The following is a 110,440-nucleotide window of genomic DNA, read 5'->3' as shown; positions in this document are numbered from 1 at the left end:
CACCGCACTGACCGACGTACGTGGCTTCGTGGCCGACAACAAAGAACCGCTGGGCACCAGCTCCGACAAGCTCGCCCAGATCGCGGCGGCGTTGGGTGGAAGTCTGGATGACATCAAGCAGGCACTGCACATGTTCCCCAACTCGATCCAGAACTACGCCAACATCTATCAGCCGGCTCAAGGCGACGCGCCCACCGGGGCCATCGCGGGATCCAACTTCGCAAATCCGATCCAGTTCATCTGCTCGGCCGTTCAGGCCGCATCGCGGCTCAACGCCGACCAGTCGGCAAAGTTGTGCGTGCAATACCTGGCGCCGATCGTCAAGAACCGCCAGTACAACTTCCTCGGACCCGTCGGGATGAATCCCTTGGTCGGGGCGGCAGCGCGGCCCAACGAAGTCACCTACAGCGAGGATTGGATGCGACCGGACTACGTGCCTCCGGCTGCCCCTGCGCCGGCGGATACTGCGGCGCAAGCACCCACGCCGGCAGGAACGCAACCGGCGCTGCCTGCCGAAGCTCCCGGCCCTTCCGATCCGGTCGCGACGAACCCGAGCGCTGGGCTGACCGGCATGATGCTGCCGGGAGGAGCGGGATCATGAATCGTGTCGTATCACGAAGCGCCACGGCACTATTGGCGGCAACAGTGATCATGGCTGCGGTTTCGGGCTGTGGGTGGCGAGGCTTGAACTCGATACCGCTACCGGGCACCAAAGGCGGCGGACCGGGTTCGTACCTGATCCAGGTGCAGATGCCCGATGTGGTCAACATCCAGCCGAACGCCCGAGTCCGGGTGGCCGACGTCAACGTAGGCACCGTGACGGAGATCGAACGGCAGAGCTGGCACGCGCTGCTGACCCTGCGGCTCGATGGCGACGTCCAACTGCCCGCCAACGCGACGGCCAAGATAGGCCAGACCAGCCTGCTGGGGTCCGCCCACATCGAACTGGCACCGCCGACGAACGTCCCTCTGGAGGGGCGCCTGCACGAAGGGTCCCTGATTCCGCTCGCCAGCGCGGGGGCGTATCCGACCACCGAACAGACGTTGTCCGCGGTGTCGCTGCTGCTGAACTCCGGTGGCGTCGGCCAGATCCAGGACGTGGTTCAGACCTTCAGCACCGCGCTACGGGGCCGCGAACAAGACCTTCGCAGTCTCATCGAGCAACTCGACAGGTTCGTGGCGAATATCGATGGCCAGACCACGGACATCATTAGCGCGACGGACAGCCTCAACCGGTTGGTGGGTAAGTTCGCTGCGCAGAAGCCGGTGCTGGACAAAGCACTTACCACCATTCCGAATGCGCTGGCGGTGCTCAAGCAGGAGCGCTTAAACCTCGCCGACGCGCTGGTCAAGATCGGCCAGTTCAGTGCCATCGCGGCGGATTCGGTGAAGCAGACCAAAGAGAATCTGGTCAAGGAACTGCGTGAGCTCAGCCCGGTGATCAAGTCAATGGCTGATGCCGGCCCTGCGCTGACCCGATCGTTCAGCAGCCTGCTCACCTACCCGTTCCCCAACGAGACGCTGGATAACTGGTTCCGTGGCGACTACGGAAACCTCAGTGCAATAATCGATCTCACGTTGAGCCGCATCGATTCCTCGTACTTCGTCGGGACCCGGTTCGAAGGTGACCTGACCCAGTTGGAGATGCAGTGGGGTCGCACCATCGGCCAGTTGCCCAGCCCCTACACCTCCGCCAATCCGTTGGTGGCGCCCTATCATCTCGACCAGGGACCGTGACATGCATTTGAGCAGGAGCATCAAGATTCAGCTGGCGATCTTTACCGTCGTCGCCTTGGTCTTCGGACTCGTTCTCGTCTTCGGCTACATCAAGCTCCCGGCGATGTTCGGGGTGGGGCGCTACAGCGTCACCATGGAACTGCCCCGCTCGGCCGGGCTGTACCCGTCCGGCAACGTCACCTATCGCGGCACCCAGGTGGGTAAGGTTGAATCCGTCGGCCTGACCGAGAACGGTCATGTCAAAGCGGTGCTGTCGATCTACGACGGTGTGCAGATTCCTTCCAATCTCGAAGCCGAGGTGCACAGTCAGTCGGCCTTGGGCGAGCAGTACGTGGCCCTTCTGCCCAAAGATGACACCTCGCCGCCGCTGAAGAACGGCGCGGTGATCCCACTCAAGGACACTGCTGTTCCGCCGGCTATCGACACGGTGCTCGATGCCACCAACCGCGGGCTCAAGGCGATACCGCATGACAGCCTGAAGACGGCGATCGACGAGTCCTACACCGCACTGGGCGGATTGGGCCCGGAGTTCTCGCGACTGGTCAAGGGGTCGACGAGCCTCGCGATCGACGGCCGGGCCAATCTCGACTCGTTGACCACGCTCATTGATCAGTCGGCGCCGCTCCTCAACTCGCAAGCCGACACCGGCAGTGAGGTGCAGGCGTGGGCAGCGCATCTCGCCGACGTCACGGCACAGTTGCGGGACAATGACCGCTCGGTCAGTGGTGTGCTCAACAATGCCGGTCCCGCGGTTGACGAGGCACGCCAGTTGTTCGAGCGGGTACAGCCCACGTTGCCGGTCATCCTCGCCAATCTGGTCAGCGTCGGACGTGTCGCGATTACCTACCAGGACGGTCTGGAACAACTCCTTGTGCTGGTGCCGCAAACGACCGCACTGGGGGCTGCCAGCTTTGTTGCCAACAAGTCCAATCCGGGCCATCCCGAAGGCTTTCTGGACTTCAACCTCGACGTGAACCTGCCGCCGCCATGCACCACCGGCTACCTACCCGCTTCCCAGCGGCGTAGCCCGGCTCTCACCGACGCACCGGAACGAATCGAAGGCGACATGTACTGCCGGATCCCTCAGGATGCCCAGCAGGATGTGCGCGGAGTACGGAACCTGCCGTGTGAGACCCGGCCCGGCAAGCGCGCGCCGACGGCGAAGATGTGCGAGAGCGATAAGGATTACGTACCGCTCAACGACGGCGCGAACTGGAAGGGCGATCCCAATGCGACGAACTCCGGCCAGGACGTTCCGCAGCGGGAGTTCCTGATTCCCAACCCAGTCAAAGCGACCGCTCCGGAGGCGGGACCCCCGCCGAATCCGGCGCTTGCCGTCGCGCAATACGACCAGGCGACCGGGTCCTACATCGCTCCCGACGGGAAGGTGTACACACAGGCCGATTTGGCGCAGAACGCACCGCAGGAGAAGACGTGGGAGTCGATGCTGACACCACCAGCGCCGAAGTGACTGACCTGGCCCATGCCGAGGTTGAGGTAGTTGACTCGGACAGTCCATCCCCCGGTATGCAGGAAGTGCCGGGGCTACGGCCGGCGCGCCAGGCGCTGTTGGCTGGAGCGGTCACAGTCGCGGTACTTCTCGGGTTGGTCTGCTGGCTTGGCTACCGCGCGAACGGGTCTCGCGACGACGAGCAACAGCGGGAGGCCTTCCTGCAGGCAGGCCGGCAAGCTGCGGTGGATCTGACCAGCATGGACTACACCAAGGTGGATGTCGACGTCGCCCGTGTGCTCGGTTCGGCCACGGGCAAATTCCACGACGACTTCCAGCAGCGTTCCCAACCATTGGTGGAAGTGATCAAAAGAACCCAATCCATCTCGGTCGGATCGATTGCCGAGGCCGGGCTAGAGTCCGTCGCCGATGACTCGGCGAAAGTCGTTGTCGCGGTGAAGGTCAAGACCACAAGTCCGAACGACCCCAATACCGGCGAGGTTAAGGGCTGGCGGATGCGAATCGACGTCCAGCGAGTGGGGCAGACGATCAAGGTCGCCAACGTGGAGTTCATCCGGTGACCGCGGCTCCTGTCGAGGAACTCTCGAAGGGCAGCGCCGCGTGCAGTCCGTTGCCGAACGACGAGCTGGCCGACACAACTCCGGATGTACGCCGTAGCAACCGGGGCGCCTGGGTTCGCGTGATCGGCTACCTGGTGTTGCCGGTCATCGCGCTGCTGTTGGCGCTGGGGGCGGGATTTCTTCGATGGCAGGACTCTTCGGCTCGCGATGCGGCCAAGGCGGCAACAGATTCGGTCGCGGCAGCCCGAGACGGCACCGTCGCCCTCTTGACCTATCAGCCGACCACGGTGGACAAAGATCTGGACGCCGCGCGGGGCCGCCTGACCGGATCGTTCCGGGACCAGTACAGCAAGCTGATCAACGACGTCGTCATCCCGGGATCGAAGCAGAAGAATGTCTCGGTCGTCGCGACGGTACCCGTCGCAGGATCGGTTTCTTCGAGCGAAAGCCACTCTGTAGTAATAGTTTTCGTTGATCAAACGACCACCATCGGTAACGAAGCTCCAGCCGAAAGCTCATCAAGCGTGCGGGTCACCTTGGACAAGGTTGCCGATCGGTGGTTGATCTCGGGCTTTGAGCCGATCTGATATGAAGGGCACAGCTGCGTGAGTACACGATATCCGAGGCGTATCGCTGTCGCCGCGTGTGCGGTGTTGTCGGTGGCAGTGCTACCGACAATGCCGGTCGCACAGGCCGACAACGCCCGGTTGAACAAGAGTGTTTTCGCCAATGTGGTTACGCTGCATCAGCAGGCCGGCTGCCAGTCGACGGTCAGGATCAATCCCAAACTGCGGCTTGCTGCGCAGTGGCAGACCGAGGACGTGTTGAACAACCACGCCCTCGACGGCGATATCGGCTCCGACGGGTCGACTGCGCAGGACCGGGCCAGGAATGCCGGCTACAGCGGAACTGTGTCGGAGACGGTCGCTATCAATCCCGCCCTAGCGATCAACAATCTTGAGATCCTTAACCAGTGGTACTACCGGGCCGACTACTACAAGATCATGACCGACTGCAGCAATGTCGATATCGGAGTGTGGTCGGAGAACAGCTTCGACCGCAGCGTGGTGGTTGCAGTCTATGGAAAGGGTGAAGATCCTAGCCGCTGAACGCTAGTGCGGACCAATCATCCTGTCGATGAACGGCAACAACATGTGTTCGATCTCGTCGCGGGGCGTAGCCGGGCACAACGTCGCCTGATCGGCTGTCACACTGGCGACCAGGAAGTAGATCGCGCGGGCGTCCGCAACGGGATCGTCGCAGTCGAAATCCCCTGATGCTGTGCCCTCGGTGATCGCCTCTGCCAGTGGCGCGATCACGAACTCGATGCAACGCTCGAGTTCCTCGGGGTAGTCGGGTATCAATTCGCGCCAATGCGACCCGAACAACGAGGTTGGCCTGCGTTTGTCCTCGAGGTAGCCCATGTCGAGCAGTGCCGCGACGTAGGCGAACACTTTCGCGTACGGCGTGGTCACCGAATCGGTGTGCTGACGCAGCCACCCGGCATTGTCGGCCATCTGCTCTTCCAGCAGTGCTACCAACAAATCGGCCTTCTTGCCGAAGTGCCGATAGAAGCTCCGGGTCGAGAGATCGGCCTCCTTGAGGACGCTCTCGACCTTGAACCCCCACCATCCGCTGCGTTCGAGCACCTGCATGGCGGCCGCCAGCAGCCGCTCGCGTTCGGCGTCGGCTTGCAGCCGGCTGCTTGCGGCCGCGCGGGGCGCTGGGGAGTCCGTCACGATCAGCCTGCCGCGCAGCACTACTGGGCAGCCGCGCGAATCTGCGCCAATGGTTGCCCCTGATGGTAGACATGCACGGTGCAGCCGGACCCGACCTGATCGAGGTAGCGCGACGCCTGCGAGCGGAAGCCCGACAGGGCGACCGTGATCACCCCTGCTGTCGAGCGGCCACCTGGTGGCGGTCCTGACGCCGGATACTGGGGGACTGGTTCAATCCGAGCGGTCAGTCGGCCACGGCGGACCAACTCCAGCGTGTCCCCGCCGGCAACGCGGTGCAGATACGCCCGGGTATCCGCTCGGAGCTGACCGATGCCGATTGTCTCTGCCATACCTTCAGTGTGTTCTCCCGCGCGATGAACGGGAACCGCATTGGGGCCTCAGAATCGGGAACCGCATTTGCAGCAGGCCGAAAGGTGTTCTCGGGGGCCGGTCCGCTCGTAACGTGGAGCCGGTGAAAGAACGCCTCGCCGTCATCGTTTGCGCAACCGTAGCCATCGCTGCACTGTCGGCCTGCTCCAAAGGCCCCGTCGAACCGCCCCTGAAGCCGGGGGAATTGGCCGTCGGGACGGCCTCTGTCACGGTGAACGGGCAGGATGCCGGCACGACCACGGCAGTCGCCTGTGTCCGGGACGGCAACCTGACCACGATCACCACCGGTGACTCAAAGGCTGGCACGACGATGGTCGTCGACAACGGACGTGGTCTGGCCGCCAAATCCGTGAGCATCCGCAACATTGGCGGCTTCACCGGCAGCTACTGGCAAGGCCTCGACGGAAGCGCCGAGATCCGCCCCATCGGGTCCACTTTGGATGTCAAGGGCGAAGCGTTCGGCTTCAACGCCGCAAGCCCCAGCGCGCGTACCTCCGGAACCTTCCGCATCAACGTCGCGTGCTGAGGGTCACCGAGCCGGCATCGACGGGTCGCGCGGCATGTCGAGGACCTGCTCGGCGATCGTATTCCTTTGGATCTCCGAGGTTCCGGCGCCGATGGTCGAAGCCCGGGTCTTGAGGAACCCCCACACCCAACGTCCCCGCTGAACGGCGTGCCGGTCGGACCTGCCCAAGGTGGCGTAGCTGCCGAGTAGCTCGAGAGCGAACTCGTGGAGGTCCTGTTCGAAGCCGCTGATGTACAGCCGCGATGTCGAGGCGCCCGGCCCCGGTTCACCTCTGGCGATGATCGATTCGATGGTTCGCATGCCCTGGTAGCGCATGATCCGCACCCGAATTTCAAAATCGGCCAACCGGTCTCGAACGAGAGGGTCAGCCGTTGCGCCCCGCTCACGGGCCAGTTCGATGAGCTCGTCGACCACCCTGCGGTACATCGCCGCCTGATTCATGGTCGACGCGGCACGTTCGTGGCCCAGGCTGGTACGCGCCAGCCGCCAGCCGTCGTTCTCCTCGCCGACCCTGTTCTCGACCGGGACGCGGACGTCCTCGAGGAATATCTCCGAAAAGTCTGCGCCGCCGGTGATGTCACGTAGCGGGCGGATCGTCACTCCGGGGGCGTGGGCGTCGATCAGCAGGTACGTGATGCCCTTCTGCCGGGACTCCTGTGTTCCCGTCCGGACCAGCGTGAAGATGATGTCCGCGAGGTCGGCCCCGGTGTTCCACACCTTCTGGCCGTTCACGACGTACTCGTCTCCGTCTCGCCGTGCCGTGGTGCGAAGCGCAGGGAGGTCGGATCCGGCCTCGGGCTCCGAATACCCTTGTGCCCAGACCTGATCCCCACGCAACATCGCGGGCAGGAACCGTCGCTTCTGTTCCTCGGTGCCGTAGGCGATCAGGGTCGGGCCGGCGATACCCAACCCGGTGGCAAGTGCCCCGGGCAGGTGCGCACGACCGTACTCCTCCTGGTAGATGACCTGGCGGGTGAAGGGCAGGTCCATTCCCCCGAACTCCCTCGGCCAGCTCGGACCGGCGAAACCGGCGTCGTACAGCATTGCCAGCCAGTGCTTCTGCCATGCCAGCCGCTCGGCAGGATCCTTCGGACGCCGGCCGGGGTGGTTGTCGGCCAACCATGTCCGTAGCGCGGTGCGGAACTCCTCGTCGGTGTCGGCTTCGGCTGCTCGGATACCAGGCAGAGTGGTCGTCGCGTCGCTCATCGTGACTCCTTCCTCAGATTCCGGTCAGTTCGGCCACCCGCGCACGGTGTGCAGCCGGTGTCCCGAAGAGCAGTTCGGAAGTCTTGGCCCGTTTCAGATGAAGGTGGGAGTCGTGCTCCCAGGTGAAGCCGATCCCGCCGTGAATCTGGATGTTCTCCTTGGCCGCATGCGAGTACGCGAGGCTGCAGTAAGAGGCCGCGGCCGCGGCGCAGACACCGAACTCGGCCTCGGCGGGATCGGCAGCCCGCGACACCGCGTACAGCACTGCCGCCCTGGCTGATTCGATATGCAGCAGGATGTCGGCGCACTTGTGCTTGATCGCCTGGAAGGAACCGATCGGCCGGTCGAACTGCACCCGCACCTTGGAGTAAGCCACCGCGTCGTCCAGACACGCTTGCGCACCACCGATCTGCTCGGCCGCCAGTACCACCACCGCGAGGTCGAGCGCCTGCTGCAGGAATCCGCTGGAATCCCCGGGCCGAGCGATGCGGCGGGCCTGCGCGTTGTCCAACTCGATGCGCCCGAGTCGACGGGTCGGATCGAGTGCGTCGAGCCGGCTCTGCCGGACAGCGTCGTCGGACGATTCCACCGCAAACAAGCCGAGTCCGTCGCTATCCCGTGCGATCACGAGTACCAGACCGGCGGAATCACCGTCGACCACGAACATCTTGGTCCCCGAGACCGACCACCCCTGAGCGTGTGCCGTCGCCGTCGTGCGGATCGCGCCCAGGTCCCACAACCCGGCTTCGTCGCACACTGCGACCGTGGCGGTCAGCGAGCCGTCGGCGATGCTGGGCAGCCAACGCTGGCACGCATCGTCGTCTCCGCTGGCGAGCAAGAACTGCGCGGCCAGACCGACGGTCGCGAAGAAGGGCGACGGTACCAACGCCCTGCCGAGTTCCTCGGCCACGATCGCCAGTTCGGACAGCGTGAAGCCGGACCCGCCGTACTCCTCGGGAATCGCCAGACCGTGCAGTCCCATCTGGTCGGCCATCTGCTGCCACAGCGCCGGATCGTGGCCCGCCTCGGTCTCCATATGGTTGCGCACCGCCGCACTGGTGGCTTTCGTCTCCAGCAGTCGGCGCACCGCGGTCCGCAGTTCCTCCTGCTCGACGCTCAATGTCAACGACACGTCATCCTCCAACTTCCTTCGGGCACGGTCACGATGCAGGGTCAGGCGCGGGGAAGACCGAGCACCTGCTCGGCGAGAATGTTCCGCATTACTTCCGTGGTGCCGGCGGCGATGGTGCTCGAGCGGCTGAAGAGCAGCGCCTCGGTCTCCTGCGGCGCCAGTCCGGCGGTGGCAGCCGCGCCCCGGAGGCTGAACATCAGGTCGGCGAAGCTCTGATCCACCTGACTCCAGGCGAGCTTCACCACTGACTGGGCCGGGCCGGGATTTCCGGAGCCCAGCTCGGCGACAGAGCGTTCGGCCAACAGCCCCAGCACCTCCGAGCGCAGGTAGAGGCGCAGCAGATCGTCGCGGCGGGACGGTGGCACGGTGGCCGCCTCACGCCGGGCAGCGTTGCGGACCAGGGCACGGGTACGCATGGCCAGCATCATGGCCGCAGCCCGTTCATGTGCCAGCGTGCTCATCGCCACCCGCCAGCCTTCGTCAACAGGTCCCACCAGTGCCGACTCCGGTAGTGCGGCATCGTCGAAGAAGATCTCGGCGAACTCGTTGTCCCCGTTGAGTTGTCGGATCCCAGTCACCGTGACGCCGGGCAGATCCAGGGGCACCAGGAGCAACGACAGGCCCCGGTGTGACCGACCGCCCGACTCGATGGCCGTGGTGCGGACCAAGACCAGGGTCTGGTCACCCTCCGTAGCGTTCGACGTCCACACCTTCTGGCCGTTGAGCACAAACCCATCGGCGGTGGCCTCTGCCCGGGTTCGCAGGCTGGCCAGATCGCTGCCGGCCTCGGGCTCGCTGAAGCTCTGGCAGAAGATGAGCGCACCGCTGCGGATACCGGGCAGGTACTGCTTGTGCTGGTCGGACCCGAAGTGCATGATCGCGGACGCCACCGTATTGACGCCGATGAAGCCGGCGATCTGAGGCGCTCCGGAACTGTTCATGGCCGTCTCGCACGCCACCTGCGTGGCAAGATCAAGCGCACGGCCGCCGTGCTGGGTGGGCCAGTTCAGCCCGACCCAGCCGCCGGTGTCGAGTCGTCGCTGCCATTCCCGGCGCGCCTCAAACCCCGTGCTGTCGGCAAAGTCCGCCTGGAACCGCGGCAACTCGACGTCGAAGAACTCGGTCAGCTCTGCGAGGACCGTCTGATCGGGTCCGCTCATCGGCGTGGCTCCCGGGGCAGACCGAGGACGCGCTCGGCGAGGATGTTGCGCTGGACTTCCGAGGTACCGCCGCCGATCCGCAGCCCGAACGATTCGAAGTACCGCTCGAACTCAGCCGAGTCAAGCAGGGCCGCGAATTTCCGCAAGGCATAGTTCAATTCGGTGGCAACCAGCTTCAGTGCGCTGCTGGCGGGTCCGGGCTCGCCGCCGTTCTCCTGCTCGGAGACGCTCTTGTACAGCAGCGCTCGAACCGCGAACACGTCGTCGGACAGTTCCTGCAACCGATGGAGTTGCACCGGGTCGCGGCCGCAGTTCCGCGAGATCTCCACCACGACCCGCTGCAGTCCGACGATCATCCCGGCGAAGGCCGTGCTGCGCTCGAACAGCAGGGTGGCCGTGGCGACGGCCCAGCCGTCCCCGACGTTGCCCAGCACACTTGTCAGCGGAATCCGGGCATCGTCGAAGAACACCTCGCAGAACTCGGTGCGGCCGGTGATCGTGGTGATAGGGCGAATCGTGATGCCCGGAATGCGCATGTCGGCGATGAGGTAGGTCAGCCCGCCGTAGCGATCCGAGGCGTCGGTGCGAACCAGAAGTTCACACAGGTCGGCCTGGTGAGCCCTGGTGTTCCAACACTTCTGGCCGGTGACCACCAGGTGTTCGCCGTTGATGACCCCACGCGTGGCGATCGATGCGAGGTCGGATCCGGCACCAGGCTCGGAGAAGCACTGCGCGAAGAGCAGATCACCGTTGAGAATTCCCGGCAACCATTGGCGACGCTGCTCGTCTGTCCCGTGGGAGATGATCGTGGGACCAGCGTGTGACACACCGACGAAGAATGGTTCCCCTCCTTGGCCGCCCGCACGTTGATGCTCCTCGTGGAAGATCAGCTGTCGCATCGGTGAGGCGCCCTGCCCGCCGTACTCCCGGGGCCACGCGATCCCGGCCAGGCCGGCGTCGGCCAAGCGGTGTTGCCATTGGCGCTGGGCAGCAAGGTATTCCGTGGAATCGTCATCACCGACTGCGGCAAGCGGAGGCAGTTGCGGTGCTGGGTTGTCGGCGAACCACTTCTGCAGTTGTCCGCGGAACTCGGCGTCGGTGAGCTTCGTGGAGTCGAAGGTCCGGGTGGTCATGGTCATGGGGTCTTCACAATCCGAGCGATCTCGTCACGATTGACCTTTCCGGTGTCATGGCGGGGAATCGCGTCGACGAACACCAGTCGCCGGGGAAGTTCGTAGGGGGCCAGCCGGGATCGCAGAGCCTGGCGGAGACTCTCGGCGTCGGCCCGTGCGCCCTTGTTGAGGACGACAGCGGCGACCGGCACTTCACCGAGTCGCTCGTCGGGCAGCCCGGCAACCGCGGAGTCGGCGACTTCGGGCAGATCGTTCAGTGCCGTTTCGACCTGGGCGGGATAGACATTGAATCCACCGCACACGACCATGTCGCGAACCCGTCCGACCACGAAGAGGAATCCGTCGTCGTCGAGCCTGCCGAGATCGCCGGTGTGCAGCCATTCATCCGAGCCGGCGGGCCGGCCGTCGTCGCCGAGGTAGCCGGTCATCGCCGAGGCGGCACGTGCCAGTATCTCGCCCACCCCACCGGTGGCCACGGCGCTGCCCTCCGGGTCGACGATGACGACCTCGACCCCGGGTGCCACCCGGCCGACCGTACCTTCGGGGCGCTTACCTGCGGCCACGTCGCCGGGGCGTTCGAAGGCGATCGCCCCCGCGAACTCGGTCTGGCCGTAGTTCCGCAGAACCGGCACATCATATTTGGCTTCGAAGGCCAGGCGGGTGGCCTCGGGAATCGCCGCGGTTCCCACGATGACGCTGTCGACGCCGGGCAGGGAGCCGTCCTGCTCAGTTTGGGCCAGCTCCCACACCATCGCAGGGGTAAGGCCCAGCACGCCGAGCCGCCAGCGTTGGGCGATATCGAAAACCCTTTGTGCGGTGAACTTTTCGACCAGCAGGGCCGGCTTTCCCAACCACCATGCGGTCAGCACACCCAGGAAGCCGCCCATATGTGCGATCGGCACCAGCACGATCCGCGGGTCGCGAGCCGGTTCGGCAGGCGGGCGGCCGCCGTCGGGGAGCCCGTTGCCGGCGGCGATTCCGGCGACGCTGCCGCGCAGCGCCGAGAACGTCAACGACGCCCCCTTCGGTGTGCCTGTGGTCCCGGAGGTGAACATCACCAGCGCTTCGCCGGTGGGCGCGGTTTCCTGACGCCCGGTTGAACGGATCTCGACGTCCAGACTGTCACCGGCGGCTGGAACCAGGTAGGCCGATGCCGCGGTCACCTCGGCGCGGCGCCGTACCTCCGCCTCGGGCACCATCGGGCTGGCAGCCACTATCGAGCAGCCCGCCAGCCAGACGGCCTGGGCGGCGACAACGGAGGCGGCGTTGTTCGCCAGCACAACGACCACTCGCGTTCGGTGGGGCAGCTTCTCGGCAAGGGCCTCGGCGGCCGTGGCCAACTGCTCGAAGGTGTACTCCGCACCGTCAACGATCAGTCCCGTGGCCGAGGGGGCCGAGATCCGGGAGCGGGTAAGGAGGTCCTGCATACCGGTCCGCCCTGACATCGGGGCAGCGTTCATGGTCGTCCTCCTTGTCGATCGCAGGCTGCTGGCATTGACGACCGTACGAGCCGGCCAGCGGATTGGAACCGGCCGAGAGCGAAAGTGGAGTTTTCGCCGGACGAATGGGCGAGAATGCCATTTGCCTGCAAAAGGCCTGACAGCTGTTGCGTCAGGTTCGTCTGACCGAGTTCTCTGGTAGTCGTGAACTTCGCTCTCGACGACGACGTGGTCCCCCTCGTCGATTCCATCGCGGACTTCTTCGAACGGCGCGGTGATGCGGAAGCGATTGCCGGGGCAGCGGGCCGCTCGCAGGCGTTCGACCGGCGGCGCTGGACGGCCCTGTGTGGATTGGGGCTTCCGGTTCTGCGGTTGCCCGAGCCGGACGGTATCGGCGCCGGACTGCTGGAGGCGACGGCCGTCGCGGAGACGTTCGGTGCGGTTCTGTTGCCCGAGCCGGCCACCGCAACGATCGTGCTGGCCGCTGCCTGGAGTGCGCACCAGGATGGGGCGGCATTTGTGCGCGAACTGGCGGCAGGTTCTCGAGTCACGGTGCTCACTGGGTTCGACACGGCGGTGTTGTCCGCCGCCGGCGAGGTCAGCGGACGCATCACCATTCCCGACGGCACCCCGATCGACGCCGTGGCCGTCCCGGCCCGGGACGACTACACCGGCGAGGCCGCCATCGTCGTCCTCGACATCGCTACGTTGCCGCAACCGTTGAGCCGCAACGAAATAGACCCCACCCGTCCCAGCGCAGCCGTCGTACTCGAGCGTGTCGAGCCGCGCGATGTGCTGCGCCTGACTGACAGCGACTGTGAACGAGTCCGGTGTGAATTCACCCTGCTCACGCTTGCCGAACTTGTGGGCGGTATGCAGAAGGTCCTCACCCAGACCGTCGAGTACGTCAAGGCCCGTGAGCAGTTCGGTCGTCCCATCGGTAGTTTCCAGGCAGTCAAGCACCGGCTCGCGGACTTCTATGCCGTCACCGAACAGGCCAGAGCTGCCGTACAGTTCGCGGCCCTCGAGTGCGTGCAGGAATCTGGGGCCGCGTCGGCTTCGGTCGCCTCCGTAGCCCGATGGTTGCCACGCTCGGCGATCGGCGTCCTCGAGGACGCCATCCACCTGCACGGCGGCATGGGCTACTCCTGGGAGTTGGACGTCCATCTCCACCTACGTCGAGCGCTATCAGTCCGATCAGCGTTGCAGGACTCGGGAACGGCAGTATTGCCGAACTTCTCGGCCGCCTTGTGAGAACACCCCTAAACCGATCCTCAAGAAGGAGGGCACTATGACCCAGACCGCCGACACCACTTCCGACAAGTTCAAGGAAGCAACGGCCGCCGAGATCGACGACGCCGATCTGGCAAAAGACCGCGCAGCCCTGGGTGTTTGGTCGGCCGCTCGTGGACAGGAGCTCGTCTCCACCGCCACTCCGGAGACCATCCGCAACTTCGCCTACGGCTACGGTGACGACAACCCGCTCTACACCGATCCGGCGTACGGCCAGGCCACCCGGTGGGGTGGCCAAGTCGCACCCCAGATCATGGCCGCCGTGCTCAACGCGCCATTGCGGGGCGACAAGCTGCCCAAGGAACTTCGTGGCGGAAGCTACCGCGGAATCCACGCCTTCGTCTCCGGCGGCACCTGGGAGTGGTACCGGCCGGTATACCCCGGCGACACGCTGTACAGCTTCACCGGACTGGAGTCGGTCGAGGAGAAGGCCTCCGAGTTCGCCGGCCGTTCGGTCATCCGGGTGTTGCGGGACGTCAAGATCAATCAGCGTGGCGAGGTCGTCGGCGTCTACCGGACACTGGTGATCTACACCGAACGCAAGAAGGCGCGTGAGCGCGGCAAGTACAGCACCATCGAGGACCCGGCATACACCAAGGCCGACATCGAGGAACTCGACAAGATCTACGCCGCCGAGAAGCTGCGTGGCTCCGAACCTCGGTACTGGGAGGACGTCGTCGTCGGTGCGGACATGGGCACGATGGCCAAGGGCCCGCTCACCACCACCGACATCATCGTGTTCCACGCCGGCGGCTACGGGTTCGTTCCCTACGGCCTCAAGAGCGGACGGCTGGCCTACCAGAACCGCCAGCGCATCCCGGCCTTCTACATCGACAACGCCTTCGGCGTCCCGGATGTGGCCCAGCGGGTGCACTGGGATTCGGAGTGGGCCAAGGCGATCGGTAACCCACGTGCCTATGACTACGGTGTGCTGCGGGAGTGCTGGATTCACCACTTCCTGACCGACTGGATGGGTGACGGAGCGTTCGTGGTGCGCCAGCACGACGAGATCCGAAAGTTCAACTACGAGGGCGACATTCAGTACCTCACCGGCAAGGTGGACGGCAAGCGGCAGGAGGACGGCCTGCATCTTGTCGACGTCGCGGTCGAGGTGCGTAACCAGCGGGGTGAGACCACCGCACAGGCCGACGCCACCATCAGCCTGCCCAGTCGCGAGCACGGCGCGGCGATGCTGCCCGATGTGCCCAAGGAGCTGCAGCGTGACGCGTTGCGCATGTTCGAGCGCCACGGCGAGTTGCTGGCGGCCGGCAAGTGACCGAGCCCGGGGCCGACGCCGGGGTCACCGCTGCGGTGACCGGTTCGGTGCTGACGCTGACGCTGGACCGCCCCGACAAGGGAAACGCGTTGCGGCACCAGGATTGTGTCGCCTTGATCGACCAGATCGAGGCCGTCGACGGCGGTGGTGGCATCCGGGCGATCCTGATCCGGGCGCACGGCCGGAACTTCTGTCTCGGCGCGGATCTGGTGTCGGCAAACGCCACCGACGGCAAGCCGCGCACCGGCCACCTGAGCCGTGCGTTGGCCGCCGGTGCCCACCGGCTGGTCTCGGCGGTGTGGAACTGTCCCGTCCCCACCGTGAGCGTGGTGCACGGTAAGGCACTGGGCTTGGGCCTGCATCTGGCGGTGGCCGCCGACTTCACCCTGGCCGCCGACGACGCGAGTTTCGCCGAGCCGTTCTGCAAGCGCGGGTTTTCGGTCGACAGCGGCGGTTCCTTCCTGCTGCCCACACTGATCGGGATCCGTCGGGCCCGCCAGATGCTGCTGCGCGGGCGCCCGGTAGCCGCGCCGACCGCTGCCGAGTGGGGGCTGATCGACGAGGTGGTCGCGCCTGACGGCCTCGATGCCGCAGGCGTCGACCTGGCCGCCGAACTCGCTGCCGGGCCCACCTTCTCCCTGGGACACACCAAGGCGCTGATCAACGACCCGATCACCGGTGGCCTGGATGCCGCCTTGGTGCAAGAGGCCAAGTCGGTGGAGGCCACCCTCCGCAGTACCGACTTCAAGGAAGGCTTGCGCGCGTTCGCCGAGCGTCGCGAACCGGCCTTCACCGGAAACTGAGGACACCGATAACCATGACTTTCGTCCTCAGCGAGGAACAGCGGGAGCTGTTGGCTGCCGTCAATGGATTCCTGGAGAAGCACTCCGCCGAGGAGGCGGTGCGCACGCTGATGGAACAGGGCGGCGCGGCCGACCCGGCGGTCTGGTCGCAGCTGGCCGGTCAGCTCGGCGTGGCCGGATTGGTGATTGCCGAAGCCTACGGCGGAGGCGGTTTCGGGTTCGGGGACGTGGCGCTGGTGGCCGAAGCGGCCGGGGCAGCGCTGCTGGTGGCGCCACTCCTGGCGACGGTCAGCGCTGCGGCAGCGCTGACCCTGTCCGCCGACGAGAAGCTCAAGGCCGACTATCTGCCCGGGTTGGCCTCCGGTGAGCAGATCGGCACGCTCGCCGTGGCAGAGCAGTCCGGGTCGTGGGACCTCGCCGACACCCAGACCACCGCCACCCCGGGTGCTGACGGTGACATCGTGCTGGCCGGGGTCAAGATGTACGTCGTCGACGGACAACACGCCGATGTTCTCATCGTTTCGGCACGTTCCTCGCAGGGCGTCGTCGACTTCTACGCGGTGGACGCGACATGCCCCGAGGTGTCCGTCACCGCATTGAGCCCGCTCGACCTCACCCGGGCGCAGGCCCGCGTCGAATTCGCCGACGCCCCCGCACGACCGCTCGGCGTAGCAGGCCCCCGTGCCGAACGGGTATTGGCTACCGCCGCGGTGCTGTGGTCGGCCGACGCGGTCGGCGGCGCCCAACGGTGCCTGGATATGGCTGTGGAATACGCCAAGATCCGGGTCCAGTTCGGCAAGCCGATCGGCAGCTTCCAGGCGATCAAGCACATGTGTGCCGACATGCTGCTGGAGGTGGAGTCGGCGCGCTCGGCCGCGTACTGGGCCGCAGCGGCACTCGACGACGACGATGCCGACCCGTTGGCTGCGGCGGCACTGGCGAAGGCCTACTGCGGCAACGCGTATGCGAAGGTGGCCTCGGACAACATCCAGGTCCACGGTGGCATCGGGTTCACCTGGGAACACCCGGCCCAGCTGTACTTCAAGCGCGCGAAGTCCTCGGAGATCCTGTTCGGTGAGCCGGCCTGGCAGCGGGAGCGGATGGCAGCGCAGGTCGGCCTCTAGCGCAGGCCGATCGCCCGCTGGATGAACGGCATCACGACGTGCTCGAGTTGCTCCCGCGGCGTCACGCCGCCCAGGGTTGCCTGGTCGGCGGTGACCCCAGCCACCAGATAGAACACCGCGACGGCATCCGCCTCGGGATCCTCCGAGGTGAACTCACCGTTGGCGATACCCTCCCGGATGGCCTCGACGAGGGGCGCCATCATCTCGGCGACACAGCGGTCGAAGGCGTCGGGGTACTCCGGCAGCATCTCCCGCCAGTGCGAGGCGAACAGCGACGACGGCTTGACGAGGTCTTCCCGGTAGGCCATGTCCATGGTCGCGGCGACATATGCCCGGACCTTGTCCGAGGGCGTCGCCGCCGCCGCAGTCACCCGCCGCAGATTGACCGCAGCACCGCCGAGCTCGTACTCCAGCAGCGCCAGCAGCAGGTCGCTCTTCTTGTCGAAATGCCGATAGAAACTGCGTGTCGACAGGCCGGCCTGGCGCAGTACGCTCTCGACCTTGAATCCCCACCAGCCATTGCGCTGCAGGACGTCCATCGCGGCGCGTAGCAACCGGCTGCGTTCGTTGTCAGTTCTCTCTGCCGCAGTCGTCGTCGATTCCGGCTGCGGTCGGGAACTGTTCGCGGGGTCCATCGTTCTCCCTCCATAGGACACCAGCCAACCACGGTAGTCCCGCGCCACGGTGCCAGATGACCAATCGGCTCGTCTGCGGGGAACGGGTGAAGTCGCGTTTTCAGCAACGGTGCTATCTGAGCGCTCAGGGCCGCCGATAACGTAGCCGAGGAGGCCGCGAATTCGCGTCCGGTGGAACGATTCTGGGAGCTGATCTGGTGGCACTCGACGACACCGTCCGCAGAAAGCTGACCCTTCCCGCCATCTGCGCCCCGATGTTTCTGGTGTCCGGTCCGGAACTGGTGACCGCGGCCTGCACGGCAGGTCTGATCGGTGCACTACCCCGCCAGAACGCGCGCACCATCGAACAGTTCGAGGAATGGCTGCGCGAGATCCGTTCGGCGCTGGACGCCCACGCCGACGCCAATCCGGGTGCGCGGATCGGGCCGTTGGCGGTGAACCTGGCCACCCGCTTCGACGATGACGACCTTGCCGCACACCTGGCTCTGTGTGAGCGCTACGGCGCCGAGATCATCATCTCGGCACAAGGTAATCCCGCTGCGCTCGCCCGCCGGGTGCACGACTGGGGTGGCGTGATCTACCACGATGTCACCACTGTGAGGTTCGCCGAGAAGGCGATCGAGGCCGGTGTCGACGGACTGAACTGCATCGGTGCCGGAGGAGGCGGGCATTCCGGCACGATCAGTCATCTGGTGTTGATTCCGAAGATTCGCAGCATCTTCGATGGCGTGATCGTGATGGCAGGTGCCGTCAGCACCGGTGCGGCGATCCGTGCCGCCGAAATCCTCGGCGCCGATTTGTCCTATCTGGGAACACGTTTCATCGCCACCCAGGAATCCCGTGCGGCCGACGAGTACAAGGCCATGCTGCTGCGGGGATCCTCCGCAGAGCTGATGTACACCCCGGACATCGCCGGTGTCGCCGCCAACTGGATGGTGGAGTCCATGGTGGCGGTCGGGCTCGACCCCGCCGACCTGCCGAAGCCGGAGGTGGGCAAGCTCAGCCACGCGCACCTGCCCAGTGGAGTGAAGCCGTGGAAGAACCTGTGGTCGGCGGGGCAGGGCATCGACCTCATCGAGGACATCCCCTCGGTCGGCGAACTCGTCACCCGGTTGCGTCGAGAGTATGTGGCGGCCTGCGAAATCCCGGATATGGCCGACGCCGCCCGGCTGGTTGACCAGGCGCTGGCGTAGGTCACCATGGAGGTTTCGATGGCAGACGAAGCACTGTTCGAGGTTGCCGATCACATCGCGCAGATCACCCTGAACCGCCCCGCCCACGGTAACTCGCTGACCCCAGCGCTCATGGGGTGGTTCCGCCAGACCTGGCGGCGCATCGAGGAGGATCCCGATATCCGGTGCGTGGTGATCACCGCCGCCGGCGAGCGCCACTTCTGCACGGGGGCTGACCTTTCCGGCGTCAACGAGCGCGGCTCGGTGGGGGTGGGCCTAGGCCGGGCCGACCAGGAACTGATGCTGACCTCCCGCCAGAACCGGGTCTGGAAACCCACAGTCTGCGCGGTCAACGGCACGGTCACCGGGGCCGGCCTGCACTTCGTGGTGGACTCCGACATCGTCGTCGCCTCCACCAAGGCGGTGTTTCTCGACAGCCATGTCAATGTCGGCATGGTCGGCGGGGTGGAGAACATTGGTCTGGCCAAGCGGCTCCCGTTGGGCACTGCGCTGCGAATGACATTGCAGGGACGCAATTTCCGGCTGTCGGCTGAGCGGGCGTACGCCTTGGGTCTGGTGGACGAGCTGACCGAACCAGGAGACCTGCTGACCACCGCGCGGCAGATCGCCGCCGATATCGCCGCGAACTCGCCGCACGCCGTCTCACTGTCACAGCAGGCGATCTGGAGTTCACTGGAGATGCCGTACACCCAGGCCATCGAATACGGCTACGGACTGGTGAAGACACACTGGCAGCATCCCGACTTCCAGGAGGGTGTCCGCGCCTTCGCCGAGAAGCGCCCACCCGAGTGGTGCGGCAGCTGACCGCCGTGGTCCCCGACATCCTGGGCCTCCTCGATGGCGAACACGGGGCCGATATCGCGCTGGAGGATGCCGCCCACCGGGTGACCTACGCACAGCTGGGGCCCTCCGCGCGGGCCATCGCCGTTGCGCTCGCGCGCCGCGGTGTGCGCCGCGGCGACCGGGTGGCTGTGGTCGCCACCAACAGCACCGCCTCCGTTGAGTTGTATCTGGGATGCGCGCTGCTCGGCGCAGTCTGGGTAGGTATCAATCCTGTTGCGCCGCAGGCTGAACAGCACCGCCAGCTGGATCTTGTCACGCCACGGCTGGTGCTGCGATCCGCCGAGCTCGCCGGGGTGCTCGAGGACCGCTCGGAACCGTTCGACGGCGCGGTGCCTGACCGGTCGGCTCCGGTCGCGATCGCCTTCTCGAGCGGGACGACCGGCACTCCGAAGGCGCACGTGCACAGCCGCGCCGGGGTCTCGCTGGCCGCCGCGGCGCTGGCCGGTGCGAACCTCGAACGGGGCGACCGGGTCGGGGTGATCCTGCCGATGAGTATCCACAACGTGATGGTCGTCGGGGCGATGGCGACGTTGTTCGCCGGTGCCACCTGCGTGGCCGTCGAGCGGATGAATGCCGGGGCAGTTGCGGCGGCCTGCCGGGATCGGCGGCTCACCATGCTCAGCGCCCTGGTGCCGGCCACCATCTACGACCTGGTGCACGATGACGCGATCGCCGCGGACGCGTTGTCCTCGCTGCGGTTGGCCGGCAGTGGCGCGGCCGGGTTGGCCGAGGAATTGCGCGCAGCGTTCGAGCGCAAGTTCGGGGTGCCGGTGGTGGGTAGCTACGGGATGACCGAGGCGCCGGGCGCGGTGTGCCTGGAGGATCCGGCCCTGCCGCATGCGCCAGGTGCCTGCGGCCGCCCCCTGCCGCATGTCAGCGTGGTTGCGTGTGCCGCGGACGGCCGGGTGCTACCGCCGGGGTGCGACGGCGAACTGGTGGTGCGTGCCGCCGACTCGGGACGGTGGGCACGGCTCTACCGCCCCTCCCTCGGAGTGTGGACCGCCGACGGCCCGGTGCTTCGCGACGACGAGAGCTTCTTGGCGACTGGTGATTTCGGCTCCGTCGATGACGACGGCACGGTGCAGGTCAGTGGGCGCCGGAGTGACGTGATCGTCCGCGGCGGGGTGAACATCAATGCCGCCGAAGTGGAGAGCATCCTCGGTCAGATCCCGCAGGTGCGCGACATCGCCGTCGTCGGCCGGACCGATGCCCGGTTGGGACAACGCATCGTCGCATTCGTCGAACCGGCCCAGGATGTGACGCTGGACGCGGACTTCCTGCGCGGCCGTGCCCGCGAGATGGTGTCGCACGGCAAGGTGCCGGACGACTTCGTCATCGGTCCGCTGCCTCGAAACGCCATGGGCAAGGTGGTCAAGGGAACGCTGACAGCCGGTGCCGAGACCTCTGGGAAGGACACGAAATGGGACAGCTCGACGGTGCAGTAGCGGTCATCACCGGTGCGGGAACGGGATTGGGTGCCGCGACGGCCGCCTTGTTCGCAGCCGAGGGCGCGGCGGTCACCGTGGTGGGCCGTCGTGCCGACAAGCTCGAACACGTGGCGCGCTCCATCGAGTCCGCGGGTGGACGTGCCCTGGTGGTGGCCGGCGACGTGGCCCGACCCGACACGGCCGACCGTGCCGCGGCGGAATCGATCCGGGAGTTCGGCGGTATCGACATCCTGGTGAACAATGCCGGGATTCACGCCACCCCATACCCTCTGCACGAGACGCCGCTCGACGAGTGGCAGGCCTTCCTCGACATCGACCTCACCGGACCGTTCCTGTTCAGCAAGGCGGTGCTGCCATCCATGATGGAGCGTGGCGGTGGTGCGGTCCTCAACATCGGATCGATGGTGGCGCTGGTCGGTTTCAAGGGCAGCAGCGCCTACGCCGCGGCCAAGGGTGGCCTGGTGTCGCTGACGCGCACCACTGCTGTCGACTACGCGCAGTATGGGATTCGGGCCAACTGCGTGTGCCCCGGCGGCATGGCGCCGGTGGAGTACGGCAACCTCACCGACGAGCAGCTCGCCCTGCTACACCAGGCTGTCGCCCTGGCGGGTGGCCCCCTGATCAACCGGGTGGCTCACGTCGACGAGGTCGCCCAGCTCCTGCTCACCCTGGCCGGACCCAACGGCAGATCACTGACCGGTGCGGTGATCCCGTTCGACGGCGGGTTCACCGCGAAATAGCCTCAGCCCGGCAGCGACTCGTCAGTGACCCGGGTGCCCGGGGTGAAGGTGGCCGGTGCATTCACCCAACCGTTGATGATGCCGATGGTGGGATACTGCGTGGCCCTGTTGTGGTCGACCTTGTAGTCAGGCATGCGCTCGAGCACCTGACTGACCATGGTGATGAGCTCGAGGCGGGCGATGTGCGAGCCGAGGCAGCGGTGTATGCCGATGCCGAACGTGGTGTGCCGGTTGGGGAACCGGTCCAGGATGACGTCGTCGGGACGGTCGAAGACGGTCTCGTCACGGTTCGCCGAGGCCCAGCTCAGCAGCACCCGCTCGCCGGGTGCGATGTCGGCGCCCCCGATCGACACCGGCTTGGTGACGGTGCGGGCAAGACCCTGCTGCGGCGTGAAATACCGCAGGAATTCCTCACACGCCTGCGGAATCAGGTCCGGATCGTCGATGAGTCGCTGGCGTTGCTCGGGGTGGTCGGCCAGATAGATCAGGGCGCTGGCGGTCACCGCGGTCGTGGTGTCGAAGCCACCCGCCATGATCAGATTCACGATCGAGAACACCATCTCGTCCGACAACGGCTCGCCGTCGACATCGGCGGACAGCAGGGCGCCCAACATGTCGTCGCGCGGCTCGCCCTTGCGCCGTTCGTCGATGTAGTGCCAGACGCCGCCCATCATTTCCAGATAGCGGCGCAGAATGTCCTCCTGCTCGGCAGGCGGCGTGTAGATGATCTCGTGCATCACGTCGGCGTACTCCCGCCAGTTCTCGATCGGCAGACCGACGAACTCGCAGGTGAACAACGACGGGACAGGGTTGGCGAGGTCGCCGATGAGGTCGAACGAACCCGTTTCGATGACCTGGTCCAGGCAGACGTCCACCCAGCGGCGGACACGCGGCTCCCACGCCTTGCTCACCCCAGGGGAGAACAGCGGGTTGAGAACCTTGCGGTAGCCGGTGTACTCGGGCGGGTCCATCTCGATCGGATACTGCGGCAGCGGCGCCGGCGGGATGATGACCCCGAGCGGTTTGACACCGTCCACCTCATGCCCGGACGCGAAGGTGGCGTCGTCCTTGGCTGCGGCGACGACATCCTCGTAACGGGTGACGACCCAGTAGCCGCCGTGCGCCGAGGTATGTGCCACCGGGCACTTCGTCCGCAGCTCGGCATAGATCTCGGGATACGCCTGTGCGTATTGCTCTGAGTGGTGGTCGAATTCGATATCAGTACGGCGATCGAGCGTCGTCATGGCTGGCTCTTTCCGTTAGGGCTTGTTGACATTGCCGGCATCGACCGGCAACTGGACGCCGGTGATGTAGCGGGCGTCGTCGGACAGCAGGAACAGGACCGTCTTGGAGATCTCTTCCGGGGCGAGGACCGGCACCGGTGAATAGGGTTGGTCGGCAGGTGAATCCAGGTCCGGCAGGGCGTTGGCCGCACCGGAGAGAAACATCGGGTAGGTCTCGGCCGATGCGAAGGCGTTGGGGTCGGTGGCCATGGCGGTCAGCACCCCGGTGGGGTGGATGGTGTTCACCCGGATGCGGTGTGGTGCGAGCTCGTTCGCGAAGGCCTTCATCAAGCCGACCACGCCGTGCTTACTGGCCACGTAGTGCGCGTACGGCACCTGACCGCGGATACCGGCTGCCGACGACGTGATGATGATCGAACCGCCGCCTGCGTCGATCAGGTGCGGCGCGGTCGCCTGGATGGTGTTCCACACGCCCTTGAGGTTGGTGTCGACGATGAGGTCGAACAGTTCCTCGCCGATACTCAGTGAGCCGTCCGGGTGGAAGGTGTTGACGCCGGCGTTCGCCAGCACGGCATCGATGCGACCGAACTCCCCAACAGCCTGAGCCGCAGCATCTTTCATGGCCGCGGTGTCTCGGACGTCGGCCACGACGGACAGGCAGCGCCGACCGGTGTCCTCGACCAGTTTGCGGGTTCCGTCCAGGTCGGCTTCGCTGGCATAGGGATAGTTGATCTTGTCGCTGACTTGCCGGCACACGTCCAATGCGATGATGTCAGCACCTTCTTTGGCGAGGTATACCGCATGTGCGCGGCCCTGCCCGGCTCCGGCGCCGGTGATGAAGACGACCTTGTCCTGAATCCTGCCCATTGCAAGTTTTCCTATCCGAGTCCGATGTAGACGTTCTTGGTGCGCTGGAATTCGCGTAGCCCCCAGATGCCACCCTCGCGGCCGAAACCGCTCTGCCGGGTGCCACCGAACGGCGCGCCCGGCGGGACGACGGGAAATCCGTTGACCGCTACGCCGCCGGCGTCCAGGGCGGCCGAAAGCACATGCGCCCGGCGAAGATCGCGGGTGTGCACGTAGGCCGCCAGGCCGTAGTGCGTGTTGTTGGCGAGTTCCAACGCTTCGTCGTCGGTGCCGAACCGCAGCACGCTGAGCACCGGGCCGAAGATCTCCTTCTGGGCCAGATCGCTGGCCGGGTCGACATCGCCGAACACCGTCGGCTGGTAGTAGTAGCCGCCGCCCAGCCCGTTGGGCGCGGCGCCGCCGGTGAGCAGCGTGCCGGACTTGTCGGTGACGGCACGGTCCACGGCGCCACCGACCCGGCCGAACTGGGCAGCGGTCGCCAGCGGCCCCATCATGGTGGTCGGCTCCCAGGGATCCCCGACGCTGAGCGACTGAGCGCCGGCCACCACCCGCGCCACCACCTCGTCGTAGACATCGTTGTGCACCAACAGCCGTGTCGGCAGCATGCAGCCCTGGCCGGACAGCATCATCAGGCTTCCGGTCACCGCCATCATCGCGGCGTTGTCGAGATTGGCGTCCGGGAACACGATGTTGGCGGACTTGCCGCCGAGCTCCAGGATCACCGGCGTCAGCGCCTGGGCCGCCGCGGTCAGCACCTTGCGTGCGGTCTCGCCGCCACCGGTGAAGGTGATCTTGTCGATGTCCGGGTGCGAACACAGCGCGGAGCCCGCCTCGCCGGTGCCGGCGATGACATTGAGCACTCCTGGCGGAAGCCCTGCAGCCGCGGCGATTTCGGCGAAACGCAGCGCGGTGAACGGTGCGTTCTCCGGCGGCTTGAGCACGACGCAGTTACCGGCGGCCAACGCCGGTGCGATCTTCATCCCGATCGAGACGAGCGGACCGTTCCACGGGATGATCGCGCCGATCACGCCGAGTGGCTCGTCGCGGACGTAGTCCAGCGCGTCTCCGGCCGGGACCGGAATGACCTCGCCGCCTGACTTGCCGATCCACCCGGCGTAGTAGGTGAACCAGTCCGCGGCGAGGACCGCACCCACCCCGGCCATCATGTTGGGCATCCCGATCTCGTGGGTGGCGATGGCCGCCAGCCGGGTCTGGTCGGCCGTCAGCTGGCGTGCGATCTCGAGAAGGATGTCGCGGCGGCGGTTGAGGTCGAGGTCGCGCCAGGCGGGGAAGGCGGCTCGTGCCGCGGCGACCGCGGCGTCGACTTCGGCGGGACCGGCCAGCGGAACGGCGGCCTGCACCTCTCCGGTCGGCGGGTAGTGGTGCTCGTACTCGCCGCCGCTGGCTGAGGTCGGCTCCTCCGAACCGATGATGAGCCGCGGGGATGGCAGGTGTTCTGGCAGGGTGATCGTCACGTTTCCCGTCCGTGTCTACGTGGTGGCTGGCCAGTGAAGGAGCCATGTGATGTGGATCATCTTTGGCTGCCGCGATTCCCAGCGGCAATGGGCAGAATTGAAATCGACGTTTCCACCGTCGACGGTGCTGCTGCGGGTGCCGACTTCCTACATTGGCTTCGGTACAACCAGCGATGTGGAGGTAGTTCGGTGAGCGGTCCGCTCGACGGAATCAGGGTGATCGACTGCACCCGAGGGCTGGCCGGCCCGCGGGCCACCGGGATGCTCGCCGACTACGGTGCTGAGGTCTGGTGGGTGGAGCCCCTCGGCGGCGACCCGCTGCGCGACGTGCTGGCAACGGAGTACGCAGTCTTCAACCGTGGCAAGAAGAGCGTCGAGCTCGACCTCAAGAACGAGGCCGACCGTGCCCGGCTCTTCGCCATGCTGGGGTCGGCGGATCTCTTCGTCACCAGCTGGCGACCGGGGGTGGCCGAGCGGCTCGGCGTCGACTGGGCTCGTATCCACGACGCGGTTCCGAGCCTGGTGTACACCTCGATCACCGGATTCGGTGAGGACGGCACCCTCGCGGACGTGCCCGGGCATGAGGCAGTGGTGCAGTCCTACGTGGGCGTCACCGCCGAACAGGTCGGCCTGCGGCCCGCGCCGATCTACGAAGGTGTGCCGTTCGCCAGTATCGGTGCGGCCAACCTGGCAGTGATCGGCTCGCTGGCGGCGCTGTATCGGCGCGACGCCGACCACCGTGGCCGGCTGGTCCAGACCTCACTTGTCGACGGTGCTCTCAGCTACATGGGCATGATGTGGGGAGACGCCGACAACGCCGGCGCGGCGCCGCAGATCGTGCCCGGCACCATCAGGCTGGTGTCGAGATCCTTCCGGTGCGCCGACGACGAGTACGTGGGCGTGCACACCGGTGCGGTGGGGGCGTTCGGTCGGCTGATCCGTGAGCTCGGCCTCGCCGACCGGCTGCAAGTCTCCACGGACGGCTCGGACATGGGCATCCCCCTCAACGAAGACGAGCGCAAGATTCTCCTCGAAGATGTTCCGGCGATCTTCGAGACCCAGCCCAGGGATGTGTGGGTCAAACGGCTGATCGACGCCGACGTCGCGGTCATCCCCGAGCTGCATCCGGGGGAGATCTTCGACCAGCCTCAGGTGCGCCACAACGGCATGGTGGTGACTGTCGAGGACCCGCGGTTCGGCACGGTGGAGCAGGTGGCGCCCGCCATCCGGTTCGGCGGACTCGACCACCGTCCGGAATCGGGTGCGCCGACAGTGGGCGCGCACGACGGTCAGTGGGCGGCGGCGCCCTCGGACGGCACGGGAGAAGCGGCAGCGGACACCGGCGACCAGTACCTGCTGGAGGGGCTGCGAATCCTCGACGCCGGTGCCTACTACGCGGGCCCGTTCAGCTCGCGGCTGCTCGCCGATCTCGGCGCCGACGTGATCAAGCTGGAAACCACGCTGGGCGACCAGCTTCGCGGAATCCAACGCCCGTTCCGGGCGGCCTCGGCCGGTAAGCGTGCAATCTCGTTGAACCTCAAGGATTCCGAGCTGCACCCGGCGCGTGACGAGCTCGTCAAGTGGGCCGATGTGCTGCTGCACAACATGCGCCCGGGTGCCGCGGACCGCGTCGGTCTCGGCTACGAGCAGGTGCGTGACCTCAATCCGGACGCCGTGTACCTGTACGCCCCGGGATGGGGTTCCTCCGGCCCCGACAAGCTTCGGCAGTCGTTCGCGCCGTTGATGTCCGGCTACGTCGGGCTCGGTTACGAGGTTGCCGGACAGTACAACCCGCCGATGTGGCCCATCGGCAACGAGGACCCGGGCAACGGCCTGACCGGAGCCATCGGAATCCTGGCCGCCCTGCTGTACCGAAACCGCGGTGGCCGCGGCTGCTATGTGGAGAACCCGCAGCTGAACGCGGCGATGACCCATGCCGCACACATCATCCGCCAGGGCGACGGCACCGTCCTCGGCGCGCAGCGGCTCGATCCACTGCAGACCGGCATCGGCCCGCTGGACCGGCTCTACGAGACCCGGGACGGCTGGGTGTGCGTGGTGGCGCTCAGCGATTCCGAGATCAGCAGGCTCGAGTCGGTCCTGGGTGTCACGATCCTCGACGACCCCCGGTTCGCCAGCCATGACGCGCGCATGGAGAACCGCTACGAACTCGAAGAACTGGTCTCCGACGTACTGATCCAGCGGGACAGTGCGGACTGGGTCGACGCGCTGCGCTCAGCGGGCGTGGCCGCCATTGTTCCCAAGGCGCAGAACAACAATCAGGGCTTCCACCGCGATCCGGTCAACCAGGCCATCGGTCGCGTCGCCGAGGTGCCCGCCGCCGACGGCAGCATGGTGCGCGAGTCGGCCGTCATGGTGCGGGTCAGCGATGCCAGGCCGGCGCCGCATCGCCTTGCACCTGCACTCGGACAACACACCGACGAGGTGTTGCTCGACCACGGCTACAGCGCCGAGAAGATCGCCGAATTGAGGGCCCGCGGCTCGATCAGGTAGCCGGGCCGCCGATCACCTTCGCCTCGCGCAGCGCGGCCAGGCGGTCGGCAGAGATGCCGAGTTCGGTCAGGATCTCGGTGGTCTGCTCGCCCAGGGCCGGCGCGTGGTGCCGAATCTCGGTGGAGCGTTTGCCGTTCACCAGCGCGGGCAGCGTTACATGGGTGAAGGGCCCCGCGACGGGGTGCACCGACTCGATGAAGGTGCCGCGGGCGGCGAGCTGCGGATCGTCGCGTAACTGGTTCTCCTGCAGCGCAGGGCCGATCGCCAGGTCATGCTCGGCGGCCAGCGCAACCCATTCCTTCTGGGTGCGGGTTGCAATGATCTTCTGGATCTCGCGGCGAAGTGTTTGCTCACTGTCGCCGGTGACGGCGAAATCGACTGGACCGCTTCCTGATTCACCGATGAGATCGTCGCGGCCGGCGATTCGGCAGAAGTTCTCCCAGAACTTCGGCTCGATGCAGCAGAACAGCACAAACCGGTCATCGGACGTCTGATAGAACTGGTACTTGGCGCTATTGGTGCCCTTCGGGTCGATCGCGGCCGGAAGCGAACGGCGGTCGGCGATCCGATCATTGTTCAACTCGTAGGTGGCGGCGATCCACGCGCTGGAGATCACCGCCTCAGACGCGGCGACGTCGATGTAACAGCCCTCGCCGGTGCGGTCCCGGCTGACCAGAGCGGCCGCCACGTGCAGCGCCGCGAAGGTCGCACCGGTGGACGTTCCCTCACCACCTGATTGGATGCCGCCGAACTCCAGCGGCCGCTGCGCGGGCCGCACGAAGCCGTCCGCGTCGATATCCAGCAAGGTGGCACCGGCGGCGGCGTTCATCATTTGGCCGTGGGTCGGAATCGTCGAGTACGGCCCGGTCGCACCGTATCCGGTGTACTGGCAGTAGATGATCGCCGGGCGCCGCTCACGCTGAGCCTGGTATCCGACGCCCAACTGATCCAGGGCGTCAGCGGAGTTGCCGTCCACGAACACGTCGGCGGTGTCCAACAACTTCCAGAACACCGCTCGCCCCTCGTCTTTGCGGAGGTCCAGGGCCACGCTGCGCTTGTTCTTGTTGATCTGCATGTGTGCGGGGCTGTTGTGTGGTGTGACCTGCCCCAGGAAATCGCGCAGATAGTCACCGCGGAAAGGGCTTTCGACCTTGATGACGTCGGCGCCCAAGTCGCCGAGCAGGGCACCGAGAGTGTCACCGTTGAACAGCTGAGCCGACTCGACAACTCTGATGCCGCTGAGCAATCCCATGGAAATCCTTTCAGAGCACGAACTCGCGGTCCTGCATGTGTTCGGGGATCCGAGGGTCGCGTTCCCGAATCTCGTTGTGGGGCAATCCCACCTCGGACATCACCGGTAGGTAGATATCCGGCTCCACGCCCCAGTTCCATCGCCGGATTTCCGAAGCGGACCGGCGGCCCGCCATGGCGCGTACGAATTCGAAGCGGTCGGCCACCACGCATGAGGTGGCGCGGCCGTTGCCGGCGATGGTGCCCCACTGCTCGACCGTGACGCGCAACGCCGGCAGGCCGGCGGCGGAAACCCGGTCGGAGAATCGGCCGGCCAACTCGTCGAGTGCCACTTTGATAGCCACGTCGTCACGCGCCCCCGGCGTGTTCACGACTGTTCGCAGGTCGTGCTCGGCCATCGTGATAGCCGTGACCAGGGCGGACGCCACAGAGGGGTCCCTGAGATACGGCCGTGCTGAGTCGGCGGCGGCGTCGACGTCGGCGATTAGATCGGTCAGTGCCGACTGTGCCGTTCCCGGGCTGGGAAGAGTCAGCGGCGCAGACCCGAGTGCGGCGAGCGCGCGGGCCAGATGCGCCACCCCGTCACGCACCGTTGCGCCGGGAACTGTGGGCAGGGGTTCGTTTCCGCAGCCATCGGGCAACGAACGGAGCAATACGTCGACGCGCTCGAGGGTCGCCTCCCAAATGGCCGCCAGATCTCGTTCCGGCGCGGGAGTGGTGTCGGAGCGCACTGCTGAATCTCCTGCTGTCAGAGGATGAGTCGGGGACTCCATCGCCGGGTGGTGCACGAGCATCGTCGTCGGCGGACGTGCCTGCAGCGTATGAGAATTCACCTGCGGGAGGAAGGCGCTCTGGGCCGATCAAGTGGAAACGGCGTTTCCCGTTCGGGCCTCCACATCGTGTTGCGCCGGTGCCATCATGAGTTTCAGGGTGACCGCCGTTACACCGCAATGATTAGGGAAGCGAGTCTTCAACAATGTTTACCTTGTTCAGCGTCGACGACCATATTGTCGAGCCTGCCCATGTGTGGACCGACCGCGTGCCGGCCAAGTTCAAGGACCGGGTGCCGCACGTCGTCGAGGTCGATGGCCGCCAGATCTGGGAGTGGGACGGCGGTCGCGAACTGACCATGGGCCTCAATGCCGTGGCCGGCAAGCCGCGCGAGGAGTGGGGTATGGAGCCGGCCCGATTCGAGGACATGATCCCCGGCTGCTACGACCCGGTGGAGCGCCGCAAGGACCTGCTGTCCAACGGCATCTTCGCGTCGGTGTCGTTCCCGACCCTGCCCGGGTTCGGTGGCCGCAAGTTCGCCACCTGGCCCGACAAGGAACTGGCGCTGGTGTGTGTGCAGGCCTGGAACGACTACATGATCGACGAGTGGTGTGGCGCCGGACGCGACGTGTTCGTGCCGATGCACATCCTGCCGGTGTGGGACATCGAGCTGGCTCTCAAGGAACACGAGCGGATGGTGGCCAAGGGCAGCAAGGCGATCTGCTTCATCGAGGACCCGTATGTCGTGGAGCTGCCCAGCTTCCACGGCGGCTACTGGGAGCCGCTGTTCGCCGCTGCCCAGGCCGATCAGACCCCGATCTGCATGCACATCGGTTCCGGCGGCGCCGCCATCGATCTGTCGAAGATCAATGTCGTCGGCGGCGAGATGCCCAACCCGATGACGGAGATCGCCGCCGCGTTCGCGATGGCCGCCCGCTCGTCATGCAACCTCATGGTCAGCCCGCTGCTGCGCAAGTATCCCGATGCCAAGGTGGTGTGGTCGGAGGGCGGGATCGGCTGGATCCCGGCCGCTCTGGAGCGCGCCGACCGGCAATGGTTGCGCCACCAGTACTGGTCACACGTGGAGAACGCGGACATCCTGCCGTCCACGGTGGCCCGGCGCAGCATGTATTTCTGCATGATCGAGGAGCCGATCGGCATCAAGTACCGGTACGACTTCGAGATCGACAACATCTTGTGGGAGTCCGACTACCCGCACGCCGACACCCCGTTCCCCAAGACCCAGATGTCGGCCAAAGAGGTCTTCGACGGGGTGCCGCAGGACGAGGTGGACAAGATCACCCACGAGAACGCCGAGAAGCTGTTCCACTTCCCGATCGACCAGCAGCTCGTCGCCGACTACATCGGTTCCGGCAGCTAGAACCGGCCTTGGCGGTCCAGACGTCGTCTTAACGCCAAGGTTAATGATTCGGTGAAAGGCCGATGTCGCAGTGCTGCCTGCTGGCAGCATTCACAAACGTGATCGCAGCGGTTACTCCCAAGGGAGAACGACGGCGGTATGCGCTGGTCAGCGCAGCCGCCGAGCTGCTGTGCGAGGGGGGCTTCGAGGCGGTCCGACACCGGGCGGTGGCTTCCCGGGCAGGCCTGCCGCTGGCCTCGACCACGTACTACTTCTCGTCGTTGGACGATCTGGTGCAAAACGCCGTCGAGTTCATCGGCACCGCGGAGGCCGCGCAGTTGCGATCCCGGGTCGACGACCTGCCGCGTCGGCGGCGCGGCGCTGAAGCGACCGCCGATGTCCTGGTGGACCTGTTGATCGGGGAGCCGGCCGACGTGCCGGTCAGCGAACATTTGATCTCCCGCTACGAGCGCTACATTGCCTGCGCCCGGCAGCCCGCCTTGCGGGGTATCCAGCGGCGGCTGCTGCAACTGCGGGTCGGTGCCGTGGTGGAGGCCATTGAGCGCTCCGGCCGCTACGTGCGGATGGACCTGCTCACCGCGCTGGTGTGCGCGGTCGACGGGGCGGTGGTCTCCGCACTCGTCGGTGACGGTGACGGGCCACGCGAGGTCGCCCGCACGACGCTGGTCGACCTGCTCGACGTGCTCGCTCCCATTGACGAACGCAGCATGCGAGCCTGAGCGGTTACGTTCGAGGGATGGACTTCTCCGCGCTCACCCGGCCGGCGACCGAACTGATCGACGGTGTGATGGACCGCGCCCTGGTGCTGGGCTACACCAAGATCGGCTCGGGTCTGCGCCGGTTGTGGTGGCCTGCCGACGCGCAGGCCGGATCGATGACCGGTAAGCGGGTGGTGGTCACCGGGTCGACGGCCGGTATCGGGTTCGCGATGGCCCAGGGTTTCGCCGAGTTGGGCGCCACGGTCCATCTGCTGGGCCGCGACGAGCAGAAGGTCCACCGGTGCGTGACGGAGATCCGGCAGACGGTGCCCGGCGCCGACATCGTCGAGGAGGTGTGCGACGTCTCCGACCTCGACGCGGTGCGGGAGTGGACGGCGGCGTTCTCCGATCGGGTGCCGGCACTCGACGGGCTGGTGCACAACGCCGGGCTGATGCCCAAGGACCGCATGCTCACCGCGCAGGGCCACGAGGTGCAGTTGGCGACCCACGTGCTCGGACCGCACCTGATGACCGAGCAGCTGTTGCCGCTGCTGCGGGCGGCCCGTGGTTCGTCGGTGGTGTTCGTGTCCTCGGGCGGCATGTACAGCTCGCCGCTGGTGGTCGAGGACCTGGAGTACTGCAACGGCTACAACGGGGTGCGGGCCTATGCCCGCACCAAGAAGATGCAGGTGGTGCTCGCCGACTCGTGGGCCCGCCGGCTGGCGGGCACCGACGTCCGCGTGGAAAGCATGCACCCCGGCTGGGTGGACACCCCCGGCGTGGCCGAGTACCTGCCGCGCTTCCGGGTGATCACCAAGCCGCTGCTGCGCGATGTTGCCGCGGGCGCCGACACCGCGATATGGCTGGTGGCCACCCGGCCGGAGTCCACGCCGGGACACTTCTGGCACGACCGGGTGCAGCGGCCGACGACGTTCGGCTGGCAGCGCCACGAGAACCCGGCCAAGGTACGCCGCTTCCTCGAACAGGTCAGCAGGCTCACGGGTACCGCGGAGGCCTGGACCGGCCTGCGCGCCTGACCCCACTGCGCCCACACCGACAAACGGGCGCGAAAGGTCAAGTGCACAGCACCATTACGTCGATCTCGGCGTGGGTGTGACGATGCACCCGGTGGCTGGTTCCCCATAGATCGTCACGTCCTCGGGTCGTTCGGCGACCAGCCGCGCGACGTAGGCGCACAGCACCGCATCGACCGGGTCCTCGGCCCGTCGCAACTGGGCCTTGGTCGTCGCCGAGCGCACCGAGGTGACGAGGGCCTGCCATCCGGGGTGATCCAGGCCCAGATCCGGCAAACCCTCGATGTAGTCGACGAGCCTGCCCAGCTCGGACTGCAGCAGAGCGAAGTCCCGGCCCTGCTTCTGCTTGTACTTCAGGGTGCGGTCGAGCCCGAAGAGCACCACGGCGGCGGCGTGCGGATACACCTCGAGCGCCCGCCGCACTGACGCCGAGCGCGGGTCGAGATCGAGATTCAGCGTTCGGCACAACCGTGCGCCGCGGCCGCCGTCGGCGAACCAGGCCAGACCGGTGTTGGCGGGATGAGCTCCGGCGTCGAAGCGACGGAAGTCCCGGTTCAGCGCGGTCTCGCACGGTCGGGTGCCGGTCGGGTTGACGACCACGAGTGGGGCGTCGATCGCCACCACACACGGCCCGGCGACATAGGGTGCCAGCTGGGCCAGCACGTCGTCGTCGTCACCGGCGGCGCTGACATGCACGAGCGCCCCCGCTGCGTCCACGACGGCCAGGCCCGTCGGATTCCGCAACCCCCACGCGAGGTCGACCCCGACGAAGTGCATATCGCAAACCGTAAGCTAATCGGTTGTGACGATCCCGAATGTCCTGGCCACCCGGTATGCAAGCGCCGAGATGGTGGCGATTTGGTCGCCGGAGGCCAAGATCCTGGCCGAACGACGGCTGTGGCTGGCGGTGCTGCGCGCGCAGAAGGAACTGGGCGTGGACGTGCCCGACGGCGTCCTCGAGGACTACGAGCGGGTGCTCGACCAGGTCGACCTCGGTTCGATCGCCGCCCGCGAACGGGTCACCCGCCACGATGTGAAAGCCCGCATCGAGGAGTTCAACGCCCTGGCCGGCCACGAGCATGTGCACAAGGGCATGACCAGCCGCGACCTGACCGAGAACGTCGAGCAGCTGCAAATCCGGCGATCACTGGAACTCGTGCACGCTCACGGTGTGGCGGTGGTGGCTCGGCTCGGCGAGCGCGCCGCCACCTACCGGGATCTGGTGATGGCCGGGCGCAGCCACAACGTCGCCGCCCAGGCCACCACGCTGGGCAAGCGGTTCGCCTCGGCGGCCGAGGAGACCCTGATCGCGTTGACCCGCATCCGCGAGCTGATCGACCGCTACCCGCTGCGCGGCATCAAGGGGCCGATGGGTACCGCACAGGACATGCTGGATCTGTTCGACGGCGACGCCGACCGGCTCGCCGAGTTGGAACGCCGGGTTGCCGAATTCCTCGGCTTCTCAGCGGTTTTCGCCAGCGTCGGCCAGGTGTATCCCCGTTCACTGGACCACGACGTGGTCTCAGCGCTGGTGCAACTCGGTGCGGGTCCGTCGTCGTTCGCGCACACCGTGCGGTTGATGGCCGGCCACGAACTGGTGACCGAGGGCTTCGCGCAGGGGCAGGTCGGTTCGTCGGCCATGCCGCACAAGATGAACACCCGCAGCTGCGAGCGGGTCAACGGACTGCAGGTGATCCTGCGCGGGTACGGGTCGATGGCTGCGGAACTGGCTGGGGCGCAATGGAATGAAGGCGACGTGTTCTGCTCGGTGGTGCGCCGGGTCGCGCTACCGGACGCCTTCTTCGCCGTTGACGGGCAGATCGAGACCTTCCTGACGGTGCTCGACGAGTTCGGCGCCTACCCGGCGGTGATCCAGCGCGAGCTCGATCGCTACCTGCCGTTCCTGGCCACCACCAAGGTGCTGATTGCCGCGGTGCGCGCCGGGGTGGGACGCGAGACCGCGCACGAGGTCATCAAGGAACATGCCGTTGCGGTCGCACTGGCGATGCGGGAGAAGGGTCAAGAGCCCGACCTGCTCGACCGCCTGGCCGCCGATGATCGGCTGCCGCTGGACCGGGCGGCACTCGATGCCGCCCTGGCCGACAGGAAGGCGTTCACCGGCGCGGCCGCCAGTCAGGTCGACCAGGTGATCGCCGCAGTCGACGACTTGGTCAGCGCCTACCCTGACGCCGCCAAGTACACCCCCGGCGCGATCCTGTAATCCCATGTCGCTCAGGGACATCGACTTCACCGACCTCGACAACTTCGCCGACGGCTTCCCGCACCACCTGTTCGAAGTCCACCGCCGCGAGGCCCCGGTGTACTGGCACGAGCCGACCGAGCACACCCCGGACGGCGAGGGCTTCTGGTCGGTGGCTACCCACGCGGAAACCCTTGCGGTGCTTCGTGATGCGGAGACGTTCTCCTCGGTGACCGGGGGAGCGCGGCCGTACGGCGGTACCCTGCTGCAGGACCTGCCCGTCGCCGGTCAGGTGCTCAACATGATGGACGACCCGCGCCACACCTACATCCGGCGGCTGGTCAGCTCCGGTCTGACACCGCGGATGATCCGCCGGGTCGAGGACGACCTGCGGCACCGGGCCAGGGCGTTGCTCGACGGCGTGCAGCCCGGGGTGGCGTTCGACTTCCTCGTCGACGTCGCCGCCGAGCTGCCGATGCAGATGATCTGCATCCTGCTGGGAGTCCCTGAGACAGAGCGGCATTGGCTGTTCCAGGCCATCGAGCCGACCTTCGACTTCGGCGACTCGCGCCGCGGCGAAGTGGGACCGCACTCGTTCGAAAAGGCAGGGTCGGTGGAGGACGCCGGCTCGCGGATGTTCGCCTACGGCACCGAGTTGATCGCCGCGAAGCGCGCGCAGCCCACCGACGACATGCTCTCAGTGGTGGCCAACGCGACAGTCGACGACGCCGAGGCGCCGTCGCTGTCCGACCTCGAGCTGTACATGTTCTTTTCCCTGCTGTTCAGCGCCGGCGCGGAGACCACCCGCAACGGGGTGGCCGGCGGTCTGCTGGCGCTGGCGCAGAACCCCGACCAATACCGGCGCCTCCAGGACGATCCGGAGCTCTTACCGACGGCGATCGAGGAGATGATCCGCTGGACCTCCCCGTCACCGTCGAAGCGGCGCACCGCAACCCGCGACACCGAACTGGGTGGGCAGGCGATCCGCGCCGGAGACAAGGTGCTGGTGTGGGAGGGCTCGGCCAACCGCGACGCGGCGGTGTTTGAGAATCCCGACACCTTCGATGTCGGGCGGAAGCGTAACCCGCACTTGGGTTTCGGTCAGGGCGTGCATTACTGCCTGGGAGCCAACCTGGCCCGGCTGGAGCTACGGGTGCTCTACGAGGAGCTGCTCGGCCGGTTCGACGAGATCAACGTGACCAAGCCGGTGGAGTGGGCACGTAGTAACCGGCACACCGGCATCCGGCATCTCTACGTCGAGTTCGGCTGAGCCGGCCTGCTCACATGACCGCGTGGCCGGCGTCGACCGGCAACGTCACGCCGGTGACGTTGCGAGCCTTGGGGCTGACCAGCCACATGATGGCGTTGGTGACGTCCTCGGATTCCACGTAGGGAACCGGAAGCAGGTTGGCGGATAGTGCCGATGCGTTGGGGTTCTCCTGGATCCGCTTCGCGACGAACTCGTTCATGATCATCGGCGTCGCCACGCCTGTCGGATGCACCGAATTGACCCGGATCTTGTGCTGCGCATAGGCATTCGCCGCAGAGCGCATCAGGCCTACGACGCCGTGCTTGGCTGCGGCATAGGCGAACATCGCCGCGCTGCCGTCTCCGCCGCGGCCCACCAACCCCTGTGCAGAGCTGGTCAGCACGATCGACCCGCCCTGGCCCTTGCGGATGATGGACGGCACCGTCGCGACGATGGTGTGCCAGACACCGGTCAGGTTGGTGTCGACGATGTCCTTGTACAGCTGTGCATCCAGCGGGTCCTTGATTCCGATCGCGACCACCCCGGCGTTGGCGATGACGATGTCGACCTCGCCGAGTTGGTCGATGCCGCTGTGCACTCCGGCCGTCAGAGCATCGAGATCGCGCACGTCGGCGATGACCGACACTGCCCGGCGGCCGAGGGCCTCGATTGCCGCCACGGTCTCGTCGAGGTCGGCCTTGGTGCCCAGCGGATAGGGGATCGAGTCGATGTCGGCGCAGCGGTCGATCGCGATGATGTCGGCACCCTCGGCGGCCAGCGCCACTGCGTGACTTCGACCCTGACCGCGGGCCGCGCCGGTGATCACTGCGACGCTGCCTGTGAGTTCTGCCATCTGCGGACCCTAACAGTATTGATCGGATGATTGATTGTGGGGTGAGGTGACGGCCATGGCCCCGCAGCTGTGAGAAGCTTCGAACGACGATGGCGAAATCCAAAGGCGGAGCACCGGCCAGTTCATCGCTCCTCGGCAGGCCGGTCGGCGCCAACAGTGAGGAGACGCGCAGGCGGATTCTCGATGCGACGATGCGCTGTGTCGCCGAGGTCGGCTATTCCAGGGCCACCATCCGCGAGATCGCCCGCCGGGCCCAGATGACCAGCGGCAGTCTCTACCACTACTTTCCGAACAAAGCCGAACTGGTCAAGGCCACCTTCGACGAGGTGGCCACCATCGCGGTGCCCCGGCTGGCGCACGCCGCCGACCGTAACGCCTCAACCCTCGACAAGCTGATGGCCGTGCTCGACGAGAGCGTCCAAGTGATGCGCGACTACCCACTGGCGGTCGCCTTCGATCGGGCCATCCGGGCCGAGAGTCCCCGGGAACTGCACCTGGCCGAGAACAGTGACACCCGCTTCGTCGCCTTGCGCGGTCTGATCCGCAGCATCCTCGAGCAAGGTGCGCGCGACAAGGAACTCGGCGCAGGCGTCGACGTCGACAGCGCGGCCAACGCCGTCTACCTGATCTTCCGCGGTCTCAACGAGTACGCGGCGGGCTCACCGCCGACAGGGGAGTACACCGCCACCGTGGCAGGACTGAAAAAGCTGCTGCGGGGCCAGCTCTTCATTCACCAGCGGTAAGCCGGTACAGGCGGCGGGCATTGCCGTTCAGCACCGCGCCGGCATTCTCGGGGCCGACGGCGTCGGCCACCCGGTCGATATCGCTGTCCTGGAACGGCGTCGCGGCCCGTGTCGACGGAAGATCGCTCCCGAACACCAAACTTGCCGGGTTGGCGCGAATGATATTGCGCATCAACGACTCCGGATCGCTCACGGACATCCGGCCGAACCCGGTCGCCTTGACGACAGCCCCCGCCTCGGCGAGCCCGAGCAGGGCCCCGCTGTCGTCGTCGGACATGCCGAGATGGTCGATGCTGATCTGTGGAAGCGCGGCGAGAATGGGCTCGAGCTCACCGAGATCGGCTGCGTCGAGGTAGAACTCCGAATGCCAGCCGGCCACCTCGTGAACCCGGCGCCCGAGCGTGTCGACGTCGGCCAGGGCCGCCGATCCACCGCGGTAGAGATTGAACCGCACTGCCCGCACGCCGGCCTCGTCCAGATCGAGTATCTGCGCGTCACTGACCTCGGCGGGCAATTGTGTGACACCCACGAACGACGATCCCAGCTGTGCCAGAGCCTCTTTCAGATAGCTCTGGTCGAAGGCCTGAAATGATCCGCTGACCACGGCACCGCCGGTGACGTTCAGTGCGCCTACCCGGGCGAGATAGTCGCCCGCGGTGAACGGCCCGGGCAGATAGCCGTTGTTGGCGACCAGCGGGAAGCGCAGGTCGACGATGTGGAAGTGCGCGTCGAAGACGTCATGTTGGACCACGGTGTCCATTGCACACCGGCCAGCGGTTCAGATCTCGACGTTCGAGTAACTCGCGAGTATCGCCGGATCGGGCAGGGCCATCTGCAGGTACACCTCGATGCGGGCGATCTTGCCCGCTGCGGTGAACTCGTAGACCGACAGCGAGTTCACCGAGTTGCTGAAATCCCCTATCCTGCTGCGCTCTTCGAGCTCCAGGAACACCACGCCCCCGGCCTCGGTGACCCGCTTGAATGAGCAGTCCCACTCCGACGAGCCGGCCCAGTCGGTCAGGAAGCCGACGTAAGAGTCCCAGTTCATCACCTCTTTGAAGTTCCCGACCCGCACGAAGTCCGCGGTGTCGATCAGCTCGGCCAGCGGCGCCCAGGACTCGGGGCTGAAGCCCGGTTGCTTGGCGTCATCCACGAGCCGCTTCATCAGCAGGCTGTACTCCAGGATCGTCCGCGAGCGCCCGGTGTAGTCGTCGATGACATCGGCGACATCGCGCATCACACCGTCACTCCCTCTTCGGCCAGTCGGCGTTCCAGCGCGTCGGTGTACTCGTGGGTGCCGTGGAACGGGCCGTGCACACCGATCGCGACATCGAGGAAGTCGCTGTACTCGCTGTTGACGTGGGTCTCCCAGCGCGTCACCTCACCGTCGTCGTCGGTGTCGACGAAGCTGTAGGAGTAGAAGCCCATGACCTCGCCGGTGTCGGAATTGGTGCCCTGCCAGCGGGTCTTCATCACGAAACCGTTGTCGGCGGGCCAATGCCGGAAGTCGACCGGCTTCCAGTCCGGGAACCGCAGTGAATAGACCTTGGCCTCCATCGTGGATGCGCGGGCCGACTCCTCAGGGAACTCGCTGAGCTTGAAGGCTTCGTCACCGGTGAAGTACGGCGAGGCGTACATGCAGTCCGGGTGGAACTTCCACACGTCGACGAACTTCTCGCCGTCCTGCACACCCTGGCGCAGATAGGCGTCGCCGTAGGCGCGGGCCATCCGGTTATGCAGTGAGATCCGATCCTCGAGGTTCATCGTGTTCCCTTTCCGGCCATCCAGCGATCCAGGGTGTCGTGGAATTTGGCGACGACGACTTCTTCGGTCACCAGTGTGAGGTGATCGAGACTCTGGTTGCGCAATCCTGCCTGCTGGCGCTGCATCTGTTCGTAATCCTGTTGCAGCGCTTCGAAATACTTGTAGCTGCCGGGTGTGTCGACCTCGATCAGATCCGCCGTGAAGGCGTCGGCCATCTCCGCAGGCAGGTACATGTAGCTGGCGACATGCCAGATGCACCGGTTGGGGTCACCGTCGGGGTGCGGCATCGACAGGATCACGTGACACTCACCGGCCCGGATGGTCATCATGAAGTTGGGGAACAGAAACCAGCCGTGGTTGTCGCTCATCTGGTCGTCGGTCAGGCCGCTGACGTCCAGGCCCATCTCGTTCAGATGCGCGCGGGTGGCGTTCTGGAGCAGCGTGCGCGCTGTGACGCCCTCGGGGAAGGCGATGGACCCGTCATCGCCGGTGTACTCCTTGACGAGTTCCTGAAAGCGCGGGATCACCGCGACCGTCCCAGGGAAGGTCTCGGGAAGGGCGAGTGTCCCCTCCACCTGCTTCTCCGGCGTCGCGCCGACGACCTCGAAGGGCGCCATGGCGATGGTGTGGTTCTCGAAGAACTTGTAACGCGTGGTCTCCGGCTGGATGTTGAGGACCGCCAGCAGCTGTGGGTGGACACCGTTGACGTGGTAGCCCTCGTTGAAGGCGTCCATGACGACTTTCCAGTTGCAGTCCAGCGCCTCGCGGACGTTCATGACCGTCGACATCTGCTCGAGGTGGTACGGCTCGAGCGTGGACATCGCCTCGTGGCCGAGCCACTCGGCCAGCGGCGGGGCCGCGGGGTCCGGGTTGAGGAAGACGAACCCGCCGAACGTGTCCACCGGCACCTCGATCAACCCGTTCTCGCTCTTGTCGAGCGGGCCGGCCTCGGCTTCGCGCAGCAGGCCTTTGAGCTTGCCCTCGAGGTCGTAGGACCACAGGTGGTACTGGCACAGGAAACCGCGCTTGGCGTTGCCGGTGCCCTGGCACAACATGTTGCCGCGGTGCCGGCAGGCATTGACGAATCCGCGGAGTTTCTCGTCCTTGCCCCGCACGATGATGAAGGACTGATCGAGGATCGCGTGAACCTTCCAGTCACCCACCTTGGGCAGCTCGTCGGCGCGGCCGGCGACTTGCCAGGTCTTCATCCAGATCGCCTCGCGTTCGCGCTCGGCGTACTCCTGCGAGCGGTAGCGGTCGGTGGAGATTCGCAGGTTGTACTCGCCTGCCAGGTCGTCGAGACCGGGGGCGTTCTTGACCCACTCTCCGGGTAGGGCGGTCGCGGTCATGGTGAACCTCCTGTATCCCAAAGCGACTCTGTGACAGGCGGTTCCGTGGAAACGATGCACAGCAGACGGTCGAGCACTCATTTAATCGATCGCTTGATTGATTTATGATGCGGGCTAGGCCGCACTGCTGTCAAGGCTGAGCTACGCCGGGGACACCCCGCCTCTACTGGCGCCCGCGCCCTCGTCGCCGGGGCGGCCGCAGGGCATGTCGTTGTGCAGCCCCCGCGGGGTCAACGTCGGATCGATCGGTCAAAACCCCGTCGGCGCGACGGGCTCTGTCGGTAAGCTGATTACCACCCACCTGGGCGCCAGCCCCGGAATGGGAGATGGACGCCTCACACCTGTCAGAAAGGTTGTGCCGCATGTGCGTTCGCTTGGATCAAGCCAAATGCGTCGGGCATGCCCAGTGCTACGCCGCTGGCCGGTAACCCGAAAGGCATCGATATGGGACGAGTGCAGGGCAAAGTCGCTCTGGTGACCGGTGCGGCCCGTGGGCAGGGCCGCAGTCACGCGGTCAAGCTGGCCGAAGAAGGCGCCGACGTCATCCTCTTCGACATCTGCCGGGACATCGAGACCAACGGCTATCCGCTGGCTACACCCCATGACCTCGAAGAGGCGGGCCTGGAAGTCGAAAAGACCGGCCGGCGGGCGGTGACGGCGCAAGTCGACGTCCGCGATCGAGCGGCAGTGGCCGTCGAACTGGCCAATGCGGTGGCCGAACTCGGCGGCAGTCTGGACATCGTCGTCGCGAACGCCGGCATCTGCCCGCTGGGCGACGGGCTGCCGATCACTGCGTTCGCCGATGCCTTCGACGTCGACTTCGTCGGTGTGGTCAACACCGTCCATGCCGCGCTGCCATATCTGAAGGCGGGCGCATCGATCATCACCACCGGCTCGATCGCTGCCTTGATCGCCAACAGCCAACCCGCCGGGGCAGGCGGGCCGGGCGGCCCCGGCGGTGCGGGATACAGCTACGCCAAGCAGTTGGTGGACTCCTACACCAAGCAGCTCGCCGGGCAGCTGGCGCCAATGTCGATCCGGGCCAACGTGATTCACCCGACCAACTGCAACACCAACATGCTCAACAGCGACCCGATGTACAAGCAGTTCCGGCCCGACCTGGACAACCCGACCCGCGACGACGCCCTGCTGGTGTTCCCCATGATGCAGGCCATGCCGGTGCCGTATGTCGAGCCCGAGGACATCTCCGCGGTGGTGTGCTTTCTGGCCTCCGACGAGTCGCGCTACATCACCGGCAGCCAGTTCAAGGTCGACGCCGGCGCGATGCTGAAGTTCTGACGGCCTAACGAAAGCCCTTCGTCCGCCGATTGACGCTGTAGACAATTTGTTGGGATCGGTAGCACCGATGCGCCGGTGAACTGGATGTCGACAGAGCACCAGATGATGGGAACGAAGTAATGGCATCAATTTCGCGGCACGCAGCGGTAGCCGTCGCGGCCGGAGCGGCGATCGCTGCGCTCGCAGCAGTGGGCACCGGCACCGCACAGGCAGTTCCTGAGCAGGGCAACGGCTGGTGCCCGGGTCAGACATTGCCGTTCGACAACATCCGCTGGGACATGAACACCTGCCACACCTGGTACTACGTGCCGCCCGGCACGGGCAATGTGACGATGGTCGACCTCAAGGGCAATCCGCTGGGCAGCTTCATCTACGCCGGAAATACACCGCCGGTCCGCAACGCCCCACCGGCACCCTCGGGGCCGCCGCCGGGCACGCCGTTCTGCAGCCCGCGCGGATCGCTCATCATCATTCCGCCGATCTGCGACGAGATCGGCGTCGACTGGCCGCCCGGATCCCTGCAGAACTAGGCCCCGGGGCTTCGCCAGTACCGCGGCGGCCCGACGCCCGCCGACCGCAGTTCCAGGGCGGCAAGCCCCCGGACCGCCATCGGATCGTCATGCCGCCACGCCCCGACCGGATCGAGGCTGATCTCGGTCAGCTTGCGTAGCGGACGGTTGGCCAGGGCCCGCAGCGCCAGCAGCTGCACCCCGGCGTTCGTCCTGGCCAGCGCGACCACCGTCAACTTGCGCCGGAAGAACCGGATCCGCAGGAACAACCACGGCATGCCTACCGCCAGGATCGGCGGGGCGGCGACCGCGATCGCCAGCAGCACCGCCAGCCACGCCGCCGTGGTGTCCAGCTCGTGGCCGGCCCCGGCCAGATCGAGCGCCGCCTCGCCGGCCGCGCGCAGCGGTTTGGACATGGTGTCGCCGATCAGTGGGACGCCGTGCACACTGTCGCCGGCCGAATGAAGGCTGTCGGAGAGCCCGTTGGCGCTGTCGTTGACCTGGCGTCCCACACTCGAGATGGTCGCGATGGCGGAATGGACGCCCAGACCCACCGTGACCCACAGGACGGCCCACAGGATGACCAGCAGATCGGTGACCAACTGCACCAGCAGTCGACCCGGTGTGGTGGCATAGGGCAGATACCGCGATCTCATGGCTCGATCCCAGCACAGTCGGGTCCGCTGAGCGGCCGATAGGCTGACCCGATGCGCCCCGCTCTGAGCGACTATCAACATCTGGCCAGCGGCAAGGTACGCGAGATCTACCGGATCGACGACGAGCACCTGCTCTTCGTCGCCAGTGATCGGATCTCGGCGTTCGACTACATCCTGGACAGCCTCATCCCCGACAAGGGCCGCATCCTCACCGCGATGAGCGTCTTCTTCTTCGACTACATAGACGCCCCCAACCATCTGGCCGGCCCACCCGACGACCCGCGCATCCCCGGCGAGGTGCTGGGCCGGGCACTGGTGGTCCGGCGCTTGGAGATGGTGCCCGTCGAGTGCGTCGCCCGCGGCTACCTCACCGGATCGGGGCTGCTGGACTACCAGCGCACCGGATCGGTCTGTGGCATCCCGCTGCCGCCGGGCCTGGGGGAGGCTAGCAAGTTCGAGACCCCGCTGTTCACCCCGGCGACCAAGGCCGAGTTCGGCGAGCACGACGAGAACATCTCGTTCGCTCAGGTCATCGAACTGGTGGGCGCGGTGCGGGCCAACCAGCTCGAGGAGCGGACGCTGCAGATCTACACCCAGGCCGCCGACCACGCCCTGACCAAGGGCATCATCATCGCCGACACCAAGTTCGAGTTCGGCGTCGACGCCGATGACCGGGTGGTGCTGGCCGACGAGGTGTTCACCCCGGACTCCTCGCGGTACTGGCCCGCCGACACCTACACCCAAGGTGTCGTGCAGCCCAGCTTCGACAAACAATTCGTCCGCAACTGGCTCACCGGGCCGGAATCGGGCTGGGACCGCTACGGATCCGCACCCCCGCCGCCGCTTCCCGACGACATCATCGAGGCCACCCGGGCCCGCTACATCGAAGCCTACGAACGAATTTCGGGACTCTCGTTCGCCGACTGGATCGGACCCACCGTATGAACCCGCCCGTCGCCAAGCGCGTTGACACCCGCCGCGTCCACCACGACGACGTGTTCGTCGACCCCTACGAGTGGCTGCGGGAGAAGTCCGATCCCGAGGTCATCGCCCATCTCGAGGCCGAGAACTCCTATGCCGACCAGGCGACCGGGTATCTGGAACCGCTGCGGCAGAAGATCTTCGACGAGATCAAGTCGCGCACCAAGGAGACCGACCTCTCGGTACCGACCCGCCGGGGTGACTGGTGGTACTACGGGCGCAGTTTCGAGGGCAAGCAGTACGGGGTGCACTGCCGGTGCCCGCTGTCCGATCCCGATGACTGGAACCCGCCGGTGTTCGACGAGCACACCGACGTCCCCGGCGAGCAGATTCTGCTCGACGAGAACGATCTGGCCGACGGGCACGACTTCTTCGCGCTCGGCGCCAGCAGTGTGAGTCTGGACGGCAACCTGCTGGCGTATTCCGTCGACGTCGTGGGCGACGAGCGATACACGCTGCGGTTCAAGGACTTACGCACCGGTGAGCTCTATCCCGACGAGATCGCCGGAATCTCCTCCGGCGTGACCTGGGCAGCCGACAACGCAACCGTCTACTTCACGACGGTCGACGACGCGTGGCGCCCCGACACCGTGTGGCGGCACCGTCTGGGCTCCAGCGGGTCCGACGAGCAGGTGTTCCACGAGCCCGACGAACGATTCTGGATCGGGGTCGGCCGCACCCGCAGCAACACATACGTGATGATCGCCGCCGGCTCGGCGATCACCTCGGAGGTGTTCGTCGCCGACGCCGCCGACCCGGCAGCAACATTCGTCTCGATCCTGCCGCGCCGTGACGGCGTCGAGTACTCGGTGGAGCACGCCGTGGTCGACGGCGAGGACCGCTTCCTGATCCTGCACAACGACGGTGCCGTGAACTTCACCCTCGTGGAGGCGCCGGTCGCCGACCCCGCCGCCCAGCGCACGCTGATCGCCGGACATGACGACGTCCGCCTCGACGGTGTCGACGCGTTCGGCGATCACCTCGTGGTCAGCTATCGCCGAGAAGCGTTGCCCCGCATCCAGCTATGGCCTATCGGGCCCGATGGTTACGGGACGCCCGAGGAGATCACCTTCGACTCGGAACTGACGTCGGCCGGCCTCGCGGGCAACCCCAACTGGGTCGCCCCCAAACTGCGGGTCGGCACCACGTCCTTCATCACCCCGCTGCGGATCTACGACCTGGACCTGGCCACCGGTGAACGCACTCTGCTGCGTGAGCAACCCGTCCTGGGCGGCTACCGCCGGGAGGACTACGTCGAACGCCGGGACTGGGCCGTCGCCGACGACGGCACCCGGGTGCCCATCTCGCTGGTGTACCGCGCCGGTATCGAAACACCCGCTCCCACAGTCCTGTACGGGTACGGCGCCTACGAGTCCTCCGAGGACCCGCGATTCTCGGTGGCCCGGCTGTCGCTGCTGGACCGGGGGATGGTGTTCGCCATCGCCCACATTCGCGGCGGCGGAGAGATGGGCCGGCTCTGGTACGAGCGTGGCAAGCTGCTCGAGAAGCGCAACACCTTCACCGACTTCATCGCCGTCGCCGAGCATCTGATCGACAGCGGTCTGACCCGGCCGCAGAACCTCGTCGCCCTCGGCGGTAGCGCGGGCGGGCTGCTGATGGGCGCGGTCGCCAATCTGGCGCCGCACCTGTTCGCCGGAATCCTCGCCCAGGTCCCGTTCGTCGATCCGCTCACCAGCATCCTGGATCCGTCGCTGCCCTTGACGGTGACGGAGTGGGACGAGTGGGGAAACCCGCTGGAGAACAAGGACGTCTACTTCTATATGAAGTCCTACTCGCCGTATGAGAACGTCGATGCCAAGGACTACCCGGCCATCCTGGCGATGACATCGCTCAACGACACCCGGGTGCTCTACGTGGAACCGGCCAAATGGGTTGCTGCACTGCGACACACGAAGACCGACGATCATCCGGTTCTGCTCAAGACCCAGATGTCCGCAGGCCACGGCGGAATCAGCGGCCGCTATGAGCGCTGGAAAGAGGCGGCGTTCCAGTACTCCTGGCTGCTGGCCACCGCCGACCGCGAGCACTACGGGCCGCAGGCTTAGGGGCTGTCAGCCATCGAGCAGCGCCAGCCGGGAACGCACCCGGCGATCCAGGAAGTCCCAGAGCACCTGCTCGAAGACCGCGTTGTCGTCACCGGCGACCATGTGGTGCGCGTCGGCGACCGACGCGAACTCGGCATGGGGAACGAGGTGCAGGAATCGCACCGAGTCCTCAATGCTCAGCACGTCGGACTTGCCGCCCCGAACCAACAGGGTCGGAATCCGCAAGGTGCCCGCCGCCGCCCCGAGCCACGCCGGGTCGGTCAAGGTGTTGCGTTGCACCGCTTGGTCTTCCGGTGAGGCAAGGAAGGCCGGATCCCAGTGCCAGTACCACCGGCCGTCGATCTCGCGCAGGTTGCGCTTGAGGCCGTCGAGACTTCTGGGCCGGGGCCGGTGCGACAGGTAGGCCGCCACGTAGTCGCCGGCCTCCTCCAGCGAGGCGAAGCCCTCCTTGGCGCGCCCCATCATGAAGTCACGAATCCTGCTGGTCCCCTTGGGCTGCAGGAAAGGGGAGACGTCGACCAGTACCAGGCCGAGCGCGAGGTCGGGCCGCAACCCCAGCGCGGCCAGCGAGGAGATGCCGCCCAACGACGCCCCCACGAGCACGGGCGGGCGCCCGAGGAATTCGGTGATCCGGACGACGTCGTCGGCGAACCGGTCCAGGGAGTAGACGCCGTCGGGGGACCACCCGCTGTCACCGTGCCCGCGCAGGTCGACGGTCAACGCGTACCAGTTCTGCCCGCCCAGGTCGGCAGCGGTCTTGGTCCAGGAGTGCCGGGTCTGCCCGCCGCCGTGCAGCAGCACCACGGGATGGTCGGCGGGGTCACCGTAAGCATCGGCGCATAGCTCCAGGTCCGCCGCTGGGATGCGAAGCTGCTGTGCCGGGGAAGTCTGCGTCACTGGTCACTCCGTCGGTGTCGTGAAAATGCCATCCATCTCAGTAGCAGACGCCGGGCAGGGCGCGACCGGCGGGGCGCGCGACTACGCGGCCGGGTACGGTCACCGTCATGGCCCTGACTGACATCTCGCTGACCACCCTCGATGGCAGGTCGACCTCGCTGGCCGACTACGCCGACCGCGCCATCCTGCTGGTGAACGTCGCCTCCAAATGCGGGCTCACCCCGCAATACGGTGCGCTCGAGCAGCTGGCGCGCGACTACGCCGACCGCGGCCTGACCGTGATCGGTGTGCCGTGTAACCAGTTCATGGGCCAGGAACCGGGCACCCCCGAGGAGATCGCCACCTTCTGCTCGACCACCTACGGGGTGACGTTCCCGTTGCTGGCCAAGACCGACGTCAACGGCGAGGCCCGCCATCCCCTGTACGCCGAACTGACCAAGACCGCCGATGCTGATGGTCAGGCCGGCGACATCCAGTGGAACTTCGAGAAGTTCGTGATCGCCCCCGGTGGCGAGGTGGTCAGCCGGTTCCGTCCTCCCACCGAACCGGATGCCCCCGAGGTGGTCGCCGCGATCGAGGCCGTCCTGCCGAACTGATCCGGATGGTCGTCTGACATCTCGACTGACGACACCATCTGGACACCTGGAGTTGTCAGAATCCACCCATGGCTGGACGACTCATCGTGTCGGTGTCCGGGATCTGTGAGCGCACGCTCAGCGATGTCGACGAGTTCTGCTCGGTGCTCGACAGTCAGGGTGTGCCGGTGTCGCTGCTCGTGGCACCCCGTCTGAAAGACGGCTACCGGCTGGAAGCCGACCCCGTGACAGTCGACTGGCTCGGGCGTCGCCGGTCTGCCGGTGACGCGGTGGTGCTGCACGGCTTCGACGAGGCCGCCACCAAGAAGCGCCGGGGCGAGTTCGCCACCTTGCCGGCGCACGAGGCGAACCTGCGCCTGATGGGCGCCGACCGGGTGCTCGAGCACGTAGGATTGCGGACCAGGCTGTTCGCCGCACCCGGCTGGACGGTGTCATCGGGAACCGTGACTGCATTGCCGCGCAACGGCTTCCGCATGCTCGCCGACCTTCATGGCTTGACCGACCTGGTGAGCGGATCGACCGTGCGGGGCCGAGTGCTCGGGATCGGCGAGGGTTTCCTGTCCGAACCGTGGTGGTGCCGCACCCTGGTGCTGTCCGCCGAGCGGACGGCGCGGCGCGGCGGACTGGTCCGGGTGGGCGTCGCGGCGCGACAACTCCGCAAGCCCGGCCCGCGCCAAGCAATGCTCGACGTCGTCAACCTCGCCCTGATGCACGGCTGCGCACCGACGGTCTACCGGTGGGAATTCGACCGGCCCGCATCGTCAGCGGCTTGAACCAGAGCCCGAAGCGGTCGTCGCGATCCCGCCGTCGACCGGGATGATCGCGCCGTTCACATACGAACCCGCCCGGCTCGCCAGGAAGATCGCGATACCGGCCATATCGTCGTCACGGCCGATTCGCCGCATCGGAGCCGACGCTGCGATGGCGTCGCCGAAGGCGTCCAGCGTGGCGGCCATCATCTTCGACGGGAACGGCCCCGGCGCCACCGCGTTGACGGTGATATGTTGTGGTCCAAGCTCTTTCGCGAGAACTCGGGTGAGCTGGTGCAGGGCGGCCTTGCTGGCCGAGTACGAGTAGACGGCCAGCACCGGCACGTGGATGCCGTCGATGCTGCCGATATTGATCACCCGCGCGGGGTCGTCCTGGGTGCCGGCCTTGCGCAGCGCGGGCACCAACTCCTGCACCATCCAGAAGGGCGACTTGACGTTGAGGTCGAGCACCTTGTCCCACCCTGAGGCGGGGAACGTCTCGAGTGGCTCGCCCCATGTCGCACCGGCGTTGTTGACCAGGATGTGCAGCGCGTCGGTATCGGCGAGCACCTCGGCGGCCAGCCGCTTGCATTCCTGCTGGCTGGACAGGTCGGCCGGGATGCCCCGTACGTCCCCGAACGCCGACAGCGCCTCGACCGCCTGCTCGCAGGCGTCTGCCTTGCGGGAGCTGACGATCACCCGCGCCCCCGCCTGCAACAGGCCGCGGGCGATCATCATGCCGATTCCGCGGGTGCCGCCGGTCACCAGCGCCGTCTTCCCGGACAAGCCGAACAACGCGGTCAGATCAGCAGCGCTCATGTCTCCTCGATTCCGTTCGGCGGCAGGCCGAGAAGCGTCTGCCGCTCTGCATCCTGTTGTACGCGAAGCGCTTTCATGTCGAATCGGGGGTCACCGGCCAGGTCGAAGACAGCCCGCTGCCCGGCGCTGTCCCAGATCACCGGCACGACGTCACCCGGCCCGGGCTTGAGTCCCATGACGGTGAAGGTGTCGGTGATCTCGATTCGGGCCGGTGCACCGCCAGCTGGATGGACGTCGACGACGAAGTCGTACTTGCGGTAGTCGTTCGTCGCGATCTTCGTGGCCTGCTGCACATGCAGAACCGTTGCCGTGCAACGCTCTCCGTGTCGTCTCAGCCGCCACTTGTCGAACATCGCCGGAACTGCCCGTCCTCTAGAACCGCACCGAGTTCTCCTCGGGCAGCACCCGGAAGTCGGTATCGGTCATCTCCGTGAGTCGACCGTAGTAGATACCGCGCCCCTCTGGGGCGATGATGCCCTGATGGATCGGCACGGCATGCGCGGGAGCCACCGCGCGCAAATAGTCGACGGCCTCGGAGATCTTCATCCACGGCGCGGCCGCCGGGGTGGCCAGCACGTCCACCGGCTCGCCGGGGACGAACAACGCGTCGCCGGGGTGCATCAGCCGGGCCGGGTGCTCGTCGTCGCCGACAAGATAGGAGATGTTGTCGATTATCGGAATCTCGGGGTGGATCACGGCGTGCCGGCCGCCCACCCCGCGGATGGTCAGGCCGTCGACGGCCAGCTCGTCGCCGACGTGCACCGCCTGCCACCGTCCGCCGAGTTCGGCAGCGGTGGCCGGGTCGGCATACAGCGCGGCACCGGGGTTGGCCTCCGCCAGCGCGGGTAGCCGCTCCCGGTCGGCATGGTCGGGGTGCTGATGGGTGATCAGAATCGCCGACAGACCGGTGACGCCCTCGAAGCCGTGCGAGAAGGTGCCGGGATCGAACAACAATGTGGCGCCGCCGAGCTCGGCGAGAAGGCATGAATGGCCGAAATGCGTCAATTCCATGCTTACGATTGTGCGCTCAGGGGAGGCGTCATCATGCGGATGGTCCTGGCTACCGTGCTGGCGGCCTGCGGGCTGGTCTTCGCGTCCCCGGCTGCCGCCGACCCGCAGAACTGTCCGCCGGCCTGTGATCGCATCCCCGACTCAGCCTGGATCCCGCCGTGGGCGATCCCGCTCAACGCCCGCTACGGGTGGCCGCAGCTGCCCGCCCTGGCGGTCACCGCCGTCGCGCCGCGATTCCGGTTCGAGGAACTGTGCGGCAGCCCGCCGGTGGCCGCCGACCCCCGCTCCTATGCCGTCGCCGAGCGCGCCGCCGTCGTCAACCCCGCCGGCCAGTGGCAGCTGCAAGCCCAGGTGGTGCACTGGCGCGGTGAGACCTGGCGGGGTGGGGCACTGGCCGAGGATGCCTTCAACAGCGCCGTCGCCGCGCTGCAGGCCTGCCAGCGGACCAACCCCGCACAGTCGCCGTCGCTGACCATCCTCGAGCCGGACCGGATGGCCGCCGTGGTCAGCGGACCGGTGATCCTGCACCAATACCTGGTGGCGAACCCGGCCAACAGCACGATCACCGAATTGGCGCTGTGGTCGAGCGCCCCGCCGCAGACCCCGTGGCCCCCGCTGGCTGACCAAACCGTGCTCGATACCCTCGGCGCGCCGCTGTGCACCGCCTATATCGGGTCCTGTCCGTAGCGCGCCGGTACAGTTGAGCCGCACCGTTCACCGACGTCAGCGAGGAGCTGCAGTGCCCCGGGTGGTTGTCAATGTGATGCCCAAGGCCGAGATTCTGGACCCGCAGGGCCAGGCCATCGTCGGCGCGCTGGGCCGGCTCGGGCACGCCGGCATCTCAGATGTCCGGCAGGGCAAGCGGTTCGAGCTCGAAGTCGACGAGTCGGTCACCGACGCGCAGCTCGCCGAGATCGCCGAGTCACTGCTCGCGAACACCGTGATCGAGGACTGGTCGGTCACCCGGGAGCCGTCGTGAGCGCGCGCGTCGGGGTCATCACCTTCCCGGGCACGCTCGACGATGTCGACGCCGCCCGTGCGGTCCGGCTGGCCGGCGCCGAGGCCGTCAGCCTCTGGCACGCCGACGCCGATCTCAAGGGCGTCGACGCCGTCGTCGTCCCCGGTGGTTTCTCCTACGGCGACTACCTGCGCTGCGGGGCCATCGCCAAGTTCGCCCCGGTCATGGGCGAAGTGGTGGCGGCAGCCGGCCGGGGCATGCCCGTCCTGGGCATCTGCAACGGCTTTCAGGTGCTCTGTGAGGCCGGCCTGCTGCCCGGCGCGCTGACCCGCAACGCCGGCCTGCATTTCGTCTGCCGCGACGTCTGGCTCAAGGTCGACTCCATCACCACGGCCTGGACGTCGCGCTACGAGTGGGGTGCTGAGCTGCTGGTGCCGCTGAAGTCCGGTGAGGGCCGCTACGTGGCCAGCGAGGCCGTGCTCGACGAGCTGGAGGGGGAGGGGCGCGTGGTGTTCCGCTACGCCGACAACCCCAACGGCTCGATGCGCGGTATCGCCGGCATCAGCTCGGCCAACGGGCGCGTCGTCGGGTTGATGCCGCACCCCGAGCATGCGACCGAAGCGCTGACCGGGCCGTCCGACGACGGCCTCGGGCTGTTCTACTCCGCGCTGGACGCCGTCCTGGTCTGAGGTCTCCTGCGCCGAGCGTGCGCTCCGGTACACCGGTGGCGGCGTGTCGCGGTACCGACACGCACGCTCGTGGCAGTTATGGCGTCAGGGCGACCGACGCCTCGGCGGTGTAGCACAGGAACGTCAGCGTCTCCTGCAGGTACAGCTGAACGGTCTCGGCGTCGTGGCTCAGGTAGCCGATCGACACATCGGTGCCCAGCTGAAGATCGAAGTCACCGCCGCGGGTGCTCAGCACGAACGCGCCGTCGATGGCCGGAGCCCAGATGATCTCGCCGTCGACGAGCCGGTTGAGGTGCTCGCGAATGGGATAGCCGTGCTCGGTGGTCTCGCTGACCTTGGTGTATGCCTCCGCCGACAGCAGCACCGAATACGGCCCGTCGACGCCGGCCAGCCGCAGCTCGGAGAGCGCCTGCGCGACGACGTCGGGGTACTCGCGGGGGTCGGCGGGCAGCGCCAGCGCCGGATTGGAGCTGCAGCTGCGGATACCGTCGATGGATGCGGCGCCGTAGCCCTCGAAGATCGCCCGGTCCTCGACGAAGGCCAGCTTCTTGGCGGCCTCCTTCACCGAATCCCAGTCCGAGTCCTGTGATCCGCGCTCGACGTCGTCGATCGCGTCGCGCGACACGGTGAAGGGAACCCGCAGCCGCACAAGTGGTTTGGCCTCGCGAAGATGTGCGACGACGCCGTCGGCGGGTGCGGTCACATCGCGCAGGTGTCCGGTGCTCACCGCCGCGGTGACCGGTCCGCCCGGACCGCTGACGTCGACGACGCGCCGGCCGGCGATGTGCCGCTTGAAGGTGCGCGTCGCCTCCAGTTCGATCTCCTCCCAGGCGGATTCGGTGACCGGGGCGAGTTCGCGGTAGAGGTTGTTCATTGGGGCTGTCCTTTCAGGCTGCCGATTGCCAGTGAGCCGTCATGAGTAGGGGCAGGGGCCGTCTGGGCCGCCGGCGTCTCGGCGCCGGGCAGGGGTGGGGGGTCGTCGAGGAAATCGGCGACCGGGGTGAAGAACAGGCCGCCGGTGAGCGCGGTCGAGAAGTCCAGGATGCGGTCGGTGTTGCCCGGTGGGCTGCCGATGAACATGTTCTCCAGCATCTTCTCGGTGACCGCCGGGCTGCGCGAGTAGCCGATGTAGTAGGTGCCGTACTCGCCCTTGCCGACCTCGCCGAACGGCATGTTTGCCCGGACGATCTGCAGCTGGTTGCCGTCGGCATCTTCGATGACGTTCAGTGCCACATGGGAATTGGCCGGTTTGATATCGTCGGGGAACTCGATGTCGTCGAGCTTGGTGCGGCCGATCACCCGCTCCTGTTCTTCGACCGACAGCGACTCCCACGACCCCATGTCGTGGACGTACTTCTGCACGTGCACATAACAGCCACCGGTGAAGTCGGGATCCTCCTCGCCGATCTGGCTGGCGGCCAGCGCGAGCTGGCCGTCGGGGTTCTCGGTGCCGTCGACGAAGCCGAGCAGGTCGCGGTTGTCGAAGAACTTGAAGCCGTGCACCTCGTCGACGATCGTGATCGCCCCCGCCATCGCCTTGGCGATCCGGCCGGCCAGCTCGAAGCAGACGTCGAGCACTTCGGCGCGGATGTGGAACAACAGATCGCCCGGTGTCGACGGGGCGTGGTGACGGCCCCCGTGCACCTCGATGAAGGGGTGTAGCTCGGCCGGGCGCGGACCGGCGAACAACCGATCCCACGCCCCTGACCCGATCGACGTCACCAACGACAGGTGTTTGGACGGATCGCGGAAGCCGATCGCGCGAACCAGACCGGAAAGGTCGGCCAGCGCGTCGTGCACCACCGCCTCACCGCCATCGTCGATCGTGGCCACCAGGAAGATGGCCGCCGGTGTCAGCGGCGCCAGTACCGGTTGTGGCTGCGGGGAGGGCACCGTTTGACCCTAATGGCTGCGCGGTCGGACATGATGGTGAACATGTCGACCGGGGCCAGTGCGCACGGGCTGTGCGAATTCATCGACGCGTCGCCGTCGCCGTTCCATGTCTGCCAGACGGCCGCGCGTCGGCTGGACGCCGCGGGTTACTCCGAACTGTCCGAGACCGACCGCTGGCCGGAGCGCAAGGGGCGCTACTACACGGTGCGGGCCGGCTCGCTGGTCGCCTGGACAAGTCCTGAGCACAGCAGCGACAATCGGCCGTTCCGCATCGTCGGCGGGCACACCGACAGCCCGAACCTTCGGGTCAAGCAGCATCCCGACCGCGCGGTGGCGGGCTGGCAGGTGGTGGCCCTGGAGCCGTATGGCGGGGCGTGGCTGAACTCCTGGCTGGACCGCGACCTGGGCGTCAGCGGCCGGCTGTCGGTGCGCGACCCCGATGCCGACGGCGGCGTCTCTCATCTGCTGGTGCTCATCGACGAGCCGATCCTGCGGGTTCCGCAGCTGGCCATCCACCTGTCCGAGGACCGGGCCGCGGTCAAGCTCGACCCGCAGCGGCACGTCAACGCGGTGTGGGGGCTGGGCGCCGCCCCGCGCTCGTTCCTCGACTACGCCGCGCAGTGGGCCGGTGTGGACCCCGCCGACCTGCTCTCGGCCGATCTCATGACCCACGATCTGGCCCCGTCGGCGCTGATCGGGGCCGGCGGCGAGTTCGTCAGCGCACCGCGGCTGGACAACCAGGGCACCTGCTACGCGGGGCTCGAAGCGTTCCTGGCCGCCGAGCCGCGCGGCTACCTGCCGGTGCTGGCGCTGTTCGACCATGAGGAAGTCGGCTCGACATCGGACCATGGTGCCCAGTCCGATCTGTTGCTCACCACACTCGAACGCATCGTATTGAGCGCCGGCGGCGACCGGGAGGACTTCCTGCGCCGGCTGACCGCGTCGATGGTGGCCTCCGGTGACATGGCCCATGCCACCCACCCCAACTACCCGGACCGCCATGAGCCGGGTCACCTGATCGCGGTCGACGGCGGACCGGTGCTCAAGGTCCAGCCCAACCTGCGCTATGCCACTGACGGCCGCACGGCCGCGGCGTTCGAACTCGCCTGCCGTCAGGCGGGGGTGCCGCTGCAGCGCTACGAACACCGTGCCGACCTGCCGTGTGGCTCGACGATCGGACCGATGACCTCGGCGCGCACCGGCATCCCGACCGTCGACGTCGGTGCGGCGCAGCTGGCCATGCACTCGGCGCGCGAACTCATGGGTGCCGCCGACGTGGTCTCCTATGCCGCTGCGCTGCAGGCGTTTCTGTCCCCGGAGTAAACGCGCGGGGGTGGTGTTCCGGCGTGCTCCGTGTCGCACTGCGACGTCGCGCGGGCAATAATCACTCCCGTGCTGTGGACCGTCGCCGGGATCGCCGCCACGGTCGTGGCCTGGTCGCTGGTAGCCCGCCGCCTCCAACGGTGGGGAATCACTCCGGTGATGACCCTGGTGTTCGCCGGTGGTCTGGTTGGTTTCGCCACCGATGACTCGTTCGCCATCGCCATCGACGCGCACGCCGTCGAACCCGTCATCGAAACGATCCTCGCGGTAGTGCTTTTCGAGCACGCCGCTTCGATCCGCGGCGGCTTCTTCGGCGGTCAGGGCAAGCTTGCGCTGCGGATGCTGTTCGTCGCCTTGCCGATGAGCCTGGCCCTGGCCGTCGTCATCGGGCTTGGTCTGCTGCCCGGATTGGCGTGGCCGATGCTGCTGGTGATGGCGTGCGTAGTGGTCCCCATCGACTTCGCCCCGGTGGTGTCGTTCCTTCACGACGAGCGAATTCCGTTGCGGGTACGGCAGTTGTTCAACGTCGAGGAGGGATACGCGGACGGGGTCGTCGCCCCGGTCTTCCTCTTCGCGCTGTCGCTTGCCAGCGGCCAGCGCACCACCGGAGAGAGCGTGGCGGGCGCGCTGCGCCAGGGACTGCCGCACCTTGCTGTCGCAGTGGCGCTGGGCCTGGTGGTCGGGGCCGGTTTGGCGTGGCTCGCCAACGCCGCCGACCGCCGTTCCCTGATGACCGAGCAGTCCCGGCGTGTTCTCGTGGTCGGTGCTCCGGTGCTGACGTACGTCGTGAACGTGGGTCTGCACGGCAACGGGTTCGTCGCCGCGTTCGTCTGCGGCATCGCCTACAACAGCGTGCGCCGCTACATCGACGACAGCCGGGAGCAGGACTTCATCCACGACGTCAACTTCCTACTCACCGCGGTGGTGTGGTTCTCCTTCGGTGCGGTCGCCTGGTATGTCCTCGAAGACGGGGTCGAACTCAAGCAGGTGGTGTTCGGACTGCTGGTGCTGACGGTTGTCCGCGCCGTCCCGGTCACCCTGGCACTGCTGGGCTCGGGATTGTCCCGGCCCGAGCGGACTCTGCTGGCCGGGCTCGGACCCAGCGGCACCGCGAGCATCGCGCTGGGTCTGCTGGCCTACAGCGTGCTGCCCGACGAGCCGGCCGAGACCCTGCTCACCGTCATGGTCATCGTGGTCCTCGGCAGCGTGGTGATCCACGGTGTCGTCGGGCCGGCTCTCGTGCGGCGCGTATCGGTGGACCGCCAGGTGGCGCGGGCGCCCCAGCCGTCCTAGCTCGGCGAGACTCGCGTATTGACATGAGACTGGTGTCTCAATAAGGTTCTGCGCATGGCACTGACGCGCGCCCAGATGGACCGCTCGATCGACGATCACTTCAGGTTCGAAGCCAACGACGACGTCGAAGGAGTGCTCGCCACACTCGCGCCCGACGTCGAACACGACATCGTTGGCTCCCCGGCGGGGCCGACACTGGGGCACGACGGGGCGCGCTCGTTCTACGAAAGGTTGTTCTCCGACCTGTCCGACGGCAGCATGCATACCGTCCGGCGACTGTATGGCGAGGACTTCCTCGTCGACGAATCCGTATGGCGTGGAACGGCATCCGGGACCCCGTTCGGGCTCGAGGGCAAGCACCGGCCGCTTCAGTTCCGGCTCCTGCACGTCGTCGAGTTCGCCGCCGACGGCGACATCCGGCGGGAGAACGTGTGGGTGGACTTGGCGGCGATCATCAGCCAGCTGCCCCAGGCTTGACGTGACGGAGGCAGGGCGACCCAACCAGCGGGCGCGTACCCGAAAAGACTTGCTGGATGCGGCTTCTCGACTGCTGAAGCAGGGACGCACGCCGACCGTCGACGACGTGGCCGTCGAGGCGAAGGTGTCCAGGGCCACGGCGTACCGGTATTTCCCCAGCGCCGAACTGCTGATCGTCGAGACGACACTGGACTGGGCGATGCCCGACGCCGACAGCCTCCTGGCCGGCGCCACCGACGATCCCGTCGAGCGGTTGGAACGCGTCGATGCGGCGCTGGAGGAGGTCCTGGCGGCCAACCGGCCGGCGTTCCGGATCATGCTGGCCCAGACCCTGCAGCGCAGCCAGGATGCCACGGACTATCCGGTCCGGCAGAACCGCCGGACGGCGTTGATCGAGGCTGCCCTGGCACCGGCCCGGGACCGATTCGATCCCGCGGCGCTGCAGCGGCTGACCAGTGCGCTGGCGGTGGTGATGGGGACCGAGTCGATGGTGGCGTTCAGCGACGTGCTGCAACTCGATCCGTCGAACGCCGGGGACGTACGCCGATGGATGATCCGCTCGCTGGTGGATGCCGCCCTCACGGCCGGCGGGTGATCTGTCCGGCTGGGAACCCGGCCTGACCTACGCTGGCCGCATGGCGCTGGGCGTGGAGATGATCACTTTCGACTGCGGCGACCCCGACGGGCTGGCCGACTGGTGGGCCGTGGCTGTCGGAGGCAGCACCGCCGCGGTGATGCCCGGTGAGTTCGTGGTCGTCTCCCAGCCCGACGGGCCACGGCTGGGCTTCCAGCGGGTCGATGACCCGACGCCCGGCAAGAACCGGGTACACGTCGACTTCTCCGCGTCCGACGTCGAGGCGGAGGTCCGGCGACTGGTCGCCCACGGTGCCACCGAGACGGCCCGGCACTCGTTCGGGGACGCGTTCAGCTGGGTGGTCCTGGCCGACCCGGAGGGCAACGCGTTCTGTGTGGCCGCCGCCATCCAGTGACGCTCACTAGACTGATGCGGTGACATCTGGGCTCACTGGAGCAGTCGACACCGTCGGGAACGCGGCAGCCACCCCCGACAACCCGCAACCGTTCCGCGAACTCGGCCTCAAGGAGGACGAGTACCAGCGGATACGTGACATCCTGGGCCGGCGGCCCACCGATGCCGAGTTGGCGATGTACTCGGTGATGTGGAGCGAGCACTGCTCCTACAAGTCCTCGAAGGTGCATCTGCGCTACTTCGGTGAGACCACCACCGACGAGATGAAGGCCGCGATGCTGGCCGGGATCGGCGAGAACGCCGGTGTGGTCGACATCGGCGACGGCTGGGCGGTCACCTTCAAGGTCGAATCGCACAACCACCCGTCCTACGTCGAGCCGTACCAGGGCGCGGCCACCGGCGTCGGCGGCATCGTGCGCGACATCATGGCCATGGGCGCGCGGCCGGTTGCGGTGATGGACCAGTTGCGGTTCGGTGCGGCCGACGCCCCCGACACCCGCCGCGTCCTCGACGGCGTGGTGCGCGGCGTCGGCGGCTACGGCAACTCGCTGGGTCTGCCGAACATCGGCGGGGAGACGGTCTTCGACCCGTCCTACGCCGGCAACCCGTTGGTCAACGCACTGTGCGTCGGGGTGCTGCGTAAAGAAGACCTGCACCTGGCGTTCGCATCCGGCGCCGGCAACAAGATCATCCTGTTCGGTGCCCGCACCGGTCTGGACGGCATCGGCGGCGTGTCGGTGCTGGCCAGCGACACCTTCGGTGGTGACGAAGGCTCCGGGCCGGGACGCAAGAAGCTGCCCAGTGTCCAGGTCGGCGACCCGTTCATGGAGAAGGTGCTCATCGAGTGCTGTCTCGAGCTGTACTCGGCCGGCCTGGTCATCGGTATCCAGGACCTCGGTGGTGCCGGATTGTCCTGTGCCACATCAGAACTGGCGTCCGCCGGTGACGGCGGTATGGCGATCGAGCTGGACAAGGTTCCGCTGCGCGCCGCGAACATGACCCCGGCGGAGATCCTGTCCAGCGAGTCGCAGGAACGCATGTGTGCGGTCGTCTCGCCGGAGAACGTCGAGAAGTTCATGGCCGTCTGCCGCAAGTGGGAAGTCCTGGCGACGGTGATCGGCGAGGTCACCGACGGCGACCGGCTGCAGATCAGCTGGCACGGCGAGTGTGTCGTGGACGTGCCGCCGCGCACGGTGGCCCACGAAGGTCCGGTCTACGAGCGCCCAGTGGCCAGGCCCGAATGGCAGGACGCGCTGATCGCCGACACCTCGGCGACGTTGCCGCGCCCCAGCAGCGGCGAGGAGTTGCGTAGCACCCTGCTGGCCCTGGTGGGCAGCCCGCACCTGTGCAGCCGGGCGTTCATCACCGAGCAGTACGACCGCTACGTGCGCGGCAACACCGTGCTGGCCGAGCATGCCGACGGTGGTGTCCTGCGCATCGACGAAGCCACCGGCCGGGGTATCGCGGTGTCGACCGACGCCTCGGGCCGCTACACCCAACTCGACCCCTACACCGGCGCGCAGCTTGCACTGGCCGAGGCGTATCGCAACGTCGCGGTCACCGGGGCCACCCCGATCGCGGTGACGAACTGCCTGAACTTCGGCTCACCGGAGGACCCCGGTGTGATGTGGCAGTTCGCTCAGGCGGTCCGCGGGCTCGCGGATGGCTGTGCGGCCCTTGGCATTCCGGTTACCGGCGGCAACGTCAGCTTCTACAACCAAACCGGTGCGACGGCCATCCTGCCGACCCCGGTGGTCGGCGTGCTCGGCGTGATCGACGACGTGAGCCGGCGGTTGCCCACCGGCCTGGGCAACGAGCCCGGTGAGACGCTGTTCCTGCTCGGCGACACCCGCGACGAGTTCGACGGCTCCATCTGGGCCCAGGTCACCGGGGACCACCTCGGTGGTGTGCCGCCGTCGGTCGACCTCGACCGCGAGAAGCTGCTGGCCGAGGTGCTGTCGGCAGCCTCGCGCGACGGGCTGGCCTCAGCGGCGCACGACCTGTCCGAAGGCGGCTTGATCCAGACCATCGTCGAGGCTTCGCTGGCCGGCGAAACCGGCTGCCGCATACTGCTTCCCGAAGGCGTTGACCCGTTCGTGTTCCTGTTCTCCGAGTCCGCGGGCCGGGCATTGGTAGCGGTGCCGCGGACCGAGGAGAGCCGGTTCCGGGCGATGTGCGAGGCGCGCGCCCTGCCGATCACGCGTATCGGCGTCTCCGATACCGGTTCGGATTCCGTTGAGGTCCAAGGGTTGTTCACCGTGTCACTGGACGAGCTGCGTTCCACCTCTGAGAAAGTGTTGCCCGGGCTGTTCGGATGACCAGTGCGGTCGACGACGTCAAGGGTGAGGCCGCGGCCTCACCTGGGCGGCGGCGGCACCGGGAATCGCTTGCGGCGTGGGCCTGGAGCCTGGTCCGTCTGGACTTCGTCGGAGTCGCATTCGGCGCGCTGTTCTTCTGTCTGTCCCTGACCCCGTCGCTGCTGCCGCGGGACTGGGCGACCGGCGGTCTCATCGGCGGCATCAATGCCGCGATCGGTTACGGCATCGGCGTATTGGTAGGCAAGGTGTTTCGCCGGCTGTTCCTCTCGCACCGCGACTGGTGGCCACCGAAGCCCAAGATCTCGTACGGCCTCAAGGCGGCCACCGTCGTGGCAGCGATCGCGGCGAGCGTGGGAATGGTCATCCCCGCTGCGGCCTGGCAGCGGCAACTGGCGGCGGTGATGGGCATCGAGGGTCCGGACACCCTGGGCTATCTGCGCATCCTGGTTGTCGCCGTTGTGGCGGGAGGACTGCTGGTTGCGGTGGCCAGGGTGGTCAAGGATGCGATCAAGCTGCTGGCACGGGTGATGATCCGGCGCTGGGACATCAACGACGAGGTCGCGATGTTCATCGGCACCGCGATCGTGGTCGTGCTGGTCATCACCCTGGTCAACGGTGTGCTTGTGCGCGGCTTCATCGGCGGAGCCCGCGCGGTGTTCCAGCCGCAGAACACCACTACCCGACCCGGCATCGAGCAACCGGTGAGCCCCGAAAGATCCGGCAGCCCAGGCTCATTCGCGAAGTGGGACACGCTGGGATTCCAGGGTCGTAACTTCGTCGGCACCGGGCCGGACGCCCGCGAACTGACCGAGCTCAACGGCCGTCCCGCCAAAGAACCCATCCGCATCTATGCGGGCCTGCAGTCCGCCGACACCGACGAGGGCCGAGTCGCCGTCCTACTCTCCGAACTCCAGCGCACCAAGGCCTACGAACGCAAACTCCTGGTGATCATTCCGACCACCGGCACCGGCTGGGTCGATCCCGTCGCAGCGCGCGCCATCGAAGCGATGTACAACGGCGACACCGCCCTGGTCGCCATGCAGTACTCGTATCTGCCGAGCTGGATCTCGTTTCTCGCCGATCAGCAGAAGTCGGTGCAGGCCGGCAAGGCGATGGTCAATGCCATCCACGAACGCTGGCAGCAATGGCCCGCCGACCGGCGGCCCGAATTAGCCTTGTACGGCGAGAGTCTCGGCTCGATGGCCGGCCAGGGTGCGTTCGGGTATCTGCCCGACGTGGTGGACATGGATTTCAGGGCCGTGCTGTGGGTGGGCCCACCGAATGCCAGTGCACTGTGGAAAGCGTTGACCGCCAGGCGTGATCCGGGAACGCCCGAGGTGCAGCCTCGCTACGACAACGGTCGCACGGTGCGCTTCGCCCAGGGGGCCGGTCCCGCCGAGGTCGCCCGGGTGGCCGCCGACCCGCCGTGGCGCGGCACCCGGGTGCTGTATCTGCAGCACCCGTCGGATCCGGTCGTGTGGTGGACAACGGATCTGCTGTTCAAGAAGCCGGACTGGTTGGCCGAACCGCCGGGCTTCGACCGCAGCGCCTTGATGCGCTGGTATCCGATCGTCACGTTCTGGCAAGTCAGCGCCGACATGGCAGGCAACGTCACCAGCTCCCAGGCTTCGCCGATCGGACACGGCCACAACTACGGCGACGGCCAGCTCGACGGCTGGGTCGCCGTGGCCGCGCCCTCGGGCTGGACCGCCCGGGACACCGACCGCATCCGTCAGTTCCTGGACAAGGCCATGGCGGCTGGCGGCCCGGAATTCCAATGACCTGGCGTCCGGTCCTGCGGGCGACAGCGGGCACCGCCGTGGCACTGGCCGTGGGTGCGCCGCTGGGCCTTCGGCCGCCGCAACTGTGGTCGGGGCTGCGGCACGGTGGCGCGGCAGCGGTAGCGGTCGCCGCCGGGGTGGCGGCCACGACGTTGGTGCCGTCGGTGCGGACGGCGATGCGCGAGCGGGCTGTCCCCGACAGCGCGCGACGCTGGCTGGCGTTCGAAATCCCCTTGGGCACAGTGGTGTTCGAAGAGGCGCTGTTTCGCGGTGCGCTGGCGAGCGTCGCTGGCCGCGGGTTCGGTCCGGCGATCGGACGGCTCGTGCAGGCCGGCGCGTTCGGCCTCTGGCATATCCCAGACGCCCGCAGGGCCGGTGAGTCGGTGGTCGGCACCGTGCTGGTGACGGGGCTGGCGGGGTGGGGGTTCGGCTGGCTGGCCGAACGGTCGGGCAGCGTGGTGGCCCCGATGCTGGCGCACCTGGCGGTCAACGAGGCCGGTGCGATCGCGGCGTTGGCGGTCCGGGGGCGTTAGCTCGCCGTGGTCGGCACGTCGCGGCTGTCCGGCACCAGGTCGTGCGCTTCGGTATCGGTGTCGGCGATGCCGAAGCTGATGATGCGCTTCGGGGTGATCCGGATCAGCGGCTCGCCGTCGGCGTTCTCGGCCTGTTGGGCGCTGCCGCGGATCTCCAGGCAGCGCACCCGCCACGGATCGTGCGAGAAGATGTCATCGACCACGAACGCCACCGTGTTGTTGGTGGCGATATTGCGGAACTTTTGGCTCTTGGCCAAGTTGTAGCCGTACACGTCGATCGTGCCCAGATCGTCGTTGTACTGGAAGCCGACGGGGCTGTTCTGCAGCGTGCCGTTCGACTGGATGGTGGCGAGCCTGCCGAGATCGGCCTTGTTCAGATAGGCGAGTTCGTGCGGTGTGAAGGACATGCCTGCACGCTAGGACCTCAACTATGGTTGATGTCAATGCCGGACCCGGTGCTGAAATACTGAGCGGATGACATCCCGCCGCACCGCAGACCCGGAGGCGACGCGTGCCGCGGTCCGCGCGGTGGCGGACTGGCTCGGCGACGAGAACGCCGTCGCCCCAGACCGATCCGCGATCGCGGTGGCCGTCCGGTTGACCGCCCGTACCCTGGCCGCCCTGGCTCCCGGCGCCAGCGTCGAAGTGCGCATCCCGCCGTTCGCGGCCGTCCAGTGCATCGACGGTCCCCGGCACACCCGCGGTACGCCACCCAACGTCGTCGAGACCGACCCGCGAACCTGGCTGCGACTGGCGACCGGTCATCTCGAACTTGCCGAGGCCGCACGCGACGGGAGACTGCGACTGTCCGGATCGCGTGCCGCCGAGGTGGGCCAGTTTCTGCCATTGGTGAAACCGGACTGAGCCCGCCGGCGACACTCGCCGTTCAATTCCGCGTTTTGCGCCGATCACCGTAGACTGGGCTCACGCCAACTACCTCCGCCAGGGAGCAGCCCATATCGTGACCGGCCAACTGGAAAACGAGCCTCGCGAAGAGTGCGGCGTCTTTGGAGTCTGGGCTCCGGGTGAAGATGTTGCCAAACTCACTTACTACGGCCTCTATGCCCTACAACACAGGGGCCAGGAGGCGGCCGGCATCGCCGTCGCCGACGGATCACAGGTGCTGGTCTTCAAAGATCTGGGTCTCGTCAGCCAGGTGTTCGACGAGCAGACACTGGCCGCGATGCCGGGCCACGTCGCCATCGGCCACTGCCGTTACTCCACCACCGGCTCCACCACCTGGGAGAACGCCCAGCCGGTATTCCGCAACACTGCGGCGGGTACCGGAGTTGCCTTGGGGCACAACGGAAATCTGGTCAACACCACCGATATGGCACGGCGCGCCCGGGAAGCCGGCCTGATCAACCCCAACATGCCGGGGGCGGCGACCACCGACTCCGACATCCTCGGAGCGCTACTGGCTCACGGCGCGGCGGACTCCACGCTGGAACAGGCTGCCCTCGAACTGCTGCCGACGGTGCGCGGCGCGTTCTGCCTGACCTTCATGGACGAGAACACCCTCTACGCCGCCCGCGACCCGTTCGGGGTGCGGCCGTTGTCGCTCGGCCGGCTGGACCGCGGCTGGGTGGTCGCCTCCGAGACGGCGGCCCTCGACATCGTCGGCGCCTCCTTCGTACGCGACATCGAACCCGGTGAACTGCTGGCCATCGACGCCGACGGCGTGCGCTCCAGCCGGTTCGCCAACCCGACGCCGAAGGGCTGCGTCTTCGAGTACGTCTATCTCGCCCGCCCTGACAGCACCCTGGCCGGCCGCTCGGTACACGGCGCTCGGGTGGACATCGGCCGCCGGCTGGCCCGCGAGAAGCCGGTCGAGGCCGATCTGGTGATCGGTGTTCCCGAGTCGGGCACCCCGGCCGCGGTCGGCTACGCCCAGGAGTCCGGGATTCCGTTCGGTCAGGGCCTGATGAAGAACGCCTACGTCGGGCGCACCTTCATCCAGCCGTCGCAGACCATCCGTCAGCTCGGTATCCGGCTCAAGCTGAACCCGCTCAAAGAGGTGATCCGCGGTAAGCGGCTCATCGTCGTCGACGACTCGATCGTCCGCGGCAACACCCAGCGCGCCCTGTTGCGGATGCTGCGCGAGGCCGGAGCGGTCGAGGTGCACGTGCGCATCGCCTCCCCGCCGGTGCGGTGGCCGTGCTTCTACGGCATCGATTTCGCCACCCCGGCCGAACTGATCGCCAACGCGGTGGACAACGAGGACGAGATGCTCGAAGCGGTGCGGCACGCGATCGGCGCCGACTCGCTGGGCTACATCTCTCAGCAGGGCATGATCGCCGCCACCGAACAACCCGCGTCCCGGCTGTGCTGCGCCTGCTTCGACGGCAGTTACCCGATCGAGTTGCCCGGCGAGACCCAGCTCGGCAAGAACGTCGTCGAACACATGCTGGCCACCGCCGCCCGCACCGGCCTACCGATCGTGGAGGCCGATCCCCGGCGTACGGTCCAATCCGACAACGACAACGTCTCGGCGTTACGCCGGCCCTAGCGGCAGACCTCAGCCCGCCGCCGTGGTCACCCTGCGGACCCGGGCATCAAGTCTCATCGCCTGCACCGGACGGCCGGCGTACCAGTACAGCCGCCCGAACAGCCCACGCGGATAGAAGATCGCCCGCTGCTCGTAGCGGCTGCCGTCGCCTTCCGGGGTGATGCGCATTTCCAGCCATCGATCGCCGAGTGCGGTGTTCGCGGCCCGCAGCCGCAGCACCTTCCCGAGCTCGCGCTCCTCGACCGTCCATCGATCCGGCACGCTGCGCTCGACGGCCTTCCACAGCCGGTCCGGGCTCGCGGCGGTGTGCCGCGACCGGGTGTCGGTATAGACCACCTCGCCGGCCCAGTCCGGATCGCTGGGCAGTTGGGCGGCGGTGCCGGTGTTCCACGTCGTCTCCACCTCGCCGCGGGCGATACGGGCCAACGCCAGCGACACCGACCGGCGATACGGGGTCAAGCCACCGGGAGGCGGCGGGATGACCGTGTCGATGTCGTGGTTGTTCATCACCGCGTCGCAGTGCAGCGACTCCACCAGTGGGCGGGCCAGGCCGGACGGGATCGGCGTCACCAATCCCACCCAGAGCGCGGCGATCCGCGGGGTGAGCACCGGCAGCACCAGCATGTGCCGCCGTCCCAGTCCGGCCACTTCGGCGTAGATCTGCATCATGTCGCCGTATTCGAGGACGTCGGGTCCGCCGATGTCCCAGGTTCGCGACTTCGGCACCACGGCGGTGGCGGCCGCAACGAGGTAGTGCAACACGTCGCGGATGGCGATCGGCTGGATCTTGTTGTGCACCCACTTCGGCGTGGTCATCACCGGCAGCACGTCGGTGAGGTGCCGGATCATCTCGAACGACGCCGAACCCGAGCCCACCACGACGCCTGCCTGGAGCACGATGGACTCGATCCCCGAGGCGATCAGGATCTCGCCGACCGTGGTGCGTGACGTCAAATGTGTTGAGAGACCGACACCTTCGGGATGCAACCCGCTGAGGTAGACGATGCGCCGCACGCCGGCGGTGCGAGCGGCCGTCACGACGTTCTGTGCGGCGCGGCGCTCCTCGGTGGCGAAATCCTTCTCCAGGCCCATCGAGTGCACCAGGTAGTAGACGACGTCGACGTCGGCGAAGGCCTCCTCGAGCGAGGCGACGTCGTTCAGGTCGCCGCGGGCCACTTCGGCCTTGTTGCGCCACGGCACGTTGGCCAGCTTGTCCGGATTGCGCGCCAGCGCCCGCACCGTGAAGCCGCTTTCGAGAAGTCGTGGCACCAGGCGGCCCCCGATGTAGCCCGTCGCACCCGTGACCAGGCACCTCATCTGCTCAGCCGACACCGAAACCCTCCCATCCGTCGACTCTTATTCGGAGCCGACGCCCTTCCGGATTGCCCCCACCGGCGCCAGTTATGCCGACCCGGTCACATCTGTCAGCGCGCGGCAGCCCGCGCCGAACTCAGAACGGGCACCCCGGGTCGGGCATGTCGACGGCGGGCGGGCTGCCGGCCGGATCGATGTAGAGCACCCACAGGACGAGCGGGACCGCGCCTTCGTTGCGGCCTTCGTGGATGTAGCCGGGGCCGCTGCGCTCGGTGATCGGATCACCCGCGTCGTACACGCCGTCGATCGTGCAGCCGCTGTCGTAGTGGGTCAGCGTGCCGGCCTTGACGACCCCGAACAGCTGACCCGGGTGGTAGTGCCAGCCGGTGGTGCCGCCCGGCGCGATGGTGATCTCCTTGCTGATGTAGTCCTTGCCGTTCAGCGATGCCTGCGACATCGTCACCGCTTCCACACCTTCACCGGGGCTGGCGGAGGCCGAGCCCGGCGCGACCACCACTCCCAGGGCTGCTGTCAGCGCCAGCCACCGCCATGCCGTCATGTCGGCAAGCGTGTCATGCCGGCACCGGTCGTGGGCGGCAACAGGCGACCGGGCCGATAGTGCACGACGCGCGCCGACTGCCTCCACAATGGCTGCCATGGCGTTTACCGGTTGGCCCATCGAGGCGGTCGAGTTCTACGAAGGCCTGGAGGCCGACAACTCCAAGGTCTACTGGACCGAGCACAAAGCGGTCTACGACCGCCACGTGAAGGCGCCGATGGAGCAGCTGCTGATCGAGCTGGCCGATGAGTTCGGCGCTGGCAAGATTTTTCGGCCCTACCGCGACGTCCGGTTCAGCGCCGACAAGACCCCCTACAAGACCAACTGCGCGGCGACGATCGGGTCGGGGTATGTGTCGTTCTCCGCCGACGGTCTGTCGGTGGGCGGCGGGCTGTACATGCCCGATCCCAAGACACTGGCGCGCTACCGCGAGGCCGTGGATAAGCAGAAGTCCGGTGCCGAGCTCGCCGCGATCGTCGCGGATCTGCGGGCGGCCGGCTACGAGATCATGGCCCACGACGTGCTCAAGACCGCACCCAAGGGATATCCCAAGGAACATCCCCGGATCGAGCTGCTGCGCCACAAGGGCATCGCCATGATGAAGACCTGGCCGGTCGGCGCGTGGCTGGGCACCAAGAAGGCCAAAGAGCGCGCGGTGACCACGCTGCGCGCCGGGGTGCCGCTCAACGAGTGGATCGCCCGGCAGGTTGGGTGAACCCCGGCACGTTACGGCGCCGGTCCACGACCGGTAGCCTTATGCCCGATGACTGATCGCGAGGAAGACAGCCAGATCTCCTACGCATCGGCCGGGGTTGACATCGAGGCCGGTGACCGCGCCGTCGAGCTGTTCAAACCGCTGGCCAAGCGGGCCAGTAGGCCCGAGGTGCGTGGCGGTTTGGGCGGGTTCGCCGGATTGTTCGCGCTGCGCGGCGGCTACCGTGAGCCGCTGCTGGCCGCCTCGACCGACGGCGTCGGCACCAAGCTGGCCGTCGCGCAGGCGATGGACAAGCACGACACCGTCGGACTGGATCTGGTCGCCATGGTGGTCGACGACCTCGTGGTGTGCGGTGCCGAGCCGCTGTTCCTGCAGGACTACATCGCGGTCGGCCGCACCGTTCCCGAGCGGGTCGCCGCGATCGTCGCCGGCATCGCCGAGGGTTGTGTGCTGGCCGGGTGCGCCCTGCTGGGCGGCGAGACGGCCGAACATCCCGGGCTGATGGATCCCGACCACTACGACATCTCGGCCACCGGCGTCGGTGTGGTGGAGGCCGACGACGTACTGGGTCCCGACCGGGTGCGTCCAGGCGACGTCATCATCGCGATGGGTTCGTCGGGACTGCACTCCAACGGCTATTCGCTGGCCCGCAAGGTGCTTCTGGAGATCGACCGGATGAACCTGGCCGGCCACGTCGAGGAATTCGGGCGCACATTGGGCGAAGAGCTACTCGAGCCCACCCGCATCTACGCCAAGGACTGTCTGGCGCTGGCCGCCGAGACTCAGGTCCGCACGTTCTGCCACGTCACCGGCGGCGGTTTGGCGGGCAACCTCGAGCGGGTCATCCCGCACGGTCTGGTCGCCGAGTTGGACCGCGGAACGTGGACTCCCGCCCCGGTTTTCACGATGATCGCTCAGCGCGGACGGATCGACCGCCCCGAGATGGAGAAGACCTTCAATATGGGCGTCGGCATGGTTGCCATCGTCGCTCCGGAGGACACCGATCGCGCGCTGGCCATCCTGACCGCCCGGCACCTGAATTGCTGGACGCTGGGAACGGTCGCCAAGGGTAAAGATGGCCCACGAGCAACGCTCGTGGGCCAGCACCCACGGTTTTAGAAGAGGGAGGGCGGCTCAGGGCCGCCAGTCGTCCTCATCGGTCCACGAGTCCTCGACGAACCCGTTCTCGGACCTTTCGGGTTCGCCCGCGCCCGAACCGGCCAGCTCCTTACGGAGCCGATCGACATCGATCTGCGGAGAGCTGTACTTAAGCTCTCTAGCAACCTTGGTCTGCTTCGCCTTAGCCCGGCCGCGGCCCATGGGGGAACCCCCTCGCGCAATAACGGAGCGGCCCGAATTCAGGCGGCTCCGATCTGTGTGTTGGTTATTGTCCTGCCAACACTTTACCGTGCCCCGCTCCGATGTGCTGGCAGGCCCGTTCGGCCGGACACGAACGTCACTTGCCGCCGCCCTTGAGGCGCTCGACAGCCAGCCGCCCCGCGCCCACGGTCTCGGTCGTCGGCAGGGAGTCCGGATCGATTTCGGCAGCGACCTGGTGTTCGCCGCCCGTGGTCAGCGCAGTGCCGGCCGGAATACCCCGTTTGACCAGAGCCAACGCGATCGGGCCGTGGTCGACGTGGTCGACCACAGTGCCCAGCCTGCCGACGGTGCGGCCCTCCGCGAGCAGCGGATCGCCGGTGGCGGGCCGGTCGCCGGACCCGTCCAGGTGCACCAGAACCAGAATCCGGGGCGGTTTACCCAGGTTGTGGACGCGCGCGACGGTCTCCTGCCCGCGGTAGCAGCCCTTGTCGAGGTGCACGGCCCGACCGATCCAGCCCACCTCGTGCGGGATGGTGCGTTCGTCGGTATCGACGCCGAGCCGGGGGCGCTGGTCGGCGACACGGTGCGCCTCGTAGGCCCACACCCCGGCCGGGTGCACCCCGACAGCCCGCAGCCGCTCCAGCCAGCCGGCCTTCTCCGAGCGGGGAACCACCAGGTCAAGTTCGATCTGGCCGGCCGCGGGCAGACGGCGGACGAAGCCTCCTGTGGGCAACGTGACAGCGGTCCACTCCTCGGGCAACCGCTGCACGCCGAGCGCGGCCAGCACGTCGGCGTCGGCCAGATGCGGCCCGAGCAGCGACAAGACCGCCAGATCGGCCGCTGCCGGTGCCACGTCGGACCAGAACACCATCTTGCTGAGGTAGGCCAGCAACGGCTCGCCGCGCCAGGATTCGGTGTCGATATAGGTGACGCCGCCAAGGTCGGTCTGCACCCAGTGATCCTCGACACGGCCCTGGCCGTCGAGGCTGAGGTTTTCGGTCACCGCGCCGTCCGGCAGCTCGCTGACGTGCTGCGAGGAGATCGAATGCAACCAGCTGCGCCGGTCGGCTCCGGTGAGGGTGATGACCGCGCGGTGCGAGCGGTCGATGACGACGGCCTCGCGCTCGGCGGTGCGTTGTTCGCCGAGCGGGTCACCGTAGTGCCACACCGCCCCGGCATCGGGTGAGTTGGCGGGGGCGGCGACTGCGGACACAGATCAACTCTACGGAGCCTGCCAGTACGCTGTGACTTCATGCCTGGAATGCCCAGTGGCCTGTCGGTTGTCGTCACCCTCGACGGGCAGGTGCGCGATCCGGGCGCGCCTCTGCTGTTCGCCGACGACCTGGCTGCCGTGCGCGGCGACGGGGTCTTCGAGACACTGCTCGTGCGCGACGGCAGGGCCTGCCTCGTGGAGGCGCACCTGCATCGGTTGGTCCAGTCGGCCAAGGCCATGGAGCTACCGGAGCCGGACCTGCCCGCCTGGCGGCATGCCATCGGCGTCGCTGTCGGCCAGTGGATCGCGGCTACGCCCACCGAAGGCGCCTTGCGTCTGGTCTACAGCCGCGGCCGGGAGAGCGGCTCGGCGCCAACCGCATACCTGACGGTCAACCCTGTCGCGGAACGGGTGGCGGCCACCCGGAGCAACGGTCTGGCCGCGGTCGTGCTCGAACGCGGACTGCCGGCCTCCGGAGTGGACGCGATGCCCTGGCTGGTGGCCGGGGCCAAGACGCTGTCCTACGCGGTGAACATGGCCGCCCTGCGGCATGCCGCAGCCAAGGACGCCGGTGACGTGATCTTCGTCAGCTCCGATGGGTTCATCCTCGAAGGCCCGCGCTCGACGGTGGTGATCGCCGACAGTGCGGACGCCTCGGGGCGGGTCTGTCTCTACACCCCGCCGCCCTGGTATCCGATTCTGCGCGGCACCACCCAGCAGGCCTTGTTCGACGTGGCCCGCGCAAAGGGATACGACTGCGACTACCGCGCTCTTCGTCCTGCCGATTTGTTTGCCGCACAGGGTGTTTGGCTGGTATCGAGCATCACGCTTGCGGCGCGTGTGCACACCCTGGACGGCCGCCACCTGAAGCCGGCGCCGCTGGCCGCCGAGATCTCCGAGTTGGTCGACGCGGCGATCCTCAGCGATCGCTGAGCGCGAAAAACTGTTGCCTCCCCTGGCGCGCCGCGGGTACCGTCGGCCGTACACAAGGAAGGAGGTGGTCCGGAATTTTGAGTAGTACTTCTAGGACATGTGAGGTGGCTGCCCGCTAGCAGCACCAGGTGCCGGAATCACCTTCGCCCTGAGCGCGCTGGCGAATTCCAGGCAGCTACCCGGCCCCCGAGCCCCTGGTTTTGTCCAACCAGGAATAACGGCTCGGGGGCCGACCCATATCTGGGGCCGCTAGCGCTGCTGGGGCGGCTGCGGCGCCAGCGAGGCGCAGGCCTGCAGCCCCTTGTCCCAGACTCCCTGATCCACGCCCGGAGGCGCCGGCGGCTGCCCACCTTGACCGCCGGGTCCGCCGAGTCCGCCAGGTCCGCCCTGCGGCGGCTGCCCGGCCGGTGCGCCGGGTCCGCCGGGTCCGCCCTGTGGCGGCGCCGGCACACCGTTGTCTGTCATGCACTGGATGAACGGGTCACCTGCTCCACCGGGACCGGCGGGCGCGGCTTCGCTCGGGGCCGAGCAGCCCACCAGACCGCCGACCAGAGCCGCCCCGAGAACGGCCATGGCGGTGGCGTGTCGCGGTCGCAGAGTCATGTCATCTCTCCTTGGTTGGGGAACGAACTCCGCCGACCGTATGGCCCTCAGGTAGGCGGCGATTAGCACCTCGCTATGGCATCGCTGTGAGGCCGCACGGCCCCGTACAAACACGATGACCGGATTGGTGGCGCCGCGGCCCGCGGTGCGCGATGATGCCGCGATGCGTACAGGCTTGGTCATGATCACCGTCGCGGCGTCGACGGCACTGCTGGTGTTGGCGGGTTGTGCACCCGCCGACGAGAAATCGACGACGGCGACCGGCGGTGAGAAGTGCGACAAGGGTGCGCTGGCCACCCTCAAATCCGGTGTGCTGACGTTCGGCACCGATCAACCCGCCTACCCGCCGTGGTTCGTCGACGACGACCCGTCCAACGGCAAGGGATTCGAGTCCGCGGTCGCCTACGCGGTGGCGGGCAAGCTCGGCTACGACACCAAGGACGTGCAATGGGTGCGGGTCCCGTTCAACGCCGCGATCGCGCCGGGCCCGAAAACCTTTGACGCCAACCTCAACGAGTTCTCCATCACCGAGGAGCGCAAGAACGCAGTCGACTTCTCCTCGCCGTACTACGACGTCACCCAGGCCGTCGTGACCATCAAGTCGTCGCCGGCGGCCAAGGTCACCGCGCTGGGCGGCCTGCGCGACTTGCGCCTGGGCGCCCAGGTCGGAACCACCAGTTACAACGCCGCCAAGGCGCTGGGCAGCACGGCCCCGATCGCCGTCTACAACAACAACGACGACGCCAAAGCGGCGTTGACGAACGGCCAGATCGACGCGCTGGTGCTCGACCTGCCGACGGCTTTCCAAGTGCAGAGCGAGTTGACCGATGGTGTGATCGTGGGCCAATTGCCTTCGGGGACAGACAAACCCGAGCAGTTCGGGATTGTGCTGGACAAGGGCAGCAAGCTAACCCCGTGCGTCTCGGAGGCGGTCGACGCGCTGCAGAGTGACGGGACGCTGGCCAAACTGCAGCAGCAGTGGCTGGCCGAAGCCGGCAGCGCGCCGGTCCTGAAGTGACCGTCCTGGCCGTCGAGCGCCAGGCGTATCGGCGGTCGAGGGCACGGCGTTCCACGCTGGTCGCCCTGGTCTCCACCGTGGTGTTCGCCGCGGTGGCCGCGCTGGCGACGATGTCGTCGCCGGGCTGGCCGCGGGTGCGGGAGTCGTTCTTCAACCTCCGCGTGGGCTGGGACAGCCTGCCTGCCGTGCTCGACGGTCTGTGGCTCAACGTCCGCGTGCTGGTGGTCTGCCAGATCCTGATCCTGGCCTTCGGGTTGGGCCTGGCCGCGGTGCGCACCCTGCGCGGGCCGGTGTGGTTCCCGGTGCGCGCACTGGCCACCGGCTACGTCGACCTGTTCCGGGGATTGCCCCTGATCATCTGCCTCTATCTCGTCGGGTTCGGACTCCCGGGTCTGCGCTTAGGCGGAATTCCCAACAACCCGGTGTTGCTGGGCGGGCTGGCACTGGTCCTGGTGTACTCCGCCTACGTCGCCGAGGTGTTCAGAGCCGGCATTGAGTCGGTCCATCCGTCGCAGTTGGCGGCGGCGAAGTCGTTGGGACTGAACTACCGGAAAACGATGCGCCTAGTGGTCCTGCCTCAGGCGGTGCGCCGGGTCACTCCGGCCCTGCTCAACGATTTCGTTGCGCTGCAAAAGGATTGCGGCCTTATCTCGGTCCTGGGCGCGGTCGACGCAGTGCGCGCCGCGCAAATCCAGGTGGCCACGAGTTACAACTTCACGCCGTACGTGGTGGCCGGACTGCTCTTCGTCGCGCTGGCCGTGCCGTCGGCCAGGCTGGCCGACTGGGCGTCGCGTCGCGCCGCGACCCGCCAGGGCGCGCTGTGACCGAGGTCCTGTCGGTCCGGGGCCTGGTCAAGAGCTACGGCGACCGCAACGTTCTCGACGGTGTCGACCTCGACGTCGCCGAACACCAGGTGGTGGTCCTCATCGGAGCGTCGGGATCAGGCAAGTCGACGTTGTTGCGGTGTGTGGACCTGCTCGAGGACATCGACGAGGGCCAGATCTTCCTGGACGGGCGCGATATCAGCGACCCACGCGTGGACGCCGACGCCGCCCGCCGACCCATCGGCATGGTGTTCCAGTCGTTCAACCTGTTCCCGCACATGAAAGTGCTCGACAACGTCACCCTGGCGCCCCGGGTCGTGCACGGCCGCGGTCGGCGGGAAGCACAGGAGCGCGGCCGGGAACTGCTGGCCCGGGTTGGGCTGGCGGACAAGGCCGACGCCTATCCGGACAAGCTGTCCGGCGGTCAGCAGCAGCGCGTGGCCATCGCGCGCGCACTGGCCTACGACCCCCGGTTGCTCCTCCTCGATGAGATCACCAGTGCGCTGGATCCCGAACTCGTCGGCGAGGTGCTCGATCTGGTCGGGGAACTGGCGACATCCGGGCGCACGATCGTCATGGCCACCCACGAGATGGGGTTCGCGCGGCAGGTGGCCGACACCGTGTGCTTCCTCGACGGCGGCAAGATCATCGAATCAGGTTCTGCTGAACAGGTTTTGAACAATCCGCAGCATGAACGGACCCAGCAGTTCCTGCGTCGGGTCACCAGCATCAGGGGTGATTAGCCCGCCGGGCCGGGACCCAGCGGTGAACACGCCCTCATCGCGTCGTCCCAGGTCTTCGGGTCGACGCCGGCGGGCGGCCCGAGCACGACCGAGCCCCCGGATTCCGAGACCCCGTGCTGCTGGAGGCAATGCGCCAGCGATCCGTGCTCGGCAGGGGTGATGGTCGCTTCGGTCGGCGCCGGGCTGATCGTGGTCGGCGGTCCGGACGGGGTCGGGCTCGACGAGCACGCCGCGAGCAGCGCGACACTCACCGAGACGAGGAGCAGCCGACGCATCAGCCGACGTGCCGCGAGAGTCGTGCGGACAGATGGGGCACCAAGCCGCCGTCGGCGTCGACCCGCTCCTCCACGTAGGCCAGGTCACCGTTCTCGACGATGCCGTACAGCCGCTTGGCGCCGCCGACCAGAACACCGGATTTACTGCGTGCCAGCGCGTCGGTAACCAGCTCCCACGACGACTGGGTGCGAGGCTGTCCGTAGAACAGCTCGACGTAGCCGGCCGAGTGGGCCAGCAGCAGTTCGATGGCCTGCGACTCACCCGGGTCATCGGGATCGTCGACGAACCGCCAGAAGCCGGTCTCGCGCAGGCCGGGGGAGTCATAGCCGCCGTCCTCGTCCAGCCGCCACGAGCGGGCTTCCCAGTTCAGGTAGTCGCCGCCGTCATGGGAGACGATGATCTGCTGGCCGAACCGGTAATCGCCCTGCGGGCCACGCCCCTCGCCCTCGCCTCGCCACACCCCGACCAGCGGCAGCAACGCGAGCAACGCGGCGTGCAGGTCGGCGCCGAGGCGCAGATTGGCGGTGTCGGCAGGCAGCGGAAGGTCGTCGAACACCGGAATGTTGCGGCCCGCCGTCTCCCTGGCACGCTCGGCTGCGGCCGCGAGGGCGCGATCGCCGCTGCCGGCGATGTCGTCAGAGGTCACGACTCGTCGGTGATCAGTCGGTAGAGCGCGTACAGCGCGAACCACGTGATCAACACGACGTTGGCGACCAGCAGGATCTCGTAGAACAGAACCACGGTGGAATTCTAACCGCGCAGGACTCGGGCGGCGTCGCCACCCGAGTCCTGTCAGCGTTATGTCAGCGTGAGCCGGCTCAGGCGACTTTGATGTCGACTTCGTGGATGCCGGCGCCGGTGGGGGCGACGGTCACGTCACCGTTGCCCAGCTTCGACAGCGCCCGCACCTTCCAGGTGCCCGGCGCGGCGAAGAACCGGAAGTCCCCGGTTGCCGAGGCGACGACCTCGGCGGTGAACTCGTCGCTGGAGTCCAGCAGACGGACGAAGGCGCCACCCACGGTCTGCCCGGAGCCGTCGACAACGCGACCGGTGATCACCGTCTCCTTCTCCAGGTCGACACCGGCGGGCAGGGTCTGTCCTTGTTTGGGTGCAGAGCACATGATCAATTTCCCAACTCGATTGGGGCTCCAACGAGGGAGCCGTATTCCGTCCAACTGCCGTCGTAATTCTTGACGTTCTTGTGGCCCAACAGTTCCTGCAGCACGAACCAGGTGTGCGACGAGCGCTCACCGATGCGGCAGTAGGCGATGGTCTCCTTCTCGCCGTCCAGGCCGGCCTCGGCGTAGAGCGCGGCCAGGGCCTCGTCGGACTTGAAGGTTCCGTCCTCGTTGGCGGCCTTGCTCCACGGCACGTTGATGGCGCCGGGGATGTGGCCGGGACGCTGGCTCTGTTCCTGCGGCAGGTGAGCCGGGGCCAGGATCTTGCCCGAGAACTCGTCAGGGGAGCGGACGTCGACGAGATTCTTGGTGCCGATCGCCGAGATCACTTCCTCGCGGAAAGCGCGGATGGTGTTGTCGGGGGCCTTGGCCGAGTAGCTGGTGGCGGGCCGCGCGACAGCGTCGGCCGACAGCGGGCGGCCGTCGAGCTCCCACTTCTTGCGTCCGCCGTCGAGCAGCTTGACGTCCTCGTGGCCGTAGAGCTTGAAGTACCAGTATGCGTAGGCCGCGAACCAGTTGTTGTTGCCGCCGTAGAGCACGACAGTGTCGTCGTTGCCGATGCCGCGATCGCTCAGCAGCTTCGAGAACTGCTGGGCGTCAACGAAATCGCGCTTGACGGGATCCTGGAGATCTTGCTTCCAGTCCAGCTTGACCGCACCGGCGATATGCCCGGTGTCGTAGGCGCTGGCGTCTTCGTCGACCTCGACGAAGACGACCTTGGGGGTATCGAGATTGCTCTCGGCCCAGTCGGCGGAGACCAGGACGTCGGAGCGAGCCATGAAGTGGATCCTTTCGGTTCTTTGGTGTCGTGCAGGCTTATGCGGGAGTGCGGCGCAGTCGGGCCGCCAGCGGGTAGAGCTGGCAGCCGAGGCAGATGCCGAACGCCGCGTTGAGGAACGCGGCGAAAAGTGCGAAGGCAGTGGCGATCACACCGAGCAGGGGAGCGCCGAGGGCGAATCCGGCGACACCCGCGACGGCGAAGACCAGACCCACAAGTTGGGCAAACTTCAAGGGCGGCACCGGTTCCCGTTCGGTGACCGGACTGAGCCGGGGCGCCACGAGCGTGGCGAAGATCCGGCCGTAGGGATGCTTGCGGGGGCCGCCCACCGCCCCGATGGCGAACACGACGGCCTGAAGGCCGAGCAGAATCGCCGCGGCGACAGAGCTGACTGCCGACACCACGAGTACCGCGATGAGCACTGCGGTGGTCACCCACGCCGCGAATCGCGGACCGCGGACGTCCACCTGGGCGGGACCGGTGTTGGTGGTGATCGTGGTCGACATGGGTCTACTCCTGTTGCTGGGATGGGCTGGGTGGAGACATGCCACTAGGGGCCTGCTCCGAGCGGCGACGCGAAAAGGCGCGGCTACTCAGCAGCTACAACAACAACAGCAACAACCCGCGACGCGGCACAGATCCACTGCACGGCGCTTGGTGAGCATGAGCTCGAGGCGGGCGGACACGGCAGTCATGCTACCCAATGACACCGGTCTTAAGCCAATAGAGGCTCGAGGGCCGACCGCAGGTCAGCCACCTTGGGCACTCCCGATGTGCGGTACCGCTGGCGGCCCTCGGCGTCGAAGATGAACGTCGTCGGCAATGACAGCACCGAAAGCTTGCGCGCGGCAGCCGGGTTGGCGTCCATATCGATCTCGACGTGAGCTACGTCACGCATCTCGGCGCTCACCTGGTTGACCACCCGACGCACCCCGGCGCACGGACCGCACCACACCGCACTGAAGTGCACGATGGTCGGCCCGGTGCGCGACAGACCCAGGTCGCTGGTGTCGATGACGTCCGGATCGGCGTTGTGGCGCAGCACGCCGGAGCGGCGGCGGTGCAGCACGCCTGCGATGGCGGCGACGCCCAGTGCGGCCGCGATCGCCGCGACCACGGTGACGAGTGAAGAGGTCATGGTTGTGTGAACCCGTCCAGGCGGATGGTTACTCCCTCGGCGATGCCTTCGATGATGATGTCCGAGCCGCGGGCACCTTCGGTAGTGGGGCGAACCCCGAACGGGAGCTTCTGACCGGGCAGGCTGCCACTGAACGCCGCCAGCACCGCGGCTCGCTTGTCCTCGGGGACGTCCTGATCCGCGGAGCCGGGGCCCATCTGCAGGCCCGTTGCGGTGAACACCAATGTGGTCTGCTCGTCGCCGGCGATGGACAGGTCGACGGCCACGCTGACCGTCTTGTCGAATCCGGCCTTCTTCGGGGTTCCGGTGAACACCAGGCCCTTGTTGCCGGAGATGCCCGACTCGGTGGTGCCGCCGGTGGCGTCATTGGTCTCTCTCGACGGAGCTTCGACCATCAGGTCCTTCATGCCGATGAAGCGGCCCAGATGCGAGGAATCGATGATGATCCGGCTCTCCAGCTTGCCGACCGGAAGATCGGCGTCCGGCCTGATCAGCCAGGACGCGTCGGTGAGGTTGATGTCGTGCAAGGTCGCTTCCAGGGAGGCTTTGCCCGTGACGGCGTGGTCCACCCCGTTGGCCTTGATCTCGATCTCGTCGTAGTGGTGCCGCATGGCCTGGCGGATGAACGGGAAACCCAGAATCGCCACCGACGGGTCGAAGGACAGCCCGGCGACGCTGCGAACCGTCCTGGCCAGCCGGTACTCGGCGTAGATCGTCGCGCCGAAGTCGGCGCCGACCGCCCCGATGACCACCGCAAGGAGCGTGGTACCGAGGGCTATCAGCAGCTTCCGCACCTGCACATTCTGGCCTACCGGGAGCGGATACCCGTCGACTGATTAGCTCAGATCGGCTAAATGGCAGGTCGCGGGTTAAAGTTAGTCGACCCATGGTCGTAACGACCATATGTCGCCCATGAGTCTGGTAGGTCACCGCGACGGTGCTGTCGATGTTGGCCCATCCAGAGCATTGGAGAAATCTGTTGGACCTGCTGCTTCTGACCGTCGACCCGCATCCGGAGTCGGTGCTGCCGTCCTTGGCGCTGCTCGCACACACCGTGCGGTCGGCCCCGACGGAGGTTTCGTCGCTGCTGGAGGCAGGCAGCGCGGACGTGGCCATCGTCGACGCACGCACCGATCTGGCCGCCGCGCGGGGACTGTGCCGGCTGCTCGGCACCACGGGCACCTCGGTCCCCGTGGTGGCGGTCGTCAACGAGGGCGGTCTGGTCGCGGTCAACGTCGACTGGGGCCTGGACGAGATCCTGCTACCGAGCACCGGACCCGCCGAGATCGACGCCCGGCTTCGCCTGCTCGTCGGTCGACGCGGCGGGGCGGCCAGCCAGGAGAGCGCGGGCAAGGTCAGCCTCGGGGAACTGGTCATCGACGAAGGCACCTATACGGCGCGGCTGCGCGGGCGTCCGCTGGACCTCACGTACAAGGAATTCGAGCTGCTCAAATACCTCGCACAGCACGCCGGACGGGTGTTCACCCGGGCACAGCTGCTGCAGGAGGTGTGGGGTTACGACTTCTTCGGCGGCACCCGGACCGTCGACGTCCACGTCCGGCGGCTGCGCGCCAAGCTGGGCCCGGAGTATGAATCGCTGATCGGAACGGTCCGCAACGTCGGTTACAAGGCTGTTCGTCCCGCCCGGGGCCGGCCGGCAGCCGTGGAGTCCGACTACATCGAGGACGACGACGCCGACGGCTTTGACGGCGAGGATGTCGCCGACTCCGTGCGCGAGGCACTGCACCCCCTGCGAAGCCAGTGACCGGACCGCAGTGGCGGACCAGCCTGTCAGCAGGTGATCAACAACAGGTCCGCGAGCTGATCGACGCCGCCACCCGGGCCGACGGCGTCGCCCCCGTCGGTGAGCAGGTTCTGCGTGAGTTGCCGTATGAGCGCACCGGGCACCTGCTGGCGACCGACGCAGACGCCGTCGTCGGCTATCTGAACCTCGCACCGGGCCGTGACGACGCCGAGGCGATGGGGGAGCTGGTCGTGCACCCTCGGGTCCGCCGCCGCGGTGTCGGATCGGCTCTGCTGAACCTCGCCACCGAACGCACCGGCGGCCGGGTGCGGTACTGGGCGCATGGCACCCTGGCTGGGGCCAAGGCGGTCGCCGAGGCACAGGGGATGACTGCGGTCCGCGAGCTGATGCAGATGGGCCGAACGCTGCGTGACGTGCCCGACGCCGTCGTTGCCGACGGCGTCACCATCCGGACCTACGCCGGCCCGGCCGACGATCCCGAACTGTTGCGGGTGAACAATGCCGCCTTCTCCTGGCATCCGGAGCAGGGCGGCTGGGGTGAGGCCGAGATCAGTGGGCGCCGCGCCGAGGCCTGGTTCGACCCCGAGGGTCTGTTCCTGGCGTTCGACGACGCCACCGGAGCGCTCCTGGGCTTCCACTGGACAAAGGTGCACGCCGAGCATCCCGGTCTCGGCGAGGTGTACGTCGTGGGGGTGGATCCGGCCGCGCAGGGACGCGGCTTGGGCCGCACGCTGACGCTGGTCGGCATCGGGCATCTGGCGCGGCGCCTCGGCGGGCATGGCGACCCCTCGGTGATGCTCTACGTCGAGGCCGACAACACCGCGGCGGTGACAACCTACGAGCGGCTCGGCTTCGTCGTGAGCAACGTCGACACCGCCTACGCACCGGCCTCGACCGCCCGAATCGACGGCGGCGACACTCACAGCTGATGCGCGGCTGCGCGCAACGCTACGTTCACCAACCTGTTCACCCCGCGTTCATCTTCTCAACGGGTTCCGTCCACCACCGGCGCATAACTTCCGGAATGACGCGTGCGCCCCTGTCCGGGGCGGACCGAGCTACCTCGAGAAAGTGGGATAGGTGAATCTGAACAGGTTTGGCAAGGCGTTCTTCGTAACCGTGTCTGCGACGGCCATCACCGGGTTGACGCTCACCGCATGCGGAAGCGACAACAACGCCGGGTCGTCCTCCTCGACCGCCGCGTCGGGATCGTCGGCCTCCTCCGCTGATTGCGGCGGCAAGAACTCGCTGACCGCCGAGGGCTCGACCGCCCAGCAGAACGCGATCGCGGTGTTCAACCAGGTCTGGGGCCAGAAGTGCCCGGGCAAGAACCTGTCCTACAACCCGACCGGCTCCGGTGCGGGCGTCACCCAGTTCATCGCTGGCCAGGTCGATTTCGCCGGCTCGGACTCGGCGCTGTCGAAGGATCAGCCGGACCAGGCCGCCAAGCGCTGCGGCGGAAACCCGGCGTGGAACCTGCCGCTGGTCTTCGGTCCCGTCGCGCTGGCCTACAACCTGCCCGGTGTGGACAAGGTCGTCGTCAACGGCGACGTGCTGGCCAAGATCTTCAGCGGTGGCATCACCAACTGGAACGACCCGGCCATCGCCGCATTGAACGCCGGCGCGACCCTGCCGGACCAGAAGATCACCCCGATCTACCGCTCGGATTCCTCGGGTACCACCGACAACTTCCAGAAGTACCTGACCGCTGCCGCTCCGCAGAGCTGGACCAAGGGCGCGGGCAAGGAGTTCCAGGGCGGCGCGGGCGAGGGCGCCCAGAAGTCCGCCGGTGTGATCCAGGCCGTGCAGGCCACCCCCGGGTCGATCGGCTACGTCGAGAAGGGCTTCGCCACCCAGGCCGGTGCTGCCGTGGCGCAGATCGACACCGGTTCAGGTCCGGTGGAACTGACCGACGACACCGCGAAGAAGGCCATCGACTCCGCGAAGTTCAAGGCCGAGGGCAACGACCTCGTGCTCGATCTGGATTCGATCTACGCCACCAAGGAGGCGGGCGCCTACCCGCTGATCCTGGCGACCTACGAGATCGTCTGCTCCAAGGGCTACGACGCCGACACTGCTGCCGCGGTGAAGTCGTTCCTGACGGTGGCCGCCAACTACGGCCAGGACGGTCTCCCGGCCGCCGGCTACGTGCCGCTGCCTGATGCGTTCAAGCAGCGTCTGCTGACCGCAGTCACCGCAATCCAGTAGTAGCGCTGGCGAGGTAGGTCGATTGCGGTGACGATGGAGAGATCAGTGAGCGATGGGGTAGACGTGACCACACCTAATCCGGCAGATGCGGGTTCGGGTGAGGTCGTCGCGGCGCCGATACCCGAGAAGCCCGCGGTGCCGACGGATCCTTCGGGTCACTCCAAGGTGCGGCCCGGGGACGCGATCTTCCGAGGCCTCTCGGAGGGCGCGGGCATCCTGATCATCGTCATGATCGCCGCGATCGGCTTCTTCCTCGTCTGGCGTGCGGTGCCGGCGTTGCAGCGCAACGAGGTGAACTTCTTCACCTACGGCGGGAACTGGATCACCACCGACACCTCGAAGATGACCTTCGGCATCTTCGACCTGATCCAGGTCACGGTGTTCGTCTCGCTGTTCGCTCTTGTCCTGGCCATGCCCGTCGCGTTGGGTATTGCGATCTTCTTGACGCAGTACGCTCCGCGGCGGGTGGCCGGGCCGCTGGGCTACATGGTGGATCTGCTTGCTGCGGTGCCGTCGATCATCTACGGCGTCTGGGGCATCTACGTGCTGGCCCCGGTGATCAAGCCCTTGGCGATGTGGTTGAACGGAAACCTCGGGTGGCTGTTCCTGTTTCAGACAGGGAACGCGTCAGTGGCCGGTGGCGGCACGATCTTCACCGCCGGCATCGTGCTGGCGGTGATGATCCTGCCGATCATCACCGCGGTCGCCCGGGAGGTGTTCGTCCAGACACCTCGTGGCCAGATCGAGGCGGCGCTGGCGCTGGGCGCCACTCGCTGGGAAGTCGTACGGACGACCGTGCTGCCGTTCGGGCTGTCCGGTTACATCAGCGGCGCGATGCTGGGCCTCGGCCGCGCACTCGGTGAGACGATCGCACTGTTGATCATCCTGCGTGGAACCCAGAAAGCGTTCGGCTGGTCGCTGTTCGACGCCGGCTACACGTTCGCCAGCAAGATCGCCTCGGCCGCTTCGGAATTCAATGACCAGTACAAGGCCGGCGCCTATATCGCAGCGGGCTTGGTTCTGTTCATCCTGACGTTTGTCGTCAACTCGCTGGCCCGTGCCGCGGTTGCCGGAAGGGGTGCCCGATGACCTCCACACTGGACCGACCGGTCAAGGCGCCCACGTTCCAAGGTGTGAGCTTGCGCCGCAAGGTGGTCAACAACACCGCCACGGTGCTGGTGTCGGCGTCGGTGGCTGTTGCTGTGGTGCCGCTGCTGTGGGTGCTGTACGCGGTGATCTCCAAGGGCTACAAAGTCGTTCTCGACAGCACCTGGTGGTCCAACTCCCAGGCGGGTATGACGGCGTTCGCAGCCGGCGGTGGCGTGTACCACGCGCTTATCGGCACGCTGCTGCAAGGTCTGGTCTGCGCTGTCATCTCGATCCCCATCGGCGTGTTCACCGGTATCTATCTCGTCGAGTACGGCGGCGGCACCAGGCTGGGCAAGATCACCACGTTCATGGTGGACATCCTCACCGGTGTGCCCTCGATCGTGGCGGCGCTGTTCATCTACGCCCTCTGGGTGGCAACGCTCGGCTTCCCGCGCTCCGGCTTCGCGGTGTCGCTGGCACTGGTGTTGCTGATGATCCCAGTGATCGTCCGCTCCACCGAGGAGATGCTGCGCATCGTGCCGATGGATCTGCGCGAGGCCAGTTACGCCCTCGGTGTGCCGAAGTGGAAAACCATTGCGCGCATTGTTATTCCGACGGCGTTGTCGGGCATCGTCACCGGCATCATGCTGGCCTTGGCCCGCGTGATGGGCGAGACCGCGCCACTACTGATCCTGGTCGGCTACTCGCAGGCGATGAACTTCGACATGTTCGGCGGCTTCATGGGGTCGCTGCCCGGCATGATGTATGACCAGACCTCGGCCGGAGCGGGTGCCAACCCGGTTCCCACTGATCGGCTTTGGGGCGCGGCCCTCACGCTGGTCCTGCTGATCGCGATCCTGAACATCGGCGCGCGTTTCATCTCAAAGTTCTTCTCTCCCAAGAAGGTGTAGGAATACCTGATGGCCAAGCGGCTTGATCTCAAAGACGTCAACATCTACTACGGTGCGTTCCACGCCGTCGCCGACGTGTCGCTAGCGGTTCCGCCGCGCAGCGTCACCGCATTCATCGGGCCCTCCGGCTGTGGCAAATCCACGGTGTTGCGCTGCCTCAACCGCATGCACGAGGTCATCCCCGGCGCATACGTCAAGGGCTCAGTGCTTCTCGACGGTGAGGACATCTACGGCTCCGGCGTCGACCCGGTGGGTGTTCGCAAGACCATCGGTATGGTCTTCCAGCGCCCGAACCCGTTCCCCACCATGTCGATTCGCGACAACGTGGTGGCCGGACTCAAGCTGCAGGGCGTGCGCAACCGCAAGGTGCTCGATGAGACCGCGGAGCGTTCACTCAAGGGTGCCAATCTGTGGAACGAGGTCAAAGACCGGCTCGACAAGCCCGGCGGCGGTCTGTCGGGCGGTCAGCAGCAGCGGCTGTGCATCGCCCGTGCGATCGCCGTGCAACCTGACGTGCTGCTGATGGACGAGCCGTGCTCGGCGCTGGACCCGATCTCGACGCTGGCCATCGAGGACCTGATCGCCGAACTCAAGCAGGACTTCACGATCGTGATCGTCACGCACAACATGCAGCAGGCCGCGCGGGTCAGCGACCAGACGGCATTCTTCAACCTCGAGGCCACCGGCAAGCCGGGCAAGCTCGTCGAGGTCGACAACACCGAGAAGATCTTCTCCAACCCGAGCCAGAAGGCCACTGAGGATTACATCTCCGGCCGCTTCGGTTAGCCACTGCCACACAATGAAAGAAGGGCTGCCGCGGAATGCGGCAGCCCTTCTTTTCGGTGTAGCTCAGTACGTCGGGATCTCTTCTTCCTCGGGCAGCCGGCCGGTCACCTGGAAGATCACCCGGCGGGCGATCTCCACCGCATGGTCGGCGAAGCGCTCGTAGAACCGCCCGAGCAGGGTCACGTCGACCGCCGCGGCGACGCCGTGCTTCCATTCCCGGTCCATCATCACGGTGAACAGGTGGCGGTGCAGGTCGTCCATCGCATCGTCTTCTTCGCGGATGCGGCGGGCCTTCTCAGGGTCGCGTGACAGCAGTACCTCGCGGGCACTGTTGCCCAATTCAACTGCCACACGGCCCATTTCGGCGAAGTAGCCGTTGACCTCTTCGGGAAGCGTGTGTTGCGGGTGCCGCCGGCGGGAGATCTTGGCGACGTGCAGAGCCAGCGCGCCCATCCGGTCGACATCGGCGACGATCTGGATAGAACTGACGATCGCACGCAGGTCACCGGCCACCGGCGCCTGCAGGGCGAGCAGTACGAAGGCCGCTTCCTCGGCGCGGGCACTGGCCGCCGAGATCTGCTCGTGGTCGGTGATGACCTGTTCGGCCAGCACCAGGTCGGCCTGCAACAGCGCCTGGGTGGCGCGCTCCATCGCCACGCCGGCCATCCGACACATCTCGGCCAGCTGGTTGTTCAGAGCATCGAGTTGCTCGTGGTAAGCGGTCCGCATACGGTCCACCCTACTTTCAGACGGTCACCCAGTATGGCCCGAGTCGGTGAACGAACGGTGAATGGAAGCACACGCGGTCTGCGCGGCTATTCGCAGGTGACGTCCGCGCCGTTGGTGACGGTGAGGTCCTCGGGCAGCTGGGTGGGGGTGCTGCTGGAGTCGTGGCTGACCTGCACGCTCACCGCGGAGCCGCTCGGCGGGGGCGCGGCGACGGTATCGAAGTTCGAACCGAGCACCACCTGAACCGTCTGACCAAGGCCGTCGACCCGCTCCATCGCCGCGTTCGGGAAGGCAGCGGCGACGGTCGCGGCGGCCTCTTCGTTGCCCGCCGAGAACATCACGGTGGTGCCGCTGACGGTGCCGTCGTAGTCGTCGGGTTCGAGCACGTTGAACCCGTGCTCCTGCAGCGCCGCCGCGGCATTGGCGCCGAGCCCTTCCTGGCCGGTGGCGTTGGACACCTGCACGGTCACGTCTGTGGGGTTGGTCGTCACGGCGTTGACCAGCTCGGTCTGTGTCGTCTCGACGGGCTTTTCCGCGGTGGCGCTCGGCGCGGCCTCCTCGGCCTTTTTGGCCGCCGTCATCGGGCTGGTGGTTGCGTTGGTGTCGTTCTCGCCGGGCAGCGGATCGTCGTTGATGATCGCGTCGAAGAGCGCCCGGATGTCCTCGGTGCGGGGCTCCTCGTTGCCGTCGGCGTCGGTGATGCCGGTGGTCGGCACGGTGACGAAGGTGATCCGGCCCGCGTTGATGCCCTGCAGCGACTGGCCCAGGTCAACGAGGTCCTTGGTCCGGACGTTGTCGACGTAGGTGTCGTCGATGAACATGTTGACGACGTTGTTCAGCTTGCTGAGGCTGAACAACGTGTCCTTGGAGATCATCGAGCGCAGCAGCGAGGACAGGAACAGCTGTTGGCGCTTGATGCGCCCGTAGTCGCCATTGACCTCGGTGGTGACTTGGCGCGCCCGTACGTAGTTCAGCGCGGTGTGCCCGTCGAGGGTCTGGCGCCCGGCGCTGGCCAGGACGGTCCCGAGTTCGTAGTCCTCCAGCGGCGTGGTGCTGCACACCTCGACACCGCCCAGGGCGTCGACCATCTTGGAGAACCCGGCGAAGTCCACAGCCATGAATCGGTTGATCGACAGGCCGGACATCTTTTGAATGACCTTGACCAGGCACTTCGGGCCGCCCAGGGCATATGCCGAGTTGATCTTGGTCTCGGTGTAGCGCCAGTCGTCGCTCCACTCGCCGGTGTTCTGGTCGTACACCGGGCCGTACTCGCCGGTTTCGGAGTTCCAGGCCTGACATTTCATCGGGGTGATCGCCAGATCGCGGGGGAACGACACCGCCACCACGCGTTTTCGGTCCGCTGGGATGTTCACCAGCATGATCGTGTCCGAGCGGGCACCTTCGGCGTCGGCCGTGCTGCCGGCGCCCATCTCGCCGTTGGCGCCGGTGCGGGTGTCGACGCCGACGATCAGGAAGTTCTCGTCGCCGAACTGGGCGTTGGGGTCGAGGATGTCGTGCGAATTCGGATCCAGGGCGGCCACATTGCGCAGTAGATCGTTCTTGGCTGACTGCCACTGCCAGGCTCCACCGGTCAATGCCAGGGCGGCCACCGCGAACAGCGCCGCTGCTGACCGGCCGGCCAGTATCACCGGCTTGCGTGACGTGGTCTTCTTCGTCTTTTTCGCTGAGCGTGCCTTGGCCGTCTTGCCCGTCTTGCCCTGCACAGTGGCAGGAGGTGGCGGTGCGGCGGGCGCCGGGCTGGGGTCGGCGGCCAGCGTCCCACGGGCGCGGTTGAGCGCTTCGAGGTCGGGCAATTCGTCGGCGTAGGCCGCCGCTAGGACCGGGATGGGCTCGGTGCGGTCCGCGGAGTTGTCGGGCGGTCCGGCGGGCTGCTCTGCCCGGCGCCGGGCGGGACCACCAGGCGCAGACGCCCCGGCCACCTTGGCGATCAGGTCCGCGACTGGGACGCCTTCGGTGTGGTTACCGGACGGGGCAGGGCCGGTCTTCGGCGCCTCGGGGGCACGGTGTGAGGCGGCGGCGCGCTCCCAGGGTGTGCGGCTCTGCGCTGGTCTCGGTGTGCGGGTGATGCGCTCGTTGCCCTCGGGCTCAGAACCGCGGTGCTGGCCAGGAGTGGCGTTATCGCCGTCACTCATGTTCCAGTCGCCTCCGACTCTGGGGGGTCTTGCGCGTCGTCGCGCGTACACAGCCGTGGTGCACGTGTCTCGGCACCTGGGTGAGGATCGCCGCTGTGCGGCGCCACAACCGTCCTCTGTCTTCTAGCAGCATTCGCCGCGGGTCCGCCAGTCCGGCGGCACACGACAAGATCCCTATCGTACTGAGACAACGTGTGGGACCGCTAGCTCGCCCAGATGTCGGGACCGTCTCGAATCAGCCACCCGAGTTCATGACATCGGCGCCCGCGGGCACCGTGCAGTCGTCCGGATCGTCGAGCCAGCGTTCGGGAAGCGACACCGACGCGGCCGAGCCCTGACGGCCCCGGGGTCCGGTCGCCGCCGCCGGGAACGGCACCTCGCGGTCGAGTTGCTCGAGCAGCCCGTCGAGCTCGTCGAGGGTCTTGACCAGCGCCAATGCCCGGCGCAAGTCGGCGCCTGCCGGAAAGCCGTGCAGATACCACGCGATGTGCTTGCGCATATCGCGCATACCTTTGTCCTCGCCGAAATGCTCGGCCAGGAGCCGGCCGTGACGGCGCATGATGTCGGCCACCTCACCGAGAGTGGGCGGGGTGGGCGTGGGTGAGCCGGTGAACGCCGCGGACAGTTCGGCGAACAACCAGGGCCTGCCCAGGCAGCCTCGGCCGATGACGACTCCGTCACACCCGGTTGCGGCCATCATCGCCAGTGCGTCGTTGGCCTCGAAGATGTCCCCGTTGCCCAGCACCGGGATCGAGTGCACGGCCTCTTTGAGGCGTCCGATCTGTTCCCAGTCTGCCGTACCGGAATACCGCTGAGCTGCGGTGCGGGCGTGCAGGGCAACGGCGGCGGCGCCCTCCTGCTCGGCGATGCGACCGGCGTCGAGGTGGGTGTGGTGGGTGTCGTCGATGCCGATGCGGAACTTCACCGTCACCGGGACCGAGGTGCCCTCGGTTGCGCGGACGGCGGCTGCCACGATCTGGCCGAACAGCCGCCGCTTGTACGGCAGGGCGGCCCCGCCGCCGCGGCGTGTGACTTTGGGCACAGGGCAGCCGAAGTTCATGTCGATGTGGTCGGCAAGGTCATCTTCGACGATCATCCGGGCCGCCTCATAGGTGGTGGCCGGGTCGACGGTGTAGAGCTGCAGTGAGCGCGGGGATTCCTGGGGCGCGAACGTCGTCATGTGCATGGTCACGGGGTGACGCTCGACCAGGGCGCGGGCGGTGACCATCTCGCAGACGTAGAGACCGCTGACAGTGCCGGCTCTGGTCTCTTCCAGCTCGCGGCACAGCGTGCGGAAGGCGACGTTGGTGACTCCGGCCATAGGCGCCAAGACGACCGGGCTACGGAGGGCGAAAGGCCCGATCCGCAGCCCGGTGGTGGCTGGTGAGGTGTCGACTATGTTGCCGCCCCGGCCAGTGTCTTGGCAGCGCGCTTCTCAGCCAGCCGCGCGTCGCGCTCCAGCTTGCGGGCTTTCGCGTCCTCGAACTTGTCGCAGGTCTCTTCGAGTTCCTTGATCAGCTCGGCGAGGTCGTCGCGCATCCTGGCGGCTTCGCCGGTGAAGTCCTCGCGCTCGAAGATGCGCCATTTCTTCAGCACCGGCATCACGACGTCGTCGAGATGGATACGCGGGTCGTAGACGCCACCCATCGCGATGATGACGGCCTTGCGGCGGAAGTCCGGCACCGTGTAGCCGGGCATCCTGAAGTTGCGCAGTACCCGGTGCAGAGAGTGCATCGCCTGGTTCGGCGCGATGGCGAAGCTGGCTTCGCTGACGTCGCGGTAGAAGATCATGTGCAGGTTCTCGTCGTTGGAGATCCGCGCCAACAGCTGCTCGGCGACAGGCTCCTGGCAGGCCTTGCCGGTGTTGCGGTGCGAGACGCGGGTGGCCAGCTCCTGGAAGCTGACGTACATCACCGAGTCGAAGAGGCTCTCGGCGAACAGGTCACCCTGCTGGTTCTGGCCCGGCGAGAAACCGCGGGTCATTTGCTCCACGCGCAGCTCTTCGAGCTCGATCGGATCACAGTTGCGGGTGACCACCAGGTAGTCGCGGATCGAGATACCGTGCCGGTTCTCTTCGGCGGTCCACCGGTTCACCCAGTAGCCCCACGGGCCGTCGGTGGAAAAGTTCATCGCGATTTCGCGGTGGTAGGCGGGCAGGTTGTCCTCGGTCAGGAGGTTCTGCACCATCGCGGTGCGGGCGACTTCGGACAGCTGAGCCTGGTCGGGATGCCAGTCCTGGCCGCCGAGGGCGTAGTAGTTCTTGCCGTCCGACCACGGGATGTAGTCGTGTGGGTTCCAGTCCTTGAACATCGACATGTGGCGGTTGATCAGCTTCTCCGCCACGGGCTCGAGCTCGCGAAGCAGTTCGAGGTCGGTCAGGTCTTGCGACATGAACCCTCCAGTTATCTGTTTCCAGTAGTTGCATCAATATATCTGTGTATCCCGGTGACATTCAAGTTGCTGACGCCGGTGAGTCGTTTCTGGCGTAGCGATCGGGTGCCGGCGGTAGAGTCTCGCTTGAGTCGGTTGGGGACCGACCAGTGCTCATCTCAGGGGGGAACATGAGGCTGTTTTTGCTGGTCGAAAGATCTGCAGTCGCGTGTGTGCTGTTCGCGGCGGCGGCTCTGGGAGTCGGCGCTGCCAATGCCGCAGGACCCGACTATTCGGGCCAAACCTACGCAGACGCCTCCAAACAGATATCCAGAGGCGGCTCTACGCCGGTCATCGCGAGCGTCGTCGGCGACCAGCTTTCGACGGACGACTGCATGGTCGAATCTTCTTCGAAGGCCACCAATCTCGATTCGAGCGGAAGGTCCCGTGGCAGCGAGATCTTGCTTCACCTGAACTGCAATCAGGCGCTCGCCGCCCCCGGCAAGCCGGGCAATTCCGCGGCTTCTCCGGGCGGGCAGAAGGCGAAGCAGCAGCAGGAGCGGGATGCGGCAAACGTGAGGTACCTCAATGCGCATCCTGCGTACTGCACTGCCAATGCCGCTGACTGTAAAGAGATGTGTGACAAGGCCGGAGGGTGCTCCGACGAGGTCCTTCAAACCATCGGCTAGTGGTCGACGACCGCGTGCGTTCAGATCGATCGCGCCTCGCCGAGTACCCGTTATCAGGTCACGTACCGGTAGATCGTATTCATCAGGTTGGAGGTCAGATGGTTCGAGCAGCGGCCGTTGTGGTCGTCGCCATCACTATCGGATCGTTCCTCGGCATATGCCAGCCTGCCGCCCACGCTGACAACGAGTACGCCGGCCAGACCTACGGCGACGCATCGCAGACGATCCAGCAGAGCGGCGGAGCCGACACGATCGCCACGGTCGTCGGAGATCAGCTGCCGACTTCCCAGTGCCGGGTTACCGGCTCGCGGAGCGCCAGTTTCCTGGACGCCAGCGGAAGCAATCCTGGCGGACGAGTTTTGCTCGACCTGAACTGCAATACCGACCTGGCCTCTCAAGGCAACCCCGGTAACTCGGCGGCCAGCCCCGGGGACCGTCAGGCCCAGGAAGATCAACAGGCCCAACGGCAGGCTGAAGCCGAGCAGAACCAGGGCGATGAACTGTTGCAGTCCGGCGAGGTGCCTACAGTGCCGGGCCAGATTCCATAGCCTGCGGCCCCCAGCGCGCAAATCCCTGGTCCGGTGCCCCTGCGAGGTCCGCGCGAGTGGAGTACTCTTCCGTTTCTGAAGCCACAAGCGTTTCTCTAGTAAACGCACAGTAACCCTCAAGTCGGAGGTCGTTCAGACGTGAAGAAGCCCTTGGTCCTCGGCGTCGGCGCCGTTGGTGTTGCGGCAGCATCGTTCGCGGTCTTCGGCTCGGGTGTCGCCTCAGCGGTCAACGAGTACGCCGGACAGACCTACGCCGACGCAGCTCAGGCCATCAGCGATTCCGGTCAGTCCGCCACCATCGCAACTCGGGTGGGCAGCTTCCTGCCGACCGACCAGTGCACGGTCACTGGCTCGCGCAGCGCCAACTTCCTCGACTCCAGCGGAACCAGCTCCGGTGGGCAGGTGCTGCTGTACCTGAACTGCAACAACAGCTTCGCCGCCGCTGGCGTGCCGGGTAACTCGATCGGCAGTCCCGAGGGCCGCCAGGCGCGCTCGGACTACGAGGAGAAGCTTGCCGAGCAGCAGGCCGAGGCGCAGCAGAGCTCGTCGTCCGAGCTGCTGCAGGACGGTCAGGTTCCGGGTGAGGCCGGGCAGGTCGCCGGCGGTTAACCCGCTGCGCGACTGAGCAGCAGTTCCACGCAGTAGTCGATGAACTGCTCGCGCGAGGCGCTCAGCCGACCGTCGAGGTAGGCGGTGAACAGTGCCGTCAAAGCACCGATCAATCCGGTGGCGACCATGTTCTGCAGCGCCGGGTCGTCGATCTCGGTGAGCTTGCCCTGCAGAAGCTTGATGAAACTGGGCATCCACTCGGCTCCGGAATGGATGAGCACCGGTTCGACCTCGGGTGCCAGCAGCAGCACGCGTCCGCGAACCGGGTCGTCGACCATCAGTGCGACGAAGCGCTCCACGGCTTCGCGTGGGGTGGTTGCCGTCATCAGCGTCGCCATCGCCCGGCTGCACACGTCGTCGTACACGGCGCGAACGAAATCGTCTCGGTCACTGAAACTCTCGTAGAAGTAGCGCTCGGTGAGGCCGGACTGCCGGCAGACGGCCCGGACGGTCAGTGCCGGCCCGCCCGCATCGCCGAGCAGCGTCACGCCGGCGGCGATGAGTTCGTCGCGACGCAATGCCTGGCGATCCTGCAGCGGCACGCCCGACCAGCGTCCCCGTCGTTGACCCGACGTCACATGGCTCCTAAGCTCGTGATGACAACGTACGTAGTCAGATTGTGAAGGTCATCAGTTGAGTCAAGATACGTCCGAGGCGCACCCGGACACCACCGGCGATGAACCCGTGGCGTCGGGCTGCCCGGTGACCGCCGGCGCCTACGACGCTCCACCCGCTGCGCTCGGACCCGATTCGCTGACCTGGAAGTACTTCGGCGACTGGCGTGGACTCCTGCAGGGTCCGTGGGCGGGCTCGATGCAGAACATGCACCCCCAGCTTGGTGCGGCGGTCCAGGACCATTCGATCTTCTTCCTCGAGCGGCTGCCGCGCCTGCTGCGCTCGCTGTACCCGATCGGCGGCGTGGTGTTCGACGGTGACCGTGCGCCCGTGACGGGTGCGGAGATCCGCGACTATCACATCCCGATCAAGGGTGTCGACGAGCAGGGCAGGCGCTACAGCGCGTTGAACCCCGAGGTTTTCTACTGGGCGCACGCGACCTTCTTCATGGGCACCGTCTTGACCGCCGAGCATTTCGGCGGCGGGCTCACCGAGGACCAGAAACGCCAGCTGTTCGACGAGCACGTCACCTGGTACCGGATGTACGGGATGAGCATGCGGCCGGTGCCCGCGACGTGGGAAGACTTCCAGGCCTACTGGGACCACATGTGCCGAAACGTACTGGAGAACAACTGGGCGACCCGTGAGGTCCTCGACCTCTCGACGATGCCGAAGCATCCTTCACTGCATTGGATTCCGGATGCGGTGTGGTCGGCATACCTGAAGGTGATGGGACCGTTCGCGGTGTGGTTGACGGTCGGGCTCTACGACCAACCGGTGCGGGAGTTGATGGGCTACACCTGGTCGAAGCGTGATGAGCGCCTGCACCGGCTCTTCGGCCGAACGGTGAATCTGGCGTTCACGTTGGTCCCGGTGCGCCGTCGGATGCACCCGCGCGCACGGGCCGGGTGGGACCGCGCGACGGGTCGAATCCCGGCCGACGCGCCGCTGCTGCACACGCCCGATCGGAATCTCCCGCCGGTCGATCACCGGGACAACGGAATCCATTACTTGGGCGCGACCTGTCCCGTCCAGAAGGCGCCGTAGAAGTAACGGTCACGCTGAGAGGCTCAGCGCTGTCCGTCCGAGAAGGCCGTACACCACATCGCGTAGGTGGCGGCAACGGCGATGTCGTCGATCGCTTCCTCGTCGCCCCCGAGTTTTCGGACGGTATCGGCGATCGCGTAGCGCACGACATCGGTCGAGGTGACCCATGGGCTGTTCATAGCGCTCTCCTGACCGTCCCCGACCGGAAGTTCTGGGTGTGGTTACCCGTTGCTGAGAAACTTCACACATACGTGCGCAGAATCGTCATTTCCAGTTGGCGCCGGCGGTATTTAATTGACGCGTGTGTACCTCGCAAAGGTGTTAGTGGCCTGCTGCACTTGGTTTTTGGGGTAGTGGCGCTGAATTTGGGAAATTCTCGGGATGCTTGGCGGTGCCCGCTTCCGCGCTCGGTGACGAGTCGAATTCTTCCCGAAGGAAATTTAGCTGGCAGCGGTGGAAATCGATCCGGCTAACCCCGAGTAGCGGTGATTGGAGAAGTCGTCGGAAACGGATTCTCCGGCGCGGCTCGGCGCCGCACTGGCTGCCGAGCGGTGTCGCCTTCCGGCGGTGGTGCCCCCACCAGGGCTCGAACCTGGGACCTGCGGATTATAAGTCCGTCCGATGGGCTCTTTATCGTCCCTCCGTTAGGCAAGGCGGCGTGAGCCCAGAGGCGGCCGTGCTCACTACGGCCGTTGCGCGCAGGGAGTAAACTTGAAAACGCAACGAGCGAGCGTCAGCACCGTCACGAATTAGTTAACCCGTCAAATAAAGTGACCATCCCCATGTGCTGCTTAGCGGTCGAGCCCAGCTGACCCGTTACGTCTGCGACTTTCCAGTGATCGACGTCGATGCTGACCGTCGAGTCCTGATTGGCCTTGATCTCAACACCGAGTGCATGCAGGCCGTCGATCGTCGACTGCAACATGGGCGCCTTGATCACGATGTTCTTCTCGTTGTTCGTCGCGACTTCGACGTTGAGATCCTTCAGAAGGTCGTAGAGGGCCTGAGCGTTCTGGGTGGTTTCCATGTTGATCGGCGCGTTCTTCGGCACCGCGTCGGCCACGGTGTACAGCTCGGCTCGCGCCGTTCCGATGTCGATGCCGCGATTCGCTGCGAGCTGCTGCAATGTCGGGCCTGCAACCGCACCTCGCTGGCGCGCCTCGTCAATATCCTTGCGTATCGGCACGAGCTCTTGGGCGGCCAGAGCCGCGTCGCCTCCCTGGCTGCGGAGGCCCGATATCAGGGCATCTGCCACGGGCCCCCCGCGGCTCAGGATGGAGGCGAACTGCCCTTCGCTCATTCCGTGCATTGCTGGGGATCCGGGTTGTATCGACCCCACGATGCTTTTGACCCTCGCGGTGTCATAGCCACGGCCGCTCAGTGAATTGGGAATCTGCGCGAGCAGCTGATCAACCGAGGTGACCGCACCGATGTCGATGTTTCCGCCGAATGCCAGTAGTGAGTCGTTGAGCGAGTGCTGGCCGGACTCCGTTCCCGCCGCCGCAGCGCGGGCACGGCCAACCTGCAACTGGTACCTAGCTGCAGACTCCTGGATCCGTTGGCTTTCACGGTCCTCCTCGCCGAACTCGCGAGCGATCAATGCGGAACCACCACCGAGCAGCGCACCCCCAGCGGTGCCCCAAGGCCCGAGAATCGACCCGGCAACAGCACCACCGCCGGCTGATGTCAGGATGCCCAGCAGCTGCCCCCAGCCGTTTTCGCTATGTGCTGCACCGAGACCGGCGGCTGTTAGATCAATCCCCTTCAGCAGCCGGGGGTCACCGAGCTTGCCCAACACGCTCGCGAGGCCGCCGCTGCCCTTGCTCCCACCTCCGCGGGACCGGTCCCCGGGGGTGCTGTCGTTGCCGCTGCGATCGCCGAACAAGGAGGCGAAATCGCCCAATTCTGAAGTGATCTCCTCCGACTTCTGGTACCAGTCCAACGCGGTCTTCAGACTGTCCATCAACCCATCGGCCTTCTTGGTGGGTTGAGGATCAGATGCGATTACGGCATCCATCGCGTCTTTCAGACGGGTAAAGTCGGGCACGACAAGCGGAGCCGGGCTTGCTTTCGCGGGGGACGCCGGCGGCAGCTGCTGCACAGCCGGGGCGACCTCGCTGTGAATCTTCTGCGGAGCTGGCGCGCCTCCTGACGCCGGCGCGTATGACGCTGGCGGACACGCACACGCGAGTCCCGCACCAGGGATTTGCTTGGCCAGAGCCTCTAGCCGCAGGCGCGCAGGCCCGGTGTCGGCGTCGACAACGATCGTCAATCCCTCGGCCCGCTGCCGGGCACGCCACGCATCCATCTGCGCCTGCGCCCTACCCAGGGCGACATCCACGCCGAGAGTTATCCCGTTGCGCTGCTGCTGTTCCCGGAAGTGCTCAATCTCAGCACGTGCCTGCGCATTGTCAGCGGTGACGTTCAGCGCGAGGTCTAGACGGAGATTGCTCATGTCTGCATCGAGTTTGCGTTTGAACTCGCTGACGTCCGGTACGACCGTGACACGGGCCTCACCTGTGTTGTCCGTAGGCATTTTGGTCAGTCACCTCCAGGGTCGTCGTCGGTGTATCCCAGCGCCGCATCCATACGGCGGTCGGCGATCACCTTCTTGTTGTCTTTGATTTCGTCGATCGGCGTCGGCGGTCCGTCGAGGATCGGTAGCCCGTTCACAATGCGAATGTCGTTGCGCAGACCATGGATTTCGGTGCGAAGTCCGTCGAAGCCGGCAGCTTGCGGGCGAGGCTTGCGCGTTCCGTGCTGCATCTCTTCCCAGAGCTGCTGCCAGCGCCCCAGATGTCGTTTGTCCTGTGCTTTGGCGGCTTGCAGCCAGGTGCCCTCCGTGTTGGAGAGCATCTCGCAGTAGTTGTAGAACTGTTCCCACGGTTTGCGGCCGCGGACCCAGTCGCGGGCGTCGAATCCGCGGTTGGCTAGGTCTCGTTCGATGTCGTCCCAGTAGTTGTCGACGAGGTCAAGGATTTTGGGGCGCGCTCGGCCGCCTCCTCGTCATCGATGCGACCGCAACTGGGGCACACTCCGTTATCGGGGGCGGGCGGAAGGAACTCCGCCTTGATGTCGGGGATGAACACGTCCCACAGGCTCGGCTTGTCTTCGAAGTAGTCGATGACAGCCTCATAGGCGTCCCCGAAAAATGCACGCTCGTAATCCGCTGTCGCCGAAGCAATTTCGCCGTTGAGGTTGCTGACCTGTTCCTGGGCGGCTTCTGTCATCGACTTCCACTCGGCGTGAGCGGCTTCGTTGGCAGCGCGTTGCTCGTCGGTTGGGTCCTCGGGAAGGCTTGGGCTACCCAGGGTGGCACGGTCGATGGCGGATGCCAGTAACGAACGGAACACGTAGATCTTCTGCTCGGCGTTGTGCATCGCGGTGCGTCGGGTGCGAGTCGGGGGCTGAACGACGATGGTCTCGGTCACCGGATACGGCTGCGGATCGTTCGTCTGGGCGGCCAGCTCGAGTAGCCGCGCGGACAGTGCAGTGGATCCCTTGCGCGCCTTCGGTGTAGCCATATCCGCCTTTCGTGCAAAAGAATGGTCGACCGGGACCGTCCCCCGCCTTGGGGAGGGGGCGGGGGACGGTCGGTGTGGGGGCTATGCGCTGACGGTGACTGCAGTCTGCGCGGTGAAGCCGTTCCAAGATGCCGTGACGTTCGCGCTTCCGGTGGCCACAGCGGTGATCAAACCGGTCGAGGAGACAGTCGCCTTCGCCGGGGTGTCGGAGGTGAAGGTCGCCGATGCCGTGCGGTCCACGCCGTTGGAGTCCTTCACCAACAGCTGCTTGGTGTGGGTCGCACCGGCAGTGACGGTGACGGTGGCAGTCGCGGGTGTCACGGTGATGCCGGTGGCGCTCTTGTAGAGGCTGCCGTCGGCAACCGCCGCCGCCAGCAACGGGACGCCGGCGCCGCACATACCGAAGATCACCGGCAGACCGACTGCCGGATCGGTCTGGAACTCCAGTGTCACACCGTGCTCGAAGACGTTGGAGTCGGTGCCGGTGATGTCGGTGCGATCGCCGACCTCGGCCAGGTTGGCGATCCAGTACAGGAAGACGTCCTGGCCCTGGAACGAGTCCCAGGCGATGTAGACGCAGCGCCACTGGGTGCGGGCCGGCAGCTCAGGAATGCCGATCGTGAAGCCGCCCTTGTCCGAGACCGAGGAAACCGCCGATGGCGTGAATCCCCAGGAGTTCTGCAGATTGAGGAGCTTGATCTCCTGCGGCGTGTAGGTGATGCTCTTCTTCGACTCCGAGGCGAGCTTGCGTGTCGCAGATCCCTTGCCCGACGACATGATGTCGTTGATGGTGGGCTTGTTCGCGAGCTTGACGCCGGCCTTCTTCTCGTAGTTGCCGACCGTCTGGAACTGGGATGCGACGCCGACCTTCGCTAGGTCGATGCCACCGGCGGCGGCATCTTCGATGTTGAGCAACGCCGGTGAAGTACGCGGCGCCAACAGCACTCGGCCGTCGCACTGCGCGAGTTCGAGATCGGATTGTCCAGGCTGCCAAATGATACTCATGTGTGATGGGTTCCTTTCGGATGAGTTAGAGGCCGAATGCCTCGCGGTAATTTCCGAGACCCCCCGGCTTCCAGGTATGAAGCTTGAAGGTCACAGGGACGAGTCGTTCGTCCCTGATCCGTTCCGGGATCCATTGCGGGCAAACAAGTTCACCCACACACCCCAGCTTGTGCACGGTTCCAGGGACGACCCCGACCGCGTCGATGTACACGCCGAGGACCTGGCGAGTGAACTCGATCAGCTCCCAAGATTCCTCGCGAGACTGGGTGAACGCCGCGATTTGGACGCGGGGCTCATCGCGGTTCGCTTTAGGATTGACGTAGCCACCGGTTCGGTAGATCCGCAGGATCCCCTGCCCCGTACCCAAGATCCCCGCGATAGTGTCAGCGTCAGGCAGCCAGTAGCACTGGTGCACTCCGCCGAGGCCCGCGTCGGTGAACAAACCCTTCAGCAGGAGTTCGATGTTCGGATACCCGCCCTGGTAGTCGGCGGGATAGGTGATGGCCATCAGCGGTGTGGCGTCGGTCTGTTGTCAGACATCGGCGGTAGCCCTCCTGGAGCCGTCCGTTTCCCAGCATCTCGCCGTGGTGGAACCGTCGATTGGCGCGCCCTAGAGACGCTTGCGAGGGCTGAGAGTGTTTGTGGTGGAGCAGTTCTGGCGACCCGCCAGAATCGCTCGCTGAATCGCCATACCCCAGGCCAGCGTTGTGCTGCCAAATTCTGGGGGATTTGCGTCTACCGGGCTATGGGCACACGTGTAGCGCGCCCCCCTAGTCTGCACGAAATTCTGGCTGCGTCAATAGCGGCTCGGTCAGCGCGGCATGTCGGCTGCACGCTTTGCTCTACTCGAGGACGCTAGCTGGGGGCGGGAGACCGAGTTGCTCGCGGAGGTCGACGTGTTTGTCTGGTGCCCGGGAGTGGCCGCGCTGTTGGCAGGTGCAGCCGTAGTCCCTGATCACTTAGAGTGCTGGTGATCGAATGAGTTCGACTGCGCTGTAACAGTGTTGGGCATCAGCGGCACAGCATGTGGAGCTCGCCGCGGGAAAGTACGGGGGGTGGCTATGGTGGCACAGGGTGTTGATGTCGTCAGCCCAGGCGTTGATGATCCCGGCCTTGCGGCGGACTTCGTCGGTCGACGACGCGATGGCCCGCGGGAGAAGCAGGCTTGTGCCATTCACTTTGACACTGGTTCGGGACGGGGCTACTCAAGGGCGGCGTGGGGGTGCGCGTCGTACAAACGCTGATGTGCTACCAGAACCTGCCGACGACAGAGATATACACGCGCGTTCCGGGCCGCGTCGAGCGCAAGCCCTTTGACTGCTTGACCCGTTCAGAACCGAGCCTCTGGTGCCCGTAACGCTGAGTGAGCTGATACTCGGAGATGAGGTCAACCACTTCGATCACAGCAAAGCCATGGGATGGTTTAGGCCGTCAGGTCATGCACAGGATTGTCGCAGCAAAGTTTGGTGCACCGGCGTCGGTCGTGATGATGTGGAGCGTCGCGCCCCCGTTCGCGCACGCCAGTCCCGAGGATCCGTATGGCAATGATTGGGTTGCCATGGCGGTCGCTCCGACCGCGCCGGGTACACCGATGAGTTACGGCCTTGCAGGGACTCAGGAAGAGGCTGTTGGTATCGCCATGGATCTTTGCACTAAGGGCAGTGCAGGTCATCCTTGTTACGTGGTGTCCACTATCGAATACGGCTGCGTGGCCGCGGCAATCAACGAACGGACCGGGGCGTTTACCGGCGGGCGCGGCCCCGACGAGACCAGTGCAATACAGGAAGCGGCGGATAGAAGGCTACTCGACGCTGACCCAGAAGGCTTCAACGTGGCCGGGGTCCAGTGCTCGATACCGTTGACGCCGCCTCAGTAGTTCACCCACTCGGATGGCAACCACGCCAACAAGCGCCCAACAGCGATCCCAGCAACGTCACCTGATGGATTAGGCTACCTTCACAGATCCGCCAGCCACCGCTAATATTCGGTGATGACTAGGGCGATGGAACCTTCGCCGACCCTCTCGATCGAAACGCCCTGACAGGACAAGCCATGAATTTTCGCTTTGTCATCGCCACCGCATTGGTTGCTCTTAGCCTTGTCGTCGCACCAGCGGCTCACGCGACTCCACTGGTCGCCGGACCTCCCTGTCCACCAGGGACCTACGTCAATCTCAACGATATAAGTGGACCCTGCTTGTCAAACACACCTGGCAATGACTATTTGGCATACGCCGTCTCTGTCAGCGCCAATCGAACGTTCTGGGGCACGGGAGCCAGCGAACGCGAAGCGGACACTAGCGCGATGGTCGAATGTGCTGCCTCCACCAACTCTGCGTGCGATCTCATCGCGCATACGAGGAATGGCTGCATTGCAATTGCGTCCGGCGACCTGCCAAACAGTGAGGGTGTGATTCCGAGCGAGGCGGGGGTCGGCCCCTCCGCGGATGCCGCCTCGGCCGATGCCGTGGCCCGCCTACACGGTGGACAGGTATACGACCTCAATTGCTCCGGCTCATAAGCATAACCTTCGACCGGATTTCGGCAACAGGACAGTGATCCCTTCGCTGGACCTTGCATTAACATGTCGGCGGATAATCCATGCCGTGCCGTTTTGCCATCGTCACCTGCTCACAGTTAATTGTCAGCAGCATGTCTGGGACGGGGTATGGGAAAGCGTATAGGCGCGTTGTGGTGCGGTATCGGAGCCACGGCAGTGAGCTTGGTCGGTTGCGGGACGACAACCGAGCAACATCCTGCGACGGTGTCGACGGTCACGGTTGCGTCCAGCAGTCCGTCGGCCACCGAGGCAGCGACCGTCGCGCCGACGTCCACAACACGGCCCGGCGACATCACCGACCAAGACCGGGTGTTCCTAGCCCAGCTGCAGTCGTCGTCACAATGGTCATTCTTTTCCACCGTGGAGCGCGGCAGCCTGTTCGAGTCGGCACACATGGTGTGCAATAAGTTCGATACCGTCGGCAAGGTTGGCACCTTGCAGTGGATGCTCGATGCTGGTTTCAACATTGATCAGGCGACCCCCTTTATGGTCGCCTCGGCAATGGCCTACTGCCCGAAGAATTTATCTGGCGTCCAGTAGTCCGGCCCCAGATGGTCTGAACTCGCCCCCTACTGAAGGCCCGGGGGCGATCTTGACTCGCCCGCGGGTTTTACCCCAACTCCGGAGCCCGGCGTAGAGATACGGTTCGTACTTTGATCATGAGGTCGATGTTGTGGAGCTGGACGGCCGCGTCGGTCCAGAAGGGCGGGCGCGACTTCGATCCTCGGCCGCTACCGGTGTTGCTCTGCTGACCGAGTTCGACGGCCTCCTTGAGTTGGGTGTAGAGGCGGGCGTGGATGTGAGTGTGGTGGAAACGCTTATACGCCACCAGAACCTGGCGACGAGACGTATCTACACGCCTGTCTCCGAGCAGCGCCGAGCACAGCGCATTCGTCGGCTTGACCCGTTCAGAGTCGATCCGCTGGTTCCCGTAGCGCCGCGCATGCGTGAACTGATACTCGGAGATGAGGTCAACGACATCGATCCAACCCAGAGTCTGCTGCACGAATGGGTGACACCCTTATCTGATCGTGCGGCAGACCTTTTGCCCTCTGGTGGTTTGAAATGGCCGGGCTGGCGAAGGTGTCGAGGGCTATTCGACTCATCCAATGGATCAGCGCCGGTTGGCGCGAAGGGGCCAAATCGAGTCGGCGGTGGATGATCAGGGCTCGGGACATTCGGTGGCGTACACCTGCCCATTGCTTAGGGTCGCCAACGCGTTGGCTGAAGCAGCATCTGGGGTGGTGCCGACACCTGCTTGAACTGCGCCGGTAGTCATGTCAGTTGCGATTGCGACGCAGTTGTTATGCGTGCTTGCGACGATTTCACAAGCAGAGTTGGTCGTCGCAACACACCCGGCCATCGCGATACGGGTCGATTCCCGTTCGCTGATTCCTTTGCCTGCGTATGCGTAACCATTGTTCGCGACTGCAAAGGCCACGTAGTCATTGCCTGGTGTGTTTGGTAGGCATGAACTCAGATCATCGGGGTTCACGTGCGTTCCCGGCGGGCACTCAGGCGCGGCGACGAGCGGACTCGACTGAGCCGTTGGCGCGACGAGAAAGCTGGACGCAACCACTGCGGTGGTGATCGCCGAGCGACAAATCATGGTTTGTCCTCCGGGTAAGTGGTGAGAAGGTTAACGAAGGTGTCTTCGTCGTATTACCGGCGAATATTATCGCTAGGTACTGCCCCGGGTTCAGCGATATGGATCTTGTCGGCCAGCAGCCCTGGTAACCCGATCTGGGCGGCCAGCGCCATCACCAAGACCAGCCTGGCACACAACACCAGATGGTCTCCGTCGGACACCCCCGACGTGGCATTGAAGTTATAAGACAATTGCGCCGGAAGTGCCTTTCTGAACTCGGGCCGATTGTTGCGTAAGGAACACCAATCATCGCAGCTCAGAAGCATTCTCGTCATATCAACACCCGAACAAAAAGTACTCAGTGGAGGATCGAGGTTAAGCTATCGGGTCATGCACAGGATTGCCGCAGCAAATTTTGGCGTACTGGCGTCAGCCGCGATGATGTGGAACGTCGCGACCCCGGTTGCGCACGCCAGTCCCGAAGACCCGTATGGCAACGATTGGGTGGCACTCGCGATCGCCCCGTTCGCGCCGGGAACGCCGACGAAGTTCGGTATTGCGGGGACACAGGACGAAGCTGTGCGGATCGCCATGGACTTCTGCAACAAAGGCAGCTCTGGCTATCCATGTTACGTCGGGTCCACGACCGAATACGGCTGCGTGGCCGTCGTGATTAACCACCGGAGCGGGTCCTTCAGCGGTGGTCGTGGTCCCGACCTGAACAGCGCCATCCAGGATGCGGCCAACGGAACCGCCACCGATCCTGACCCCCATGGCTTCGAAGTGGCCGGGGCAAAGTGCTCCGAACCTTCGACACCGCCGACGTAGTCCACCTCGCCGGACCTTCGTCGCGGCAGTGACAGAATCTGAACTCACGAAATCGGCCTCCTCGCCGAGAGGCTGGGAGATGCGGATCTTAGCTTGAGCCAAAGCCGTCTGTAGCGGTTCGGTCAGCGCACCGTTTTGTCGTCGTACACTCTCAAGACCTACTCGAGGACGCCGGCCGGGAGCGGGAGGCCCAGTTGCTGGCAGAGGTCGATGTACTTATCGGGTGCCCAGAAGTAGCCGCATTGTTGGCAGGTGCAGCCGTATTCGGCGATCACTTGAAGCGCTGGTGATCGGATGAGTTCTCCTGCGCTGTCTCGTTTTTGGGCGGTGGCAGCGCCACAGCACGGGCAGGCCGCGGAGATGTATTGGACGTGGCTCTGGTTGAGCAGGGTGTCGATGTCATCAGCCCAGGCGTTGATGATGCCGGCCTTGCGGCGGACTTCGTCGGTATCTTCGACGGTCCATGTCTTGGCAGACAGTGTGCGAAGTTTGACGACGGTGGTGCCGGCGGATCGACACCAGACCTTGATCATGAGGTCGATGTTGTGGAGCTGGACGGCCGCGTCGGTCCAGAACGGCGGGCGCGATTTCGATCCTCGGCCGCTACCGGTGTTGCTCTGTTGACCGAGTTCGACGGCGTCCTTGAGTTGGGTGTAGAGCCCGGGGGCCTCAATGTAGGCGTTGTTCTGGTAGCCCGTGGTCGGTGTGATGAGCCGGTCGATAGCGCTGCGGAGCCTGTGGACGGCGGCGGGGAGGTTGGGGCGTCGTCCCGGCGTCGTGGCAGTCATCTTCCCTCACATGGTGATTGGGCTCGAGTTTCGGCAGTATCCTGACGGTCAGCCATCAGCAGCCACCACTAGCGATAGCCCGTGATCGCAAGGCCCGAGAGTTTCGTTGCCGGCGTAGTCCACACCGCTGATCCGTCCAAAGTCGTCACAGCCCAGCGGGCAGTTGTCGATGAGTCGCTGCCGCCGACGCCGTTCGAAATCGTTGGCAGCGGCCAGAGCGTCGTTGTGCTCGAGGCGATGTGTTTGCCACGCGTCGAAAGCTGTTCGGGCATTGGCGCAGTCGGAGCACTTGAGCCTGGTCCCGTACGGATGGTTGTCACAGAATCGTGATGGCGGCCCGTCGATGTGTGCGTCAATGTGGGCCCGTGGTGACGTACCCGAGTTACGTGACACACCAGTAGTTTTGGTGAATGACTCTGGTGGGAGGAACGGCTGTTCCGGTGATAGCGACTTGTACGTTCCGGCGGTGGAGTTGTTCACAGGATGCGTCGTTCCGGTGATGGGGTTGCCAACAGGAACAGCCGTTCCGGTGATCAAAGTGGGTACGACGATGCGATAGACGGCTGCTCGGGCGGCTCGCGGGTTTGCTGGAGCGGTTTGCTCGATAAGTCCGATGGTGCGGCCGCGCTCCAGCGCGCTGCGGACTGCACGCGTTGTGATAGAGCACATTTCGGCCAGGTTCGCTTCCCCGGGGTGGGCGTTGGTCCCGTCGCGGTAGTCAGAGAACGTCTCCAGAGCCAGCACAACAGTTTTCTGTGCGGCGGTGAGGTCCTCACAGCCGATCACCCGACGCACCCACTGTCGGCGCTGCTCGGGCGTGATAGTCATCCGCTCAGGCATTCGGCACGGCCTCCTGCAAGGTGTTAGCGATGCGGCGGCACCGGTATTCGATTACGCCGCAGGCTTTCCAGTACTCGAGCGTGGCGCCGATCGCGCGAACGTCGCGCTCGGTGAGGTCGTTGGTCGAGCCGATTGAGCGCCAGGTGATGAACGAACAGACCGCCAACCTGTGCGGACGGCGTTCGACCCCACCTTCACGGAAGAGCGCGAACATGCGGCGTACGAGCGGAGCCGGAGCGTTAGGTGCCATGTGCGGCGCAGGCTGCGCGGTTCTGCCGGCGCGTCACGATGACACCGCCGAGGCGGCTTTGGCGTACAGCGCAGCGATGAACGAAACCCACTGGCGGGCTTGGCTTTCGTCGGTGATCGCCACGGTTGCGGGGTGATCGACACCGGCAAAGTGCGCGATGTCGGGGAAGGTCACCAGGAACCACTGCGGCGACCCGTCGTCGTGGCGTTGTGCCAGTGATTCGAACGCGGTTATCACCGCCTGGCCGCCGACCATACCGTCAATGAACGGGTGGGAGACCGTGCTACCCGGTGTTCCAGTGAGTCCCTCGCGGATCTCAAAGGGCTCCTGGGCTACCGTGGAATACGACATCGGGTTCCTTTCACCTTGGGTTCCGGTGTCATTCGGAGGGTCGCCGGGCATGGCGGCCCTCCAGCTTTTTTCAGGTGGGGAAGAAGGGCCTGCCTGGCTGCTGTTGGCACTCGCTTCGGAGTTCCAGGCGCCACCCGCACATGTCGTCCGGGCTGGCAAGGTCACTGGAGCCAAGCGGACAGCTGCTCAACCCGTCCAGAGAGTCGAGCGGATCAAGGGGGGTGATCGCGCGATCTGGTGCCGACAGGTGTGTCATTGCGTCCACCACAGATCGTCATACCAATCGTCGATGTCGCGGTCGTCTGCCGAACGTGGCGGTGACTTTGCCTTCTGCAGACTTAAAGATGCGCCGAAGCCGATCCCACCCGCCAACATGAGGATGAACAGGGCTGTCACCAGCGCGCTGTTCACGCGCTGGCCTTCGTAGGCAGCAGGTCAGTCGGATCGACGCCGCAGAGAGATGCGATTCGGTAGATCTCATTCACGGTGAACGGCGCGACCCCGGCGAGGCGACGCGACATGGAGGACTGCGAGATGCCCGCTGCGTCAGCCGCTTCCTGCTGTGAAATCCGGTTACGGGCCATGATGGCGCGCACCTCGGCTGCTATCCCACCTGTCGGCGAATCGACCATGAAAGAGTAATTTACCCATGCGTGGGTGAAAGTCAAGAGCCGTCAGGCGTGTCGTCGGTGGGAGCCCAAAACCCACGTGAGTTTTTCACCCAGTTGTGGGTGATTTTGTGCACGGATGGATCTACTATCGGCTGTCATGAGCAAGGTCATCTACATGTCGGATCGGTCGGCTGCCCGCGCGAAGGTGGCGACCGAGGTTCGTGTCGAAATGGCGCGCATCGGAATGAAGGAATCCGCGCTTGCGTCGGCTTCCGGAATCTCGCAGTCGACACTGAATCGGCGCCTGAAGCCGGCGAGTGAGCGAGACGCCTTTACGGTCGACGAACTCGAGCGTGTCGCCGATGTGCTGGGCGTCCATCCTGCGACGTTCTTCCGCTCGGTCTCCGGTCGCGATGGCGGCGGAGACGACGACGGCGGAGCTGCTGGTGCCCCCACCAGGGCTCGAACCTGGGACCTGCGGATTAAAAGTCCGTAGCTCTACCGACTGAGCTATAGGGGCGCGTCGGACAGAATACTGCCTCGGGGAAGGGGTCCTGGTTTTGGGATTGGGCTGTCGGTGCCCTAAGCTAACGACGCTCCAACGTTGACTCGTTGCGAGTAACCCCGAAGAGATTCGGCCGGGCCCCCATCGTCTAGTGGCCTAGGACGCCGCCCTTTCACGGCGGTAGCACGGGTTCGAATCCCGTTGGGGGTACGCAGTACACGCAGGAAAGCAAGGCCCTGTGGCGCAGTTGGTTAGCGCGCCGCCCTGTCACGGCGGAGGTCGCGGGTTCGAGTCCCGTCAGGGTCGCCATGTATGTGGTGAGGCACTTAGCGTTGAAGACGGTGCCTTCCGGCCAGGTAGCTCAGTTGGTACGAGCGTCCGCCTGAAAAGCGGAAGGTCGCCGGTTCGATCCCGGCCCTGGCCACTTTGAACGTTGATGATCAACGCCCAATCAGCGCAGATAAGATCTCGAAATCAGAGCTTCTGGTCGTTCGTGCGGCCGAATTCTCAGACCTACGTGACGTCGTCCAGTCCGTCGTCGTAGAGGTCGGCATAACGCGAGCAGTCACCGTGATCAAGGCGTGGCCCATGGTCGTCTGGCGCCAGCGCATGCTGGGCAGTGTGCGCCAGCTCGTCGGCATCCAAAGCGTTTAGCCGTGCCGCCACCGTCGCCCAGATCTTCGAAGGCGTACCAGATCCCACGCCTCGTCTTGGCGCGCTCGGCGTTCAGATGACCGCTGAAGGAACGACGACGACACCCCCCGGGTAAACCGCCGAATCGCAACTGAGCGAAGACCCACCATCGTGATGGCCAAAGCAATGAGATAACCGGTCACGGGATTCCTCCCTCGGCCGATGCGGCGTCAGATGGTCGGCCGGACACGCCGGTGGTGCACCGGTCATACGGGGCCCCGCCCGGTCCGTACGAGGCCGCACCGCAGGCGGCGCACCGGGGAAGGGCTGCGGGCTAGGAGCCGGGCGCGGCAGACAAGGACGGGTGTCCCCGATCGAACTGGGCGGCACCCCAGCAATGGTCACCGTTGAGGTGCCCAAGAACATCCGTATGGGGGACCGAGGCGGCGATCAAGACCAAGGGCCCGCTCGGTGAGAAAGAACTCGACGTGCTGCCCCGCGGAGACGGTCAACTGACCGGCGCCATCCCCATGGAGCGGACCACATCGCTCCTATCAAGCCCCGGACGCCCCTCGGTGACCTGTCACGGCGGGGGCACTCTCTTCTGAGCTCTTGGGGTATCGCTTTATTGGGGATCAACAGGCCACAACGTGACGTCGACACCGTCGTCTACCAACCGGCGAACCCGCGGTGTCAACGATCGGCGGCCGAAGCCAGCGCGCCGAAGCCGTCCAGATCCACGATTGCCTGCCCTGCGCGTTCAATGATCGCTAGGCAGTATTCGTCGGGCTGCCAATTCGGGTGGTAGGCGGCACGGCCCAACGTGAACACCCACGCGATGTAGGGCTGGAAGCAGTGCCGTCTGTACTCGAGCCACGCTTGGTCGAAATCGGGTGCATCGCCGCCGGCCTGGGCGAGCCGCTCCAGGTAATGGGCGATCAGATCCCGCTCCCACGCGCGACGGTCTTCTACCGATAGTGCTGTGATCATGGTGTACGCGACATCCCAAGCCCAATGGCCGCGGTGGATAACCTGCCAGTCGGACAACCCAGTACGCCCTGCGTTGGTCCGGTATCGCTGGCCGGCGTGGCCGTCGCCATGCAGCAGCGTTGAGGCCATAACCCGGTCGATCTCAATGGTGCGTAGGTTGGCGTCGTAGATTTCGTCGGTGCGACCAGCGATCTCGTCGGGTATTACGCGGTTTGCACGCTTGACGCCCACGTGTGATCTGGATCTGAAGTTGACGAGGCTATCAGTCCAGCTGATGAGGCCGAACGAGTCTCGCAATCCGTTCGAGGCCAACTCGGGACCGGCCCAAAAACGCCCATGCATGGCTGCAAGGTCGCCCAGTACGTCCTCCATGCCGGCACGATCCGAAGCATCTACCGGGGTGAGGAATCGTGCGCCGCGAGTCGCGGCGACGTCCTCCATGACGGTAATCGACCGGCACGACCGTTCGTCATAGGCGCCGTAATAACCGTTCGGCGCCTCTATGTCGAGTTCGGGTCGAAGCCGCGAATAGAAGGTCGACTCCCCGCTGAGCATCCCGGTGAGGCCGAGCATGAGCCGCTGTTGCCATGAATCGGTGGTCTTGACGAACATCTGGGTAGGTAAGCCGGCCTGCTGTCCCTTGTCATTCCACTGCACACATAGCGAGAACCGCATCGTGGTTCCGCCGTGGCGCTGCGGGCAGCTGAAAGCGATGACTTCCGCGCCGGGCACATCCTTTCGGAGTGCCTCGGTGAGCCAACTGCAGGTGAGCTGCTCGGGACGAGTGGGGATGTCCGGAAGAGTGCCAACCACCGGGCGTCGACGGATCACGTCGCTCAGCCAGAAACCCGTCACTGATGCGATCCGTTGACCCAGGTAGCGCGCCGAAGCGCGGTCTTGGTGGTGGATCGCGGCGGAATGAATTGACACTGCAGCTCCTAGCAAGTGGGGCGGACCGAATAGGCAGGGCGAACCGAAAAGGTCGCTACATCGCCACGTCTTGGCGTCCTGGGCCCATTGCCAAAGAGTCGATGTAACTCGCAATACGCCGCCGCGCCGCGCTCAAATCGGTGCTCGGATCCGCCGCCCATTCGTAGGCGTATCCGCGTGTCAGCGCCAATGTGATGCTCGCAATCTCGGCAGGTTCGAACTGGGGCGAGAGCTCACCGAGGGCGACAGCATCGCGCGCCGCATCCTCGGCTTGTCGGCGCAGCGCTGCGGTCTGCTCCCTCACTTGCACTGCCGCCCATCTGGCCGAGGGCTCCAGTGCGAGCATCAGATAGGCACGCGCTTCGTCTGGCGTTTGGATGCAGCGGTGCAGTGTGCAATCGGCGATCGCAGCGAGCCTCGCAAGGCCAGCCTTGTCCGTCGTGGCCTTGCGAAACTCATCCGCATTCTTTGCGAGCACCCGGTCGAGGATTGCCGTCAACAGACCTGCTTTCGAGCCGAAATGGTGGGTGGCCAGGCCGCGGCTGTAGCCGGCAAGCTCGCCGACCTCAGCCAATGTCATGGCGGCGTATCCGCCTCTGCCAATCGCCTGGGTGGCGACCTGGCACATCAAGTCGATCGCGTTCTCGCGCTGGGCTTCCCTCTTGCCGGCCATAAAGACTTCTTCCTCAACCGATCTCGAACGCCACTACCTGGCAACTAGCGTGAGAAGAACTATCCGCCCCAGGTCGATGTCCCCGGTCGCGTGGCGACCGAGGACATCGGCACGGCGCCGTGTTCCGAAATGTATATCGCGGGTCAGCCCATGCTCTTAGGGGCGAACTGGCCGCTAAGGGCGTGCGATTTACGAAGCCAGGGCCGTTGGTCAACGAGGTAGAGGTAAGGGATCATCAGCAGCGGCCCAACGATGAAGACGCCATTGAACAAAAACATGCCGATCACCCCGGTGGAGCCGTCGAACCGGTTGTCCGTATCCATCACAGCGTTGGTGACCCAGATAACCCAAAAGACCACCATCATCCACGTCGAGGTGATCATCCAGCCGAGGCCCCAGGGCTTCCCCTTCATGAAGCCCCACGATGCGGCGAGGCGACACGGCCATACCACCAATACTGCCGCGACGATCAAGGCCTTCTCACCTGGGCTGCTCACGCCCCCGAGGACAACATCACCCAGGTGGCCGGCATTGACGCCGTGGAGGTATCCGCCGTCAAACACCCTCCCGTAGATGTACTCGGCGGTCGCGGTGATAGCGGCCCGCCCGGCGAACAAATCAATGGACCAACCGATGAAGTTCGCTGCCGAATCCCCGATGGCAAAGCCC

At 66.1% G+C, this 110,440-nt stretch carries 124 protein-coding genes, 4 tRNA genes and 1 pseudogene (2 of these 129 only partly in view); 65 read left to right on the top strand and 64 right to left on the bottom strand.

Translation table 11 applies throughout. The features are described 5' to 3' along the window. From OG976_RS09985 to OG976_RS09960, 6 genes are all read left to right on the top strand, one after another. A protein-coding gene (locus OG976_RS09985; protein WP_328361273.1) for an MCE family protein crosses the window boundary here: on the top strand, nt 1-601 show its final stretch. It extends 740 nt beyond the left edge of the window; the window shows 601 of its 1,341 coding nt (coding positions 741-1,341); its start codon lies off the left edge, out of view; its stop codon occupies nt 599-601. After that, nucleotides 598-1,737, top strand: coding sequence for an MCE family protein (locus OG976_RS09980; RefSeq protein ID WP_328361270.1), 1,140 nt, complete (start codon nt 598-600; stop codon nt 1,735-1,737). Before OG976_RS09985 ends, OG976_RS09980 begins: the two co-directional genes overlap by 4 nt. 1 nt (nt 1,738) lies before the next feature. Next, nucleotides 1,739-3,208 carry an MlaD family protein gene (locus tag OG976_RS09975; RefSeq protein WP_328361267.1) on the top strand — a complete coding sequence of 490 codons (1,470 nt, stop codon included), beginning with the start codon at nt 1,739-1,741 and terminating at the stop codon, nt 3,206-3,208. After that, a complete protein-coding gene (locus OG976_RS09970) occupies nt 3,205-3,768 on the top strand; it encodes a mammalian cell entry protein (protein WP_328361264.1) in 564 nt (187 codons plus the stop codon). Before OG976_RS09975 ends, OG976_RS09970 begins: the two co-directional genes overlap by 4 nt. Nucleotides 3,769-3,887: 119 nt before the next feature. Continuing rightward, complete coding sequence (locus OG976_RS09965) at nt 3,888-4,355, top strand: hypothetical protein (protein ID WP_328361262.1); 468 nt, start codon at nt 3,888-3,890, stop codon at nt 4,353-4,355. 90 nt (nt 4,356-4,445) lie between these two features. Further along, nucleotides 4,446-4,877 carry a CAP domain-containing protein gene (locus OG976_RS09960; RefSeq protein ID WP_328363351.1) on the top strand — a complete coding sequence of 144 codons (432 nt, stop codon included), beginning with the start codon at nt 4,446-4,448 and terminating at the stop codon, nt 4,875-4,877. A gap of 3 nt (nt 4,878-4,880) precedes the next feature. On the opposite strand, the gene OG976_RS09955 is transcribed toward OG976_RS09960, so the two are convergent. Together OG976_RS09955 and OG976_RS09950 are read right to left on the bottom strand one after the other, a co-directional pair. Further along, nucleotides 4,881-5,507, bottom strand: coding sequence for a TetR/AcrR family transcriptional regulator (locus OG976_RS09955; protein WP_328361259.1), 627 nt, complete (start codon nt 5,505-5,507; stop codon nt 4,881-4,883). A 20-nt stretch (nt 5,508-5,527) separates the two neighbouring features. Further along, nucleotides 5,528-5,836, bottom strand: a complete 309-nt coding sequence (locus OG976_RS09950; protein ID WP_328361256.1) for a type II toxin-antitoxin system Phd/YefM family antitoxin — start codon at nt 5,834-5,836, stop codon at nt 5,528-5,530. 122 nt (nt 5,837-5,958) lie between these two features. Between OG976_RS09950 and OG976_RS09945 the strand changes: the two genes are divergently transcribed. After that, nucleotides 5,959-6,402, top strand: coding sequence for a lipoprotein LpqH (locus tag OG976_RS09945; protein ID WP_328361252.1), 444 nt, complete (start codon nt 5,959-5,961; stop codon nt 6,400-6,402). Between the two features lie 3 nt (nt 6,403-6,405). Here the strand turns inward: OG976_RS09945 and OG976_RS09940 are convergent, their stop codons facing one another. The 5 genes from OG976_RS09940 to OG976_RS09920 are packed head-to-tail and all read right to left on the bottom strand — an operon-like array spanning nt 6,406 to nt 12,493. Further along, nucleotides 6,406-7,608 carry an acyl-CoA dehydrogenase family protein gene (locus OG976_RS09940; protein ID WP_328361250.1) on the bottom strand — a complete coding sequence of 401 codons (1,203 nt, stop codon included), beginning with the start codon at nt 7,606-7,608 and terminating at the stop codon, nt 6,406-6,408. A gap of 13 nt (nt 7,609-7,621) precedes the next feature. After that, entirely contained in the window at nt 7,622-8,740 is a 1,119-nt protein-coding gene (locus tag OG976_RS09935; protein WP_328361247.1) for an acyl-CoA dehydrogenase family protein, read from the bottom strand. Nucleotides 8,741-8,781: 41 nt separating this feature from the next. After that, on the bottom strand, nt 8,782-9,900 hold the full coding sequence (locus OG976_RS09930) for an acyl-CoA dehydrogenase family protein (RefSeq protein WP_328361244.1): 1,119 nt from the start codon (nt 9,898-9,900) through the stop codon (nt 8,782-8,784). Next, a complete protein-coding gene (locus OG976_RS09925) occupies nt 9,897-11,039 on the bottom strand; it encodes an acyl-CoA dehydrogenase family protein (protein WP_328361241.1) in 1,143 nt (380 codons plus the stop codon). The genes OG976_RS09930 and OG976_RS09925 overlap by 4 nt, the downstream gene beginning before the upstream one ends. Beyond that, nucleotides 11,036-12,493: a class I adenylate-forming enzyme family protein gene (locus tag OG976_RS09920; protein WP_328361238.1), complete on the bottom strand. Its 1,458-nt coding sequence runs from the start codon at nt 12,491-12,493 to the stop codon at nt 11,036-11,038. The genes OG976_RS09925 and OG976_RS09920 overlap by 4 nt, the downstream gene beginning before the upstream one ends. 183 nt (nt 12,494-12,676) lie before the next feature. Here OG976_RS09920 and OG976_RS09915 point away from each other — a divergent pair, with 183 nt between their 5' ends. From OG976_RS09915 to OG976_RS09900, 4 genes are read left to right on the top strand one after another with little or no spacing between them, the layout of a single operon-like run. Further along, nucleotides 12,677-13,726: an acyl-CoA dehydrogenase family protein gene (locus OG976_RS09915; RefSeq protein ID WP_328361235.1), complete on the top strand. Its 1,050-nt coding sequence runs from the start codon at nt 12,677-12,679 to the stop codon at nt 13,724-13,726. 37 nt (nt 13,727-13,763) lie between these two features. Then, nucleotides 13,764-15,041 (top strand): FAS1-like dehydratase domain-containing protein, encoded by a 1,278-nt coding sequence (locus OG976_RS09910; protein ID WP_328361232.1) that lies wholly within the window; start codon nt 13,764-13,766, stop codon nt 15,039-15,041. Further along, complete coding sequence (locus tag OG976_RS09905) at nt 15,038-15,844, top strand: enoyl-CoA hydratase/isomerase family protein (protein ID WP_328361229.1); 807 nt, start codon at nt 15,038-15,040, stop codon at nt 15,842-15,844. The genes OG976_RS09910 and OG976_RS09905 overlap by 4 nt, the downstream gene beginning before the upstream one ends. A 14-nt stretch (nt 15,845-15,858) precedes the next feature. Continuing rightward, nucleotides 15,859-16,968, top strand: a complete 1,110-nt coding sequence (locus tag OG976_RS09900) for an acyl-CoA dehydrogenase family protein (RefSeq protein WP_328361226.1) — start codon at nt 15,859-15,861, stop codon at nt 16,966-16,968. On the opposite strand, the gene OG976_RS09895 is transcribed toward OG976_RS09900, so the two are convergent. After that, entirely contained in the window at nt 16,965-17,603 is a 639-nt protein-coding gene (locus OG976_RS09895) for a TetR/AcrR family transcriptional regulator (protein WP_328361224.1), read from the bottom strand. The genes OG976_RS09900 and OG976_RS09895 overlap by 4 nt on opposite strands. A 197-nt stretch (nt 17,604-17,800) precedes the next feature. Here OG976_RS09895 and OG976_RS09890 point away from each other — a divergent pair, with 197 nt between their 5' ends. From OG976_RS09890 to OG976_RS09875, 4 genes are read left to right on the top strand one after another with little or no spacing between them, the layout of a single operon-like run. Next, nucleotides 17,801-18,796: an NAD(P)H-dependent flavin oxidoreductase gene (locus OG976_RS09890; RefSeq protein WP_328361222.1), complete on the top strand. Its 996-nt coding sequence runs from the start codon at nt 17,801-17,803 to the stop codon at nt 18,794-18,796. Nucleotides 18,797-18,814: 18 nt separating this feature from the next. Then, nucleotides 18,815-19,600, top strand: a complete 786-nt coding sequence (locus OG976_RS09885) for an enoyl-CoA hydratase/isomerase family protein (RefSeq protein ID WP_328361219.1) — start codon at nt 18,815-18,817, stop codon at nt 19,598-19,600. Then, entirely contained in the window at nt 19,585-21,084 is a 1,500-nt protein-coding gene (locus OG976_RS09880) for a class I adenylate-forming enzyme family protein (RefSeq protein ID WP_328361216.1), read from the top strand. Before OG976_RS09885 ends, OG976_RS09880 begins: the two co-directional genes overlap by 16 nt. Then, nucleotides 21,060-21,827 carry an SDR family NAD(P)-dependent oxidoreductase gene (locus tag OG976_RS09875; protein WP_328361213.1) on the top strand — a complete coding sequence of 256 codons (768 nt, stop codon included), beginning with the start codon at nt 21,060-21,062 and terminating at the stop codon, nt 21,825-21,827. The genes OG976_RS09880 and OG976_RS09875 overlap by 25 nt, the downstream gene beginning before the upstream one ends. Before the next feature lie 2 nt (nt 21,828-21,829). Here the strand turns inward: OG976_RS09875 and OG976_RS09870 are convergent, their stop codons facing one another. Genes OG976_RS09870 through OG976_RS09860 form a run of 3 tightly spaced genes read right to left on the bottom strand, consistent with a single transcriptional unit; the run spans nt 21,830 to nt 25,413 of the window. Beyond that, a complete protein-coding gene (locus tag OG976_RS09870) occupies nt 21,830-23,071 on the bottom strand; it encodes a cytochrome P450 (RefSeq protein WP_328361210.1) in 1,242 nt (413 codons plus the stop codon). A 15-nt stretch (nt 23,072-23,086) separates the two neighbouring features. Further along, on the bottom strand, nt 23,087-23,938 hold the full coding sequence (locus tag OG976_RS09865; RefSeq protein ID WP_328361207.1) for a mycofactocin-coupled SDR family oxidoreductase: 852 nt from the start codon (nt 23,936-23,938) through the stop codon (nt 23,087-23,089). A gap of 11 nt (nt 23,939-23,949) precedes the next feature. Then, complete coding sequence (locus tag OG976_RS09860; protein WP_328361205.1) at nt 23,950-25,413, bottom strand: aldehyde dehydrogenase family protein; 1,464 nt, start codon at nt 25,411-25,413, stop codon at nt 23,950-23,952. A 189-nt stretch (nt 25,414-25,602) separates the two neighbouring features. Here OG976_RS09860 and OG976_RS09855 point away from each other — a divergent pair, with 189 nt between their 5' ends. After that, nucleotides 25,603-27,927 (top strand): CaiB/BaiF CoA transferase family protein, encoded by a 2,325-nt coding sequence (locus OG976_RS09855; protein WP_328361202.1) that lies wholly within the window; start codon nt 25,603-25,605, stop codon nt 27,925-27,927. Here OG976_RS09855 and OG976_RS09850 read toward each other — a convergent pair. Together OG976_RS09850 and OG976_RS09845 are read right to left on the bottom strand one after the other, a co-directional pair. Beyond that, the gene (locus tag OG976_RS09850; RefSeq protein WP_328361199.1) at nt 27,920-29,179 is read right to left on the bottom strand and encodes a CaiB/BaiF CoA transferase family protein; all 1,260 of its coding nucleotides are present in this window, start codon (nt 29,177-29,179) and stop codon (nt 27,920-27,922) included. The two genes, OG976_RS09855 and OG976_RS09850, sit on opposite strands and share 8 nt — an antisense overlap. 10 nt (nt 29,180-29,189) lie before the next feature. Next, entirely contained in the window at nt 29,190-29,909 is a 720-nt protein-coding gene (locus tag OG976_RS09845; protein ID WP_328361196.1) for a hypothetical protein, read from the bottom strand. A 245-nt stretch (nt 29,910-30,154) separates the two neighbouring features. Here OG976_RS09845 and OG976_RS09840 point away from each other — a divergent pair, with 245 nt between their 5' ends. The 3 genes from OG976_RS09840 (at nt 30,155) to OG976_RS09830 (ending at nt 33,065) form a co-directional block, all read left to right on the top strand. Next, entirely contained in the window at nt 30,155-31,330 is a 1,176-nt protein-coding gene (locus OG976_RS09840) for an amidohydrolase family protein (RefSeq protein ID WP_328361193.1), read from the top strand. Between the two features lie 62 nt (nt 31,331-31,392). Continuing rightward, nucleotides 31,393-32,049 (top strand): TetR/AcrR family transcriptional regulator, encoded by a 657-nt coding sequence (locus tag OG976_RS09835; RefSeq protein WP_328361190.1) that lies wholly within the window; start codon nt 31,393-31,395, stop codon nt 32,047-32,049. Nucleotides 32,050-32,066: 17 nt separating this feature from the next. Continuing rightward, the gene (locus tag OG976_RS09830; protein WP_328361187.1) at nt 32,067-33,065 is read left to right on the top strand and encodes an SDR family NAD(P)-dependent oxidoreductase; all 999 of its coding nucleotides are present in this window, start codon (nt 32,067-32,069) and stop codon (nt 33,063-33,065) included. Nucleotides 33,066-33,119: 54 nt separating this feature from the next. Here the strand turns inward: OG976_RS09830 and OG976_RS09825 are convergent, their stop codons facing one another. Then, nucleotides 33,120-33,839, bottom strand: coding sequence for a DUF429 domain-containing protein (locus tag OG976_RS09825; protein ID WP_328361184.1), 720 nt, complete (start codon nt 33,837-33,839; stop codon nt 33,120-33,122). A gap of 25 nt (nt 33,840-33,864) precedes the next feature. Here OG976_RS09825 and purB point away from each other — a divergent pair, with 25 nt between their 5' ends. Both purB and OG976_RS09815 read left to right on the top strand, forming a co-directional pair. Then, nucleotides 33,865-35,283, top strand: a complete 1,419-nt coding sequence (gene purB, locus OG976_RS09820; protein WP_328361181.1) for an adenylosuccinate lyase — start codon at nt 33,865-33,867, stop codon at nt 35,281-35,283. 4 nt (nt 35,284-35,287) lie between these two features. Next, complete coding sequence (locus OG976_RS09815) at nt 35,288-36,532, top strand: cytochrome P450 (protein ID WP_328361178.1); 1,245 nt, start codon at nt 35,288-35,290, stop codon at nt 36,530-36,532. Between the two features lie 10 nt (nt 36,533-36,542). Here OG976_RS09815 and OG976_RS09810 read toward each other — a convergent pair whose 3' ends face one another. Next, nucleotides 36,543-37,364: a mycofactocin-coupled SDR family oxidoreductase gene (locus OG976_RS09810; protein WP_328361175.1), complete on the bottom strand. Its 822-nt coding sequence runs from the start codon at nt 37,362-37,364 to the stop codon at nt 36,543-36,545. An 89-nt stretch (nt 37,365-37,453) separates the two neighbouring features. Here OG976_RS09810 and OG976_RS09805 point away from each other — a divergent pair, with 89 nt between their 5' ends. Continuing rightward, nucleotides 37,454-38,107 carry a TetR/AcrR family transcriptional regulator gene (locus OG976_RS09805; RefSeq protein ID WP_328361172.1) on the top strand — a complete coding sequence of 218 codons (654 nt, stop codon included), beginning with the start codon at nt 37,454-37,456 and terminating at the stop codon, nt 38,105-38,107. Here OG976_RS09805 and OG976_RS09800 read toward each other — a convergent pair. The 4 genes from OG976_RS09800 to OG976_RS09785 are packed head-to-tail and all read right to left on the bottom strand — an operon-like array spanning nt 38,091 to nt 41,220. Next, nucleotides 38,091-38,867 carry an amidohydrolase family protein gene (locus OG976_RS09800; RefSeq protein WP_328361169.1) on the bottom strand — a complete coding sequence of 259 codons (777 nt, stop codon included), beginning with the start codon at nt 38,865-38,867 and terminating at the stop codon, nt 38,091-38,093. The two genes, OG976_RS09805 and OG976_RS09800, sit on opposite strands and share 17 nt — an antisense overlap. Nucleotides 38,868-38,885: 18 nt before the next feature. Further along, nucleotides 38,886-39,344: a hypothetical protein gene (locus tag OG976_RS09795; RefSeq protein WP_328363348.1), complete on the bottom strand. Its 459-nt coding sequence runs from the start codon at nt 39,342-39,344 to the stop codon at nt 38,886-38,888. After that, the gene (locus OG976_RS09790; RefSeq protein WP_328361166.1) at nt 39,344-39,871 is read right to left on the bottom strand and encodes a hypothetical protein; all 528 of its coding nucleotides are present in this window, start codon (nt 39,869-39,871) and stop codon (nt 39,344-39,346) included. The genes OG976_RS09795 and OG976_RS09790 overlap by 1 nt, the downstream gene beginning before the upstream one ends. Then, nucleotides 39,868-41,220, bottom strand: coding sequence for an aromatic ring-hydroxylating oxygenase subunit alpha (locus tag OG976_RS09785; RefSeq protein ID WP_328361162.1), 1,353 nt, complete (start codon nt 41,218-41,220; stop codon nt 39,868-39,870). The genes OG976_RS09790 and OG976_RS09785 overlap by 4 nt, the downstream gene beginning before the upstream one ends. Before the next feature lie 444 nt (nt 41,221-41,664). On the opposite strand from OG976_RS09785, the gene OG976_RS09780 reads away from it, so the two are divergent. Together OG976_RS09780 and OG976_RS09775 are read left to right on the top strand one after the other, a co-directional pair. Then, nucleotides 41,665-42,519, top strand: a complete 855-nt coding sequence (locus OG976_RS09780; RefSeq protein ID WP_328363345.1) for a mycofactocin-coupled SDR family oxidoreductase — start codon at nt 41,665-41,667, stop codon at nt 42,517-42,519. A gap of 119 nt (nt 42,520-42,638) precedes the next feature. Continuing rightward, nucleotides 42,639-43,049 (top strand): hypothetical protein, encoded by a 411-nt coding sequence (locus tag OG976_RS09775; protein WP_328361159.1) that lies wholly within the window; start codon nt 42,639-42,641, stop codon nt 43,047-43,049. Here OG976_RS09775 and OG976_RS09770 read toward each other — a convergent pair. Next, the gene (locus OG976_RS09770) at nt 43,046-43,684 is read right to left on the bottom strand and encodes a hypothetical protein (protein ID WP_328361157.1); all 639 of its coding nucleotides are present in this window, start codon (nt 43,682-43,684) and stop codon (nt 43,046-43,048) included. The genes OG976_RS09775 and OG976_RS09770 overlap by 4 nt on opposite strands. 51 nt (nt 43,685-43,735) lie before the next feature. Between OG976_RS09770 and OG976_RS09765 the strand changes: the two genes are divergently transcribed. Further along, entirely contained in the window at nt 43,736-44,629 is an 894-nt protein-coding gene (locus tag OG976_RS09765; RefSeq protein WP_328361155.1) for a phosphoribosylaminoimidazolesuccinocarboxamide synthase, read from the top strand. Next, entirely contained in the window at nt 44,626-46,731 is a 2,106-nt protein-coding gene (locus OG976_RS09760) for a S9 family peptidase (protein WP_328361153.1), read from the top strand. The genes OG976_RS09765 and OG976_RS09760 overlap by 4 nt, the downstream gene beginning before the upstream one ends. A gap of 6 nt (nt 46,732-46,737) precedes the next feature. On the opposite strand, the gene OG976_RS09755 is transcribed toward OG976_RS09760, so the two are convergent. Further along, nucleotides 46,738-47,628, bottom strand: coding sequence for an alpha/beta fold hydrolase (locus tag OG976_RS09755; RefSeq protein ID WP_328361151.1), 891 nt, complete (start codon nt 47,626-47,628; stop codon nt 46,738-46,740). A 107-nt stretch (nt 47,629-47,735) separates the two neighbouring features. Between OG976_RS09755 and OG976_RS09750 the strand changes: the two genes are divergently transcribed. Both OG976_RS09750 and OG976_RS09745 read left to right on the top strand, forming a co-directional pair. Continuing rightward, nucleotides 47,736-48,224, top strand: coding sequence for a glutathione peroxidase (locus OG976_RS09750; protein WP_328361149.1), 489 nt, complete (start codon nt 47,736-47,738; stop codon nt 48,222-48,224). A 68-nt stretch (nt 48,225-48,292) separates the two neighbouring features. Further along, nucleotides 48,293-48,997, top strand: coding sequence for a DUF2334 domain-containing protein (locus OG976_RS09745; protein WP_328361147.1), 705 nt, complete (start codon nt 48,293-48,295; stop codon nt 48,995-48,997). Here OG976_RS09745 and OG976_RS09740 read toward each other — a convergent pair. The 3 genes from OG976_RS09740 to OG976_RS09730 all read right to left on the bottom strand — a co-directional run bounded on the left by OG976_RS09740 (nt 48,986) and on the right by OG976_RS09730 (nt 50,803). Next, nucleotides 48,986-49,792, bottom strand: coding sequence for an SDR family oxidoreductase (locus tag OG976_RS09740; protein ID WP_328361145.1), 807 nt, complete (start codon nt 49,790-49,792; stop codon nt 48,986-48,988). The two genes, OG976_RS09745 and OG976_RS09740, sit on opposite strands and share 12 nt — an antisense overlap. Then, nucleotides 49,789-50,085: a hypothetical protein gene (locus tag OG976_RS09735; RefSeq protein WP_328361142.1), complete on the bottom strand. Its 297-nt coding sequence runs from the start codon at nt 50,083-50,085 to the stop codon at nt 49,789-49,791. Before OG976_RS09735 ends, OG976_RS09740 begins: the two co-directional genes overlap by 4 nt. Before the next feature lie 79 nt (nt 50,086-50,164). Further along, complete coding sequence (locus tag OG976_RS09730) at nt 50,165-50,803, bottom strand: MBL fold metallo-hydrolase (RefSeq protein ID WP_328361139.1); 639 nt, start codon at nt 50,801-50,803, stop codon at nt 50,165-50,167. 33 nt (nt 50,804-50,836) lie between these two features. Between OG976_RS09730 and OG976_RS09725 the strand changes: the two genes are divergently transcribed. The 3 genes from OG976_RS09725 to purQ are packed head-to-tail and all read left to right on the top strand — an operon-like array spanning nt 50,837 to nt 52,450. After that, the gene (locus OG976_RS09725) at nt 50,837-51,490 is read left to right on the top strand and encodes an ATPase (protein ID WP_328361136.1); all 654 of its coding nucleotides are present in this window, start codon (nt 50,837-50,839) and stop codon (nt 51,488-51,490) included. A gap of 52 nt (nt 51,491-51,542) precedes the next feature. Further along, a complete protein-coding gene (purS, locus tag OG976_RS09720; RefSeq protein WP_328361133.1) occupies nt 51,543-51,782 on the top strand; it encodes a phosphoribosylformylglycinamidine synthase subunit PurS in 240 nt (79 codons plus the stop codon). Continuing rightward, the gene (purQ, locus tag OG976_RS09715; RefSeq protein ID WP_328361130.1) at nt 51,779-52,450 is read left to right on the top strand and encodes a phosphoribosylformylglycinamidine synthase subunit PurQ; all 672 of its coding nucleotides are present in this window, start codon (nt 51,779-51,781) and stop codon (nt 52,448-52,450) included. The genes purS and purQ overlap by 4 nt, the downstream gene beginning before the upstream one ends. A 76-nt stretch (nt 52,451-52,526) precedes the next feature. On the opposite strand, the gene OG976_RS09710 is transcribed toward purQ, so the two are convergent. Beyond that, nucleotides 52,527-53,324 carry a family 1 encapsulin nanocompartment shell protein gene (locus OG976_RS09710; protein WP_328361127.1) on the bottom strand — a complete coding sequence of 266 codons (798 nt, stop codon included), beginning with the start codon at nt 53,322-53,324 and terminating at the stop codon, nt 52,527-52,529. Beyond that, nucleotides 53,321-54,343 (bottom strand): Dyp-type peroxidase, encoded by a 1,023-nt coding sequence (locus tag OG976_RS09705; protein WP_328361124.1) that lies wholly within the window; start codon nt 54,341-54,343, stop codon nt 53,321-53,323. The genes OG976_RS09710 and OG976_RS09705 overlap by 4 nt, the downstream gene beginning before the upstream one ends. 42 nt (nt 54,344-54,385) lie before the next feature. On the opposite strand from OG976_RS09705, the gene OG976_RS09700 reads away from it, so the two are divergent. The 8 genes from OG976_RS09700 to OG976_RS09665 all read left to right on the top strand — a co-directional run bounded on the left by OG976_RS09700 (nt 54,386) and on the right by OG976_RS09665 (nt 63,056). After that, nucleotides 54,386-55,666 (top strand): M18 family aminopeptidase, encoded by a 1,281-nt coding sequence (locus OG976_RS09700; protein WP_328361121.1) that lies wholly within the window; start codon nt 54,386-54,388, stop codon nt 55,664-55,666. 69 nt (nt 55,667-55,735) lie between these two features. After that, a complete protein-coding gene (locus OG976_RS09695) occupies nt 55,736-56,959 on the top strand; it encodes a cation:proton antiporter (protein WP_328361119.1) in 1,224 nt (407 codons plus the stop codon). 54 nt (nt 56,960-57,013) lie between these two features. Further along, nucleotides 57,014-57,436 carry an ester cyclase gene (locus OG976_RS09690; protein ID WP_328361116.1) on the top strand — a complete coding sequence of 141 codons (423 nt, stop codon included), beginning with the start codon at nt 57,014-57,016 and terminating at the stop codon, nt 57,434-57,436. 1 nt (nt 57,437) lies between these two features. Further along, nucleotides 57,438-58,031 (top strand): TetR/AcrR family transcriptional regulator, encoded by a 594-nt coding sequence (locus OG976_RS09685; protein WP_328361114.1) that lies wholly within the window; start codon nt 57,438-57,440, stop codon nt 58,029-58,031. A 40-nt stretch (nt 58,032-58,071) separates the two neighbouring features. Further along, the gene (locus tag OG976_RS09680) at nt 58,072-58,425 is read left to right on the top strand and encodes a VOC family protein (protein ID WP_328361111.1); all 354 of its coding nucleotides are present in this window, start codon (nt 58,072-58,074) and stop codon (nt 58,423-58,425) included. Between the two features lie 19 nt (nt 58,426-58,444). Then, complete coding sequence (gene purL / locus OG976_RS09675; protein ID WP_328361108.1) at nt 58,445-60,742, top strand: phosphoribosylformylglycinamidine synthase subunit PurL; 2,298 nt, start codon at nt 58,445-58,447, stop codon at nt 60,740-60,742. Further along, nucleotides 60,739-62,523 carry an alpha/beta hydrolase gene (locus OG976_RS09670; protein ID WP_328361105.1) on the top strand — a complete coding sequence of 595 codons (1,785 nt, stop codon included), beginning with the start codon at nt 60,739-60,741 and terminating at the stop codon, nt 62,521-62,523. The genes purL and OG976_RS09670 overlap by 4 nt, the downstream gene beginning before the upstream one ends. Then, on the top strand, nt 62,514-63,056 hold the full coding sequence (locus OG976_RS09665) for an Rv0804 family intramembrane glutamic endopeptidase (protein ID WP_442930518.1): 543 nt from the start codon (nt 62,514-62,516) through the stop codon (nt 63,054-63,056). The genes OG976_RS09670 and OG976_RS09665 overlap by 10 nt, the downstream gene beginning before the upstream one ends. On the opposite strand, the gene OG976_RS09660 is transcribed toward OG976_RS09665, so the two are convergent. Beyond that, complete coding sequence (locus OG976_RS09660; RefSeq protein ID WP_328361101.1) at nt 63,053-63,463, bottom strand: PPOX class F420-dependent oxidoreductase; 411 nt, start codon at nt 63,461-63,463, stop codon at nt 63,053-63,055. The two genes, OG976_RS09665 and OG976_RS09660, sit on opposite strands and share 4 nt — an antisense overlap. A gap of 67 nt (nt 63,464-63,530) precedes the next feature. On the opposite strand from OG976_RS09660, the gene OG976_RS09655 reads away from it, so the two are divergent. Beyond that, complete coding sequence (locus tag OG976_RS09655) at nt 63,531-63,920, top strand: sterol carrier family protein (protein WP_328361099.1); 390 nt, start codon at nt 63,531-63,533, stop codon at nt 63,918-63,920. Nucleotides 63,921-64,014: 94 nt separating this feature from the next. Then, a complete protein-coding gene (gene purF, locus OG976_RS09650) occupies nt 64,015-65,565 on the top strand; it encodes an amidophosphoribosyltransferase (RefSeq protein ID WP_328363342.1) in 1,551 nt (516 codons plus the stop codon). A 9-nt stretch (nt 65,566-65,574) separates the two neighbouring features. On the opposite strand, the gene OG976_RS09645 is transcribed toward purF, so the two are convergent. Both OG976_RS09645 and OG976_RS09640 read right to left on the bottom strand, forming a co-directional pair. Then, a complete protein-coding gene (locus OG976_RS09645) occupies nt 65,575-66,882 on the bottom strand; it encodes a DUF2867 domain-containing protein (RefSeq protein WP_328361097.1) in 1,308 nt (435 codons plus the stop codon). A 133-nt stretch (nt 66,883-67,015) separates the two neighbouring features. Then, the gene (locus OG976_RS09640) at nt 67,016-67,438 is read right to left on the bottom strand and encodes a cupin domain-containing protein (protein WP_328361094.1); all 423 of its coding nucleotides are present in this window, start codon (nt 67,436-67,438) and stop codon (nt 67,016-67,018) included. 97 nt (nt 67,439-67,535) lie between these two features. Here OG976_RS09640 and OG976_RS09635 point away from each other — a divergent pair, with 97 nt between their 5' ends. Both OG976_RS09635 and purM read left to right on the top strand, forming a co-directional pair. After that, nucleotides 67,536-68,153 carry a DUF2461 domain-containing protein gene (locus tag OG976_RS09635; protein ID WP_328361091.1) on the top strand — a complete coding sequence of 206 codons (618 nt, stop codon included), beginning with the start codon at nt 67,536-67,538 and terminating at the stop codon, nt 68,151-68,153. Between the two features lie 48 nt (nt 68,154-68,201). Beyond that, entirely contained in the window at nt 68,202-69,272 is a 1,071-nt protein-coding gene (purM, locus tag OG976_RS09630; RefSeq protein WP_328361088.1) for a phosphoribosylformylglycinamidine cyclo-ligase, read from the top strand. 15 nt (nt 69,273-69,287) lie between these two features. Here purM and OG976_RS09625 read toward each other — a convergent pair whose 3' ends face one another. Together OG976_RS09625 and ygfZ are read right to left on the bottom strand one after the other, a co-directional pair. Further along, nucleotides 69,288-69,473, bottom strand: a complete 186-nt coding sequence (locus OG976_RS09625) for a DUF3073 domain-containing protein (RefSeq protein WP_328361085.1) — start codon at nt 69,471-69,473, stop codon at nt 69,288-69,290. Nucleotides 69,474-69,609: 136 nt separating this feature from the next. Beyond that, nucleotides 69,610-70,686 carry a CAF17-like 4Fe-4S cluster assembly/insertion protein YgfZ gene (gene ygfZ / locus OG976_RS09620; protein ID WP_328361082.1) on the bottom strand — a complete coding sequence of 359 codons (1,077 nt, stop codon included), beginning with the start codon at nt 70,684-70,686 and terminating at the stop codon, nt 69,610-69,612. Between the two features lie 48 nt (nt 70,687-70,734). Here ygfZ and OG976_RS09615 point away from each other — a divergent pair, with 48 nt between their 5' ends. Then, entirely contained in the window at nt 70,735-71,619 is an 885-nt protein-coding gene (locus OG976_RS09615) for an aminodeoxychorismate lyase (RefSeq protein WP_328363339.1), read from the top strand. Between the two features lie 249 nt (nt 71,620-71,868). On the opposite strand, the gene OG976_RS09610 is transcribed toward OG976_RS09615, so the two are convergent. Then, on the bottom strand, nt 71,869-72,222 hold the full coding sequence (locus OG976_RS09610) for a hypothetical protein (protein ID WP_328361080.1): 354 nt from the start codon (nt 72,220-72,222) through the stop codon (nt 71,869-71,871). A 163-nt stretch (nt 72,223-72,385) separates the two neighbouring features. Here OG976_RS09610 and OG976_RS09605 point away from each other — a divergent pair, with 163 nt between their 5' ends. From OG976_RS09605 to OG976_RS09595, 3 genes are read left to right on the top strand one after another with little or no spacing between them, the layout of a single operon-like run. Further along, complete coding sequence (locus tag OG976_RS09605) at nt 72,386-73,240, top strand: ABC transporter substrate-binding protein (RefSeq protein ID WP_328361077.1); 855 nt, start codon at nt 72,386-72,388, stop codon at nt 73,238-73,240. Further along, nucleotides 73,237-74,064, top strand: coding sequence for an amino acid ABC transporter permease (locus OG976_RS09600; protein WP_328361074.1), 828 nt, complete (start codon nt 73,237-73,239; stop codon nt 74,062-74,064). Before OG976_RS09605 ends, OG976_RS09600 begins: the two co-directional genes overlap by 4 nt. Continuing rightward, entirely contained in the window at nt 74,061-74,807 is a 747-nt protein-coding gene (locus OG976_RS09595) for an amino acid ABC transporter ATP-binding protein (protein WP_328361071.1), read from the top strand. Before OG976_RS09600 ends, OG976_RS09595 begins: the two co-directional genes overlap by 4 nt. On the opposite strand, the gene OG976_RS09590 is transcribed toward OG976_RS09595, so the two are convergent. From OG976_RS09590 to lmeA, 8 genes are all read right to left on the bottom strand, one after another. Then, nucleotides 74,804-75,082, bottom strand: a complete 279-nt coding sequence (locus OG976_RS09590) for a hypothetical protein (RefSeq protein WP_328361068.1) — start codon at nt 75,080-75,082, stop codon at nt 74,804-74,806. The genes OG976_RS09595 and OG976_RS09590 overlap by 4 nt on opposite strands. Beyond that, nucleotides 75,082-75,729, bottom strand: coding sequence for an FABP family protein (locus OG976_RS09585; protein WP_328361065.1), 648 nt, complete (start codon nt 75,727-75,729; stop codon nt 75,082-75,084). The genes OG976_RS09590 and OG976_RS09585 overlap by 1 nt, the downstream gene beginning before the upstream one ends. A gap of 172 nt (nt 75,730-75,901) precedes the next feature. Continuing rightward, nucleotides 75,902-76,204 (bottom strand): DUF1416 domain-containing protein, encoded by a 303-nt coding sequence (locus OG976_RS09580; RefSeq protein ID WP_328361062.1) that lies wholly within the window; start codon nt 76,202-76,204, stop codon nt 75,902-75,904. Between the two features lie 2 nt (nt 76,205-76,206). Beyond that, nucleotides 76,207-77,040 carry a sulfurtransferase gene (locus OG976_RS09575; protein WP_328361059.1) on the bottom strand — a complete coding sequence of 278 codons (834 nt, stop codon included), beginning with the start codon at nt 77,038-77,040 and terminating at the stop codon, nt 76,207-76,209. Between the two features lie 37 nt (nt 77,041-77,077). After that, nucleotides 77,078-77,545 (bottom strand): DUF4395 domain-containing protein, encoded by a 468-nt coding sequence (locus OG976_RS09570; protein WP_328361056.1) that lies wholly within the window; start codon nt 77,543-77,545, stop codon nt 77,078-77,080. Between the two features lie 87 nt (nt 77,546-77,632). After that, on the bottom strand, nt 77,633-77,734 hold the full coding sequence (locus tag OG976_RS26825; RefSeq protein ID WP_442930448.1) for an Ms5788A family Cys-rich leader peptide: 102 nt from the start codon (nt 77,732-77,734) through the stop codon (nt 77,633-77,635). Between the two features lie 20 nt (nt 77,735-77,754). Next, the gene (locus OG976_RS09565) at nt 77,755-78,177 is read right to left on the bottom strand and encodes a TlpA family protein disulfide reductase (RefSeq protein ID WP_328361053.1); all 423 of its coding nucleotides are present in this window, start codon (nt 78,175-78,177) and stop codon (nt 77,755-77,757) included. Continuing rightward, entirely contained in the window at nt 78,174-78,971 is a 798-nt protein-coding gene (lmeA, locus tag OG976_RS09560) for a mannan chain length control protein LmeA (RefSeq protein ID WP_328361050.1), read from the bottom strand. Before lmeA ends, OG976_RS09565 begins: the two co-directional genes overlap by 4 nt. Before the next feature lie 182 nt (nt 78,972-79,153). Between lmeA and OG976_RS09555 the strand changes: the two genes are divergently transcribed. The 6 genes from OG976_RS09555 (at nt 79,154) to pstB (ending at nt 84,936) form a co-directional block, all read left to right on the top strand. Then, nucleotides 79,154-79,942: a winged helix-turn-helix transcriptional regulator gene (locus tag OG976_RS09555; protein WP_328363336.1), complete on the top strand. Its 789-nt coding sequence runs from the start codon at nt 79,154-79,156 to the stop codon at nt 79,940-79,942. Further along, the gene (gene mshD / locus OG976_RS09550; RefSeq protein WP_328361047.1) at nt 79,939-80,871 is read left to right on the top strand and encodes a mycothiol synthase; all 933 of its coding nucleotides are present in this window, start codon (nt 79,939-79,941) and stop codon (nt 80,869-80,871) included. Before OG976_RS09555 ends, mshD begins: the two co-directional genes overlap by 4 nt. 151 nt (nt 80,872-81,022) lie before the next feature. Then, nucleotides 81,023-82,150, top strand: coding sequence for a phosphate ABC transporter substrate-binding protein PstS (pstS, locus tag OG976_RS09545; protein ID WP_328361044.1), 1,128 nt, complete (start codon nt 81,023-81,025; stop codon nt 82,148-82,150). A gap of 45 nt (nt 82,151-82,195) precedes the next feature. Then, nucleotides 82,196-83,239, top strand: a complete 1,044-nt coding sequence (gene pstC / locus OG976_RS09540; RefSeq protein WP_328361041.1) for a phosphate ABC transporter permease subunit PstC — start codon at nt 82,196-82,198, stop codon at nt 83,237-83,239. Beyond that, nucleotides 83,236-84,150 (top strand): phosphate ABC transporter permease PstA, encoded by a 915-nt coding sequence (gene pstA / locus OG976_RS09535; RefSeq protein ID WP_328361038.1) that lies wholly within the window; start codon nt 83,236-83,238, stop codon nt 84,148-84,150. Before pstC ends, pstA begins: the two co-directional genes overlap by 4 nt. Before the next feature lie 9 nt (nt 84,151-84,159). Further along, on the top strand, nt 84,160-84,936 hold the full coding sequence (pstB, locus tag OG976_RS09530) for a phosphate ABC transporter ATP-binding protein PstB (protein WP_328361036.1): 777 nt from the start codon (nt 84,160-84,162) through the stop codon (nt 84,934-84,936). Nucleotides 84,937-84,999: 63 nt separating this feature from the next. On the opposite strand, the gene phoU is transcribed toward pstB, so the two are convergent. From phoU to OG976_RS09510, 4 genes are all read right to left on the bottom strand, one after another. Then, on the bottom strand, nt 85,000-85,665 hold the full coding sequence (phoU, locus tag OG976_RS09525) for a phosphate signaling complex protein PhoU (RefSeq protein WP_328361033.1): 666 nt from the start codon (nt 85,663-85,665) through the stop codon (nt 85,000-85,002). An 86-nt stretch (nt 85,666-85,751) separates the two neighbouring features. Next, nucleotides 85,752-87,818, bottom strand: a complete 2,067-nt coding sequence (locus OG976_RS09520) for an LCP family protein (protein WP_328361030.1) — start codon at nt 87,816-87,818, stop codon at nt 85,752-85,754. A gap of 235 nt (nt 87,819-88,053) precedes the next feature. Continuing rightward, nucleotides 88,054-89,217, bottom strand: coding sequence for a tRNA dihydrouridine synthase DusB (gene dusB, locus OG976_RS09515; protein ID WP_442930516.1), 1,164 nt, complete (start codon nt 89,215-89,217; stop codon nt 88,054-88,056). Then, entirely contained in the window at nt 89,214-90,209 is a 996-nt protein-coding gene (locus OG976_RS09510; protein ID WP_328361027.1) for an acyl-ACP desaturase, read from the bottom strand. The genes dusB and OG976_RS09510 overlap by 4 nt, the downstream gene beginning before the upstream one ends. Before the next feature lie 170 nt (nt 90,210-90,379). On the opposite strand from OG976_RS09510, the gene OG976_RS09505 reads away from it, so the two are divergent. The 3 genes from OG976_RS09505 to OG976_RS09495 all read left to right on the top strand — a co-directional run bounded on the left by OG976_RS09505 (nt 90,380) and on the right by OG976_RS09495 (nt 92,034). Beyond that, nucleotides 90,380-90,877: a hypothetical protein gene (locus OG976_RS09505; RefSeq protein WP_328361024.1), complete on the top strand. Its 498-nt coding sequence runs from the start codon at nt 90,380-90,382 to the stop codon at nt 90,875-90,877. Next, nucleotides 90,877-91,425, top strand: coding sequence for a hypothetical protein (locus OG976_RS09500; RefSeq protein ID WP_328361021.1), 549 nt, complete (start codon nt 90,877-90,879; stop codon nt 91,423-91,425). Before OG976_RS09505 ends, OG976_RS09500 begins: the two co-directional genes overlap by 1 nt. Nucleotides 91,426-91,563: 138 nt before the next feature. Next, the gene (locus OG976_RS09495; protein WP_328361018.1) at nt 91,564-92,034 is read left to right on the top strand and encodes a hypothetical protein; all 471 of its coding nucleotides are present in this window, start codon (nt 91,564-91,566) and stop codon (nt 92,032-92,034) included. Here the strand turns inward: OG976_RS09495 and OG976_RS09490 are convergent. Beyond that, complete coding sequence (locus OG976_RS09490) at nt 92,031-92,612, bottom strand: TetR/AcrR family transcriptional regulator (RefSeq protein ID WP_328361015.1); 582 nt, start codon at nt 92,610-92,612, stop codon at nt 92,031-92,033. The two genes, OG976_RS09495 and OG976_RS09490, sit on opposite strands and share 4 nt — an antisense overlap. 55 nt (nt 92,613-92,667) lie before the next feature. Here OG976_RS09490 and OG976_RS09485 point away from each other — a divergent pair, with 55 nt between their 5' ends. Then, nucleotides 92,668-93,696, top strand: a complete 1,029-nt coding sequence (locus OG976_RS09485; protein WP_328361012.1) for an oxygenase MpaB family protein — start codon at nt 92,668-92,670, stop codon at nt 93,694-93,696. 23 nt (nt 93,697-93,719) lie between these two features. On the opposite strand, the gene OG976_RS09480 is transcribed toward OG976_RS09485, so the two are convergent. The 6 genes from OG976_RS09480 to OG976_RS09455 form a co-directional block, all read right to left on the bottom strand. Beyond that, nucleotides 93,720-93,875, bottom strand: a complete 156-nt coding sequence (locus OG976_RS09480) for a hypothetical protein (protein WP_328361009.1) — start codon at nt 93,873-93,875, stop codon at nt 93,720-93,722. Nucleotides 93,876-94,438: 563 nt separating this feature from the next. After that, on the bottom strand, nt 94,439-96,232 hold the full coding sequence (locus tag OG976_RS09475; protein WP_328361006.1) for a hypothetical protein: 1,794 nt from the start codon (nt 96,230-96,232) through the stop codon (nt 94,439-94,441). Between the two features lie 5 nt (nt 96,233-96,237). Next, nucleotides 96,238-96,552 carry a hypothetical protein gene (locus OG976_RS09470; RefSeq protein ID WP_328361004.1) on the bottom strand — a complete coding sequence of 105 codons (315 nt, stop codon included), beginning with the start codon at nt 96,550-96,552 and terminating at the stop codon, nt 96,238-96,240. A gap of 74 nt (nt 96,553-96,626) precedes the next feature. Continuing rightward, on the bottom strand, nt 96,627-97,220 hold the full coding sequence (locus OG976_RS09465) for a hypothetical protein (RefSeq protein WP_328361001.1): 594 nt from the start codon (nt 97,218-97,220) through the stop codon (nt 96,627-96,629). 81 nt (nt 97,221-97,301) lie between these two features. After that, the gene (locus OG976_RS09460; RefSeq protein ID WP_328360998.1) at nt 97,302-98,225 is read right to left on the bottom strand and encodes an Ig-like domain-containing protein; all 924 of its coding nucleotides are present in this window, start codon (nt 98,223-98,225) and stop codon (nt 97,302-97,304) included. A 25-nt stretch (nt 98,226-98,250) separates the two neighbouring features. Beyond that, nucleotides 98,251-98,733, bottom strand: coding sequence for a phage tail termination protein (locus OG976_RS09455; protein ID WP_328360995.1), 483 nt, complete (start codon nt 98,731-98,733; stop codon nt 98,251-98,253). Between the two features lie 930 nt (nt 98,734-99,663). Between OG976_RS09455 and OG976_RS09450 the strand changes: the two genes are divergently transcribed. The 3 genes from OG976_RS09450 to OG976_RS09445 all read left to right on the top strand — a co-directional run bounded on the left by OG976_RS09450 (nt 99,664) and on the right by OG976_RS09445 (nt 101,324). After that, nucleotides 99,664-100,101: a DUF4189 domain-containing protein gene (locus tag OG976_RS09450; RefSeq protein WP_328360994.1), complete on the top strand. Its 438-nt coding sequence runs from the start codon at nt 99,664-99,666 to the stop codon at nt 100,099-100,101. Between the two features lie 176 nt (nt 100,102-100,277). Further along, nucleotides 100,278-100,745 (top strand): DUF4189 domain-containing protein, encoded by a 468-nt coding sequence (locus OG976_RS26820; protein ID WP_442930447.1) that lies wholly within the window; start codon nt 100,278-100,280, stop codon nt 100,743-100,745. Between the two features lie 243 nt (nt 100,746-100,988). Beyond that, the gene (locus OG976_RS09445) at nt 100,989-101,324 is read left to right on the top strand and encodes a DUF732 domain-containing protein (protein ID WP_328360991.1); all 336 of its coding nucleotides are present in this window, start codon (nt 100,989-100,991) and stop codon (nt 101,322-101,324) included. A gap of 70 nt (nt 101,325-101,394) precedes the next feature. Here OG976_RS09445 and OG976_RS09440 read toward each other — a convergent pair whose 3' ends face one another. Beyond that, nucleotides 101,395-101,790: a DUF7341 domain-containing protein gene (locus tag OG976_RS09440; protein ID WP_328360988.1), complete on the bottom strand. Its 396-nt coding sequence runs from the start codon at nt 101,788-101,790 to the stop codon at nt 101,395-101,397. 156 nt (nt 101,791-101,946) lie between these two features. After that, nucleotides 101,947-102,393: a DUF4189 domain-containing protein gene (locus OG976_RS26815; RefSeq protein WP_442930446.1), complete on the bottom strand. Its 447-nt coding sequence runs from the start codon at nt 102,391-102,393 to the stop codon at nt 101,947-101,949. 369 nt (nt 102,394-102,762) lie between these two features. Here OG976_RS26815 and OG976_RS09430 point away from each other — a divergent pair, with 369 nt between their 5' ends. After that, nucleotides 102,763-103,200, top strand: coding sequence for a hypothetical protein (locus tag OG976_RS09430; protein ID WP_328360986.1), 438 nt, complete (start codon nt 102,763-102,765; stop codon nt 103,198-103,200). 158 nt (nt 103,201-103,358) lie between these two features. On the opposite strand, the gene OG976_RS09425 is transcribed toward OG976_RS09430, so the two are convergent. The 6 genes from OG976_RS09425 to OG976_RS09400 all read right to left on the bottom strand — a co-directional run bounded on the left by OG976_RS09425 (nt 103,359) and on the right by OG976_RS09400 (nt 106,061). Continuing rightward, entirely contained in the window at nt 103,359-103,988 is a 630-nt protein-coding gene (locus OG976_RS09425) for a DUF7341 domain-containing protein (RefSeq protein WP_328360984.1), read from the bottom strand. A gap of 48 nt (nt 103,989-104,036) precedes the next feature. Further along, nucleotides 104,037-104,828 (bottom strand): hypothetical protein, encoded by a 792-nt coding sequence (locus tag OG976_RS09420; RefSeq protein WP_328360981.1) that lies wholly within the window; start codon nt 104,826-104,828, stop codon nt 104,037-104,039. Beyond that, nucleotides 104,821-105,042, bottom strand: coding sequence for a hypothetical protein (locus tag OG976_RS09415; RefSeq protein ID WP_328360979.1), 222 nt, complete (start codon nt 105,040-105,042; stop codon nt 104,821-104,823). Before OG976_RS09415 ends, OG976_RS09420 begins: the two co-directional genes overlap by 8 nt. Nucleotides 105,043-105,111: 69 nt before the next feature. Next, the gene (locus tag OG976_RS09410) at nt 105,112-105,429 is read right to left on the bottom strand and encodes a hypothetical protein (RefSeq protein WP_328360976.1); all 318 of its coding nucleotides are present in this window, start codon (nt 105,427-105,429) and stop codon (nt 105,112-105,114) included. Between the two features lie 252 nt (nt 105,430-105,681). Then, nucleotides 105,682-105,840 (bottom strand): hypothetical protein, encoded by a 159-nt coding sequence (locus tag OG976_RS09405; RefSeq protein ID WP_328360973.1) that lies wholly within the window; start codon nt 105,838-105,840, stop codon nt 105,682-105,684. Continuing rightward, a complete protein-coding gene (locus tag OG976_RS09400) occupies nt 105,837-106,061 on the bottom strand; it encodes a helix-turn-helix domain-containing protein (protein ID WP_328360970.1) in 225 nt (74 codons plus the stop codon). The genes OG976_RS09405 and OG976_RS09400 overlap by 4 nt, the downstream gene beginning before the upstream one ends. Before the next feature lie 115 nt (nt 106,062-106,176). Here OG976_RS09400 and OG976_RS09395 point away from each other — a divergent pair. Continuing rightward, nucleotides 106,177-106,422 (top strand): annotated as a pseudogene (locus OG976_RS09395) (helix-turn-helix domain-containing protein); the annotation flags it as partial. A 62-nt stretch (nt 106,423-106,484) separates the two neighbouring features. Here OG976_RS09395 and OG976_RS09390 read toward each other — a convergent pair. Further along, a tRNA-Lys gene (locus tag OG976_RS09390) sits at nt 106,485-106,560 on the bottom strand. 122 nt (nt 106,561-106,682) lie between these two features. On the opposite strand from OG976_RS09390, the gene OG976_RS09385 reads away from it, so the two are divergent. From OG976_RS09385 to OG976_RS09375, 3 genes are all read left to right on the top strand, one after another. After that, nucleotides 106,683-106,755 (top strand) — tRNA-Glu (locus tag OG976_RS09385). Nucleotides 106,756-106,777: 22 nt separating this feature from the next. Next, nucleotides 106,778-106,854 (top strand) — tRNA-Asp (locus OG976_RS09380). Between the two features lie 41 nt (nt 106,855-106,895). Continuing rightward, a tRNA-Phe gene (locus tag OG976_RS09375) sits at nt 106,896-106,969 on the top strand. 89 nt (nt 106,970-107,058) lie between these two features. Here OG976_RS09375 and OG976_RS09370 read toward each other — a convergent pair. From OG976_RS09370 to OG976_RS09355, 4 genes are all read right to left on the bottom strand, one after another. Continuing rightward, nucleotides 107,059-107,211 (bottom strand): hypothetical protein, encoded by a 153-nt coding sequence (locus OG976_RS09370; protein WP_328360968.1) that lies wholly within the window; start codon nt 107,209-107,211, stop codon nt 107,059-107,061. Between the two features lie 660 nt (nt 107,212-107,871). Next, complete coding sequence (locus tag OG976_RS09365) at nt 107,872-109,098, bottom strand: oxidoreductase family protein (RefSeq protein ID WP_328360965.1); 1,227 nt, start codon at nt 109,096-109,098, stop codon at nt 107,872-107,874. A 55-nt stretch (nt 109,099-109,153) separates the two neighbouring features. Beyond that, nucleotides 109,154-109,771: a TetR/AcrR family transcriptional regulator gene (locus OG976_RS09360; protein WP_328360963.1), complete on the bottom strand. Its 618-nt coding sequence runs from the start codon at nt 109,769-109,771 to the stop codon at nt 109,154-109,156. A gap of 143 nt (nt 109,772-109,914) precedes the next feature. Beyond that, nucleotides 109,915-110,440, bottom strand: partial view of a hypothetical protein gene (locus OG976_RS09355; RefSeq protein ID WP_328360960.1) — the 3' portion only. It continues 125 nt past the right edge of the window; the window shows 526 of its 651 coding nt (coding positions 126-651); its start codon lies off the right edge, out of view; it ends in the stop codon at nt 109,915-109,917.

This window comes from Mycobacterium sp. NBC_00419, from assembly GCF_036023875.1.
Lineage (GTDB): Bacteria > Actinomycetota > Actinomycetes > Mycobacteriales > Mycobacteriaceae > Mycobacterium.
This window is presented reverse-complemented; position numbering and strand designations above follow the sequence as displayed.

Coding starts and splice junctions, on each gene's coding strand:
- OG976_RS09980 (WP_328361270.1), top strand. CDS start 598: ATGAATCGTGTCGTATCACGAAGCGCCACGGCACTATTGGCGGCAACA.
- OG976_RS09975 (WP_328361267.1), top strand. CDS start 1,739: ATGCATTTGAGCAGGAGCATCAAGATTCAGCTGGCGATCTTTACCGTC.
- OG976_RS09960 (WP_328363351.1), top strand. CDS start 4,446: ATGCCGGTCGCACAGGCCGACAACGCCCGGTTGAACAAGAGTGTTTTC.
- OG976_RS09950 (WP_328361256.1), bottom strand. CDS start 5,836: ATGGCAGAGACAATCGGCATCGGTCAGCTCCGAGCGGATACCCGGGCG.
- OG976_RS09940 (WP_328361250.1), bottom strand. CDS start 7,608: ATGAGCGACGCGACGACCACTCTGCCTGGTATCCGAGCAGCCGAAGCC.
- OG976_RS09930 (WP_328361244.1), bottom strand. CDS start 9,900: ATGAGCGGACCCGATCAGACGGTCCTCGCAGAGCTGACCGAGTTCTTC.
- OG976_RS09925 (WP_328361241.1), bottom strand. CDS start 11,039: ATGACCATGACCACCCGGACCTTCGACTCCACGAAGCTCACCGACGCC.
- OG976_RS09920 (WP_328361238.1), bottom strand. CDS start 12,493: ATGAACGCTGCCCCGATGTCAGGGCGGACCGGTATGCAGGACCTCCTT.
- OG976_RS09910 (WP_328361232.1), top strand. CDS start 13,764: ATGACCCAGACCGCCGACACCACTTCCGACAAGTTCAAGGAAGCAACG.
- OG976_RS09900 (WP_328361226.1), top strand. CDS start 15,859: ATGACTTTCGTCCTCAGCGAGGAACAGCGGGAGCTGTTGGCTGCCGTC.
- OG976_RS09895 (WP_328361224.1), bottom strand. CDS start 17,603: ATGGACCCCGCGAACAGTTCCCGACCGCAGCCGGAATCGACGACGACT.
- OG976_RS09885 (WP_328361219.1), top strand. CDS start 18,815: ATGGCAGACGAAGCACTGTTCGAGGTTGCCGATCACATCGCGCAGATC.
- OG976_RS09875 (WP_328361213.1), top strand. CDS start 21,060: ATGGGACAGCTCGACGGTGCAGTAGCGGTCATCACCGGTGCGGGAACG.
- OG976_RS09870 (WP_328361210.1), bottom strand. CDS start 23,071: ATGACGACGCTCGATCGCCGTACTGATATCGAATTCGACCACCACTCA.
- OG976_RS09865 (WP_328361207.1), bottom strand. CDS start 23,938: ATGGGCAGGATTCAGGACAAGGTCGTCTTCATCACCGGCGCCGGAGCC.
- OG976_RS09850 (WP_328361199.1), bottom strand. CDS start 29,179: ATGGGATTGCTCAGCGGCATCAGAGTTGTCGAGTCGGCTCAGCTGTTC.
- OG976_RS09840 (WP_328361193.1), top strand. CDS start 30,155: ATGTTTACCTTGTTCAGCGTCGACGACCATATTGTCGAGCCTGCCCAT.
- OG976_RS09835 (WP_328361190.1), top strand. CDS start 31,393: ATGTCGCAGTGCTGCCTGCTGGCAGCATTCACAAACGTGATCGCAGCG.
- OG976_RS09830 (WP_328361187.1), top strand. CDS start 32,067: ATGGACTTCTCCGCGCTCACCCGGCCGGCGACCGAACTGATCGACGGT.
- OG976_RS09825 (WP_328361184.1), bottom strand. CDS start 33,839: ATGCACTTCGTCGGGGTCGACCTCGCGTGGGGGTTGCGGAATCCGACG.
- OG976_RS09815 (WP_328361178.1), top strand. CDS start 35,288: ATGTCGCTCAGGGACATCGACTTCACCGACCTCGACAACTTCGCCGAC.
- OG976_RS09810 (WP_328361175.1), bottom strand. CDS start 37,364: ATGGCAGAACTCACAGGCAGCGTCGCAGTGATCACCGGCGCGGCCCGC.
- OG976_RS09805 (WP_328361172.1), top strand. CDS start 37,454: ATGGCGAAATCCAAAGGCGGAGCACCGGCCAGTTCATCGCTCCTCGGC.
- OG976_RS09800 (WP_328361169.1), bottom strand. CDS start 38,867: ATGGACACCGTGGTCCAACATGACGTCTTCGACGCGCACTTCCACATC.
- OG976_RS09795 (WP_328363348.1), bottom strand. CDS start 39,344: ATGCGCGATGTCGCCGATGTCATCGACGACTACACCGGGCGCTCGCGG.
- OG976_RS09790 (WP_328361166.1), bottom strand. CDS start 39,871: ATGAACCTCGAGGATCGGATCTCACTGCATAACCGGATGGCCCGCGCC.
- OG976_RS09785 (WP_328361162.1), bottom strand. CDS start 41,220: ATGACCGCGACCGCCCTACCCGGAGAGTGGGTCAAGAACGCCCCCGGT.
- OG976_RS09780 (WP_328363345.1), top strand. CDS start 41,665: ATGGGACGAGTGCAGGGCAAAGTCGCTCTGGTGACCGGTGCGGCCCGT.
- OG976_RS09775 (WP_328361159.1), top strand. CDS start 42,639: ATGGCATCAATTTCGCGGCACGCAGCGGTAGCCGTCGCGGCCGGAGCG.
- OG976_RS09770 (WP_328361157.1), bottom strand. CDS start 43,684: ATGAGATCGCGGTATCTGCCCTATGCCACCACACCGGGTCGACTGCTG.
- OG976_RS09765 (WP_328361155.1), top strand. CDS start 43,736: ATGCGCCCCGCTCTGAGCGACTATCAACATCTGGCCAGCGGCAAGGTA.
- OG976_RS09760 (WP_328361153.1), top strand. CDS start 44,626: ATGAACCCGCCCGTCGCCAAGCGCGTTGACACCCGCCGCGTCCACCAC.
- OG976_RS09750 (WP_328361149.1), top strand. CDS start 47,736: ATGGCCCTGACTGACATCTCGCTGACCACCCTCGATGGCAGGTCGACC.
- OG976_RS09745 (WP_328361147.1), top strand. CDS start 48,293: ATGGCTGGACGACTCATCGTGTCGGTGTCCGGGATCTGTGAGCGCACG.
- OG976_RS09740 (WP_328361145.1), bottom strand. CDS start 49,792: ATGAGCGCTGCTGATCTGACCGCGTTGTTCGGCTTGTCCGGGAAGACG.
- OG976_RS09730 (WP_328361139.1), bottom strand. CDS start 50,803: ATGGAATTGACGCATTTCGGCCATTCATGCCTTCTCGCCGAGCTCGGC.
- OG976_RS09725 (WP_328361136.1), top strand. CDS start 50,837: ATGCGGATGGTCCTGGCTACCGTGCTGGCGGCCTGCGGGCTGGTCTTC.
- OG976_RS09710 (WP_328361127.1), bottom strand. CDS start 53,324: ATGAACAACCTCTACCGCGAACTCGCCCCGGTCACCGAATCCGCCTGG.
- OG976_RS09700 (WP_328361121.1), top strand. CDS start 54,386: ATGTCGACCGGGGCCAGTGCGCACGGGCTGTGCGAATTCATCGACGCG.
- OG976_RS09690 (WP_328361116.1), top strand. CDS start 57,014: ATGGCACTGACGCGCGCCCAGATGGACCGCTCGATCGACGATCACTTC.
- OG976_RS09680 (WP_328361111.1), top strand. CDS start 58,072: ATGGCGCTGGGCGTGGAGATGATCACTTTCGACTGCGGCGACCCCGAC.
- OG976_RS09670 (WP_328361105.1), top strand. CDS start 60,739: ATGACCAGTGCGGTCGACGACGTCAAGGGTGAGGCCGCGGCCTCACCT.
- OG976_RS09660 (WP_328361101.1), bottom strand. CDS start 63,463: ATGTCCTTCACACCGCACGAACTCGCCTATCTGAACAAGGCCGATCTC.
- OG976_RS09655 (WP_328361099.1), top strand. CDS start 63,531: ATGACATCCCGCCGCACCGCAGACCCGGAGGCGACGCGTGCCGCGGTC.
- OG976_RS09645 (WP_328361097.1), bottom strand. CDS start 66,882: ATGAGGTGCCTGGTCACGGGTGCGACGGGCTACATCGGGGGCCGCCTG.
- OG976_RS09640 (WP_328361094.1), bottom strand. CDS start 67,438: ATGACGGCATGGCGGTGGCTGGCGCTGACAGCAGCCCTGGGAGTGGTG.
- OG976_RS09635 (WP_328361091.1), top strand. CDS start 67,536: ATGGCGTTTACCGGTTGGCCCATCGAGGCGGTCGAGTTCTACGAAGGC.
- purM (WP_328361088.1), top strand. CDS start 68,202: ATGACTGATCGCGAGGAAGACAGCCAGATCTCCTACGCATCGGCCGGG.
- OG976_RS09625 (WP_328361085.1), bottom strand. CDS start 69,473: ATGGGCCGCGGCCGGGCTAAGGCGAAGCAGACCAAGGTTGCTAGAGAG.
- OG976_RS09615 (WP_328363339.1), top strand. CDS start 70,735: ATGCCCAGTGGCCTGTCGGTTGTCGTCACCCTCGACGGGCAGGTGCGC.
- OG976_RS09610 (WP_328361080.1), bottom strand. CDS start 72,222: ATGACTCTGCGACCGCGACACGCCACCGCCATGGCCGTTCTCGGGGCG.
- OG976_RS09605 (WP_328361077.1), top strand. CDS start 72,386: ATGCGTACAGGCTTGGTCATGATCACCGTCGCGGCGTCGACGGCACTG.
- OG976_RS09590 (WP_328361068.1), bottom strand. CDS start 75,082: ATGCGTCGGCTGCTCCTCGTCTCGGTGAGTGTCGCGCTGCTCGCGGCG.
- OG976_RS09580 (WP_328361062.1), bottom strand. CDS start 76,204: ATGTGCTCTGCACCCAAACAAGGACAGACCCTGCCCGCCGGTGTCGAC.
- OG976_RS09575 (WP_328361059.1), bottom strand. CDS start 77,040: ATGGCTCGCTCCGACGTCCTGGTCTCCGCCGACTGGGCCGAGAGCAAT.
- OG976_RS09570 (WP_328361056.1), bottom strand. CDS start 77,545: ATGTCGACCACGATCACCACCAACACCGGTCCCGCCCAGGTGGACGTC.
- OG976_RS26825 (WP_442930448.1), bottom strand. CDS start 77,734: ATGACTGCCGTGTCCGCCCGCCTCGAGCTCATGCTCACCAAGCGCCGT.
- OG976_RS09565 (WP_328361053.1), bottom strand. CDS start 78,177: ATGACCTCTTCACTCGTCACCGTGGTCGCGGCGATCGCGGCCGCACTG.
- pstA (WP_328361038.1), top strand. CDS start 83,236: ATGACCTCCACACTGGACCGACCGGTCAAGGCGCCCACGTTCCAAGGT.
- pstB (WP_328361036.1), top strand. CDS start 84,160: ATGGCCAAGCGGCTTGATCTCAAAGACGTCAACATCTACTACGGTGCG.
- phoU (WP_328361033.1), bottom strand. CDS start 85,665: ATGCGGACCGCTTACCACGAGCAACTCGATGCTCTGAACAACCAGCTG.
- OG976_RS09520 (WP_328361030.1), bottom strand. CDS start 87,818: ATGAGTGACGGCGATAACGCCACTCCTGGCCAGCACCGCGGTTCTGAG.
- OG976_RS09510 (WP_328361027.1), bottom strand. CDS start 90,209: ATGTCGCAAGACCTGACCGACCTCGAACTGCTTCGCGAGCTCGAGCCC.
- OG976_RS09505 (WP_328361024.1), top strand. CDS start 90,380: ATGAGGCTGTTTTTGCTGGTCGAAAGATCTGCAGTCGCGTGTGTGCTG.
- OG976_RS09480 (WP_328361009.1), bottom strand. CDS start 93,875: ATGAACAGCCCATGGGTCACCTCGACCGATGTCGTGCGCTACGCGATC.
- OG976_RS09475 (WP_328361006.1), bottom strand. CDS start 96,232: ATGCCTACGGACAACACAGGTGAGGCCCGTGTCACGGTCGTACCGGAC.
- OG976_RS09470 (WP_328361004.1), bottom strand. CDS start 96,552: ATGCTCTCCAACACGGAGGGCACCTGGCTGCAAGCCGCCAAAGCACAG.
- OG976_RS09465 (WP_328361001.1), bottom strand. CDS start 97,220: ATGGCTACACCGAAGGCGCGCAAGGGATCCACTGCACTGTCCGCGCGG.
- OG976_RS09460 (WP_328360998.1), bottom strand. CDS start 98,225: ATGAGTATCATTTGGCAGCCTGGACAATCCGATCTCGAACTCGCGCAG.
- OG976_RS09455 (WP_328360995.1), bottom strand. CDS start 98,733: ATGGCCATCACCTATCCCGCCGACTACCAGGGCGGGTATCCGAACATC.
- OG976_RS09450 (WP_328360994.1), top strand. CDS start 99,664: ATGCACAGGATTGTCGCAGCAAAGTTTGGTGCACCGGCGTCGGTCGTG.
- OG976_RS26820 (WP_442930447.1), top strand. CDS start 100,278: ATGAATTTTCGCTTTGTCATCGCCACCGCATTGGTTGCTCTTAGCCTT.
- OG976_RS26815 (WP_442930446.1), bottom strand. CDS start 102,393: ATGATTTGTCGCTCGGCGATCACCACCGCAGTGGTTGCGTCCAGCTTT.
- OG976_RS09430 (WP_328360986.1), top strand. CDS start 102,763: ATGCACAGGATTGCCGCAGCAAATTTTGGCGTACTGGCGTCAGCCGCG.
- OG976_RS09425 (WP_328360984.1), bottom strand. CDS start 103,988: ATGACTGCCACGACGCCGGGACGACGCCCCAACCTCCCCGCCGCCGTC.
- OG976_RS09420 (WP_328360981.1), bottom strand. CDS start 104,828: ATGCCTGAGCGGATGACTATCACGCCCGAGCAGCGCCGACAGTGGGTG.
- OG976_RS09415 (WP_328360979.1), bottom strand. CDS start 105,042: ATGTTCGCGCTCTTCCGTGAAGGTGGGGTCGAACGCCGTCCGCACAGG.
- OG976_RS09410 (WP_328360976.1), bottom strand. CDS start 105,429: ATGTCGTATTCCACGGTAGCCCAGGAGCCCTTTGAGATCCGCGAGGGA.
- OG976_RS09400 (WP_328360970.1), bottom strand. CDS start 106,061: ATGGTCGATTCGCCGACAGGTGGGATAGCAGCCGAGGTGCGCGCCATC.
- OG976_RS09360 (WP_328360963.1), bottom strand. CDS start 109,771: ATGGCCGGCAAGAGGGAAGCCCAGCGCGAGAACGCGATCGACTTGATG.